Below are 112,501 nucleotides of genomic sequence, written 5' to 3' on the forward strand. Positions count from 1 at the left end.
TCCTCCTAGAGTGGGGCGGGTGGGTGCTCACCCGCCCCACTCTAGGAGGAGGTGCCGGGGCTCAGGCTCCCTGAGCCACCGCGTCCTCGATCGGGGTGGGACCGGAGACGATCTCCCACGTCTTCGCGATGGAGGTCGGCTGCGCCAGGGCGGCGATCACCGTGGCGGCGACGTCCGCTCGGGGGATGCTCCCCTTCTCGACGGAGGTGCCGAGCGTGATCGTGCCGGTGCCCTCGTCGTCCGTCAGCCCGCCCGGGCGGAGGATCGTGTAGTCGAGGCCGGAGTCGCGCAGTGCCGCGTCGGCGTCGCGCTTGGCCTCGACGTAGGCCTTCCAGCCCTCCTCCGTGTCCTCGGGGAGCGGCTCGTCCACACCGATCGCGCTGACCTGCACGAAGTGCTGGACCCCGACGATCGCGGCGGCCTTCTGGCTGAGGACGGACGCCCCCAGGTCGACGGTGCGCTTGCGCTCCGGGCCCGAGTCGGGTCCGGCTCCGGCGGTGAAGACCATGCCGTCGACGTGGCCCAGCGCCTCGGCGAAGGCCTCGGGCGTCGTGTCCTCGAGGTCGTGCACGAGCGGCTCGCCGCCCAGCCGGACGATGTCCTCGGCGTGATCGGGGTTGCGGATCACTCCGACCGACTCGTGGCCGGCGTCGTAGAGCAGGTGCAGGATCTGCTGCCCCACCTTGCCGTGGGCTCCGATGACGGCGATGCGTGTCATGGACGTTCCTCTCCTCGTCGGGGCGGGTCGCCCCGTGTTCGTGGTCCACTCCATCCTGCCGCGGCGTCCCTGGACGCCCCCAGGCCTTGACGGCGTCCGGGCGCCGGGCCGTCAGGCGGCGAGGCGGTCGTCGCGTCCGGTGATGGCGAGCAGGCGGCTCTGGAGGGAGGCGGCGTCGTCGACCGGCACGGGCGCGGCGTAGAGGCCGCTCGCGCGCAGGGTCTCCTCCTGGGGTGCGAAGAGCTCCCAGACCGCTGCGACGAGCTCCTCGTCCAGCCGCTCGTCGCTGCCGGTCGCGCGGGCGAGGTCCCAGGCGTGGACGGTCACATCGGCCGTCTGCTCCTGCAGCAGCTCGACGGCGCTGACGGTGTCGCGCCCCAGCTGCACGGTCGCCGCCGGGTCGACGGTGCGGACAGCGACGCGCAGGCGGTCGGTCACGCGGCGCCACTCGCTCCTCAGATCGGTGGCGACGGACTCGAGTCGCAGCGCCGACTCGTCGCCGCCCGAGAGGAGCGTGTGCGCGCGCTGCTGCTCGCGGACGACGTGCAGCACGAGCGCGCGCGTGTCCCACTCGGTGTCGGGCGTGGGGGCCGACCAGTCCTCGACGGCGCTCAGCCGGAGCTCGAAGGCGCGGTGGGCGCGGTCCTGCAGATCGAGCCAGCGGCTCATCTCGGCGCCGGGGCCGGTCTCGGTGGCGGTGGGGGAGTCGGGCTGCTCGTGCGTCATGGTCTCTCCGGAGCGTCGTGGTGCTCGGGTCAACCGCGAGTGGTCGGCGCTCATTCCCGGCCGGCCCGCGCGCAGCGGTCGAGCGGCCGATGTCGGTGGTGCGTGCGAGCATGTCCCAGGGCGTGGGCGAGCAGGACGGAGCGGCGTGAGCAGGCAGGACGGCACGGCGTGAGCGAGCAGGACGGCACCGCGTGAGCAAGCAGGACGGCACGGGGCGGCAGGTCACGACCGAGCCCTTCGACGACCCGCGCGCGAGCATCATGCACATCGACATGGACGCGTTCTTCGCCTCCGTCGAGCTGCTCGACCGGCCGGATCTGCGCGGGAGGCCGGTCATCGTGGGGCACCACGGAGCGCGCTCCGTCGTCACAGCGGCGACCTACGAGGCGCGCCGCTACGGCGTCAACTCGGCGATGCCCATGGCGGTCGCCCTCCGCCGCTGCCCGCAGGCCGTGGTCCTCGAGCCGCACATGGAGCGCTACCGCGAGGCCTCTCGCCGCGTCATGGCGATCTTCGACTCCTTCACGCCGCTGGTCGAGCGCCTGAGCATCGACGAGGCGTTCCTCGACGTCGCGGGTGCCCGCCGCATCTCGGGCTCGCCGTTCGCGATCGGCACCGAGATCCGCCGCCGGGTGCACGCCGAGCTCGGGCTGACCTGCTCGGTCGGGATCGCCAGCACCAAGTTCGTCGCCAAGCTCGCCTCCGGCCGCTCCAAGCCCGACGGTCTGCTGGTCGTCCCCGCCGACGGCGTCCGCGAGTTCCTCGATCCGCTGCCCGTGAGCGCGCTGTGGGGAGTCGGCGCGAGCACGGAGGAGGCGCTCGTCCGCCGCGGTCTGCGCACCGTCGCCGACGTCGCGACCACCCCGCTGCCGTCGCTGGTGTCCGCCCTCGGCGAGGCGACCGGGAGGCGCCTGCACGCCCTGGCGAACGGGGTGGATCCGCGGCCGGTCGACACCCGCCAGATCGAGAAGAGCGCCGGACACGAGATCACGTTCGCCGACGACGTGGCCGACCCCGAGCTCGTCCGTCGTGAGCTGCTGCGGCTCTGCGACAAGGTCGCCGTGCGGATGCGCCGCTCGGGAGTGCGCTGCCGCACCGTCGCGGTGAAGGTGCGCTTCGGCGACTTCAGCACCCTCACCCGCTCCCGCACGCTCGTCGAGGCGACGGACGTGGCCCGGGTCCTCTACGAGGCCTCCTCCGCGCTCCTCGAGGCGGCCAACCCGATGCGGCGGCCCGTGCGGCTGATCGGCGTGCGCGGCGAGCAGCTGGTCGAGGGCGACGACGTCGCGTTCTCCCTGTGGAGCGACTCCGACGACTGGCGCGACGCGGAGCTCGCGGTCGACGGCGTGGCCGCCCGCTTCGGCTCCGGGGCCGTGCGTCCCGCCTCGCTCCTGTCCCGGTCGGCTCCCGAGTCGGCCAAGGGGATCGACCTCAGCGACACGCTCGCTACGCGGAACCGATCGTCAGACTGATCGGGCGGTGGTCGGAGCCGTTCGGCGGCAGGACCGCGACGGTCGCGGCGGTGACGCCGTCGGCGAGCGCGTGGTCGAGCGAGACGAGCGGCAGCAGGGACGGCCAGGTCGCCGGGAAGCCGACTCCGCCCGTGCGGACGAGACCCGCCTCCGCCAGCACCGGAGCGAACAGGTGGTCGTCCGTCGGCGTGTTGAAATCGCCGATGACCAGTGTCCGCTCCGACGCGTCGTCTCGAAGAGCGGTGGCGAGGTTCGAGAGCATGGTGTCCCGCTCCTCGTGGTCGCCCGGCCGGAACGAGGCCAGGTGCACCACGAACAGGCGCGCGCTGCCGACCGGCGTGTCGACGTCGACGGCGAGCGCGCGCTCCCAGCCGAGACCGAGGTCGAGCGGCTCCTCGTCGGTCAGCTCGGTCCGGCTCCAGACGCCGACGGTGCTCGAGACGGACGAGTACGGGTACTCGTCGGCCAGCTCGGCGTCGACCGCGTCCACGGCGTCTCCGTCGAGCTCCTGCAGCGCGATCACGTCGGGGCCGCGGGCGGCGAGCGAGGCGGCCAGCCCACCGGCGTCGCTGCTCGTCTCGATGTTCTGGCTGACGACGGTGAACGAGCCGGAGCGCACGGCCGGCGCCGGAAGCGCGACCGGCAGCACCAGCACGCCGTAGACCATCGCCAGCACGGTGACCGCGGCCGCCGTCCGGCGCGACCGGAGGGCCGCCGCGGCCGCGATGAGGAGCAGCACGAGCAGCCCCGTCCAGGGGATCCCGACCTCGAGGACCGACAGCCAGCCGATCGGATCGGGCAGCGCGCGGTGGAAGGCGAGGAAGGCGGCGAGCACGAGGCTCGCGACCGCCACCGCGGCCGAGCGCACGGGGCGGCGGCGGCGGGTGCGGGCGGACATCCGTCGATCATGGCAGCAGGTCCCCGGAGGTCCATGGACGAGTCCTGTGCGCCCCGGCGGGCCGCTTGTCGCCGCGGAGAGCCGCGGAGTACCGTCGCACCATGCCCAACATCGCAGTCTCCCTGGCCGACACCGTCACCACCGCGGGTACCGCGACGATCTACGGCGAGCCCGTCACCGTCGACGGCGTCTCGCTCGTCCCCGTCGCCCTCCGCTGGTTCGGTTTCGGCGGAGGCAGCGGCTCCGAGGACGGCCAGGAGGGCGGCGGCGGAGGCGGCGGCGCCACGGTCATCCCGATCGGCGCCTACATCAAGGACGACCTCGGCCTGCGGTTCCAGCCGAACGTGATCTCGGTCCTCGCCGTCGGCATCCCCTTCGTGTGGGTGACCGGCAAGGCCCTCGCGCGCATCATCCGCGCCCTCAAGAAGTAGCCGGAGCGGCCCCGCGTCAGCTGGCGCGCTGCTGGCGCGCGGGGTACCACTTCTTCTTCGTCCGGCCGAAGCCGACGATCAGCCGCTCGGCGTCGTCCGGCCGGCGGGGGTCGTAGATCACCGCGGCGGGCTCGCCGGCCATCCACGCGTCCCCCCGCTTCAGCGGGTACTTCTGCGCGCGCTTCTCCACACCCTCGGCGGTCCGGTAGACGACCAGGAGCCTGCCCAGATCCCGTGCCGAATCGCGATCGCCGCGTGCCGGATCCGGCCCGACGACGCGCGCCGGCACCCGCGTGCCGTAGCTGAGCAGCTCGCGGCGGATCCGCGCACGGCGCTGCCAGAGCAGGGCCTGCAGCAGGACGATCAGCAGCACGGCCAGGACGACGACCACCGACCACGACATGACGTCTATGATTGCCGATGAACACGGGAGTCCGGTGCACCGGGCTGAGAGGAAGGCAGCAGCCTTCGACCGTCGAACCTGATCTGGGTCATGCCAGCGAAGGAACGTTTCGATCTCCTCTTACCAACCCGTGCCCTCCATTCGCTTCCACGAAAGGGCACGTCAGTGCAGAACACGAACGCGCAGAACACGAACGCGCAGAACACGAACGCGCAGAACACGAACGCGCAGAACCTCACCTCCTCCGCCCCGGCCCGGCGCGATCTGCGCTGGCGGGTCGTCGACATCGTGGTGGCGAGCGTCGTCGCCGTCGCGAGCGGGATCGTCTTCTGGGCCTGGGGCCTGGCGACGAACGTCCTCGGCCTCGCCTTCGAGTTCCTGCCCGGGCTCGGCGGGCTCCTCGGCGGCGGCTGGCTCTTCGCCGGCGTCCTCGGCGGCCTGATCATCCGCAAGCCCGGAGCCGCGCTCTACACCGAGCTGGTCGCCGCGGCCGTGTCGGCTCTGATCGGCACCCAGTGGGGCTTCACCGTGCTGATCTCCGGACTCGTGCAGGGACTCGGCGCGGAGATCGTCCTGGCGCTCTTCCTCTACCGCAGCGGCCGTCCGCTCGTCGCGATGCTGGCCGGTGCCGGTGCGGGGCTCGTCCTCGCGATCAACGACCTGCTGTCGTACTACGCCGTCAACGACGCGCTCTTCAAGACCGTCTACGTCGCCTCCTCGATCGTCTCGGGCGCGCTCCTGGCCGGGCTGCTGTCCTGGTTCGCGGTGCGGGGGCTCGCGGCCTCGGGAGCGCTGGACCGCTTCGCCTCCGGGCGCGAGGGCCGGACGGTCGAGGGAGCCGGCGCGGGCGCTCGATGAGCGGCGCCTCCGTCCGGGCGCGGGGCTGGAGCTGGCGGCACGCGGGACGCTCCCGCGACGCCCTCTCCGGCCTCGATCTCGCGCTGGAGCCGGGGGAGCGCGTGCTGCTCCTCGGCCCCTCCGGCGCGGGAAAGAGCACGCTGCTGCACGCCCTGGCCGGCGTCCTCGGCGGGGAGGAGGACGGCTCCGCGGCCGGCGAGCTCGAGATCGACGGAGCGGCGCCGCTCACCCGGCGCGGTGTCGCTGGGCTCGTGCTGCAGGATCCGGACACTCAGGCGGTCCTGGCGCGGGTCGGCGACGACGTCGCGTTCGCCTGCGAGAACCTCGGCGTGCCGCGCGAGGAGATCCCCGCGCGGGTGCGGGAGGCACTCGGCGACGTCGGGCTCGACGTGCCGTTGGACCACTCCACCTCGGCGCTCTCGGGCGGGCAGAAGCAGAGGCTCGCCCTGGCGGGTGTGCTCGCCATGCGTCCGCGGCTCCTGCTCCTCGACGAGCCCACCGCCAACCTCGATCCGGACGGTGTACGCGAGGTGCGGGCGGCGGTGGAGCGCACGGCCGCCCGCACGGGGGCGACGCTGATCGTCGTCGAGCACCGGGTCGACGTGTGGGTCGGCCTCGTCGACCGGGTCGTGGTGCTCGGGCGGGACGGCGCGGTCGTCGCCGACGGCGCTCCAGTCGAGATCCTCGATCGAACGCACGACGTGCTCCGCGCCTCCGGCGTCTGGCTGCCCGGTGACACCCCCGCCCGGCGCGGGGCGAGCGTGCTGCCCTCGCCCGCCGCCCTGAGCGCGCACGACCTCGCCATCGGCCGGCCCGTCCTCGGGCGCCGCCGCTCGACCATCGTGGCCTCGGGGCTCGAGCTCGCCGTCGACTCCGCGCGGGCCACGGCCGTGCTGGGACCCAACGGCGCGGGGAAGTCGACCCTCGCGCTCACGCTGGCCGGTCTCCTGCCGCCGGTCGCGGGGCGGGTGACCGCCTCCGAGTCGCTCCGCGCCGGTGCGGGCCCGGAGCCGATCCGCTGGACCTCGGCTCAGCTCGCCGGACGGATCGCGATGGTGTTCCAGGAGCCGGAGCACCAGTTCCTCACCGCTCGCGTGCGCGCCGAGCTCGCGCTGGGCGCCCGCGACGAGACGGAGCGGCATCGGGCGGAGGAGCTCCTGGAGCGCCTCGGCCTCGCGCACCTCGCCGACGCCAATCCGTTCACCCTCTCCGGAGGCGAGAAGCGGCGCCTGGCCGTCGCGTCCGCCCTCACCCGGTCGCCGTCCGTGCTCGTCCTCGACGAGCCGACGTTCGGGCAGGACCGCCTGACCTGGGAGGTGCTCGTCGACCTCCTCGCCGAGCAGCGCGACGCGGGCACGGCGGTGCTCGCCGTCACCCACGACGAGGCGCTGGTCGCCGCCCTCGCCGACTCGGTCGTCACCCTCGGCGCCCGCGAGGCGGTGTCGGGATGACGCTCCTCGACTCCGTTCCCGCGCGCAGCCGGATCGCCCGGGCCAACCCGGTCGCCAAGCTCCTCGCCAGCCTGGTCATCGCGTTCGCGCTCCTCCTCACGGTCGATGCGGTCTCCGCGGCGACGGCGCTGGCGCTCGAGCTGCTGGTTCTGCCCTTCGCGGGGCTCCGGGCGGGTGAGCTCGTGCGGCGGACGGCTCCCGTCTGGATCGCGGCTCCGCTCGCCGGCCTCTCGACAGTCCTCTACGGGCGTGACAGCGGCGCCGTCTACGCGGAGTTCCTCATCGTCTCGGTCACAGAGGGATCCGTCGCCCTCGGGCTGGCCATCGCGCTGCGCGTCCTGGCGATCGGACTGCCGAGCGTGGTCCTCATCGCCACCACCGACCCGACGGACCTGGCGGACGGCCTCGCGCAGATCCTGCGACTGCCCTCGCGCTTCGTGCTCGGCGCTCTCGCCGGCATGCGGCTCGTCGGTCTGCTCGTCGACGACTGGCGCACCCTGTCGATGGCCCGCCGGGCCCGCGGGGTCGCCGACGGCCGCGGGCCCGTCGAGGCGCTCCGCAGCCTCGCGGCCCGCACGTTCTCGCTGCTCGTGCTGGCCATCCGGCGGGGGAGCAGGCTCGCGACGGCGATGGAGGCGAAGGGCTTCGGCTCCGGCGTCCCGCGCACCTGGGCGCGGCAGTCGCGCCTCGGAGCCGGCGACCTCCTGCTGCTCGCGGGCGGAGTGCTGATCGCTGCCGTCGCCGTGACCGCCGCCGTCGTCACCGGCTCCTGGAGCTTCGTCCTGCATGGCTGAGCGGATCCTGCCGCTGACGGATCGGACGGCGGGCGACCTCGCCCGCTCGCTGATCGCGCGTCGCCGTCGGACGGTGCTGCTGGACGGACCGAGCGGCTCCGGCAAGTCGACGTTCGCGCGCGCGCTGGTCGAGCAGCTCCGTCTCGCGCCGGCGGCACCGTCGGTCGCGCTCGTGCGGATGGACGACCTCTACCCCGGCTGGACGGGCCTGGACCGGGCGTCGCGGGAGACGGCCGGGACGCTCGTCCGCCCCCACGGCCTCGGCGTCGCGGCGCACTGGCGGCCCTGGAACTGGGCCGCGGGGACGACGGCCGGGCGCCGCGTCGTCCGCGAGCCGCTTCTCGTGCTCGAGGGCTGCGGATCGGCCGGCGCCGCCGCGCGCCGCCACGCCGATCTGGTGGTCTGGCTCGAGGCCGACGACGAGGTGCGGCGCGTGCGCGCGCTCGAGCGCGACGGCGAGCTCTTCGCTCCGCACTGGGACGCCTGGGACCGCGACTTCCGCTCCTACTGCGCTCGGGAGCGGCCCCGGGAGAACGCCGACCTCGTGCTGGACACGGGCGGCGGGGGAGCGGTGCGCGGCTGAGGGGTCCCCTCCGAGCGGGGCGACGCGCGGATGCCGGTGGGGGGCTCTCCCTCGGCGGCGATCAGGCCCAGCCGAGCTCGTGCAGCCGGTCGTCGTCGATGCCGTAGAAGTGCGCGATCTCGTGGACGAGGGTGACGTGGATCTCGTCGCGCAGCGCGTCCAGATCGTCGCACGCGGCGAGGTGCGGCTCGCGGAACAGCACGATGCGGTCGGGCATCTCGCCGAAGCCGTAGCGCTCGCGCTCGGTGAGGGCGACGCCGTCGTAGTAGCCGAGCAGATCCAGGGTCCCGTCCTCGGGCCGGTCCTCCACGACGAACACGACGTTGTCGAGCCCGTCGACCATATCGTCCGGGAGCGCGTCGAGCTCGGAGATCACCAGGGCTTCGAAGGCGTCCTCGTCCAGCTCGAGCATCCGGGACCTCTCTGCGTCGGCGATCGCTGCCGGTCGCCGGATGTGCGAAGAGGCCCGGAGTCGGAACTCCGGGCCTCTTCCGCTGCATGCACAGCCACTGGGGTGAGTAACGGGGCTCGAACCCGCGACCTCCTAGACCACAACCAGGCGCTCTGCCAACTGAGCTATACCCACCAGGAGCGTGTTCCGGCGGGGTGACCCGCCGAAGCAACTGTACGAGAGTACTACATCCGCGAGGCGAACTCGTCCACGACGGCGGCCGACACGGCCTGCACCTCGGCGGTGCTCGGCCCCGGCTGCTCCACGAACACGGCACGGCGGTAGTACTGCAGCTCGCGGATGCTCTCGAGGATGTCGGCGAGGGCGCGGTGTCCGCCGTGCTTCTTGGGCGCGTTGAAGTAGATGCGCGGGAACCAGCGCCGTGCCAGCTCCTTGATCGTGCTGACATCGACGTTGCGGTAGTGCAGGTGGCCGTCGAGGCGCGGCATGAACTTCGCGAGGAAGGCGCGGTCGGTGCCGATCGAGTTGCCGGCGAGGGGGGCCTGCTGCTCGGCCGGGACGTGCTTCAGCACGTACTCCAGCACCTCGTACTCGGCCTCCGCGACGCTGACGCCGGAGGGGATCTCGACCAGCAGGCCGGAGGTCTCGTGCATCGACCGGACGAAGTCGCCCATGTTCTCGAGCGCGGTCGCATCGGGCCGGATGACGAGGGAGAGCCCCTCGTCGAGCGGGTTCAGCTCGAAGTCGGTGACGACGACGGCGATCTCGACGAGCTCGTCGACGGAGAGGTCGAGCCCCGTCATCTCGCAGTCGATCCAGACAAGACGGTCGGGGGCGCTACTCATGCGGGGCAGTCTATCGGCGGCCGCCGACACCCGGTCCGGCCGTCCCGCTCCTCCTACACTGGACCCTCGTGATCACGCTCGCCTGCTGCCTCCTGATCGTCAACGCCGTGTGGAACGCGATCGTCTGGCCGCCCTTCCTCCGCCGCGTCCGCAAGGACCCGCGGGCGCGCGACGCGGACGGCCGCGCGACGACCTTCCTCCGCGTGCACACGGTGCTCATCGGCGTGTCGCTCGCCCTCGCCGTGGTCTCCCTGGTCGTGGGAGTGCTGGGACTCGTCCGGGGCGCCTAGGCCCCGGCGGGCGCGGCCTCTGCGCTTCGGTATCGTGGTCGGAGTCCGCCCCCGTAGCTCAGCGGATAGAGCAGGAGCCTTCTAATCTCTTGGTCGCAGGTTCGATTCCTGCCGGGGGCACCATCGGATCGGGAGCGCGCCGGTCGCCGTCCCTAGTCTTGTCCCGGTGGCGTGCGGATCAGCGTCGACGCCTCGCGCCCGTCCTTCGACCGCGTCGCGGCCTCTCCTCGGGCGGCGCTGCGCTCCTCCGAGGAGTGACGCCCGGCACCCACGGGGTTTTCCTCCGCTCCGGTGACCCTCGGACGAGGACTCGCGGTCGCTCCACCAGTAACACACCGGCAAATCGGAGGCAACACCGGCGTGTTTCCCACCCGAAGTCGTTTGAGTGTCATTCAGGCACCTAGTCTTGGGGTGTCCGGAATTACAACGACGTAACGAACGGAGGTACGACCATGCTGCTCCTCGCCATCCTCGGTGGAATCGCCGTCGCGTGGACGATCGTCGCGGCGCCCCTCGCCGTACTGGTCGGCCGAGTCGCCCGTGCACGTGATGCACACAGCTAGTCAGTACACGCACCGCCCGCACCACGGAGAAGGCCCCGATCGCACTCGCGATCGGGGCCTTCTTCTCGTGGTCGGGAGCACTCAGACCGAGCTGCGGTCCTGGCCTCGGTCGTCGTCCGAGGCGGACCGCTCGAACCGGGCCTCGTCCGCCCGGACGACCGCCTCGTCGTCGGCCGGCACGTCGTCGCGGTCTCCGTCGGCCGGAGCCGGCGGCGTCGCGTCGTGCTCCGCGTCCGGCTGCGGCTCGGCGGCAGGAGCCGAGCGCTGCGGGTCGACGGGCGGCAGCTCCTCCACGGGACGCTCGCGCGACGGCACCTCCAGGCGGTCGACGTCGGCGAGCAGGCGGCGGGTCTCCTCCTGCGAGGCGTCCCCGGCCGACGCGGGGAGGACGATCGTGGGCGTCTGCGGGGCTGCAGAGCCGGAGGCGGAGCCCGCGCCGACGACGACCGGTGCGACGGCGGTCGGTGCGGCGGCCGGGGGAGCGGTGCGCTGGGGAGCGGCCTCGGCGGTGCTCGCGGCCCGATCGGACGACGGAGCGGACTCGGCGGAGCGGTCTCGACCCGTCTCCGAGAAGCGCCAGCGCTCGAGGTCGGCGAGGAAGGCCTTCCGGGCGCGCCCGGGCTTGTCCCGCCACTGCACGAGGCGGTCGCGGAACTCGCCCACGCTCGCCTGCGTCTGGTAGCCGCCGGTGCTCGACGTGTGCTTCAGCTCGGCGAGCTCGTGAGCGGCCCAGTTGGCCGCGACTCCGGAGCCCTTGACGGGCAGGAGGCGCAGGTGCGTCTCGGCCTGCGCGGACGCGCGGTCGCTGAGGACGCGCTCCGGGCTGCTGAGGACGTTCCAGGCCGAGGCGTCGACCGCGGCGTCGACGAGCGTCGCGATGACCGCGTTCTTCCGCTCGTGATCCTGCTGACGGATGAGGCGCGCGATGGAGGCCCGGAAGACGGAGCCGATCACGATCGCTCCGACCACCACGGCCAGCAGGACCACAGCGGCCGTGAAGACCGCCTGGTGCCCGTCGCTCGTGCGGATCCAGGACATGAACTCGTTCCACCACTGCATGGGGCGAACGCTATCCGGGGCGGTCGCCGCCGCCCGTTCGGCACGCCGCCGACCGGGCGGATCGGCGCGTCAGGCGACGCGGAAGACCTCGATCGCGTCGTCGACGCTCCAGAACTCGCCGAGCTCGGCGCCGGCGGGCATGCCCGCCCGCAGCAGCCGGGCGCGGTACCGCTCGCCGAGCGGATCCTCGACCAGCTCGATGTGGCCGACGACGGCACCCGAGCCGGTGCTCACGCGCCACAGCCGGGCGTTGACCCGGGTGAGCGTCGGCGGGGTGCGGGTGGCGTGCAGCGTGGACAGGGACATCGGTTCCTCCTGCTCGAGTCTCGGAGCACCCACCGGCCGAGTGCTGTCGCAGACTACGGCCGACCACCGACATCCCCGCCGGGGCGTCAGCGCAGGGTCGTCCCGTGCACCGCGAACTCCTCGATCGCGTCGATCTCCTCCTGCGAGAGGGGGCCGGCGTCCAGCGCGGCGACGTTCTGCTCGAGCTGCGCGACGCTCGACGCGCCGATGATGGCGCTCGTGACGGTGGGCACCCGGAGCACCCAGCTCAGGGCGAGCTGGGCCAGCGACTGGCCGCGCTGCTGCGCGATCGCGTTCAGGCCGCGGGCGCGTGTCAGGTACGCCTCGTCGATCCGGTCGGAGGAGAGGAAGCGCGACGTCGCCGCGCGGGACCCCTCCGGCACGGTGCCGTCGAGGTAGCGGTCCGTCAGGAGCCCCTGCGCCAGCGGCGAGAAGACGATGCAGCCGGTGCCGAGCTCGTCGAGCACGGGGAAGAGGCCGTCCTCGGGTCCGCGGTCGAAGAGCGAGTAGCGGGGCTGGTGCAGGAGGAGCGGCACTCCGCTGCCCGCCAGTGCCGCCTGCGCGGCCCGGGTCTGCTCGGGCGAGTAGTTCGAGATGCCGGCGTAGAGCGCCTTGCCCGACTCCACCGCCGAGACGAGAGCGCCCATGGTCTCCTCGATCGGAGTCTCCGGGTCCGGCCGGTGCGAGTAGAAGACGTCCACGTAGTCGACGCCGATCCGCTGCAGGCTCTGATCGAGCGAGGAGAGCAGGTACTTGCGCGAGCCGCCGTCCCCGTACGGGCCGGGCCACATGTCGTATCCGGCCTTGGACGAGATGACGATCTCGTCTCGGTACGGGCGGAGGTCCTCCGCGAGGATGCGGCCGAAGGCCGTCTCGGCGGCGCCGTAGGGCGGTCCGTAGTTGTTCGCGAGGTCGAAGTGGGTGACGCCCAGGTCGAACGCGCGGCGGAGGATCGCGCGCTGCGTGTCGAGGGAGCGGTCGGATCCGAAGTTGTGCCAGAGGCCCAGCGACAGGGCGGGCAGCAGCAGGCCGCTCCGTCCGGTGCGTCGGTAGTCCATGCGGTCGTAGCGGGCGGGGGCGGCGTCGTAGCTCACGCCGCGACTCTATTGCAGGGGGCGGATCCGCGGAATGCAGGGGGCGGTGAGCGTGTTGGACCGACTGACGCCTCCGGCACCCCGGACGCGTCGACGCGACAGGAAGTGAGTCACACGCAATGCGCACATTCGTACTCGCCGGAGGATGCTTCTGGTGTCTGGACGCCGTCTACCGCGTCCTCGACGGCGTGACCGACGTCGTCTCCGGCTACACCGGCGGCCGCACGACCGAGCCCGACTACGAGGACGTCTGCTCCGGGCGCACCGGCCACGCCGAGGCCGTCGCCGTCACCTTCGACCCCGAGGTCATCCCCGAGCAGGTCGTCCTCGACGTCTTCTTCACCCTGCACGACCCGCGACAGCTGAACCGCCAGGGCAACGACGTCGGCACGCAGTACCGCTCGGCGATGTTCTACTCCTCCGACGAGGAGAAGGAGCTGTTCGAGACCGCGCGCGACCGTGCGTCCGAGTGGTGGGACGGCCCGATCGTCACCGAGATCTCGCCGCTGGGCGTCTACTACCCCGCCGAGGACTACCACCAGGACTTCTTCGCGAAGAACCCGGGCCAGGGCTACTGCATGGCGGTCGCACTGCCCAAGGTGAACAAGATCCGCAAGTCCTACTCGAGGTACATCATCGCATCGTAACGCTCCTCCACAGGGGACGATCCGCTCGTCCTCTCCCCAGAAGGGCCCGCCTCCACCTCGGAGGCGGGCCCTTCGTCGCGACACTGGCCCTGCGGCGCCCGAGTGGTACCAGCCCCCCTCCGCCCGGGCGCCGTGCCCGTCGCAGCCGTGGCGGGGCAGGAGTAGAGAGGACACGACCATGACCGACACCCTGACCGTCATCGGGACCATCGGCACCGAGCCCCGGAGCATCGACACCTCCAGCGGCACCGCGATGACCAGCTTCCGGCTCGCCTCGACGCAGCGGCGCTACGACCGCTCGGAGCAGCGCTGGGTCGACGTCTCGACCAACTGGTACACCGTCACCGCGTTCAACGGCCTGGCCGGCAACGCGCTGTCCTCCCTGTCGCGCGGCGACCGGATCCTGGTCACCGGGCGGCTCGGGGTGAGGGCCTGGGAGGCGGGAGGCAAGGCCGGTACCGATGTGGTCCTCACGGCCGAGGGCATCGGGCACGACCTCGCCTGGGGGACCAGCAGCTTCACGAAGACCGTCGGGCGCGCCTCTGCTCCCGCCCCCGCCGCCGAGCCCGCGTGGAGCGAGGAGGCGCCGCGCGAGGGCGCCGCGGCGGGGGACTGGGGCGCGTCGGGCCAAGACCGCGGTGATGCCGTGCCCGAGCCGCCGGTGGCGGCGGGCGTCGGCGGAGGCGCTCCCGGTCTCTCGGTAGGATCCGGGGAGACCCCGTTCTGATCCGGGGGACCGGAGCGAGAGCCGTCCCGGTCGGGAGGAGCCGGGCGTGACACGGAACCGAGCGGCCCGCATCGCGCTCGTGCTCGGCGGTCTCGCCGTCTGCCTCTCCGGTTGCACGTCGCCGTCGGCGCCGGACCCCGTGGTGTCCTCCTCCGCGGCCGAGGCGCCGGCACCGGCGGAGTCCGCCGCACCCGTCGCCTTCGTGCCGGGCGGGACGACGGAGCAGAACCTCCCCGTGTTCGAGCAGACCCTTCGCGCGGCGGCCGAGCCCGATCCGGAGGTGAGCGGCTCCAGCGTGGTCGACGCGCTCGTCGCGGCGGGGTTCTCCCGCGAGTCGATGCAGCTGACAGCGGACGAGACCTCGGTCGGACTCGACGCGGACTCGGTGCAGGTCTCCGTCAAGCTCGGGGAGTCGTGCCTCATCGGCCAGTACGGCCCGAAGAGCGGCGGGGTGCGGGCGGTGATCGCGGCACCGATCGCGACCGGCGCCTGCCTGGTCGGCCGGACCGTACCGATCCAGCGCTGACGCGCTCGCCTCGACCGGGGTCCGCTCTGCCATGCGCCCCGGTCGGGGTCGGAAGGGACGAAAGGATCCTCGACAAGGCCCCTCGCCCGTCGAGTCCGAGAGCGCCCGGTGTTCGCCCGACGCTCCTGCAGGACCACTCCGACCGGTGCGGATCCGAGCGTGAGCACAGCCTCGTGCGAGCGGACCGGTCGACGATCCCGGTGGTCGGCGGCGCCCTCCCCTCCCCGGGACGCCGCTCCGCACGGTTAGGCTGCCCTGACCGACACGTGGGCCCCAGCGCGGGCACCGCGACGGACGTGCCGACAGGAGTGCTCGGCACGAGGACCACGACGAGGGGGAACTCGCCATGACCACATCCCGACCGCAGACGACGACGCGAGCGAGGTGGAGGCGCGCCGCCATCGCGGTCGCGAGCACGGCAGCCGTCGTTCTCGGAGTGACGACAGGAGCCGGAGCGGCTGCCGCAGCGGAGACGCGTTTGCAGACGAAGCCCTACCCCTACAGCTGGTCGACCACCGAGACGTTCTCGGCCGCTCAGACCGCTCCCGTGGCGGGAGATGTCACCGGGCTCGACGTCACGCTGTCCGACTCCGCCCGGCCGACGGGGAGGTACCCGGCGTTCACGACGTACAACTGGGTGATCGGCGACTACGCCCTCACAGGGTCGGTGGAACTCGACCCCGGGGATCGCACCTTCCTCATCGACCTGAAGCGGCCCCTCTCCTCGTTCGGCGGTGGGACTGTCGCCCTCCAGATCACGGCGCAGAAGCCGCCGCTGGAGGAGAAAGAGACTCCGATCGGCCAGCCGGTCGACAGCGGCTTTGAGCTGACCACGTCGGCCACCCTCTCCGTCGCCGGAGCCTCCGGCGCCGGCGGTGTCGGCGGGGTCGACCTCAGCAGCAGCGCACAGACGCTCCAGCGGAGCGCCGCGTACTTCGCGTACGAGAAGGTCGACACGGCTCTGGACGTCAAGGGTGGCGACACCGTCGTCCTCGAGTCCAACCGGGACGACTTCTACGACCTCCAGGGGCTCGCCGCCTATGTCGGTCCCAGCAGGACCGAGCGGATCCCCGCCCAGGTGAGTACGAACAGCAGACGGTCCGCGGTCACCGTGACGATCCCCTCGAGCGCCTACGACGCCTACAAGGACCGCGCCAGCAGCCTGGTCCAGGTCACCGGCGTCAGCAACGGCAGGGTGGACCAGCCCCGCGGAGCGACCATCACGTCGGACGCCGCGGTCCGCGTGACGGGAAGCGGAGCCACCACCCCGCCGGTCACGCCGACCCCGACGGCCACCGCGACCACCCCGCCGGTCACGCCGAGCCCGACCACTCCTCCGGTCACGCCCGTGCCGACCAGTACGCCGACGGCCCCGCCTGCCGGCTCGCCGGTCGTCTCGCGCATCTCGGGCACCGACCGTCAGGGCACCGCGGTCGAGGTGTCCAAGCGCACCTTCCCGGCGAACGTCCCCGTCGTCTACGTCGCCACCGGGCAGAACTTCCCGGACGCGCTCAGCGCCGGACCCGCCGCGGCCAATGCGCGCGGGCCGCTGCTCCTGGTCGACCGCGACTCGATGAGCCAGGTCGTCCGCACCGAGCTGACGCGTCTCAAGCCCGCGAAGATCGTCGTCGTGGGCTCCGAGCTCAGCGTCGGCAGCCAGGTCTACAGCGACCTGGCCGCGTATGCGCCGAAGGGGAAGACCACACGCATCGGCGGAGTCGACCGCTACGACACCTCGAAGCTGATCCTCCAGGACGCCTTCAGGGGCGGCTCCTCGATGGCCTGGCTGGCCACGGGCGAGAAGTTCCCCGACGCCCTGAGCGCCAGCGCCGCAGCCGGCGCGAATCGCGCTCCGGTGGTGCTGACCAACGGAACCGGCTCCACGGTGGACCCCCTCACCCAGCAGATCATCAGCGGCCTCAAGGTCAGTAGCTTGACGATCGCGGGCTCGACGCTCTCGGTCAGCGCCGGCATCGAGCGCTCGATCACGGGCCCGGTGATCACCCGCATCGGCGGGACCGACCGGTACGACACCTCGGAGAAGCTGAACGAGGCGGCCTTCACCTCGGCGACGACCGTCTACCTCGCGACCGGTGAGAAGTTCCCCGACGCCCTGGCCGGAGCCACGGCGGCGGGCTACACCAGGAGCCCGCTCTTCGCGGTCCAGCCCACCTGCGTGCCCCGGGCGGTCCTCGCCGACATCACCGCGTCCAAGGCGACGCAGGTGATCCTGCTCGGCAGCACGGACACGCTGTCCGAGGCGGTGGAGCGCCTGACGCCCTGCAGCTGATCCGCACCGTCGTCCGCTGACGCGATCCGCCCTCCCCACCGGCCCGGCCGGAGCGGAGGGCGGTTCGCGTTCAGGCGCTCCCTCCGACGCGGACCGGCGAGTTCCCGTTATCCTCGACTGGTGCGGACGGTCCCGCGGCCTGCGCTCCGCGTCGGCCGGGGCCCGGCGTCCCGCCCCGGTCCGAGCCTCCGTCAGCGCCTCCGCGCGGAGCAGGGGACCGGCGGGCGACCCGACTCCGCGCAGACCGACGGACTTGAGGACTGGGCATGGCTGAATACATCTACTCGATGGTGCGCGCGCGGAAGGCGGTCGGCGACAAGCTGATCCTGGACGACGTCACCATGTCGTTCCTGCCGGGAGCGAAGATCGGCGTGGTCGGGCCCAACGGCGCCGGCAAGTCGACGATCCTGAAGATCATGGCGGGGCTGGACACGCCGAGCAACGGCGAGGCGCGGCTCAGCCCGGGCTACACCGTCGGCATCCTGATGCAGGAGCCCGAGCTCGACGAGACCAAGACGGTGCTCGAGAACGTCCAGGTGGGCGTGGGCGAGATCAAGGGCAAGATCGACCGCTTCAACGAGATCTCCCTCGCGATGGCCGACCCGGACGCCGACTTCGACAGTCTCCTCGCCGAGATGGGGACCCTGCAGGAGGCGATCGACGCCGCCGACGCCTGGGACCTGGACTCGCAGCTGGAGCAGGCGATGGACGCGCTGCGCACCCCGCCGGGGGACTCCCTCGTCACCAACCTCTCGGGTGGCGAGAAGCGCCGCGTGGCGCTCACCAAGCTCCTCCTGCAGAAGCCCGACCTGCTGCTGCTCGACGAGCCCACCAACCACCTCGACGCCGAGAGCGTGCTCTGGCTCGAGCAGTTCCTCTCGAAGTACCCCGGCGCCGTGCTCGCCGTCACCCACGACCGGTACTTCCTCGACAACGTCGCGGAGTGGATCGCCGAGGTCGATCGCGGACACCTCTACCCCTACGAGGGCAACTACTCGACGTACCTCGAGAAGAAGAGCGCCCGCCTGGAGGTCCAGGGCAAGAAGGACGCCAAGCTCGCCAAGCGGCTCACCACCGAGCTCGACTGGGTGCGCAGCAACGCCAAGGGCCGTCAGGCCAAGTCGAAGGCGCGCCTGGCGCGCTACGAGGAGATGGCGGCCGAGGCCGAGAAGACGCGCGTGCTCGACTTCGAGGAGATCGTCATCCCGGTGGGCCCCCGTCTGGGCTCCCAGGTCATCGACGCGAAGAAGCTGCACAAGCAGTTCGGCGAGCGCGTCCTCATCGACGACCTCAGCTTCACGCTGCCCCGCAACGGCATCGTCGGCGTCATCGGCCCGAACGGCGTCGGCAAGACCACGCTCTTCAAGACGATCGTCGGCTTCGAGCCGCTCGACTCGGGCGACCTGAAGATCGGCGAGACGGTCGACATCTCCTACGTCGACCAGAGCCGCGGCGGCATCGACCCGCAGAAGAACCTGTGGGAGGTCGTCTCCGACGGGCACGACTACATCACCGTCGGGAAGACCGAGATCCCCTCCCGCGCCTACGTCTCGCAGTTCGGCTTCAAGGGCCCGGACCAGCAGAAGAAGGCCGGCGTCCTCTCAGGTGGCGAGCGGAACCGCCTCAACCTCGCGCTGACGCTCAAGCAGGGCGGCAACCTGCTCCTGCTCGACGAGCCCACCAACGACCTGGACGTCGAGACCCTGGGCAGCCTCGAGAACGCGCTCCTCGAGTTCCCGGGCTGCGCCGTGGTGATCACGCACGACCGGTGGTTCCTCGACCGCATCGCGACCCACATCCTCGCCTACGAGGGCACCGAGGAGGATCCGGCCAACTGGTACTGGTTCGAGGGCAACTTCGAGGCGTACGAGGAGAACAAGATCGAGCGCCTCGGCCCGGACGCGGCGAAGCCGCACCGCTCCGCGTACCGCAAGCTCACCCGCGACTGATGCGCCTGCACGTCGCCATCCCGCTGCGCTGGTCGGACTTCGACGCCTACGCGCACGTGAACAACGCCGAGATGCTGCGCCTGCTCGAGGAGGCGCGCATCCAGGCGTTCTTGAAGCCGGACTCGCCGCAGCCCGGCGGGATGGCGACGGCGGTGCTCGACGCACGGCCGGGCGCCGAGTCGATCAGCCTCATCGCCCGGCAGGAGATCGAGTACCTCGCGCCGATCCCGTACATGCGCGCGCCGATCGACGTGGAGCTGTGGATCGGGCGGATCGGCGGGGCGAGCCTCGAGGTCTGCTACGAGCTCTACTCGCCCGCCGGCGTCGTCCCGCGGGTGCTCTTCACGAAGGCGGCCACCACTCTGGTGCTGGTCACGGCCGCGACGGGCAGGCCCCAGCGCATCCCGGAGGAGCTCCGCGAGGCGTGGGGCCCCTACGTCGAGGAGCCCATCACCTTCTCGAAGCGGGGCTGAGCTCAGCCCAGGGGGACGCGGACCATGCCCTCCTGGGCGACGCTCGCCACGAGCACGCCCTCCTGCGTGTAGATGCGCCCGAGCGAGAGCCCGCGTCCGCCGGACGCGCTCGGCGCCTCCTGCACGTAGAGGAGCCACTGGTCCACGCGCGCGGGGCGGTGCCACCACATCGCGTGGTCGAGGCTCGCTATCCGCAGGCCCGGCGTCGTCCACGCCGCACCGTGCCGGCGGAGCGTGGATTCGAGGATCGTGTAGTCGCTCGCGTAGGCGAGGGCGGCGCGGTGCAGCATCGGATCGTCCGGCAGCGGTCCGAGCGAGCGCATCCACACGCTCTGGTGCGCGACCCGCTCGGGGTCGGCCCGGAGGTACACCGGCTGCTCGACGTGCCGCACGTCGAAGGGGCGCTGCGTGGCCCAGAAGCTGCCGACCGGGTGGTCGACCCCCGCGAGGATCTCAGCGGTGCTCGGCAGCGACTCCGGGTCGGGGATCCCCTCCGGCATCGGCGCCTGGTGGTCGAGGCCCTCGTCCTCGGTCTGGAACGAGGCGATCATCGAGAGGATGGGGCGTCCGTTCTGGTAGGCCTGCGTCCGACGGGTGCAGAAGGAGCGGCCGTCGTGGATCCGGTCGACCGAGAACGTGATCGGCAGGGAGACGTCCCCGGGGCGGAGGAAGTACCCGTGCATCGAGTGCACGGAGCGCCCCTCGACGGTGCGACCGGCCGCGATGAGCGACTGCGCGAGGACCTGGCCGCCGAAGACCCGCCCCTCGGGCATCCACTGCGAGGGACCCGTCGAGATGTCCTCGCTGGTGCGGGCGCCGGTGTCCGTCAGGTCGAGCGCGGTGAGGAACGAGGACAGGGGATCGGGCACGGTACCTCCGGGGTGTCGGGCGGTCGGGCGAGCGGCCTCGGGTAAGTTTATCGACGCGATGAGTTCGTCCTTCTCCCTGGCGGATCCGCCCAGCCTGTCGGATCTGCGCGTCTTCCTCGGCCGTTCGGCCCGGGTCGAGGACGGTGCGGTCCGGCTCCTCGCCGACGACCACGTGCTGGCCGCCTACACGCCGATCCTCCAGCCCCGCGGTCTGCTCGACCGCTCCGCGACCGTGCTGGGCCTGCGCGTCTTCGCGCTCGACGAGCCCGCCGGCTTCGACCGGGTCGTGCCGATCCGTGCGCTGTCGGACCGCCTCGCCCGCCTGCAGTGGGAGCCGGGCGGAGCGGACGGCAAGCCGGTCGTCCTGCCCGACGGCGACGACGCGACGGCGGGGCCCTGGGCGGGCGTCTCCCCGCCCCGCGGCGGCTGGACCCGGCGCGAGCCGGTGGACCCGGGCTTCCTGGAGCGCGTCGCGCGCGAGGGGATCGACGAGATCGCGGCGGCCGTCGGCTCCGAGACGGGCGAGCAGATCGTCGGCCGCGTGCGGTCGAGCGTCTGGGGCCGCCCGCTCGACGGCCTCGAGGACGTCCCGGCGGGAGCGGCGTTCGCCCTCTTCGCGCTCGGGTTCCTCGGCGCCGACGACCCGGTCGCCCTGCTCGAGAGCGGCGCCTGGCGCCGCCTCACCTCACGGCGCGGACACGTGCTGGTCCGCACCCCGGGCTGAGCGGCTACTCCTCGAAGGTGTTCACCATCGCGTGGGCGGCGCGCTCCAGGTAGTCCCAGAGCAGTGCGTCGTCGGCCGGAGCGAGCTCGAGATCGTCGACGGCCGTCCGCATGTGCTGGAGCCAGTGGTCGCGGGCCTCGGGGTTGATCCGGAAGGGCTGGTGCCGCATCCGCAGGCGCGGGTGGCCGCGCTCCTCGCTGTAGGTGCCCGGCCCGCCCCAGTACTGCTCGAGGAAGCCGGTCAGCCGCTGGATCGCGCCCTCGAGGTCGTGCTCGGGGTACATCGGCCAGAGGACCTCGTCCTCGCGGACGCCCTCGTAGAACCGGCGGACCAGTCGCTCGAACGTCGGCCGGCCGCCGATGTGCTCCCAGAAGCTGCGCAGCGGAGGCGTGCCGCCGATCTGCAGGCCGCTCACGAGCGCGATCCCGTCGGGCCGGAGGTGCCGCCGCCGTCCTGGGGCGGCGTCCCGCTCCCGCGCCGCAGCGCGCGGGGGAGCCGCACGGGCTTGCCGTGCTCGGTGCTGATCGTGGGGGAGGGCGTGGTCCGCGGCGGCTTGGCGCCTCCGACGCTCGTCGCCCCCTCGAAGCCCTCGAGGACGACGGTGGCCAGCGAGGGGAGCTTGACGTCGAGCGCGTCGAGCGACTTCTTCAGGCGCAGGCGCAGCTCGCGGGCGACGTCGTCCTTAGCGGTGGTGCGGGTCTTGACCACGACCCGGATGACCAGGGCGTCGTCGGCGATGGACTCCAGGCCCCAGAGCTCGGGCTTGTCGATGATCCGGGCCCGCCAGCGACTGCTCGCCGCCAGCTCGTTCGCTGTCGCGAGGACCGTGGACTGCACCTGCTCGAGGTCCGTCTCGTAGGGCACGGCCAGGTCGACGATGACGCGCGACCAGCCCTGCGACATGTTCCCGACCCGGACGATCTCGCCGTTGCGGACGAACCAGAGGGTGCCGTTGACGTCGCGGATCTGCGTCACCCGGACGCCGACCGACTCGACCACGCCCGTCGCCTGCCCGGTGTCGACGACGTCGCCGACCCCGAGCTGGTCCTCCGCGACCATGAACAGCCCGTTCAGGACGTCCTTGACGATGTTCTGCGCGCCGAAGCCGAGGCCCGCGCCGAGGGCGGCCGTCAGCAGGGCGAAGGAGCCGATGAGGTCCTTGTCGATCGTCGTCACGATCATGACCAGGGCGATGACGACGATCAGGATCGAGCTCAGGTTGTTGAGGATCGACCCGAGCGTGCGCGTGCGCTGCACCACCCGCACGGCCGCGAGCGGCGACGCGGCGATCGACTGGGTGTCCTCGACGCGCTGTCGGCGCTTCACTCCCGACACGATCTGGTCGACGACGCGGCCGATCACGAAGTGGGCGATGACGCGCACCAGCAGCGCGCCCAGCACGATCCCGAGGATCGCGACCACCTTCCAGAAGGGCTCGGACTCGAAGAAGGAGACGGTGGCGGCGACAGGGTCCGGGGTGGAGGTCTGAAGAAGCAGCATGACCGCTCCAGGCTACGGGACGCCTCCCTCCGAGACGGGTGCACGAGCCCCGAGCGCGTATAGATTCGAGGCGGGTCCGCTCGGACCCGGACACCGCCCTGGGAAGGACGCCCGATGCTCCACTCCACCCGGACTCCCGCCGAGAAGCGCCGCCTCTTCCGCGAGCGCCTCGCCTCGGGCGAGCTGCTGCAGCTGCCCGGCGCGTTCACTCCGCTCTCCGCGCGCCTCATCGAGGCGAAGGGCTTCGACGGGATCTACGTCTCGGGCGCCGTGCTCTCGGCCGAGCTGGGGCTGCCGGACATCGGGCTCACCACGCTCAGCGAGGTGGCCGGCCGCTCGCAGCAGATCGCGCGCCTGACCGACCTGCCCGTCCTCGTCGACGCGGACACCGGCTTCGGCGAGCCGCTGAACGTCGCTCGCACGGTGCAGATGCTCGAGGACGCCGGAGTCGCGGGGCTGCACATCGAGGACCAGGTGAACCCCAAGCGCTGCGGGCACCTCGACGGCAAGGCGGTCGTGGACGAGGCGACCTCGGTGCGGAGGATCGCGGCGGCCGTCGACGCGCGCCGCGACTCCGACCTGGTGATCATGGCCCGCACCGACATCCGCGCCCTCGACGGCCTGCCGGCCGCGATCGACCGCGCCAAGCGCCTCGTCGACGCCGGAGCCGACGCGGTGTTCCCCGAGGCGATGCGCGACCTGTCCGAGTTCGAGGCCGTGCGCGCCGCGATCGACGTGCCGATCCTCGCCAACATGACCGAGTTCGGCAAGAGCGAGCTGTTCACCGCGCAGCAGCTCGCCGACGTCGGCGTCAACGTCGTGATCCACCCGGTCTCGCTGCTCCGGATCGCGATGGGCGCCGCGATGCGGGCACTCGACGCCCTCAAGGCGGAGGGCTCGCTCCGCTCGGAGGTCGCGGGCATGCAGACGCGCGCCGAGCTCTACGAGCTCCTCGACTACGCCTCGTACAGCCGCTTCGACGAGGGCGTCTTCGACTTCTCGCTCGCCGACCACTACGGCGCCTGAGCGCGCCGACCCGCACGAACCGGCGGCGCTCCCCGGTGCCGCCGCCCGCCTCTCGCGAAGGAGCGAAGGATGAGCACGACCGATCAGGACATCCGCAAGGGACTCGTGGGGGTCGTCGTCGACACGACGGCCGTCTCGAAGGTCGACCCGGCGTCGAACTCGCTGCTCTACCGCGGCTATCCCGTGCAGGAGCTCGCGGCGGGGACCTCGTTCGAGGACGTGGCCTGGCTGCTCTGGCACGGCGAGCTCCCCACTGCGGAGGAGGCGGCCGGGCTGGCCGCCGTGGAGCGGGCCCACCGCGCCCTGGCCCCCGAGGTGCGCACCGTGATCGACCTGCTGCCGCTGTCGGCGCACCCGATGGACGTGGTGCGAACGGCGGTGAGCGTCCTGGGCGCGCTGGAGGAGGATCCGGACGCCGACGCTCCCGAGGCCGTGCTGGAGCGCTCCGTGCGGCTCTGGGCGGCACTGCCGGCGATCGTCGCCTACGCTCAGCGCCGCCTGCGCGGCCTCGAGCCGATCGATCCGCGCGACGACCTCGACTACTCCGAGAACTTCCTCTGGACGACCTTCGGCGAGGTGCCGGAGCCGGTCGTCGTCGACGCGTTCCGCGTCTCGCTGGTGCTCTACGCCGAGCACTCCTTCAACGCCTCGACCTTCACGGCCCGCGTCGTGACGTCGACGCTGTCGGACGTCCACTCCGCCGTGACCGCCGCCGTGGGAGCGCTCAAGGGACCGCTCCACGGCGGGGCGAACGAGGCCGTGCTGCACGTGCTCGACGAGGTCGGCACCGGACCGGAGGCGGACCGGCGGTCCCGCGAGTGGCTCGCCGAGGCTCTCGGACAGCGCCGGAAGGTCATGGGGTTCGGCCACCGGGTCTACAAGTCGGGCGATTCGCGGGTGCCGACCATGGACGCCGCTCTCCGGCGGCTCGCCGAGCATGAGGGGGCCGGCGAGATGATGGAGCTGTACGACGCTCTGGCCGCGGCGATGGCCGAGCGGACGGGCATCCTGCCGAACCTCGACTACCCGTCCGGCCCCGCCTACCGGCTGATGGGCTTCGACACCGGGATCTTCACTCCGCTGTTCGTCGCCGCGCGGGTGGTGGGCTGGACGGCCCACGTGATCGAGCAGCGGGGCTCGAACGCGCTCATCCGGCCGCTGTCCGCCTATGACGGGCCGGAGCGCCGCTCGGTCCCGCAGCGCTAGGCGCCGGGAGCGGGGAGAGCCGCCCGGTCCCGCAGCGCCGAGCGCCGGGGGACCGGGCGGCTCACTGTCAGCCCCGGGTGTCGCGCTCCTGGGCGCGGAGCGCACGCTCCACGCCGGCCAGGTTCTCGATCACGAGTCGGCGCAGCGCCGGGACCTCCGGGTTCGCGTCGAGCCAGGCGCGGGTGGCGTCGACGATCTCCTGCGAGGGCGTGGCGGCCGGGTAGAAGCCGACGACCAGGTACTCGGCGATCTTGTAGCTCTTCGACTCCCAGAGGGTGCGGAGGGCGTCGAAGTAGACCGGGACCATCGCGTCGAGCAGGCGCGGGTCGGCGGCGCGCTGGAAGCCCAGGCCCGTCGAGCGGACGATCGTGTTCGGTGCCGAGTCGTCGGCCGTGACGGAGTCCCACGCCGCGCGCTTCGCCTCCGCGGTCGGCAGTGCGGCACGGGCGTGCGCGGCCGACTGCTGGCCGGTCGCCGTGTTGTCCGAGGCGAGCGCCGCGTCGATGTCGTCCGCACCGGCCCGCCCACCGGCGACGAGAGCGATCAGCAGCTCCCAGCCGAGGTCGGTGTCGATGTCGAGGCCGCCGAGGGCGGTGGAGCCGTCGAGCAGCGCCTGCACGGCCTCGAGGTGCGCCGGGGTGGACGCGATCGCGGCGAAGAACTTCACGAACTGGAACTGCGCGTCGCTGCCCGGCTCGGCGCTCTGCGCGAGCGTCCACAGCTGATCGCCCGCCTCCTCGACGACCTCGGCCCGGTACTCCGGAGCGACGTACTGGGTGGCGGTGGCGACGAGCTGGTTGAGCACCGTCCGCAGGGTCGTGGACTCGGTCTCGGTCGCGACGTTGCCCAGGACGAGGCGGACGAAGTCGCGCGGCGCCGACTCGGCGTCGCGGGTCGAGTCCCAGACAGAGCCCCAGACCAGCGAGCGGGCCAGGGGGCTGTCGATGCTCGCGAGGTGCTCGACGGCCACGGCGAGCGAGGCGTCGTCGAGGCGGACCTTCGCGTAGGCGAGGTCGTCGTCGTTGAGCAGCACGAGCGCCGGGCGGGTGCGGCCGATCAGCTCGGGCACCTCGGTGCGCTCCCCGTCGACGTCCAGCTCGAGGCGGTCGACGCGGACGAGGCGCTCGCCCTCGAAGTCGTACAGGCCGATCGCCAGGCGGTGCGGGCGGATCGTCGGGTACTCCTCGACCGCGGTCTGCAGGATCGCGAAGGACGCGATCGCTCCGCTCTCGTCGACCGCGATCTCGGGGCGGAGCGTGTTCACGCCGGCCGTCTCGAGCCACTGCGCCGACCACTCGGTGAGGTCGCGCCCGCTGGTGGCCTCCAGCTCGACCAGCAGGTCGCGCAGCTCCGTGTTCGAGAAGGCGTGCTTGACGAAGTACTCGTGGACGCCGGCGAGGAACTCCTTCTCGCCGACCCACGCGACGAGCTGCTTGAGCACCGAGGCGCCCTTGGCGTAGGTGATGCCGTCGAAGTTGACCTGGACGTCCTCGAGGTCGTTGATGGTCGCGACGATCGGGTGGGTCGAGGGCAGCTGGTCCTGGCGGTAGGCCCAGCTCTTCTCCATCGCGGCGAAGGTGGTCCACGCCTCGGTCCACTCCGTCGCCTCCGCGGTGGCGAGGGTGGAGGCGTACTCGGCGAACGACTCGTTGAGCCAGAGGTCGTTCCACCACTTCATCGTGACCAGGTCGCCGAACCACATGTGGGCGAGCTCGTGGAGGATCGTGACGACCCGGCGCTCCTTGATCGCGTTCGTCACCTTGGAGCGGAACACGTAGGTCTCGGTGAAGGTCACCGCTCCCGCGTTCTCCATCGCGCCGGCGTTGAACTCGGGGACGAACAGCTGGTCGTACTTCGCGAACGGGTACGGCACGCCGAACTTCTCCTCGTAGAAGGCGAAGCCCTGCTTCGTCTTCTCGAACACGTAGTCGGCGTCGAGGAAGGGCGCGAGCGAGGCCCGGGCGAAGACCCCCAGCGGGATGGTGCGGCCGTCGGAGGAGACGAGCGAGTCGGTCTCGACCACGTAGGGTCCGGCGACGAGGGCCGTGATGTAGGAGGAGATGCGCGGGGTGGGCTCGAAGCTCCAGGTCGCAATCCCCTCGCCCGCCGGGACCGGCTCGGGAGTGGGCTGGTTCGACACGACCTGCCACTGCGCGGGTGCGGTGACGGTGAAGCGGAACTCGGCCTTGAGGTCCGGCTGCTCGAACACCGCGAAGACGCGGCGGGAGTCGGGCACCTCGAACTGCGAGTACAGGTACACCTCGCCGTCGACGGGGTCGACGAAGCGGTGCAGGCCCTCGCCCGTGTTGGTGTAGAGCATGTCGGCGACGACGGTGAGCTCGTTGTCCGCAGCCAGGGAGTCGAGGCGGATCCGGACGCCGTCGGCGACGTCGGCGGGGTCGAGCTCCGCGCCGTTGAGGGTGACGGAGTGGACCGTGCCCGTGACGGCGTCGATGAAGCTCGAGGCGCCCTCGGTGGCGGAGAAGCGCACCGTGGTGGTGCTGAGGAAGGTCTCGGCTCCCCGGGTCAGGTCGAGGGCGATGTCGTAGTCGTGGACCTGGATCAGCGAGGCGCGCTCCTGCGCCTCGCTCCGGGTGAGGTTGTCTCCTGGCACGGGGGTGCTCCATCCGTTCGTCTCGGGCGCTGCCGCGGGCGCCGGGGTGCGGGCGCCGCCGATCCACCCTAGAGCTGCCGGGACCCGCCGTGGAGCCCCGTGGCGCCGATCCTGCGGAGCCGCCGGGGAGCGCGGACGCGGCCCCGGCGAGCGGCGTAGCGTGTCCCCATGACCTCTGTGGACTTCTGGTTCGACCCCTCCTGCCCGTGGGCCTGGATGACCTCGCGATTCGTGGACGAGGTGACCCCCGCGCGCGACCTCGACGTGCAGTGGCACATCATGAGCCTCGCCGTCCTCAACGAGGACAAGGACGTGGACGACTCGTACCGCGCCTTCCTCCCGCGCGCGCTGCGCTACACGCGCCTGGTCGCCGCCGTCGCCGAGCGCGAGGGCCGCGAGCACGTGAAGCCGCTCTACGACGCGCTCGGCACCCGGATCCACCCGGGCGGGCGCACCGACGTCGACGCGGTGATCGCCGAGTCGCTGGCCGAGCTCGGCCTGCCCGCGGAGCTCGCCGCCCACGCCGACTCGGACGAGCACGACGAGCCGATGCGCGCCTCCCACTTCGACGGGATCGAGCGGGTCGGCCAGGACGTCGGCACCCCGGTCATCGCGATCGGGGACGTCGCCTTCTTCGGCCCCGTCATCTCGCCGATCCCGAGGGGCGAGCAGGCGCTGACCCTCTGGGACGGCATCGTCGCCGCCGCCTCCTTCGACGGCTTCTTCGAGCTCAAGCGCTCGCGGACCCGCGACCCGCAATTCGACTGAGCCGACCCGCGGTACTCTGGCTACCGGCCCGGGCACCGCGGGCCCCAGACGGCTCTTCCGGAGGAGTTCTCTCGTGCGCATCCACATCGCCACGGACCACGCAGGGCTGGACTTCAGCCGTCACCTGATCGAGCATCTCGGCGCCGCCGGTCACGACGTGATCGACCACGGCCCCACGTCCTACGACCCGCTGGACGACTACCCGTCCTTCTGCATCAACGCCGCCGCCGCGGTCGTCCGCGATCAGGAGGCGGGGGTCGAGGCTCTCGGCGTCGTCTTCGGCGGCTCGGGCAACGGCGAGCAGATCGCGGCGAACAAGGTCGCGGGCGTGCGCGCGGCGCTCGTATGGAACCTGAGCACCGCCGTGCTGGCCCGCCAGCACAACGACGCGAACGTCATCTCGATCGGGGCCCGCCAGCACTCCGTCGAGGAGGCCACCGGCTTCATCGACGCGTTCGTCGCCGAGCCCTTCACCTTCGAGGAGCGGCACGTGCGCCGCATCGCGCAGCTCGCCGAGTACGAGGCCACCGGCGACATCGCCGGCCGGGTCGTCGACTCCGCCGCGAAGGAGCGCTGAGTGCCCGAGGGGCACTCCGTCCACCGGATCGCCCTGCAGTTCGAGCGCGACGTCGTCGGGCACCGCGTCGCGACCAGCAGCCCCCAGGGTCGCTTCACCGAAGGAGCCGCGCTCCTCGACGGGCGCGAGGTCCTCGAGTCCACGGCCGTCGGCAAGCACCTGCTGCTGCGCTTCGAGGGCGACCTGACGCTGCACGTCCACCTCGGCCTCTACGGTGCGTGGGACTTCCTCGGGCACGTCTCGCCGCTGTTCCCGGACGGGAAGGCCGGCAGCAGCATCGGCGCTCCCCGGCGCCGCCGCGCCGTGCGCCTCTCCGAGACGGAGCACGAGACCGACTCCGATCTCGACGAGTTCCCGCCGCCGCCCGTGGGCGCGGTGCGCGTGCGCATCATGACGGAGGAGACCGTCGCCGACCTGCGCGGCCCCACCGCCTGCGAGGTGATGGACCCCGCCCAGGTGGAGGCCCTCCTCGCCCGCCTCGGTCCGGATCCGGCCGACGACGACTCCGACGAGGCGCGCGACCGCTTCGTGAACCGGCTCCGCAGGACGGCGACGCCGGTCGGGCTGGTGCTGATGGACCAGTCCGTGGTCAGCGGCATCGGCAACATCTACCGCGCGGAGCTGCTCTACCGCGCCGGCCTCGACCCGCACACTCCCGGCAAGCAGGTGCCGCTGGAGCTCGCACAGGAGCTGTGGCGGGACTGGGCGGACCTGCTCGAGGACGGCATCCGGACCGGGATGATGATCACGCGCCGCGGCCTGACGAAGACGGAGCGCTCGAAAGCCGTCCGCAGCCGCGCCGAGCGCAACTACGTCTACAAGCGGGAGGGCCTGCCCTGCCGCGTCTGCGGCACGAACGTGCTGCTCGAGGAGATCGGCGCGCGCAAGCTCTACTGGTGCCCGGTGTGCCAGTCGTGAGCGCGGGTGGAGAGCGGTCGGCCCGGTCGCGCACCCGCCGAGCCGTCCGCCCCGCGCTCCGCGAGGCCGCCCGATGACCGGCGGTCTCCTGCTCCGGGGCGCCCGCCTCCTCGGCTCGTCCCGACCCGGTGCCGTGCTCCTGCGCGACGGCCGCGTGGAAGCGGTCGGACCGGACGCCGCCGCCGCCCCGGGCGACGAGGTGCGCGACCTCGACGGGCGCTGGGTGCTCCCCGGCCTCTGGGACGAGCACGTCCACTTCTCCCAGTGGGCGATGACGGCCCCGCGCCTGGACGTCTCGTCAGCCGACTCGGCCCGCGGAACGGCGGACGCGGTCCGACGTCGCCTGGCGGAGGAGCCCGGTACCGGCACGCTGATCGGCTTCGGCTTCCGCGACGGCCTCTGGCCGGAGCCGCCGACGACCGCGCTCCTGGACGAGGTCTCTCCGGAGCGGCCCGTCGTGCTGATCAGCGGCGACCTGCACTGCGCCTGGCTGAACTCCGCCGCGTACCGGCGCTACGCCGTCGCTCCCGAGCCCGAGCTGCTGCGCGAGGACGCCTGCTTCGAGCTCGTCACCGCACTCGGCGCCCTCGGCGACGACGAGCTCGACGCACTCGCCGACGCTGCGGCGCGGCGGGCTGCGGCTCGCGGGGTGGTCGGCGTCGTCGACCTCGAGATGCGCTGGAATGTGGGGGACTGGCCCCGTCGCGTCGCTGGCGGAGCACGCTCCCTCCGCGTCGACACCGGCGTCTACCGCGACCACCTCGACCGCGCCCTCGCGGAGGGACTGCGCACGGGCGACGAACTCGACGGCGGTGACGGCCTGCTGCGGATGGGCCCGCTCAAGGTCCTGATCGACGGCTCCCTCAACACGAGGACCGCCTACTGCGCCCACCCCTACGCCGACCACGACGGCAACGGCGTCCTCACCGTGGAGCCCGCCGAGCTGGACGAGCTGCTCGCCCGCGCGGCCGCCGGGGGCATCCGCTCCACCGTGCACGCGATCGGAGACGCCGCGGCGACGCTGGCTCTGGACGCGCTCGGCCGGGTCGGCGGGGGCCGGATCGAGCACGCTCAGCTGCTCGCGGAGACCGACCTTCCGCGGTTCGCCGCGCTCGGCGTGGAGGCCGGAGTGCAGCCCGCGCACGCGCTCGACGACCGCGAGGTGGCGGAGCGGTACTGGCCGGGACGCACCGGCCGGGCGTTCCCGCTGCGCTCGCTGCTCGACTCCGGGGCCCGCGTGGTGCTCGGCTCGGACGCTCCGGTCGCTCCGCTCGACCCGTGGGTCGCGATCTCGGCCGCGGTCGCGCGGGCGCTGCCGGGCGACGAGCCATGGCATCCGGAGCAGCGGGTGAGCGTCGAGGAGGCGATCGTCGCCTCGACCCGGGTGCGCCGGCTCACGCCCGCGGCCGGCGATCCCGCCGATCTGGTGGTGGTCGACCGCGATCCGCTCGCCGCCGATGCAGGAGCCCTCCGATCCATGCCGGTCGCCGCGACCCTCCTGGCGGGCCGCTTCACGCACGGCGGCTGACCCGCGCCCGTCGCGACTCCGGCTGCTCCGGATCGCGCGGACGGGCCGGGGAACGACGACGGCCCGCGGGATCCGAGGATCCGCGGGCCGGTCGAGGCGTGGTGCTCAGCTCTCGCTGACGTGGGCGAAGAGGAACCAGCGGTCCTTCTCGAGGCCGCGGCCGATCTCGATCGCGACGTCCTGGCTGCTCGCGTCGATCTCGGCGAGCTCGGCGATCGCCGTGTTGACGGTCGCGATGGCGACGTCCATCTGGCGGATGATCTCGACGATCGCGTTCTCGGAGCGCTGGAAGCCGGGGGTGAGGGGTTCGGACTGCGTCGCCGAGGCGACGGTCTGGATGCGGGCGTCGACCGGGAGGCCGAGGGCGACGACGCGCTCCGCGGCGAGGTCGGCCCACTCGATGGCGCGGCCGACGATCGCGTCGAGCAGCTCGTGGACGCCGATGAAGTTGGCGCCGCGGACGTGCCAGTGCGCCTGCTTGCCGTTGACGGCGAGCGCGGTCATCTCGACGACGACGGGGCTGAGGAACTGGGCGACTCCGGATGCGACATCCGGGTTCGACGAGGTGAGCGACGTGACGGACGTGGTGGACATCGTCTGGTCCTTTCGAGAGGGGGTGACTTATCGTCAACAGTACGCAGATCCCTCGGCGCCGCAAGGAAGCGCAGGCTCGGCTCAGTCCGGTGAAGGACAGGCTCACCTCGGTCGCGGAGGGGCGTCACGGGGGCTTCCCCCCGGGTGCCCGGAGCCGTGCCGCCGGTACGCTCGACCGGGTCGCGGCGGCGGCGGGAGCGGACAGGAGGCGCGGATGAGCGGAGCATCGACGGCCCTCGGCGAGGCCTCGCGCGCCTACCTCCGGCTCTGGCGCGGACTGCCCCGGGAGGTGCTCGCGCTGGTGGCCGCGATCCCGGTCGCCCTCCTCGGTGCCTTCTGCGCCGGCGTCGCGCTGGCCGTCGCGCTCGGGCTCGTCGGAGTCCTGATCGGCCTGGTGTTCCTGCCCGCCGCCCTCTACACGGCGCGCTTCTTCTCGCGGGCCGCCGTCGGCCTCGACGTGCTGGCCGGACGGCCCGCCGTCCCCCGGCCGCAGTGGCGGCGACCGCCCTCCGCCGTCACTCCCTCGACCTTCGCCCTCTACGGTCCGGTGATCGACGGGCACTACTGGCTCGCTCTCCTGCACACGCTCGTCGTGGCTCCGGTGCTCGCGCTGCTGTCCGGACTGCTCCTCGCGCTGTGGACCTGGGCGGGCCCGGGCACGGTGGCCGCCGCGCTCACGGGGGCCCCCGGTCCGGCCCGCCTGCTGGCCGAGAGCGGGGCCGCTCTGCTGGGCGCCCCGCAGCCTCCGGCGGGACTGGTCGCCGCGGCGACGGTCGCCACAACCGTCCTCTTCGTCTCGACCCTGCCGTTCGCCACCCGCGGCCTCTCCCTCCTGCACTGGCTGGTCGACCGTCTCCTGCTCGGCCCGTGGGAGTCGGAGGCGCTCCAGCGAGAGGTCGCCGAGCTGAGCGCTTCCCGCGGCGCAGCCGTCGCCGCCGAGGACCGCGCGCTGCGCCGGCTCGAGCGCGACATCCACGACGGCCCGCAGCAGCGCCTGATCCGGGTGCAGATGGACCTGGCCTCGGCCCGCAACCGACTCGCCGCCGACCCGGAGTCCGCCGCCCGCCTGGTCGACGAGGCTCGCGAGCACGTGCGCGCCGCGCTCGACGAGCTGCGCGCCCTCTCCCGCGGAGTGGCGCCGCCGATCCTGCAGGACCGGGGCTTCGAGGCGGCGGTGCACTCGCTCGCCGAGCTCAGCCCGGTGCCGGTCGAGGTCCTCACCGAGCACCCCGTGGCGGACGTGCCGCCCGAGGTCGAGCGCAGCGTCTACTTCGTCGTCGCCGAGCTGCTCGCCAACGTCTCCAAGCACTCCGGTGCCCGATCGGTGCGGGTGCATCTCGACACCCGCGACTCCGGCACTCCGGGGGAGCGCTGGCTCGACGCCTGGGTGGTCGACGACGGAGTCGGCGGGGCGTCGCCGGTCGCCGGTCACGGTCTCGAGGGGGTCGGCGGGCGCGTCCGGGGCCTGCGCGGGATCCTGAGCGTGGAGTCGCCGGTCGGCGGGCCGACCACGGTCGGGGTGCACGTCCCCTACCTCCCGGCCGTCCTATCCTGAGGGCGTGCCCGTGATCCGAGTCGCCATCGCCGAGGACTCGGTCCTCCTGCGCGAGGGCCTGGTCCGCCTCTTCGAGGACGCGGGGTTCGCCTCCGTCGGCGCCTTCGGGGACGCGGACGCCCTGCTCGCCGATCTGGCGCGGGACCCGGCCGGCGTCGACGTCGCCGTGCTCGACGTCCGGATGCCGCCGACCTTCCGCGACGAGGGCGTCCGCGGGGCGCTGGAGATCCGCCGGCGCTACCCGCAGGTGTCGGTCCTGCTGCTCAGCCAGTACGTCGAGGTCACCTACGCGCAGGAGCTGCTCGGCTCCGGCGACGGCGGACTCGGCTACCTCCTGAAGGACCGGGTCGCCTCCGTGGAGGAGCTGCGCGACGCCGTCGAGCGCGTCGCGGCGGGCGGAACCGTCCTCGACCCGCAGGTCGTCGCCTCGCTCCTGCAGCGCAACCGCGACCCGCTCGCCTCGCTGACCCCGCGGGAGCGGGAGGTGCTGGAGCAGATGGCCCAGGGGCGCACGAACGCGGGCATCGCCTCCGCTCTCTTCGTCGGCGTGGGCGCCGTGGAGAAGAACGTGACCGCGATCTTCCAGAAGCTCGGGCTCGAGGACTCGGGCTCCGACCACCGGCGGGTGCTGGCGGTCCTCGCCTTCCTGCGCGCCGGGCGCTGACCACCGGAGAAGAGGAGAACCCGATGCCGTCGAGTCCTGCGGAGGGCGCCCGCGTCCTCGCCCTGACCGGGGGACGCGCCCCGGAGATCGCCGACACCGCGTGGGTCGCTCCGGGCGCCACCGTGATCGGCTCCGTGCGCCTGGGGGAGCGGGCGAGCGTCTGGTACGGCGCCGTCCTGCGCGCCGAGCACGCGCGGATCGAGCTCGGCGCCGGCAGCAACCTCCAGGACGGCGTCGTCGTCCACGTCGACGCCGACTACGACGCGGTCATCGGCGCCGGAGTCTCGGTCGGGCACAACGCCGTGCTGCACGGCTGCACCCTCGAGGACGACGTGCTAGTCGGCATGAGCGCGACCGTCCTGAACGGGGCCATCGTCGGCACCGGCTCGCTGATCGCCGCAGGCGCCGTCGTCCTCGAGGGGACGGTCGTCCCGCCGGGCTCGCTGGTGGCGGGCGTCCCCGGGAGGGTCCGGCGGGAGCTGACGGAGGAGGAGCGCGAGGGCATCCGCCGGAACGCCGCCTCGTACCTCGCCCTGACGGAGGAGCACCGCGGCGCGGTCGGCTGAGCACGCCCGGAACGACGAAGAGCCCCGGACATCCGGGGCTCTTCGAGAGGAGAGGGGCTGACGAGAATCGAACTCGCATCATCTGTTTGGAAGACAGAGGCTTTACCACTAAGCTACAGCCCCGAATCGCTGGTCTGACGACCGCGAACCGGTGCGACCGGGTCTCTCGACCGGGCACCAGGACAGCGTAGTACATCGCGCGAGCACCGTGGACACCCCGGTCGTCCTCCGCCGCGCGGTTCCGGTCGCCGCTGCCGCGGTGCAGTACACTTGCGAAGGCCATTTCGGCGTGTCGCGCAAGCGCACGTGCGGGGACGGCTCGACGAGAGTCTCACGCACGGTGCCCAGGCCCGCGCATCCGGGGCGTAGCTCAGCTTGGCTAGAGCGCCCGCTTTGGGAGCGGGAGGTCGCAGGTTCGAATCCTGTCGCCCCGACCACGAGTACTCATCGTGACGACATCGACCCGTGACGACCGTCATCCGGCGCCGACACCAACCAGCACAGGAGATCCCCTCACGTGAAGACCACGGTAGAACAGCTGAGCCCGACCCGCGTGAAGCTCGCGATTTCGGTCACCCCGGACGAGCTCGGCCCCAGCATCACGCACGCCTACGGCCACATCGCCGAGCAGATCAACGTCCCCGGCTTCCGCAAGGGCAAGGTCCCGCCCGCCATCGTCGACCAGCGCGTCGGCAAGGCCGCGGTGCTCGAGCACGCGGTCAACGAGGGCCTCGACGGCTTCTACCGCGAGGCCGTCCGCGAGACCGAGGTCCGCCCCCTGGGCCGCCCGCAGGCCGACATCGTCGCCTGGCCGAGCGACAAGGACTTCACCGGCGACCTCGAGCTCGCCATCGAGGTCGACGTGCGCCCCGAGATCACCGTCCCGGACTACGACGGCATCGAGCTCACCGTCGAGGCGGCCGAGGTCACCGACGCCGACGTCGACGCCGAGCTGGACAAGCTCCGCAGCCGCTTCGGCACCCTGGTCACCGTGGACCGCCCGGCGAAGACCGGCGACTTCGCGCAGATCGACCTGGTCGCCTCCATCGACGGCGTCGAGGTCGACACCGCCAACGCCATCTCGTACGAGCTCGGCTCGGGCGAGCTGATCGAGGGCATCGACGAGGCGCTCGACTCGCTCACCGCGGGCGAGAGCACCACGTTCACCGCTCCGCTGCTCGGCGGTGACCACGCCGGCGAGCAGGCCGAGATCGCCGTCGCGCTCACCGCCGTCAAGGAGCGCGAGCTCCCCGAGGCCGACGACGACTTCGCGCAGATCGCCAGCGAGTTCGACACCATCGCCGAGCTGCGCGAGTCGCTCAAGGAGCAGGCCGCTCAGCAGAAGACCTTCGGCCAGGGCGGCGAGGCCCGCGAGAAGCTCGTCGAGGCGCTGCTCGCCCTCGTCGAGGTCCCCGTGCCCGCCGGTCTCGTCGAGGACGAGGTGCACCGCCACCTCGAGGGCGAGAACCGCCTCGAGGACGACGAGCACCGCGCCGAGGTCAAGGAGGCCAGCGAGAAGACCTTCAAGACGCAGATCCTCCTCGACCACGTCGTCGAGCAGGAGAAGGTCCAGGTCAGCCAGGACGAGCTCACGCAGTACCTCATCCAGGGTGCGGCGCAGTACGGCATGGAGCCGAACGAGTTCATCAAGATCCTGTCCGAGAACAACCAGATCGGCCAGATGGTCGGCGAGGTCGCCCGCAACAAGGCGCTCGCGATCGTCCTCGGCAAGGCGAAGGTCACCGACACCGAGGGCAACGCCGTCGACCTGACCGCGTTCACCGCGGTCCCCGGTGACGACGAGGCCGTCGAGGCCTCCGACGAGGCCGTCGCCTCGGACGAGACCGAGGTCGTGGAGGAGGCTCAGGCCGCCGCCGACGCCGAGGTCCCCGCGGAGCCCGTCGCCGAGGAGCCCGCTGCCGAGGAGGAGCCCGCCCCGGCCCCCAAGAAGAAGCGCGCGCCGGCCAAGAAGAAGGCCGCCGCTCCCGCCGAGGAGACCCCGGCCGCGGAGTAGTCGCCGCGAGCACGTCAGGAGCCGCCCCCCGATCCGTCGGAGGGCGGCTCCTCTCGTTGGGGGGGGCTCCGGTCCGCCCCGGGCGAACACGGGCGACTCCCGCTCCGCCCCGGGCGAACACGGCCGGATCGGGTTGGCGGCGTCCGATAGATTCGCCTCCGAAGCGACAACTGAAACGGAGCAATACATGGCCGACATGGTTATGCCCAACAGTGTTTTCGACCGCCTGCTCAAGGACCGGATCATCTGGCTCGGTTCCGAGGTGCGCGACGAGAACGCGAACGAGATCGCCGCGAAGCTCCTGCTCCTGGCAGCCGAGGACTCCGAGCGGGACATCTACCTCTACATCAACTCGCCCGGCGGCTCCATCACCGCGGGCATGGCGATCTACGACACGATGCAGTTCGTCCCGAACGACATCGTGACCGTGGGCATCGGGATGGCGGCCTCCATGGGCCAGCTGCTCCTCACCGCCGGAACCCAGGGCAAGCGCTACATCACCCCGAACGCGCGGGTGCTCCTCCACCAGCCGCACGGCGGCTTCGGCGGCACGGCCTCCGACATCCAGACCCAGGCGCAGCTCATCCTCGACATGAAGAAGCGCCTCGCCGAGATCACCGCCAAGGCGACCGGCAAGACCGTCGAGCAGGTCAACGAGGACGGCGACCGCGACCGCTGGTTCAGCGCCGAGGAGGCCCTGGCCTACGGCTTCGTCGACCACATCCGCTCGTCGGCGACCGACGTGGCCGGCGGTGGCGGAACCGCCATCGACGAGTAGTCCAGCGAACGCGCCGAGAGATCAGGAACAGACAATGACCACACCCACCTTCGGCGGAACGGCGTTCGGCTCCGGAGCCGCACCGTCCTCGCGCTACATCCTCCCCACGTTCGAGGAGCGCACGGCCTACGGCTACAAGCGCCAGGACCCGTACGCCAAGCTCTTCGAGGACCGCATCATCTTCCTCGGAGTCCAGGTCGACGACGCCTCCGCGGACGACATCATGGCCCAGCTCCTCGTGCTCGAGAGCCAGGACCCGGACCGCGACATCGTCATGTACATCAACTCGCCCGGTGGCTCCTTCACCGCGATGACGGCGATCTACGACACGATGCAGTACATCCGCCCGCACATCCAGACGGTCGTGCTCGGCCAGGCCGCCTCGGCCGCCGCCGTGCTCACCGCCGCGGGAACGCCCGGCAAGCGCCTCGCGCTGCCGAACGCGCGCATCCTCATCCACCAGCCCGCCGTGCAGCAGGGCGGGGGCCAGGCCTCGGACATCGAGATCCAGGCCGCCGAGATCATGCGCATGCGCGAGTGGCTCGAGGAGACGCTGTCGCACCACTCGAACCGCTCGATCGAGCAGGTCAAGAAGGACATCGACCGCGACAAGATCCTCGGCGCGAGCGACGCGCTCGAGTACGGGCTGATCGACCAGGTGCTCACCAGCCGCAAGAGCCTCCCGGCTCTCACGGCGTAGGGCGTCCAGGAGGGGCCGGGTGGCGGAGCGATCCGCCGCCCGGCCCCTCTCTGCGTCCTCCGTCGCCGTAGCAAAGCGCCACACGAGGCGCAAGGCACGGCGAATCCGGCCCGCCTGCCGAGCCCTCGCGGCTCAGCGGCTAGGCTCGGAGCAGTGTCAGGGGGCTCGTCCCGCTCGCACCGGCCGGAGCTCCGGGCTCCGTTGCACGACCGACCGACGCACGACAGACGCACGACAAGGAAGTGGGGCATCCCCGTGGCACGTATTGGCGAAAGCGCCGACCTGCTGAAGTGCTCCTTCTGCGGCAAGAGCCAGAAGCAGGTCCAGCAGCTCATCGCGGGACCGGGCGTCTACATCTGCGACGAGTGCGTCGAGCTCTGCAACGAGATCATCGAGGAGCGCCTCTCCGAGTCGAGCGAGGAGACGAGCCACGAGTTCGACCTCCCGAAGCCGAAGGAGATCTTCGGCTTCCTCGAGGAGTACGTGATCGGGCAGGAGCAGGCCAAGAAGGCCCTCGCCGTCGCCGTGTACAACCACTACAAGCGCGTACGCGCCCGCAACACCATCACCGCCGCCGACGCGATCCACGACGAGGTCGAGATCGCCAAGAGCAACATCCTGCTCATCGGCCCCACGGGATGCGGGAAGACCTACCTCGCCCAGACCCTCGCGAAGCGCCTCAACGTGCCCTTCGCCGTCGCGGACGCCACGGCCCTCACCGAGGCGGGCTACGTCGGCGAGGACGTCGAGAACATCCTCCTCAAGCTCATCCAGGCCGCCGACTACGACGTCAAGCGTGCCGAGACCGGCATCATCTACATCGACGAGGTCGACAAGATCGCGCGGAAGGCCGAGAACCCCTCGATCACGCGCGACGTCTCGGGCGAGGGAGTGCAGCAGGCACTGCTCAAGATCCTCGAGGGCACCGTCGCCTCCGTGCCCCCGCAGGGCGGGCGGAAGCACCCGCACCAGGAGTTCATCCAGATCGACACGACGAACGTCCTCTTCATCGTCGCCGGCGCCTTCGCCGGGCTCGAGGACATCATCTCGTCGCGGGCGGGCAAGCGCGGCATCGGCTTCGGCGCCCCGCTGCACAACAAGGAAGACGAGATCAACATCTTCAGCGAGGTCCTCCCGGAGGACCTGCACAAGTTCGGGCTGATCCCCGAGTTCATCGGGCGCCTCCCCGTCGTCACGACGGTCACGCAGCTCGACCAGGTCGCGCTCATGCAGATCCTCACCGAGCCGCGCAACGCGCTCGTGAAGCAGTACCAGCGGATGTTCGAGATCGACGGCGTCGAGCTCGAGTTCGACCGGGGCGCTCTCGAGGCCATCGCGGACCTGGCGGTCCTCCGCCAGACCGGCGCCCGCGGACTGCGCGCGATCCTCGAGGAGGTGCTCGGCCCGATCATGTTCGAGGTGCCCTCCTCGGACGAGGTGGCGCGCGTCGTCGTCACCCGCGCCGCGGTGCTCGACAACGCGGCCCCGACGATCGTGCCCCACGCTCCCCGTCGCCAGGAGAAGAGCGCCTAGTCGCTCCCCGCCCCGCTCTGCCAGTTCACCGCGATTGGCCCGGCGGATCGTCGGGCGAGGCGCTCCCGCTTCCCTAACCTGGCGGAGCGTGCCGACGGCGCGTCCGGTCGCCTCGGTGCCGTCGATCCTCCGGGAGGCTCCGCCATCGTCCAGCCGCTGCTCGCCGGGATCGTCGCCGCCCTGACCGGCTTCTCGAGCTCGTTCGCGATCGTGCTCGCCGGGGTGGTCGCGGTGGGCGCGACGGACGAACAGGCGGCCTCGGGCCTCCTCGCCGTCTGCGTGCTGCAGGGAGTCCTGTGCATCGCGCTGAGCATCCGCTACCGCGTGCCGATGACCTTCGCCTGGAGCACGCCGGGCGCCGCCCTGCTGGCCGCGACCGCGACGCTCCCCGGCGGCTTCGACCGCGCGGTCGGGGCGTTCCTGGTCGCCTCCGCTCTGCTGGTGGTCACCGGGCTGTGGCCGGCGCTCGGGAGGCTCGTCGCGCGCATCCCGCGGCCGCTCGCGAACGCCATGCTCGCGGGCATCCTGTTCCCGCTCGTCCTGGCGCCGGTGCGCGCGGCGGTCGAGATCCCCTCACTCGCCTTGCCGGTGATCCTGCTCTGGCTGCTGCTCCTGCGGCTCCTGCCCCGCTGGGCGGTGCCGGCCGCGATCGCCCTGGCGATCGTGCTGCTGATCGTGACGGACGGCGCGGCACTCGCCGGTGCGCCGCTGCTCCCCGTGCCGCAGTTCGTCGCTCCGGTGTTCGAGATCGGAGCGATGGTCGGGATCGGCCTGCCGCTCTACGTGGTCACCATGGCCGGGCAGAACATCCCGGGCATCGCGGTGCTGACGAGCTTCGGCTTCGCGGCCCACTCACGTCCCGGGATCGTCTCGACCGGTGCTCTCTCCGGGGTCTCGGCGATCTTCGGCGGCGTGCCGATCAACTACGCCGCGCTCAGCGCCGCGCTGACCGCGGGTCCCGAGGCCTCGCCGCGGCCGGAGCAGCGCTGGGTCGCCTCGGTCTCGGCGGGCGCCTCCTACCTCGTGCTGGGCGTGTTCGCTGGAGCGGCCGCCGCGCTGGTGTCCTCCGCGAGCCCGCTGCTGATCGAGGCGGTCGCCGGTCTGGCGCTGCTGGGGGTGTTCGTGTCGGCGGTGCAGGCCGCTGTGGAGGACGCGTGGCTGCGGCTGCCGGCGGCGGCGACGCTCCTGGTCACCGCTTCCGGCACGACCATCGCGGGGATCGGATCGGCGTTCTGGGGCCTGGTCGTGGGACTCGTCCTCCTCGCCTGGCTCGTCCCCCGGCGCCGCTAGAGGAGGCCGCGGCGCGCGAGCAGCGGCTCGGTCCGCGCATCCCGCCCGCGGAACGCGCGGTACGCGTCGAGCGGATCGCGGGAGCCGCCGAGCTCGAGCACCCCGCGGCGGAAGCGCTCGCCCGCCGAGCGGTCGAGGCCGCCGTTCTCCTCGAACCACTCGACCGTGTCCGCGTCGAGGATCTCGCTCCAGATGTAGGAGTAGTAGCCCGCGGAGTAGCCGCCGGAGAAGACGTGCGCGAAGTACGTGCTGCGGTAGCGGGGCGGCACGGCGGGAAGGAGGAGGCCCGCGCCGTCGAGCACGTCGCGCTCGAAGGCGGCCGCGTCGCGCGGCTCGACCGGGGCCGGCAGGGAGTGCCAGGCGAGGTCGAGCAGGGCGGACGCCAGGTACTCGCTTGTCGCGAAGCCCTCGCCCCACAGCGCGGACGCCTCGAGGCGCTCGACGGTCCCCGCGGGCAGGGCCTCGCCGGTCTCGACGTGGCGGGCGTACTCGGCGAGGAGCCCGGGGCGGCGCACCCACGTCTCGTTCACCTGGCTCGGGAACTCGACGAAGTCCCGGAACACCGCGGTACCGGCGAAGCGCGGGTACCGCGTGCTCGCGAACAGGCCGTGCAGGGCGTGCCCGAACTCGTGGAAGAGCGTCTCCACCTCGTCGAGGCTGAGAAGGGCGGGCTCGCCCGGGCCCGGAGCCGACAGGTTCAGGTTGTTCACGACGACGGCGGAGTCGCCGAGCAGCGAGGTGCGGCTGGACAGGGAGTTCATCCACGCCCCGCCGCGCTTCGAGTCGCGGGTGAAGGGATCGAGCAGGAACAGGCCCAGCGGGGTCCCGTCCTCCTCGTGCACCTCGAACACGCGGACGTGCTCGCTGTAGCCGGTCAGGTCGCTCCGCTCCGAGAAGCGGACGCCGTAGAGACCGGTGGCGGCGGCGAACACGCCGTGCCGGAGCACCCGCTCCAGCTCGAAGAAGGGACGCAGTGCGCTGGAGTCGACGGAGTAGCTCTCCGACCGCACGCGCTCCTCGTAGTAGGCGCGATCCCACGCCTCGATCGTGAAGCGCGGCGCTCCGGCGGCGTCCTGCTCGGCGTCGGCGGAGGCCTGCATCCGCTCGAGCTCGATCCTCGCGTTCCGGGCGGCGGGAGCGGCGAGCTCGTGCAGCAGCGACAGGACGCGCTCCGGCGAGCCCGCGGTCTGGCCCGAGATCACGAACTCGGCGTGCGAGGCCGCGCCCAGCAGAGCTGCGCGCTCGGCCCGCAGCGCGACGATCTGTTGCAGGGTCGCGGTGGTGTCGTGCGGCCCGCCTTCCGCACCGCGGCCGACAGAGGCGCGCAGGACGCGCTCGCGGACGCCGCGGTCGCGCAGACGCGCGAGCCAGGGGTGGCCGGAGTAGAGGGGAAGGGTGATCAGCCAGCCGCCGACGCCGCGGTCGGCGGCGGCGCGCGCGGCGGCCGAGACGTCGGACTCGTCGAGCCCGTCGAGGCCGGCGACGTCGTCGAGGAGGACGGCCCGGTCGTTCGACTCGGCGAGCAGATCCTTCTCGAAGCGCGTGGTCAGGGTCGACAGCTGCTCGTTCAGCTCGCCGAGCCGTGCCTTCCCCGCGTCGTCGAGGAGCGCACCGGAGCGCTCGAACCCGGTGATCCTCCGCTCGAGGAGGTAGGCCGTCTCGGCGTCGAGGTCGAGCTCCGTCGACTGCTCGGCGAGAGCGCGGAGCCGGGCGAACAGGCGCGGGTCGAGGCTGATCGCATCGCTGTGGGCCGAGAGCAGCGGAGCGAGCTCGGCCTCCAGAGCGTCGGTGAGCGGAGTGCGGTCGGAGGCGGCGACAGTGAAGAAGACGGCGCTCACCCGGCGCAGCTCGCGGCCCGCCCGCTCGAGGGCGACGAGGGTGTTCTCGACGGTCGGCGGCTCGGAGGCGCCGGCGATCGCGTCGATCTCGGCGCGGTGCCGGCGGAGGGCCTCGAGGAACGCCGGGCGGTAGGCCTCGGGGTCGACGGCGGCGAAGTCGGGGAGCCCGTGGGGGAGTCTGCTCGGCTCGAGCAGGACGGCGACGGGATCGGGAGCGCTCATCCTGCGAGCCTAGAGCGCGAGCGGGGGAGAGGGCTCCGGCTCAGGATCGCAGGACGCGCGCGCTCACCGGGCTCGGCGACCGCGCCGCGAAGGGGCGTCAGCCCCAGTCGTCGTCGTCCTCGCCCTCCACGCGGCCCTGCGGCTGCGTGATGTAGGCAGCGTCCTCGGCGGGACGGTAGGTGATCGTCGTGCCGTCGTCGAGTTCGAGGACGGGCCTGCCCTCGAGCCAGGTGAGCGTCCAGCGCCAGTCGGCGGTCGCCGTGCCGGCCGCGGCGAGCTCGCCCTCGACGTCGCCGATGGCGGTGACGACGATCTCGGGGAGGGTCTGCGGCGGCACCTGGCCGACCGACCAGCGGGTTCCGAGCTGCATGGGAGGGGTCCTCTCGACGGTGGGGAGGGAGGCGGGACGGTTCCCGCCCCCCGGGAGCGGCGCTACGCCTCGGTCTCGAGCTCGATGCCGACCGCGAGGGCGTCGCCCTCGGCGAAGTCGAGCGTCGCGATCCTGCCGACGGCCGCGAGGTCTCCCGCGGCGAGTCGGAGAGACGCGACGAGCTCGGCGGGCGCCGTCACCAGGGCGGAGCGGGCCGGCGTCTTCTGCGAGGCCTTCGCATCGGTCTTCGCGCGTCGGATGGCCGTGAGGACGGAGCTCGCGGCGGCCAGGACGGCGGGGTCGCCGCCCAGGCCCTCGACGGCCGGCCAGGGGCGCAGGTGCACCGAGTCGTCGTGCGACCACGACCAGGTCTCCTCCGTCGCGAACGGCAGGAACGGCGCGAACAGGCGCTGGAGGACGTCGAGCGCCCGGTGCAGGGCGGCCGCGGCGGACGCGCCGTCCTCGCTGTACGCGCGCTCCTTCACCAGCTCCAGGTAGTCGTCGCAGAACGTCCAGAAGAACGCCTCCGTCGTCTCGAGGGCGCGGGCGTGGTCGTAGTTCTCGAGCGCCGTCGTCGCGTCGGCGACCACGGTGTCGAGGGTGGCCAGCATGCTGAGGTCGAGCGGGTCGGTGACCTCGGCGCCCTCGGCGAGAGGGAAGCCGTGGATGAACTTCGCCGCGTTGAGGATCTTGATCGCCAGTCGGCGGCCGATCTTGATCTGCGTCGGGTTCTGCGGGTCGAAGGCCGCGTCGGTGCCCAGGCGCGAGGAGGCGGCCCAGTAGCGGACCGCGTCCGAGCCGTGCTGCTCGAGCATCGCGGCGGGAGTGACCACGTTGCCCTTCGACTTCGACATCTTCTTGCGGTCGGGGTCGACGATGAAGCCGGACACGGTCGCCGTGCTCCACGGGGCGCGGCCGTCCTCGAGCTGCGAGCGCAGGAGGGTCGAGAAGAGCCAGGTGCGGATGATGTCCTGGCCCTGCGGGCGCAGGTCGTAGGGAGCGACCAGCTGCCAGAGCTCGTCGTCGCGCTCCCAGCCGCCCGCGAGCTGCGGGGTCAGCGAGGAGGTCGCCCAGGTGTCCATCACGTCGAGCTCGCCCTGGAAGCCGCCCGCCGCTCCGCGCTGGTCCTCCGAGTAGCCGGGGGCCGGGTCGCTGGAGGGATCCACAGGCAGCGCCGCCTCGTCCGGCACGATCGGGGAGTCGAAGACGGGGTTGCCGTCGCCGTCGAGCGGGTACCACACCGGGATCGGCACGCCGAAGAAGCGCTGGCGCGAGATCAGCCAGTCGCCGGAGAGGCCGTTCACCCAGTTCTCGTAGCGGACGCGCATGAACTCCGGCACGAAGCGCACGTCGCGGCCGAGCTCCAGCAGGCGCTCCTTGAGCACCGCGTCGCGAGCGCCGTTGCCGATGTACCACTGGCGGGTCGACACGATCTCGAGCGGCTTGTCGCCCTTCTCGAAGAACTTGACCTGGTGCGTGATGGGGCGCGGGTCGCCGACAATTTCGCCGGACTCCTTCAGCAGCGCCACGACGGCCTGCTTCGCGGAGAAGACGGTCTTGCCGGCGAGCTGCTCGTAGGCGGCGCGGCCCCCGTCGCCCGTGATCGCGGCGGGCGCCTCCGAGATCAGGCGGCCGTCGAAGCCGATGATCGCGCGGTTGGGCAGGTCGAGCTCGCGCCACCAGACCACGTCCGTGATGTCGCCGAAGGTGCAGATCATCGCGATGCCCGAGCCCTTGTCCTTCTGCGCGAGGTGGTGCGCGAGCACCGGGACCTCGACGTCGAAGAGCGGCGTGCGGACGGTGGTGCCGAACAGCGCCTGGTAGCGCTCGTCGTCGGGGTGCGCGACGAGGGCGACGCAGGCGGGCAGCAGCTCGGGACGGGTCGTCTCGATGAAGACGTCCTCGCCGCCCTCGCGGTGGAAGCCGAGGCGGTGGTAGGCGCCGGGCTGGTCCTTGTCCTCGAGCTCCGCCTGGGCGACGGCGGTCCGGAAGGTGATGTCCCAGAGCGTCGGGGCCTGCGCCTGGTAGGCCTCGCCTCGGGCGAGGTTGCGGAGGAAGGCGCGCTGCGAGGCGGCCTGCGACTCGTCGCCGATGGTCCGGTAGCTCTGCGACCAGTCGACGGACAGGCCGAGGGCCCGCCAGACGTCCTCGAACTGCTTCTCGTCCTCGACGGTGAGGCGCTCGCACAGCTCGACGAAGTTGCGGCGCGAGATCGGCTTCTGGTCGGCGGCCTTGCTGCTCTTGTTGTCGCCGCCCTCGAACGGAGGCGTGAAGCCGGGCTCGTAGGGGAGCGTCGGGTCGCAGCGCACACCGTAGTAGTTCTGCACGCGGCGCTCGGTGGGCAGGCCGTTGTCGTCCCAGCCCATCGGGTAGAAGACGCTCTTGCCGCGCATCCGCTGGAACCGCGCGACGACGTCGGTGTGCGTGTAGGAGAAGACGTGCCCGATGTGCAGCGACCCGGACGCGGTGGGCGGCGGGGTGTCGATCGAGTAGACGTCGGCGCGGGTGAGGCCGGTGCGGTCGAACCGGTAGGTCCCGTCGGTCTGCCAGCGGAGGCCCCACGTGCCCTCCAGGCCCTCGAGGGCGGGCTTCGCGGGGAGGCGGTCGGCGAGGGTCATGATGCTCCGGTTCGCTATGGGCGGCACCGTGTCGGTGGTGATGGTGCCTGGATGGGGGCTCCGGGGCGAGTCGCCCGCCGGCCGCGACGATTCTACCGGAGCGGCGGAAGCCGGGTCAGTCGACGACGGGGGTGAAGCCGGCGCGGACGGGCGCGAGCGCCTCGTCGAGATAGGGCACGAGCTCGCCGCGGGTGGGGCCCGCCGCGGCCCACGCCTGCACGGCCGCCACCGCGGCTCCGACGCTCGCGTAGGCGATGGCGCGCGAGAGGTGCGAGGGCAGCGGGCGCGCGCTCCGCTCCTCCACGAAGCGGGCGATCACGGCCGCCTGCCGGGCGAGGCGGCCGAGGGCCGACGCCTGCAGCTCGTGGACGCTGCCGATCATCTCGGACTGGGTGAGCACCCACGGCACCGTCGCGGGTCCGAAGCCGGAGCCGATCGCGAGCAGCGCGTCGCCGAGCGCGTCCATCACCGGCGCCTCTGCCGCCGTCTCGGCCAGCGCCTCCGGGAGCTCGGCCAGCCGGTCGTCGACCAGCACCCAGAAGACGTCGCTCTTGGACTCGAAGTAGTTGAAGAAGGTGTTGCGCGAGACCCCCGCCCGCTGGGCGATCTGCTCGATCGTCGTGCCCGCGTAGCTCTGCTCGACGAAGAGGTCCAGTGCGGCGTCCTCGAGCATGGAGCGCGACGACGCGCGGGGCCGTCCGCGCTGCACTCCTCGCACCATGAACCGCTCCTGCTCCGCTTCCCCCGACGCGCTAGGATAGCGCCGGACGACTTCGACCCGGCCATCACCGGTGAGTCTCCGGAAGAACGGCGCCGGCTCCGGCCTGCGCCCAGTAGACCCGGACGGGTGCGGCCCGTGACAGCCGATCGAGTGGGAACGCGTCAGCGGGCACTCCTCCGGGAGCGACCGGCCGACCGGTCCAAGCGAGGTGGTACCGCGACCCGGCCCGGGGTCTGAGATCCGGGCGGGCCGTCCTCGTGCAGACCAGCAGCACTGCCAGGAGACCGCACGTGACCTACCCCCTGACCCCGCCCACCCCGCACGGAGCCGAGCCCGCCGAGGGCTCCGCGTTCGGCCGGGGCGTGTCCCCGTCGCCGCGCTTCCCCGAGATCGAGGAGCGCGTGCTCGCGTACTGGAAGGCGGACGACACCTTCCAGGAGTCGATCCGGCAGCGCGAGGGAGCGCCGGAGTGGGTCTTCTACGACGGCCCGCCCTTCGCCAACGGCCTGCCGCACTACGGGCACCTCCTCACCGGCTACGCCAAGGACGTCTTCCCCCGCTTCGAGACCATGCGCGGACGGCAGGTGCACCGCCGCTTCGGCTGGGACACCCACGGCCTGCCCGCCGAGCTCGAGGCGGAGCGGCAGCTCGGCATCACCGACAAGTCCCAGATCGAGGAGATGGGCGTCGCGGCCTTCAACGCCGCCGCGAAGGAGTCGGTGCTGCGCTACACCGGGGAGTGGCAGGACTACGTCACCCGCCAGGCGCGCTGGGTCGACTTCGACGACGACTACAAGACGCTCGACCCCACCTTCATGGAGTCGGTGATCTGGGCGTTCAAGCAGCTCTACGACAAGGGCCTCGCCTACGAGGGCCACCGCGTGCTGCCGTACTGCTGGCGCGACCAGACGCCGCTCTCGAACCACGAGCTGCGGATGGACGACGACGTCTACAAGATGCGCCAGGACCAGACGGTCACCGTCACCTTCCCGCTGGTCGGCGAGACGGCGGAGGCGCTCCAGCTGACGGCGGTCCGCGCTCTCGCGTGGACGACGACGCCGTGGACGCTGCCGACGAACCTCGCGCTCGCCGTCGGGCCCGACATCGAGTACGCGGTCGTCCCCGCCGGCCCGAACGGCGCGGCCGACGGCAGGGGCGAGCCCGAGGAGCGCGAGCTCTCGGCCGAGTACCTGCTCGCCATCGACCAGGTCGGCGCCTACGCGAAGGACCTCGGCTATCCGGACGCGGAGTCGGCCCTGGCCGCCGTCTCGCGCGCCCACCGGGGCTCCGAGCTCGAGGGGATCAGCTACGACCGCCTCTGGGACCACTACGCGGACACCGAGGCCTGGGGCACGCAGAACGCGTGGCGCATCCTCGTCGCCGACTACGTGACCACCAGCGAGGGCACCGGCATCGTGCACCAGGCGCCCGCCTACGGTGAGGACGACCAGAAGGTCTGCGAGGCGGCGGGCATCCCCGTCATCATCTCGGTCGACGACGGCGGCCGCTTCCTGCCGCAGATCAGCGAGGTCGCCGGCCTCCAGGTCTTCGACGCGAACAAGCCCCTCACGCAGCTCCTGCGCGCGGGCCACCGGCTGCTCCGCCAGGCGAGCTACGAGCACTCGTACCCGCACTGCTGGCGCTGCCGCAATCCGCTGATCTACAAGGCGGTCTCGAGCTGGTTCGTCCGCGTCACCGCGATCCGCGACCGCATGGAGGAGCTCAACCAGGAGATCACCTGGGTCCCCGAGAACGTCAAGGACGGCCAGTTCGGCAAGTGGCTCTCGGGCGCGCGCGACTGGTCCATCAGCCGCAACCGCTACTTCGGCTCGCCGATCCCGGTGTGGAAGAGCGACGACCCGGAGTACCCGCGGATCGACGTCTACGGCTCGCTGGACGAGCTGGAGCGCGACTTCGGCGTGCGCCCGGACGACCTGCACCGGCCGTTCATCGACGAGCTGACCCGCCCGAACCCCGACGACCCGACCGGGCGCTCGACGATGCGCCGGATCAGCGACGTCCTCGACGTCTGGTTCGACTCCGGATCGATGCCCTTCGCCCAGGTGCACTACCCGTTCGAGAACGCGGACTGGTTCGACACCCACAACCCGGCGGACTTCATCGTCGAGTACATCGGGCAGACGCGCGGCTGGTTCTACACGCTGCACGTGCTCTCCACCGCGCTCTTCGACCGCCGGGCGTTCCGCAACGTGGTCAGCCACGGCATCGTGCTGGGCAACGACGGGCAGAAGATGTCCAAGTCGCTGCGCAACTACCCGGACGTGGCCGAGGTCTTCGACCGCGACGGCTCCGACGCCATGCGCTGGTTCCTGATGTCGAGCCCGGTCCTCCGGGGCGGCAACCTCGTCGTGACGGAGGAGGGCATCCGCGAGGGCGTCCGCCAGGTGCTGCTGCCGCTGTGGAGCACCTGGTACTTCTTCTCCCTCTACGCCAACGCCTCGGCGGGCGGCGGCTACGAGGCGACCAGGCGCACCGGCTCCGAGGACGTCCTCGACCGCTACCTGCTGGCCAAGACCCGCGATCTGGTCGAGACCGTGACCGGCCGGCTCGAGGCGCTGGACTCCACGCTCGCGGCCGCCGCGCTCCGCGACTTCAGCGACGTGCTCACGAACTGGTACGTGCGCCGCTCCCGCGACCGCTTCTGGCAGGGCGTCGACGAGGACGGCCGCGGATCGGAGGCGTTCGACACGCTCTACACGGTCCTCGAGACCGTGTGCCGCGTCGCCGCCCCGCTCCTGCCTCTCATCACGGAGCAGATCTGGCAGGGCCTGACCGGCGGCCGCAGCGTCCACCTCACCGACTGGCCGGAGGCGGACGAGTTCCCCGCCGACCCGGCGCTCGTGCATGCGATGGACGCGGTCCGCGGCATCTCGTCCACCGCGCTCTCCCTCCGCAAGCAGGCCGGGCTCCGCGTCCGCCTGCCGCTCGCGCGCCTGACCGTGGTGGTCGCCGACGCCGCCGAGCTCGCGCCGTTCGAGGCGATCCTCCGCGACGAGCTGAACGTGAAGGAGGTGTCGCTGGTGCCGTTGGTCGACTCCAGCGCCGCCGACTACGGCGTCACCTCCCGTCTCGCGGTCAACGCGCGCGCCGCCGGGCCCCGGCTCGGCAAGGGCGTGCAGACCGTGATCAGGGCCGCCAAGGCCGGCGACTGGAGCGAGACGGACGGCGTCGTCACCGCCGGCGGCGTCGAGCTGGTCGAGGGCGAGTACGAGCTCACGCTCGAGGTCGGCGGCTCGGCCGGCGACGACCGCGCCATCGCCCTGCTCCCGCGCGGGGGCTTCGTGCTCCTCGACACGGCGACCACCCCCGAGCTCGAAGCGGAGGGGCTCGCCCGCGACCTCATCCGCGCGGTGCAGGACGCCCGCAAGGCGGCCGGGTTCGAGGTCAGCGACCGGATCGTCCTGGAGGTCGTGCTCGACGAGCCGAGCCTGCAGGCGCTCGAGCCGCACGCGCTCTGGATCGCGGAGGAGACCCTCGCGACCGGATGCGCGTTCACTCCGCTCACCACGGCTCTCGAGGGCGGCGAGGGCGCGATCGCCTTCGGCCCCGCGGGCACCGCCATCATCCGCGTCGAGAAGGTCGAGGCCGCCGATGTCTGATCCGTTCGAGCCGGACGACGCCGACCGCGCGGCCGCCGACGCCGTCTACGCCGCGCTGCTGGAGCGCCTGGGCGAGGCGAGCGTCCGCCCGCGCCTCGCTCCGACCCGGCGCGCCGTCGAGATCCTCGGCGACCCGCAGCGCGCCTACCCGGTGATCCAGATCGCCGGAACCAACGGCAAGACCTCGACCAGCCGGATGATCGAGAGCCTGCTGCGCGCCCACGGGCTGCGGGTGGGCCTGTTCACCAGTCCGCACCTCGAGCGCTTCAACGAGCGCATCGTCATCGACGGAGAGCCGATCTCGGACCGGAGCCTCGCCGACAACTGGCAGGACGTCGAGCCGTACCTGCGGATGACCGACGCCGAGCTGGCCGAGCAGGGCGAGGCGCCGCTGTCCTTCTTCGAGGCGATCACCGTCCTGGCCTACTCGGCCTTCGCCGACGCGCCGGTCGATGTGGCCGTCGTCGAGGTGGGGATGGGCGGCGAGTGGGACTCGACGAACGTCGCCGACGCGCAGGTCGCCGTCTTCACGCCGATCGCCCTCGACCACACCGACCGCCTCGGCTCGACGATCGAGGAGATCGCGCGCACCAAGTCGGGCATCGTCAAGCCGCTCGCCTCGGTGGTCTCCGCGAGGCAGGTCCCGGAGGCGGAGGCGGTGCTGCGGCACGCGGCCGAGGCCACCGAGTCGACGATCGTCGTCGAGGGGGCGGAGTTCGACGTCGGGTCGACGACCGTCGCCGTCGGCGGCCAGGTCGTCACCGTCCGGGGACTCGTCACCACGTACGAGCAGCTGCTGCTGCCGTTCTTCGGCGACCACCAGGCCGAGAACGCCGCCGTGGCCGTCGCCGCGGTCGAGACGTTCCTGGGAGGCGGGACGCAGGAGCTCACCGGCGACGTCCTCGACGAGGGCTTCGCCGCCGCGACCTCCCCGGGCCGCCTGCAGCTCGTCGGACTCGCTCCGCGCACCGTCGTCGACGCGGCGCACAACCCGCACGGGGCCGCGTCCCTCGCCGCCGCTCTCGGCCGCTACTTCGACTTCGACCGCGTGACGGCCGTCCTCGGCGTGCTGGCCGAGAAGGACGCCGAGGGGATCCTCCGGGAGCTCCGCCCCGTGGTGGACGAGCTGATCGTGACCACGGCGCCGAGCGATCGGGCGATGCCCGCCGAGGAGCTCGCCGCGCTCGCCCGCACCGTGTTCCCGGAGGAGGCGGTCCGCGTCGCCGACGACCCGCTGGGTGCTCTCACGGCCGGCCGCGTCCTCGCGGCGCGCACCGACAAGGGCGCTCTGCTGGTCACGGGCTCGATCACCCTCGTCGGCCGCACGATCACCGCGGCCCGCGACGAGAACTGGCTGGGCGCGTGAGGGCCGGACGCCCGCGGCGCTCGCGGACCGTCCGGGAGAGCCTCGGCTCGATCGTGCTCGGCTTCGAGGCGGTCATCGTCTTCCTCGCCACCCTGGTGGCCTTCGGGCTGAAGGCGGCCGACCCCGTGGTCGTGCTGGTCGGGGGAGCGGTGGTCTGCCTCGCGCTCGTCGCCACTCTGGGCCTGCTGAACCGGCCGGTCGGCTTCCGCATCGGCTGGGTGCTCCAGTTCGTTATCGTGGCCTCGGGCCTGCTGGTCCCGATCATGTACGTGATCGGCGCCGCCTTCGTGGCGCTGTGGACGTACTGCATGGTGACCGGCACCCGCCTCGACGCTCAGACGCGCCGGGCGGCGGAGCCCACCGACCCCACCGAAGGAGACCGCTGAACCATGGCCACCCAGGAGACCCTCGTCCTCGTCAAGCCCGACGGCGTCGCCCGCAACCTCACCGGCGAGATCCTCCGCCGCATCGAGGCGAAGGGCTACTCCCTCGTCGACGTGAAGCTCGTCGAGGCCGACCGCGAGCTGCTCGCCGCCCACTACGCCGAGCACGAGGGCAAGCCCTTCTACGAGCCGCTCGTCGAGTTCATGGAGAGCGGCCCGATCATCGCCCTGCGCATCGCGGGCGACCGCGTGATCGAGGGCTTCCGCGCCCTCGCCGGCACCACCGACCCGACCACGGCCGCTCCCGGCACCATCCGCGGCGACCTCGGCCGCGACTGGGGCCTCAAGGTCCAGCAGAACCTCGTGCACGGGTCCGACTCCGAGGAGTCGGCCGCGCGCGAGCTCGGCCTCTGGTTCGCCTGAGCCGCTCGGCCGCCTGCCTCTGACGACGTCCGTCAGAGGTAGGCGAGCACGTTCAGCCTCACCTGCGCGATCACCGCGATCAGCAGGTAGCAGAGCAGCGTGATGAACGGGACCCAGCCGTAGGCGGCACCGGCGAAGCGGCGCACCCCGGCGCGGACGGGGAACACGCCCTCACGGAGGTTGCGGAGCGTCACCAGCCAGAAGCCCGGGATGACGACGGCCCAGGTGAGCATGCACCAGGGGCAGAGCGTTCCGAGCGCGAAGACGCTCGTCGCGATGAGCCAGCCCACGAACACCAGGGCCAGCAGGAAGCCGACGTTGAAGGCCGCCCAGAACCACCGGTCGAACCGGGCGCCCGCGAGCAGGCCCAGCCCCACCACGATCGGCGCGATCCAGGCCGCCAGGCCGATGAGGGGGTTCGGGAAGCCGAAGACCGCGCCCTGCGCCGAGTTCAGGTTCGCACTGCACTGCACGAGCAGGCTGAAGTCGCAGCCGAGGCCCGCATCGGGGTTCTCGAGAGCGGCGAACTTGTCGTTCGTGAGGGCGAAGGCGGCGGTCCAGCCGATCACGCCGAGGACGATCAGCAGGACGGCGAAGAGGACGGGGCGCTGCTGCATGGGGGCGTCGCGCACCCCGGGATCGCTGGACACCGGGGGATTATGGCACGCGCCGGATCGGCGCCTCTGGGAATGCGTGCGATAATCGGAGCCGTCGGTCCGGGGGACCCCGCATCGACGCGAAGAAGGTTTACCGGGCGAGCACCGGGCCACAGGAGATCGACAGCGTTCCGCGAATGGACGCGCCGGATCTCCGCTCCGCCGGGAGTCGACCGCAGGTCGCACCGCGGAGGAGCGCGTGTCGGATAGTCAGTTCCGAGAGTGCAGCTGCAACCGGAGTCCCGCGCCACGAGCGCGACGGGACCGGGGGAGCGGAAGGATTCGCGGCGGGCCGAGGCCCCTCGCACGAGAGAAGCATCCGGGAAGACGACGCGGCGGACGACCCGGCCGAGGAGTGCACCAGGAATGGTGGAAGACAACAGTACGAGCGGATCCGATCCGGACCGCGACGGGCCCCGCAGCGGGGCCAGGAAGATCAGCCGCCTCTTCGGTGGCCGCCGGGCGAGCCGGCGGACCGAGTCGAGCGCGCCAGCGACAGGGGAGACGATCATCGACAGCATTGAGACCGACCAGACCGGAGCCGAGGGCACCGAGCTGCCCGAGACCGGGAGCGCCGCGGAGGCGGCCGAGCCGTCGACGTCGACGGGCGCGGTGTTCTTCAACGCCCTCCCGCAGACCCCGGGCGCCGACCAGGAGGAGCCGCGACGGCCCGCACTGCCGAGCCCGTCGCTGCTGTTCCAGGCGCCGGTCCTGCCCGACTACGTCGAGCTGGCTCCGCTGCCTCCCCGCGGTGCGCCGCTGGGCGTCCAGGACGAGCGCGAGAGCCCGGCCGAGGAGCAGGGCTCCGTCCGCCGCCGCTCGCGCCGCCGCAGCGGCGAGAGCGAGAGGTCCGGCTCCGACGACCCCGAGAACACCGTCGTCCGGGTCCGCCAGCCGCGCGAGCAGCGCGAGGCCCGCGAGCCCGAGCTCATCACCGAGCCGCAGCGCATCAAGGGCTCGACCCGCCTCGAGGCCAAGAAGCAGCGCCGCCGCGACGGCCGCGACGCCGGCCGGCGCCGCACGGTCGTCACCGAGTCCGAGTTCCTCGCCCGCCGGGAGGCCGTCGACCGCGTCATGGTCGTCCGCTCGAAGGAGGACAGCATCCGCATCGGCGTGCTCGAGGACGGCGTCCTCGCCGAGCACTACGTCGCCCGCTCGCAGGAGGCGTCGCTCATCGGCAACGTCTACCTCGGCCGCGTGCAGAACGTCCTCCCGAGCATGGAGGCCGCCTTCGTCGACATCGGACGCGGGCGCAACGCCGTGCTCTACTCCGGCGAGGTCGACTGGGACGCCGCGAACAACGCCGGCGGCCCCCGCCGGATCGAGCTCGCGCTCAAGCCCGGCGACCGGGTCCTCGTCCAGGTCACGAAGGACCCCGTCGGCCACAAGGGCGCCCGTCTCACGAGCCAGATCTCGCTCCCCGGCCGCTACCTCGTCTACGTGCCCAACGGCTCGATGAACGGCATCTCGCGGAAGCTCCCGGACACCGAGCGCGCCCGCCTGAAGAAGATCCTCAAGGAGGTGCTGCCCGAGAACGTGGGCGTCATCGTCCGGACCGCGGCCGAGGGCGCCACGGAGGAGCAGCTGACCGTCGACGTCGAGCGCCTGACCGCGCAGTGGACGGCTCTCAGCGCGAAGGCCGCGACCGGGCAGGCTCCCGCTCTCCTGCACAGCGAGCCGGACCTGCTGATCAAGATCGTCCGCGACGTCTTCAACGAGGACTTCGAGAAGATGGTCATCGCCGGCGACGACGCCCGCGAGACCATCGAGCTCTACCTCAGTCAGGTCGCACCCGATCTGCTCGAGCGCGTCGAGGTCTACACGGGTGAGAAGGACGCGTTCGACGAGTTCCGCATCACGGAGCAGATCGAGAAGGCGCTGGAGCGCAAGGTGTGGCTGCCCAGCGGCGGCTCGCTCGTGATCGACCGCACCGAGGCGATGACGGTGGTCGACGTCAACACCGGCAAGTTCGTCGGCTCGGGCGGGAACCTCGAGGAGACGGTCACGAAGAACAACCTGGAGGCGGCCGAGGAGATCGTCCGCCAGCTGCGCCTGCGCGACATCGGCGGCATCATCGTCGTCGACTTCATCGACATGGTGCTCGAGTCCAACCGCGACCTCGTGCTCCGCCGCCTGGTCGAGTGCCTGAGCCGCGACCGGACGAAGCACCAGGTCGCCGAGGTCACCTCGCTCGGCCTCGTGCAGATGACCCGCAAGAAGCTGGGCCTGGGACTGCTCGAGACCTTCAGCGAGAACTGCGAGATCTGCGCCGGACGCGGCGTCATCGTCCACCACGACCCCGTGCTCAAGCACCGGTCGACCGCCGCTCCGCAGCAGGAGCAGCGCCGCCGGGGCAAGGGCGGCGAGCAGCAGCCCGCCGCCTCCGGGCGCTCGAACGGCGGGCAGAACGGGCAGGGCGCGCCGGCGACCAAGCCGGTCAGCACCCACGCCATCACGGACGACGCGAAGAACGCGCTCGCGCAGATCGCCGCCAGCACCATCCACCCCCAGGCCGTGCGCCAGGCGGCGGAGGAGGCGGCCGCGCTGGTCGAGGACGCCGCCGAGACCGTCGAGGCCATGGCGCCGGAGGAGTCCGCCACGGCACCCGAGGAGCAGCCGTCCGCGCCGAGCCGTCGCGGCGAGCGTCCCGCCCGGGGCGAGCGCCGTCGTCGCAGCCGCGACCGCGAGCCGCGCCAGGAGGCCGCCGAGACGGCGACCGTCGAGCCGGCTCCCGTCGAGCCGGCTCCCGTCGAGACCCCGGTCGAGAAGGAGATCGAGCCGGCCGCTGCCGCGCCGATCCTCGACATCCCGATCGCGCCGGTTACGCCTCCGCGCCGCGTCCGCAGCGAGGTCGCCGAGCACCTGCTCGACTCCGTGCTCGACGCTCTGCCGGCCCCGAAGCAGCCCGGCCAGGGCCGTGCGAAGAGCCGGCGCGTCACGACGGCCGCGCTCACCGGAGTCGCGGTCATCCCCGAGCAGACCCCGCGCCGCGCCGACCAGTAGCGCGACCCGGTGTCAGGAGGGCCCGGTGCCCGGCGAGAGCCGGCGCCGGGCCCTCTCGGCGTCCCGGTCGCGCCCGCGGACGCGGAGCCCGCTCCGCCTCAGCCGCTCGACCAGCTCCCGCGCGCCGACGGGGACCGCGCCCGCGGCGACGAGCTCGTCGATCCGCTCGTCGGACACGTCGTAGTGGTCCAGGTCGAAGCCGCGCTCGGGCACGCCGAGACGGCGCGCGAAGTCGTGGAGCTCCTCGAGCGAGACGTCGCTCACGAGGTGCGCCCACAGCCGGCCGTGCGCCGGCCAGCGCGCGGCGTCGACGAGGATGGCCATTCCCCGATCGTAGGCGGCGCGCCGTCCGTCCACGTGCCTCCTCCTCGACTATCGTGACGGGGTCGCCGGTCGGGTGGACACGGCTTCGCAGTCGTGTGCGTTTGACCGTGGAGCGCGGATCCCGTACTCTTGACCGTTGGTGTGGCGCGATCCATGTGCTCACGCAGATTTCCGTTGTCGCTCCGCCCCTCACGGGGCGCGGGCCGCGGTGCCGGTTCCCTCGTGTCGTGAGGAGACGGGTACGAACCGGAAGACCGGGGCTCAGCCCCGTCCCTACAAGCCCCGGACGAGGCCTCCGCTCCGTCCAGACGAGAAACAGGTACGAGAAGTGGTTTACGCAGTTGTGCGCGCCGGCGGTCGGCAGGAGAAGGTCGAGGTCGGCACCATCGTGACGATGGACCGCGTCAAGGCCGACGAGAACGGCACCGTGCAGCTTCCTGCCGTGCTGCTCGTCGACGGTGAGTCGATCACCTCGGACGCGGCGACCCTCGCGGGCGTCACCGTCACCGCCGAGGTGCTCGAGGACCTCCGTGGTCCGAAGATCATCATCCAGAAGTTCAAGAACAAGACCGGTTACAAGAAGCGCCAGGGGCACCGTCAGGACCTCACGCGCGTCAAGGTCACTGGCATCAAGTAGTCCTGCAAAGGAATTGAGCTGACCTGCGGAGCGAGCCATCGCCCTGCAGGGCAACAGCACGGGGCTGCGGCCCCCCGGTCTCGAGGAGATGAGAAATGGCACACAAGAAGGGCGCGAGCTCCACTCGCAACGGTCGCGACTCGAACGCGCAGCGTCTCGGCGTCAAGCGCTTCGGCGGCCAGGTCGTGAACGCGGGCGAGATCATCGTCCGCCAGCGCGGCACCCACTTCCACCCCGGCGCGAACGTCGGACGCGGTGGCGACGACACCCTGTTCGCCCTCTCGGCGGGCGCTGTCGAGTTCGGCAGCAAGGGCGGCCGCAAGGTCGTCAACATCGTGGCGGCCGCCCAGTAGGGTCGACCTCCTCGGCCGCACAGGCACAGGACGCAAGGGGCGGGCTTCGGCTCGCCCCTTGCGCGTTTACCGGGGCACAGCCCCCCGGTGCCGGCATCCCGGCGCCGCACGCACTCACGGACGGATTCACACCATGGTCACCTTCGTCGACAACGTCACGCTGCATCTGCGTGCCGGCCACGGCGGCAACGGCTGCGTCTCCGTCCGTCGCGAGAAGTTCAAGCCGCTCGCCGGCCCCGACGGCGGCAACGGCGGGCACGGGGGCGACATCGTCCTCGTCGCCGACCCGCAGACGACGACGCTGCTCGCCTACCACCGCCACCCGCACCGCAGCTCCGAGAACGGCGGTCCCGGCATGGGCGACCACCGCGCGGGCGGGAACGGCGAGCTCATGGAGCTCCCCGTCCCGGTCGGCACGGTCGTCAAGTCGCCGGACGGCGACCAGCTGATCGACATGGACGAGCCCGGCCTCCGGTTCGTCATCGCTCCGGGCGGGCAGGGCGGGCTCGGCAACGCCTCGCTCGCCACCACGAAGCGCAAGGCGCCCGGCTTCGCGCTGCTCGGCACGCCGGGCTGGGAGGGCGACGTCGTCCTCGAGCTGAAGACCGTCGCGGACGTCGCGCTCGTCGGATTCCCCTCGGCGGGCAAGTCGAGCCTCGTCGCGGCGATCTCGGCGGCCAAGCCGAAGATCGCGGACTACCCGTTCACGACCCTCGCGCCCAACCTCGGCGTCGTGCAGGCGGGGGAATCGCGCTTCACCGTCGCCGACGTGCCCGGTCTCATCGAGGGCGCGAGCGAGGGCAAGGGCCTGGGTCTGGAGTTCCTCCGCCACGTCGAGCGCTGCACCGCCCTCGTCCACGTGCTCGACTGCGCCACGCTCGAGCCCGGCCGCGACCCGCTGACCGACCTCGACATCATCCTCGGGGAGCTGGCGGCGTACCCCGTCGGCGACGGACAGGTGCCGCTGATCGAGCGGCCGCAGCTGATCGCGCTCAACAAGGTCGACGTGCCCGAGGCCCAGGAACTGGCCGACTTCGTCCGGGCCGACCTCGAGGGCCGCGGCTACCGCGTGTTCGAGATCTCGACGGTCAGCCACTCGGGACTCCGCCAGCTGACGTTCGCCCTCGCCGAGATCGTCGAGAAGCACCGCCTCGAGCTCGCCGCCGTGCCGCGGGTCGAGCGCATCGCCATCCGCCCCCGCGCCGTGGACGAGAAGGACTTCGAGATCCGGGTCGAGGGCGGCTCGTACGGCAACGTGTACCGGGTCCTGGGCACCAAGCCCGTGCGCTGGGTCGCGCAGACCGACTTCACGAACGACGAGGCCGTCGGCTTCCTCGCCGACCGCCTGGCCAAGCTCGGAGTCGAGAACGGCCTGTTCTCGGCTGGAGCGGTCGCCGGCTCCACCGTCGTCATCGGCCCCGGCGACGGCGTCGTCTTCGACTGGGAGCCGACCCTCACCTCGACGGCCGAGCTCATCACCGCGCCCCGCGGAACGGACCTCCGCCTCGAGGACAACCGGCGCAAGACCCGCAACGAGCGTCGCGAGGACTACTTCGAGCGGATGGACGCCAAGGCCGAGGCCCGCGCGGAGCTCGAGCGCGAGCGCCAGGGCGGCGTCTGGCGCGTCGCCGACGAGGGCGACGGCACGGAGGCCGGCGAGGAGAGCTGACTCCCGCCGCCGGGGTCGTCTGCCTCTACACTGGCCGGATGCCGCAGACGACCCCCGACAGCAGTGCGCTGACCGAGCGGTTCGCCGCTTCCCGTGCCGCGTCGCGCTCCCTCCGCAGTGCGACCACCGACCTCAAGAACCGGGCTCTGCTCGCCATCGCCGACGCGGTGCGCTCGAGCGCCGCGCGCGTCGTCCCGGCGAACGAGCTCGACCTCCAGCGGGGTCGCGAGAGCGGGATGAGCGCGGGCCTGCAGGACCGCCTCCGCCTCGATGCGGCGCGCCTGGGGTCCCTCGCCGACGCCGTCGTCGCGGTCGTCGGGCTCACCGATCCGGTCGGGCAGACGGTGCGGGGATCGAACCTGCCCAACGGCGCCTCCCTCACCCAGGTGCGGGTCCCGTTCGGCGTCGTCGGAGCGATCTACGAGGCGCGCCCGAACGTCACCATCGACATCGCGGCGCTCGCCCTCAAGAGCGGGAACGCCGTGATCCTGCGTGGAGGCACGGCCGCGGAGAACACGAACCGCGTCCTGGTGGAGCTGCTGCAGGAGGCCGTCGCCTCCGTCGGCCTGCCCGCCGAGCTGGTGCAGACGGTCGACGACCACGGCCGCGAGGGCGCGAAGGCCCTCATGCGAGCGCGCGGCTACGTCGACGTCCTGGTGCCGCGGGGGAGCGCCGGCCTCATCGAGTCGGTCGTGACGGAGTCGACGGTCCCCGTGATCGAGACGGGCGCCGGAGTCGTCCACGTCTTCCTCGACGCCAGTGCCGACGAGCAGTGGGCCGTGGACATCGTCCACAACGCCAAGGTGCAGCGTCCGAGCACCTGCAACGCCCTCGAGACCCTCCTCGTCCACCGCGACGCCGCCGAGCGCCTCCTCCCGCCCGTGCTCGGCCGGCTCGCGGAAGCGGGAGTGACCGTGCACGGCGACGAGCGCGTCGCGGCGCTCTGGCCCGACGCGGTGCCCGCCACCGACGAGGACTGGTCCGCGGAGTACTACTCGCTCGACGTCGCCGTCGCGATCGTCGACGACCTCGACGCCGCGATGGCCCACATCGACCGGTACTCCACCCACCACACCGAGTCGATCGTGACGAACGACCTCCGAAGCGCCGAGCGCTTCCTCGCCGAGGTCGACTCCGCGGTCGTGATGGTCAACGCCTCCACCCGCTTCACCGACGGCGGGGAGTTCGGGTTCGGCGCCGAGGTCGGCATCTCGACGCAGAAGCTGCACGCTCGGGGCCCCATGGGCCTTCCCGAGCTGACCAGCACGAAGTGGCTGCTGCGCGGCGCGGGACAGGTCCGCGCCTAGCGCCCGGACCGGCGATCCGGCGTCGAGCGGCGTCCGGGTAGACTCGTCGGAGCCCCGCCGGGGCGACCACGACCTCCAAGGAGCACTGCATGTCCCTCGCGACGACCGTCCTCGCCGAAGCAGCGGCCCACACGGAGCTGCCGTTCCCCCCGATCGTCTTCGGCCTGATCGCCGCCGTCGCCTTCACGGCGCTCGGCTTCGTCACTTGGAGCTACCGGGACGTGGCGAACCGCCACTCGCACAAGACCGGTGCCGGCTCCCACGACCAGCACGGTCACGGACACTAGGCGGGGAGCCCAGCGATCGTGACGTCCGCCGCGAGCGGAGGCCCGCGGCGTCCGCGCATCGGCGTGATGGGCGGCACCTTCGACCCGATCCACCACGGTCACCTGGTCGCCGCCTCCGAGGTGGCCCAGTCGTTCGACCTGGACGAGGTCGTCTTCGTGCCCACCGGCCAGCCGTGGCACAAGAAGACGGTGACCTCCGCCGAGCACCGGTACCTGATGACGGTGATCGCGACGGCGTCGAACCCGCGCTTCACCGTCAGCCGAGTCGACGTGGACCGCATCGGCACGACCTACACGATCGACACCCTGCGCGACATCCACGCCGCGCACCCCGACGCCGAGCTGTTCTTCATCACCGGCGCGGACGCGGTCGCTCAGATCCTGAGCTGGAAGGACTACGACGAGCTGTGGGAGCTGGCCCACTTCGTCGCCGTCAGCCGGCCGGGGCACGTCCTCAACGTTTCGGGATTGCCGGCCCAGGACGTATCCTTGTTGGAGATTCCGGCACTGGCGATCTCCTCGACCGACTGTCGGAGCCGCGTCAACCGGGGTCATCCGGTCTGGTACCTGGTTCCCGACGGTGTCGTCCAGTACATCTCGAAGCACCACCTGTATCGGAGCACGTCATGACAGTTCAGCCCGAGGAGAAGCCGCTCACCCGGCGCGAGATCCGCGAGCGCGAGAGGCGCGAGGCCGGTGCGGCCACGACCGCCGCCGTTCCGACGACGTCCCGCCGAGCTGCCACCGCGACCGCCACCACCGCCGGCGACATGCCGGTGCTGACCCCCACCCAGGCCCTGCGGATCACCCCCGTCGAGCCGAGCCCCGCGAGCGAGCCCGACCTGCGCACCTCCTCGATGGAGATCGTCGCCACCGAGAACGCCACGGGCCGCCAGCTGACCCGTCGGGAGCTGCGCGCACTGCTGGCGCAGCAGCAGGCGGAGAAGGTCGCCGCCGCACCGGAGGCGGAGCCGCCCGCCGACGAGGAGCGGTCCGACGACGAGCGCTCCGACTACGTCGAGGGCGCCCTCGAGCGCGCCTCGGCGCTCCCGCCGACCGGGTCGGTCCCCGTGATCGAGGCGGCCGACGAGTCCCGTGATGCGGAGCCGGTGCCCGAGGGCGCAGCGGAGCAGGAGCCGGAGGGCGACGAGGACGTCGTCACCGAGGACGCCCCCGAGGCGTCCGAGGAGGAGGCGGACGAGTCCGCCACCGATGCGACCGCGGACGCCGACGCGGCCGAGGTGCACGAGGCCGAGATCGAGAGCTCCTCCTCCGACGACGAGACGCCGTCCGCGGACGCCTCCGACGAGCGGGACGCGGACGACGAGCAGCCGACGGCCGGCGAGCAGCCCGAGCAGCCGCACCTGAACACCGCGCTCTTCGCGTCGGTGGGCGGATCCCTCGACATCGCCGACGAGAAGGCCACCGAGATCACCGGGAGCTTCGAGCCGCCGATCGAGCACCTCGCCATCACCGAGGAACTCGACAGCAAGTCGAAGGAGGAGGTGGACGCCTCGTTCGACTCCCTCATCGCGAGCGGAGTCGCCGCCACCGGTGCCGTCACCACCACCAACGCGCTGATCCTGCCGACCACGGGCCCCGGCGCGACAGTCGGCACGGACACGGGGGAGATCCTCGTCACCGGCTCGTTCGACCTCCCGCGCAGCCTCGGCTCCACGGGCCAGCACCCGAACCTCTACGACTCGCCCGATGTGGACCGCTACGTCGACCGCATCGACCGCGAGCAGCCCGTCGGCGAGTCCGAGCCGGTCCGGGCGTCCAGCGCCGTCTCCACCCACGCCGCCGGCACCTCGATGATCGCGCCGCAGAAGCGCGCCGGCGTGAGCGTCCCGGTGGTCCTCGCGATCACCGCGGCCGTCCTGCTGGTCGGCGCGATCGCGCTGTTCATCGGCGGCTTCGTGCTCAACATCTTCTGATCTCCACCACCGACACTGAAGGCTTCATGACTGCGACCGATTCCGCCCGCGCCCTGCTCCAGCTCGCGGCCACCGCCGCCGACTCCAAGGGCGGTGAGGACCTCGTCGCCCTCGACGTCTCGGGGCCGCTGCCGCTGGTCGACATCTTCCTCCTCGCCACCGGCCGCTCCGAGCGCAACGTGGTCGCGATCGCGAACGAGGTGGAGGACCGCCTGAACGACTCCGGCGCCAAGCTGCTGCGCCGCGAGGGCCGTGCGGAGGGCCGCTGGATCCTCCTCGACTTCGGCGACCTCGTCGTGCACGTCTTCCACGAGGAGGACCGCATGTACTACTCGCTCGAGCGCCTCTGGAAGGACTGCCCGACGGTGCCGTTCACCCTCGAGCAGCCCGTCGCCGTCGACTCGTCGACGTCCTCGAACTGACGAACACGCCCGGCGACAGCGCTCGATTTCACTTCACGCGAATCGTGTTGTAGTTTATTCGAGTTGCTTCCGCCGGGCGGAGACAGCGAAAGACAGTACGAAGCAAGACAGAACACAACACGGGTCCGTGGCGCAGCTGGTAGCGCACCTGCATGGCATGCAGGGGGTCAGGGGTTCGAATCCCCTCGGATCCACCGAACAGGTCCGCACTCCTCCGGGAGTGCGGACCTTCGTCGTTCACGGCGCTACAGGGTCCGGCGCCGTCCTGTCCGGCTCAGGCCGGTCAGGCCAGCCAGGACCGTGCCCGTCCGGCCACCGGGTCCCCCTGCTGGTCACGCACGGGTCGGCCCGACCGGCTCCACGTGGCCGCCGCATCCGGCGAGGAATCCGGAGAGCTCGCCCCAGGCGTCCTCCCCGATCGTGGTGCCCGGGCGCCGTGCGAGATCGGCCAGAGCGTCCGTCAGCTCGTCGACTCCCGTCAGGATCCTCGTCCGTGCCGCTCCCGTGCCCTGCCATCCGGGCGCGTACGTCCTGACGTCGGGGTGGCTGTAGAGCACGGCCGTCTCGAACCACGGCGTGGGCAGACCGTTCAGGGCCAGGTGCTCCTTGAGTCTCGCGGCCTGGATCCGGACCTGCCGGGCGGGGACGTGCTGCTCGACATGCGTGCGCACCGTCCACCGCGACACCGTCCCCGGTGCGATCTGAACCGCGAAGGCCTCGGGCAGGGCGTCCTCGTCGAGGAGGACGCCGTAGGAGGGGTGGACGGTACCGGGTCGCACGCCGTCGAAGACGACCCCCTGCCAGTACTTGGCCTCGATGATGAGCGCGCCGTGCCGGGTGAGCAGCAGATGGTCGATCTGCGCGAGGAAGCGGCGCGTCGTGCGCGCCTCGACCGGTACGAAGACGACGTTCGTGGCGAGGACGCCGGACAGCCCCGCCGAGGCGCACGCCTCCCGGATCAGGGTGTGCGAGACGGCCTCGCTGCTCCAGGTCCTGGCGAGCGCGTCACGGGTCTGCTCGACCTCCTCCTGCGCCGTCTCGAGCTCGGTCCGACTGAGGTCGCGCTCGGCGTCGCGCGCGCGTCAATGCCTTGAGCGCCGCCTCGTGGCTCCGGTCGCGCTCGGCGATCGTGCGCTGGTGCTCCTCCGAGGCCTCCTCCGCGGCCTGCTCCGCCGCCGCTCTCGCCGCAGTGCGCCGTCGGCGGCCGGCGACGACCGTGATGAGAAGGGCCAGGAGCAGGGCGGCCGCGACGGCCCAGGGGAGGTACTCGTTCATGGTCCCCAGGCAAGCACGGACCACCGACCGTGCGCCGCGACGGCTCCCGATCGCGCCGCTCGGCGGACCGGCCGCGGTGCGCTCGCTCGTGCCCTGTCCGGACGTCTTCGTCGGCGTCCGCCTGCGCGCGCGGTGGAGACGCCGACCCTGCGCCGGCCGATCGCGCAGGCGGAGCCCTACCGCCGCCTGGCGGACGCGATGCGCGACCAGCACGAGGTCCGGCTGACCGGCGTCGAGGGCACGCTGCTGGGCTTCGTCGGCCCGCAGCCGTTCCAGGGGATCAGCGTCGCCGGCCTGCAAACGCACGTCGTCGACACCACCGGCGGGATCGGCGGCCACGTGCTCGCCGCCTCCGGAGTCGCGGGCCTGATCGAGATCGAGCGGTACGGCGGCATCACCCTCCTCCTGCTGGAGTCGGACGACCACCCGCGAGCCGACTTGGACGCGGCGGCCGACGCCGGGATCCGCGCCGTGGAGACCGACCACCCGCCCTGAGCGGCCCTACCCTGGACGCATGCCCTCACTGCGCGACGTCCACGCCGTCATCGACCGTCTCTGGCCCGAGGCGGCCGCCGAGAGCTGGGACGCGCCCGGCCTGGTCACCGGCGACCCCGACGCCGCGGTGGAGCGGATCCTGCTCACGGTCGACGTGGTCTCCGACACCGTCGCGGAGGCCGTCGACGGCGGATACCAGCTCCTGGTCGCGCACCACCCGCTGCTGCTGCGCGGCGTCACCTCGATCGCCGAGGACGGCTACAAGGGCCGCCTGCTCGCGGACCTCGTCCGGGGCGGCTGCGCACTGATCTCGGCCCACACGAACGCCGACATCGTCGCGGACGGCGTCTCGGACGTGATCGCGACCCGCCTCGGCCTGACCGGCACGACTCCGATCGTCCCGGGCGCCGACCCGTCGGTCGGGCTCGGCCGGGTGGGCGATCTGCCCGAGGAGGTGACGCTCGGACGCCTGGCCGGAGCCGTGGCCGAGCTCCTGCCGGCCACCGCGGGGGGAGTGCGGGTCGCGGGCGCCTACGAGACACCCGTGCGCCGCGTGTCGCTCTGCGGGGGAGCGGGGGACTCCCTCCTGGACGCCCCCGCCGTCCGCACGAGCGACGTCTTCATCACCGCCGACCTCCGGCACCACCCGGCCTCCGAGGCGCGCGAGAAGGCCCTGCACGGCACCGGCCCCGCCCTCATCGACGTCTCGCACTGGGCGAGCGAGTGGCTGTGGCTCGACGTCGCCGCGACCGCGCTGCGGGACGCCCTGCCCACGGTCACCGTCGAGGTGAGCGAGACCCGCACCGACCCGTGGGATTTCGCGATCGTGCACTGACCCGCCGCGGGCACGGGAGAATGGACGCGGCGCGCCCGTACTGCGCGCCGGGAACGAGGACCGCCACGTGAAAGCCAGCCCCGCACACCAGCGCGAACTCCTGACTCTGGCGAGTCTGGACACGAGGGGCGCGCAGCTGCGCCACGCCCTCGCGACGCTCCCGCAGATCGCGCGGATCCAGGCGATGCAGGCCCGCGACAACGAGACCCGCCGCTCCCTCGCCGAGCGCACAGGGCGCCTCGAGGACGTGCGCACCGAGCTCGGGCGCATCGAGTCCGACGTCAGCGTGGTCGAGAAGCGGCTCACCCGCGATCGCGACCGCCTGCAGACCGCATCCGCGGCCAAGGACATCGCCGCGCTCGAGAGCGAGATCACCTCCCTCGTGAAGCGACGGGGAGACCTCGAGGACATCGAGCTGACCCTGATGGAGCGGATCGAGGGCATCGAGTCCGAGGTCGCCGCGGCTCAGGCCGAGCGCGACGAGGTCGTCGCCTCGCTCGGGACCCTCGCCGAGGAGCGCGACGCGCAGGCCGAGAAGCTCCGCGACAAGCAGGAGGCGCTCGCCCGGGACCGCGCCGACCTGGTGACGACCCTTCCGGAGGACCTGGTCGAGCTGTACGAGAAGCAGCGCGCCCGCTACGGAGTCGGCGCGGCCCTCCTCCGCGGGAAGGTGTCGGAGGGGAGCGGCGTGGCCCTCACCGAGTCGGACCTCTCCTGGATCCGCGCCTCCGCTCCGGACGAGGTCGTCCTCTGCCCCGACAGCGGCTGCATCCTGGTGCGCGGCGAGGAGTCCACGCTCGCCTGAGCCGTACACTGGACGGGCGAACGGGCCGGCAAGACGGTCGCGTCACCGCGGCGAGAGCCGTGGTGCCGAGGAACGTCCGGGCTCCGCAGAGCAGGGCGGTGGGCAACACCCACCCGGGGCGACCCGCGAGACAGTGCCACAGAGAACAGACCGCCGTCGGCTCCGGCCGGCGGTAAGGGTGAAACGGTGGTGTAAGAGACCACCAGGGGCCGGAGTGATCCGGTCCGCTCGGTAAACCTCGCCCGGAGCAAGGTCAGACAGAGGACGATGCGGCTGCTCGTCGGGTCCTCGGGTAGACCGCTGGAGGGTCACGGCGACGTGGCTCCGAGAGAGATGGCCGTCCAGCGCCCGCCGAGAGGCGCGGCGTGAACAGAACCCGGCGTATCAGCCGACCCCTTCGCCACGAGATGCCCCGCCCCGGCGGGGCATCTCGCGTCTCCGCCGGTCGCCGAGCTCGCGCTCCCGCCCGCAGGCAGCGCGACGGCCTGCCGTGGCGGTTCCGGGGTCTCGACACACCCTTGCGCGGCTACTCGTCAAGACTGGCGCAGTCCATCTCTCGCGCTGCCTCCTGCGGACGAAGCGGTGCAGCACGGCGTCCGGCAGGCGACGGTCCCGGAGGACGGTCCTGAGACGCCGCTGCGGATCGACCGCCGAGGACCAGGTGCCCCCGCCCCCGTCCTGGCTCACCGCGACCGCTGAACCCTGAAAGTCTGATCACGTCCGTCCGCCATGGCGCCACGCACCAGGCGAACCGGCGAAACGCGTGCCAGCGTTTCGTAGTAGCCGTCCGCACCCCGCTCCCCGGAACGCGTCACCTCCCGAGGCCGACCGCGCCTCGGCGGGCGGGGACCGCCGAGGAAAAAGACTCAGCCCCGTCCTGCGAGCGCGGCCGCGCCGAGGATGCCGGCGTTGTTGCGGAGCGCCGCCGGGATGATCGGGGTGCGCAGGTCGAGCAGCGGGAGGAACTCGTCGTGGTGCTTGGAGATGCCGCCGCCGACGATGAAGAGATCGGGCCAGAGCAGCGCCTCGAGGTGGGAGTAGTAGCGCTGCAGGCGCTTCGCCCAGTGCTTGTAGTCGAGGTCGTCGCGCTCCTTGGCGGCGAACGAGGCCTTCTTCTCGTAGTCGCCGCCGTGGATCTCGAGGTGGCCGAGCTCAGCGTTGGGGATGAGGATCCCGTCGTGGATCTGCGCCGTCCCGATGCCGGTGCCGAGGGTGGTCATGATGACCAGGCCCTCCTTGTCCTTCGCCGCTCCGAAGCGCGACTCGGCGTAGCCCGCCGCATCGGCGTCGTTCACGAAGAAGATGTTCCGGCCGATCGCGTCCTCGAACAGCTTCTCGGCCTCGAGGCCGATCCACTCGTCCGACACGTTCGCCGCCGACATCGTCCGTCCGTGGACGACGACGGCGGGGAAGCAGATGCCGACCGGGGTGTCCGAGGGCAGGTCCGGGATCTTCTCGAGGATCTGCTGGACGGTGGCGACGATGTCCTTCGGCGTGCCGCCCGGGGGAGTGGCGAGCTTCATCCGGTCGCTGAGCAGAGTGCCCGCGGCCAGGTCCACCGAGGCCCCCTTGATGCCCGTTCCCCCGATGTCGATTCCGATGGCGGTCGCCGCAGCAGTCATAGCGGCCATGCTAGCGAAGGGCGGGGGTGCGGACCGACGCGGGCTGCGGCGTAGGATCGCGGCATGGCTGACGGCGACGCGAACTCCTGGTGGTACAACCTCAAGGCCGGCACGGTGGAGCAGGGATTCGTGTCCCCCTCCGTCGACCGGGTGGGACCCTTCTCCTCTCGCGAGGAGGCGGAGCACGCCCTCGAGCGGCTGCACGAGAACAGCCGCAAGTGGGCCGAGGAGGACGCCGCCGAGGACCGCTGACCGCGGCTACTCGTAGCTGTGCTCGGCGCCGGGGTAGGCGCCGGACTCCACTTCGTCCCGGTACGCGGTGACCGCTCCGGTGAGCACGCCGCGCAGATCCGCGTACTGCTTCACGAAGCGGGGGATGCGGCCGGTGGTGAATCCGGCGAAATCCGTCCACACGAGCAGCTGTCCGTCGACGTGCGGTCCCGCTCCGACTCCGATCGTCGGGATGCGCAGCTCCTCCGTCACCTGACGTGCCGCGTCCGCGGGCACCATCTCGAGGACGACGGCGAACGCCCCTGCCTCCTGGACGGCGCGCGCGTCGGCGAGCAGCTGCTCGATGCCCTCGCCGCGCCCCTGGACCATGTGACCGCCGAGCCCGTGCTCGCTCTGCGGCGTGAAGCCGATGTGCGCCATCACGGGGATGCCCGCCTCGACGATGCGCCGGATCTGCTCGGCGGAGCGGACTCCGCCCTCGAGCTTCACCGCGTGCGCGTGCGTCTCCTTCATGAAGCGGAACGCCGTGTGCAGCGCGTCGTCGGCACCCGACTCGTAGGAGCCGAAGGGCATGTCGGCGACGACGAAGGCGCGCTCGACGGCTCCGGCGACGGCACGCGCCAGCGGGATGAGCTCGTCGACGGTGACGGGCAGAGTGGTGTCGTAGCCGAGCACCGTGTTGCCGGCGGAGTCGCCCACGAGGAGGAAGTCGATCCCGGCGTCGTCGAAGATCTTCGCCGTCAGCTGGTCGTAGCTGGTCAGCCCGGTGATGCGGACACCGGAGTCCTTCGCGTTCTGGAAGTGGCGGGTTCGAACGCGTTTCACGGGCTGCGCTGACATGGGCGCCAGTCTACGGCGCGCCTCGGGCGCCCCGCGGGCCCCGGTCGGAGGCAGTAGCCTGAGGGTCGAAACAGGAGGGGTCTGGATGGACAAGCAACGGGACTTCGTTCTTCGCACCATTGAAGAGCGAGGGATCAAATTCGTTCGCCTCTGGTTCACCGACGTCGTCGGCACGCTGAAGTCGGTCGCGATCGCGCCGGCCGAGGTGGAGGGCGCGTTCGCGGAGGGGCTCGGCTTCGACGGCTCCGCCATCGAGGGCCTCACCCGCTCCTTCGAGGCCGACGTCCTCGCGCATCCGGATCCGTCGACCTTCCAGATCCTCCCGTGGCGCGGAGAGATCGACCCGACGGCGCGGATGTTCTGCGACATCACCACGCCGGACGGCCAGCCCGCCGTCGCCGACCCGCGCAACGTGCTCAAGCGCACGCTGGCGAAGGCGGCCGAGCGCGGGTTCACCTTCTACACGCACCCCGAGATCGAGTTCTACCTCCTCAAATCGTCGTCCTTCGGCGCCGAGGGTCCGGAACCGGTCGACTCCGCCGGGTACTTCGACAACGTCCCCGGAGGCACGGCGCACGACTTCCGCCGCCGCTCCGTGCGCATGCTGGAGGATCTGGGCATCTCGGTCGAGTTCAGCCACCACGAGGCGGGCCCCGGCCAGAACGAGATCGACCTCCGCTACGCGGACGCGCTCACCACGGCCGACAACATCATGACCTTCCGCACCGTGATCAAGGAGGTGGCGATCGAGCAGGGCGTCTACGCGACGTTCATGCCGAAGCCGCTCTCCGGGCACCCCGGCTCGGGCATGCACACGCATCTCTCGCTCTTCGAGGGCGACGTGAACGTGTTCTACGAGCAGGGCGCCCAGTACCAGCTCTCGAAGCTCGGCCGTCAGTTCATCGCGGGCCTGCTCAAGCACGCCCCCGAGATCACCGCCGTGACGAACCAGTTCGTCAACTCCTACAAGCGGCTCTGGGGCGGCGACGAGGCGCCCAGCTACGTCTCGTGGGGCCACAACAACCGGTCCGCCCTCGTGCGCGTTCCGCTCTACAAGCCCAACAAGGGGCAGTCGTCGCGCATCGAGTACCGGGCGCTGGACTCCGCGGCGAACCCCTACCTGGCGTACTCGCTGCTCCTGGCGGCCGGGCTCAAGGGCATCGAGGAGGGCTACGAGCTCCCGGCCGAGGCCGAGGACAACGTGTGGGCCCTCTCGGACGCGGAGCGCCGGGCGCTCGGCTACGGCGCTCTGCCCGCCAGCCTCGACCGCGCCATCTCGCTGATGGAGGAGTCCGAGCTCGTGGCCGAGACGCTGGGCGAGCAGGTGTTCAACTTCGTGCTGCTCAACAAGCGGAAGGACTGGGCCGAGTACCGCGCCCAGGTCACGCCGTACGAGCTGCGCAGCAATCTCGAGATGCTCTGACGCCTCGGCCATGCCCCGTGAACGCTCCCTCCGCGATGTCGCACGCCTCGGCTTCGCCGCGCTCGGCGAGACCGGGGCGCGGCTGGCCGAGGCGGAGGAGCTCGCCGGGCGGCAGCTCGAGTCGGTGCTGCCCTCCTTCGCCCGGGTGGCGGACCCGGACGAGGCGCTGCTCGCTCTGATCGACCTGCTGCGGCGGCACCGCGACCGCATGGACGCGGTCCTCGCCGACGACGAGGCACTGACCCGGCTGCTTCTGGTGGTGGGGGCCTCCTCCGGCCTCGCCGACTTCCTCCAGCGCCGGCCCGACGAGCTGGCCAGCGTGCTCGAGCCGGTGCGCACGCTCCCCGGGCGCGCCGAGATGAAGGCCGAGCTGCTCGAGTCGGTCGGCGCCGTCGACGGCTTCTCGTCGCTCCGGGAGGAGGCGGGCTGGACGGCGCTGCGCGTCCGGTACCGCCGCCTCCTCACCAGGATCGTCGTCCACGATCTGAGCCAAGCCGACCCCGTCGCGGCGATCGACCGGGTGACGAGGGCGCTGGCCGACCTCGCCGGAGCCGCGCTGGAGGCGTCCCTCGCCGTGGCGCGGACCGAGCTGGTCGAGGGCACGGGCCCAGGCCGCTTCGGCCGGGACGAGGTCGCCGCCACCCGCTTCGCCGTCATCGGCATGGGCAAGGCGGGAGCGTCCGAGCTCAACTACGTCAGCGACGTCGACGTGATCTTCGTCGCCGAGGGCGACCCGGAGAAGGAGCTGACGAACGCCCGTGCGATCGACGTCGCCACCCGGCTCGCCGTGCTCCTCATGCGCGGGACCTCTGCGCTGGCGATGGAGCCGGAGCTCTGGGAGGTCGACCCGAACCTGCGCCCGGAGGGCAAGCAGGGCGCGCTCGTGCGCACCCTCGAGTCGCACATCACCTACTACGACCGGTGGGCGAAGAGCTGGGAGTTCCAGGCGCTGCTCAAGGCGCGTCCGCTCGCCGGCGACCAGGAGCTGGGGCGGGCGTACGTCGACGCGGTCGCGCCCAAGGTCTGGTCGAGCGCCTCCCGCGAGAACTTCGTCGAGTCGGTGCAGCGGATGCGGGAGCGGGTCACCGAGAACATCCCGCAGAACGACGTCCACTACCAGATCAAGCTCGGGCCCGGCGGCCTGCGCGACATCGAGTTCACGGTGCAGCTGCTCCAGCTCGTCCACGGGCAGACCGACGACGAGATCCGCATGCCCGGGACTCTCCTCGCCCTGGGCGCCCTCGCCGACCGCGGGTACATCGGCCGCTCCGCCGCCGAGGAGTTCGCGCAGGACTACCGGGCACTCCGGCTGCTCGAGCACCGCCTCCAGCTGCGGCGCCTTCGGCGTACGCACCTGATGCCGCGGGACGAGCACGAGCTGCGGACCCTCGCCCGCTCCAGCGGGCTCGCCCGCACGGCGGAGGAGCTGCTGAGCGTCTGGAACGGGATCAAGCACCGCGTCCGGGGCCTGCACGAGCGCCTGTTCTACCGTCCGCTGCTCTCCGCGGTCGCCGCGCTCTCCGACGGCGGTGCCGAGCTGTCCACCGGCCAGGCGGAGGCGCGCCTCGCCGCCATCGGCTTCGCAGACGCCCGCGGGGCGCTCGGTCACATCGCCGCGATGACCTCGGGCGTTTCGCGCCGCGCGAGCATCCAGCGCCACCTCGTGCCGGTGATGCTGCAGTGGTTCGCCGACGGACCGGACCCCGACTACGGCCTGCTCGCGTTCCGGCGCCTCAGCGACGCACTGGGCGGGACGCCCTGGTTCCTCCGGATGCTGCGCGACTCGTCCGGAGCCGCCAAGCGGCTCACCACGGTGCTCTCCGGATCGCGCTTCGTCGGCGAGCTGCTCGACCGCATCCCGGAGTCGGCGGCCTGGCTCGAGGACGACGACGCCCTCCGCCCCCGCAGCGCCGCCCAGCTCGCCGAGGAGGTGCGCGCCGTGCTCGCCCGGCACGAGACGCCCGACGCGGTCGCCTCGGTCCTCCGCTCGATGCGCCGGCGCGAGGTGCTGCGGACCGCCATGGGTGGCGTGCTCGGCCTCAGCTCGATCGAGGAGATCGCGACCAGCCTCACCGACATCATCAGCGCACTGCTGGGCGGCGTGCTCGCCGCCATCCGGCGCGGCAGTGCGACCCGGCCCGGCGCCGACGCGGAGTTCGCGATCATCGGCATGGGCCGGTACGGAGGGGCGGAGCTGGGGTTCGGCTCCGACGCCGACGTGATGTACGTCCAGCGACCCGGCACCGCCGAGCCGCACCAGGCCCAGCTCTACTCGCAGTTCGTCGTCGCCGAGCTGGTCCGGCTCACGGAGGACTCCCGCCTGCCACTTGATCTCGACGCCGACCTGCGGCCCGAGGGCAAGAACGGGCCGCTCGTGCGCTCCCTCGACTCCTACCGCGCCTACTACGCCCGCTGGTCGCTGACGTGGGAGGCGCAGGCGCTGCTCCGGGCGCGGGGAGTAGCGGGGGACCAGGCGCTCATCGAGGACTTCGAGGAGTTGGCCGACGGGGTCCGCTACCCGGGAGCGGTCTCCGACCGTGACATCCGCGAGGTGAAGCGGATCAAGGCACGGGTCGAGAGCGAGCGTCTGCCGCAGGGCGCCGACCCGCGCCGTCACCTCAAGCTCGGCCGCGGATCGCTGAGCGACGTCGAGTGGCTGGTGCAGCTCCTCCAGCTGCAGCACGCGCGGCGGACCCCGGCGCTCCGGACGACCTCGACCCTAACCGCCCTCGCGGTCGCGGAGGAGGAGGGCATGATCGGCCCGCAGGACGCGGATCGGCTGCGCGCCGCGTGGATCCTCGCGTCCCGTGTCCGCTCGGGCACCACGCTCTGGGGCAACCGCACCAGCGACGTCCTCCCGACCGACCGCCGGCAGCTCGAGGGCGTCGCGCGCCTGCTGGAGTACCCGGCCGGGTCCGCGACGGCGCTCGAGGACGACTACCTCGGCGTGACCCGCCGCTCCCGCGCGGTCTTCGAGCGCCTGTTCTACGGGCCGGCCGCGGGAGACGCTTCCTCCTACCGCTGACGCCCGCGCGCCGGGGACGGCGAAGGGCCGCCCCTCCGAGGAGGAACGGCCCTTCGGCAGTGCTGCGGGATCAGACCCCGTAGTACAGCTCGAACTCGAACGGGTGAGGACGCTGCGCGAGGGGCTTGATCTCCTTCTCGCGCTTGTACTCGATCCAGGTGTCGATGAGCTCCTGAGTGAACACGCCGCCCTGGAGGAGGAAGTCGTGGTCGGCTTCGAGGGCGTCGAGCGCCTCGCCCAGGGTCGCGGGGACCTGCGGGATGAGCTTCGCCTCCTCGGGAGGCAGCTCGTAGAGGTCCTTGTCGACCGGCTCGTGCGGCTCGATGCGGTTCTTGATGCCGTCGAGGCCCGCCATCAGCTGGGCGGCGAACGCGAGGTACGGGTTGCCGGAGGCGTCGGGCGCACGGAACTCGATGCGCTTGGCCTTCGGGTTCGTGCCCGTGATCGGGATGCGGATGGACGCGGAGCGGTTGCCGGCCGAGTAGACCAGGTTGACCGGCGCCTCGAAGCCCGGGATCAGGCGGTGGTACGAGTTGACCGTCGGGTTCGTGAACGCGAGGACGGCGGGGGCGTGCTTGAGCAGGCCGCCGATGTACCAGCGCGCCAGGTCCGAGAGACCGCCGTAGCCGTTCTCGTCGTAGAAGAGCGGCGTGCCGTCGTTCCACAGCGACTGGTGGGTGTGCATGCCCGAGCCGTTGTCGCCGAAGAGCGGCTTCGGCATGAACGTGGCGGTCTTGCCCCACTGCTCGGCCGTGTTCTTGACGATGTACTTGAACTTCAGGATGTCGTCCGCCGCGTGGACCATCGTGTCGAAGCGGTAGTTGATCTCGGCCTGGCCGCCGGTGCCCACCTCGTGGTGCGAGCGCTCGAGGATGAGGCCGGCGTCGATCAGCTTGAGGCAGATGTCGTCGCGGAGGTCGGCCTGCTTGTCGACGGGGCTCACCGGGAAGTAGCCGCCCTTGTAGGGCGTCTTGTTGCCGAGGTTGCCGCCCTCCTCGACGCGTCCCGAGTTCCAGGCGCCCTCGACCGAGTCGACGGAGTGGAACGCGGAGTTCTGCGTGATCTCGTAGCGGACGTCGTCGAAGATGTAGAACTCCGCCTCGGGAGCGAAGAACGCGGTGTCGGCGATGCCGGTCGACGCGAGGTACTTCTCGGCCTTCTTCGCGACCTGACGCGGGTCCTTGGAGTAGATCTCGCCGTTGCGCGGGTTGTAGATGTCGAAGACGAGGATCAGCGTGCGCTCGACGCGGAACGGGTCCACGTAGGCGGTGGTCACGTCAGGGATCAGCTGCATGTCCGATTCGTGGATGTTCGCGAATCCGCGGATCGAGGACCCGTCGAAGAGCTGACCGACGGAGAAGAACTCCTCATCGACAGTCGAGGCGGGGATGTTGAAGTGCTGCTGGACACCGGGGAGATCGGTGAACCGGATGTCGAGGAACTTGACGTCCGTGTCCTTGATGAACGAGAGCACCTCGGAAGAATCTTTAAACATGCAAAGGTCTCCAATGGCGTGACGGGGTGCTGCAGAGCGCAGCCGTTCCAGGGTAGTGACGGCGGGTTTCCCCACCGTGTCCCTGTTGTTTCCGACATGTTACGGGGCCGGTCCGGGGTCGGGCTCCACGTCGTCTGCCGGACCACCCGCTCCTCGGTCCGCTCCGAGACGCCGCGGATAGGATCGGAGGATGCCAGCCGCCGACCGCAGGACCTTCGCCGACGCCGCCCCGAGCTCGTACCCGGGGGAGCGTCTCGGCCTCCCCCGAGAGGGCCGCCTCTCGGTCGGACGGTCCGGCCGCCGCATCGCCGCCCTGGCCGTCGACTTCGCCGTCGCCGCTCTGCTGTCGCTCGCGTTCTTCGACTACGACCGCTGGGCGAGCCTGCTGCTGTTCGTCCTGCTGCAGGTCGTCTTCATCCCCACCATCGGCGGCAGCATCGGGCACCGCCTGCTCGGGATGCGCGTCATCCGTCTCGGCGGGGGCTGGGTCGGCGTGTGGCGTCCGATCGTGCGCTCTGTGCTGCTGGCCGTGCTGGTGCCGGCGCTCGTCTGGGACTCGGACCAGCGCGGCTTCCACGACAAGGTGGCCGGGACGGTTCTCGTCCGCTACTGACTCGCGCCGCAGACGCGACAGGCCGGCCGGGAGAGATCCCGACCGGCCTGTCGCGTCGTGCGTCAGCGCGATCGCTGAGGGCGCACCTTGAAGGGGTCGACGCCCTTCGGGATGGGCAGCGACGTGTTGAGCGAGGAGAGCCGGTTCTTCACCGCGAGGACCTCGGCCTTGGTGAGGACCTTCTTCGTCTTCGAGAGGCGGCTCGGCACCTTGTGCAGCGGAGTCGCATCGGCGTCGGAGCCGACGTGCACGAAGGTGACGGGGACGTTCGGCAGGATCCGCGACACCTTGCGCCGCTCGTCCTCGAGCATGCGCTTGGTCCGGGAGGCGGGGCCCTCCGCGATCAGCACGACGCCTCCGCGGCCGACGGCGCGGTAGACGGCGTCCTGGGTCTTACCGTTGACGGCGACGGGCATCTCCCCGCCGGTCCAGGTGCCGCGCAGTCCGCTTCGCAGGACGGCGCCGACCGCGCCGGGCTGCCCGGCGATCTGCCCGTAGGCGGCGCGCTCGGCGCGACGCGAGAGCACGGCGAGTCCGGCGACCAGGCCGGCCATCACGCCCACGATGATCCACAGCGCGATCACGAAGCCGTTGCCGTTGCCGAGCAGGATGCCGAGGAGCACGCCGAGCAGGATCGGGAGCAGGAGCGCGAGGAGGATGATCCAGACGGCGCTGCTGTCGTAGCGGCGGGTCATCTGGAACACCTGCCACATCTGCTTGAGACGTCCGGGTTCCTTGACCGCCCTCGTCGACGGTTCCGTGCTGCGTGCCATGACGTCAAGGATACCGAGCGGGAGCGCGGCGGCGGACCCCGGACGCGGATCCGACTCCTCCACAGAGGGCACGTGCGCCGATCCGTCCACCGATCGGGATCGACGGGCGTCCTCCGCCCCGACCTGCGGTCAGGCTCGCCTCATGACGAGCAGCGGGACGGCCCAGGGCCGGAGGATCGGCGGAGTGCGGACGGGGAGGCGGCGGACGCCTGCGCCGAATGCCGCACCGCCGGCCGAGCGGACGATGCGGCCGCGGGAGGCCGAGGCGCTACAGGTGTCGGCGGTGGCTCGGCTCGCCGAGCACCGCCACCGCGAACGCATCGTCCGGGTGGAGTCGTCTCCGAGGAGGCGCATCGTCTCGACCGCCCCTCCCGTCGTCGCCACACTCGAGAGGTTCCTGTGGGTCGAGCGGGGAATCGCACTCGGCGCCGCGGTCACCCTCCTCGCCCCCGTGGTGGGCGCGGTCCGGTCGGCCGCGCTCGAGGGAGCATGGCTGGCTCCGACGACGGACGACATCGGCCTGACGGAGGAGGGTCGGCCGCTGCTGCTGCTGACGACGCCCGCCGTCGACACCCCGCGTGCGGCGCGCGACGCGCTGCAGCGGGTCCTGGAGCGCCTCGGGATGCTCTGCCCGGAGCTGCCGGTCGCCGCCCTCGCGCGGCACCGCGACCTGCTGGCGCTGGAGGGCAACCTCTACGGACTCGCGGATCCGCAGGGGATAGGCGAGGCGGTGCGGGCGCTGCCGACGTCCGGCGCGGGTGCACGGGGTCGGGAGGCGGTGCCTGCTCCGGCTGCCCGGCATCGGCGGGTCCATCCGCTCGACGGCTGGCAGGACCGCCTCCGGGCGTTCGTCGTCCGGCGTCGGGGACCGCTCTCGGTCGGGACGGCGATCGTGCTGGGAGCGGTGCTCGCCGGTTCGCTCGCGGGCGGGCCCGATCGGCAGGTGCAGGATGCGGAGGCGTCGACCGCAGCCGCGCCCGTTCCGGCTCGGTCGGCTCCGCCGGCGGTGGCGACCGCGGCACCGCCGGCTCCGGTCGCGGCGACCTCACTCGACGCCGAGCAGGCGGCGGAGGTGCTGATCGACGCGGTGCGCGCGTGCGGGGACCGGGGGTGCGCCCGCGGTCTGGTCACGGCGGACTCGCCGCTCGGCGACGCAGCGGACGGCCCCGCCTCCGCTGTCCCGGCGACGGGGGAGGCGTCGGCCGTCCTCGTCGACGTGAACGGGGCATCGGCGGTCGTGCACCTCCGGACGGCCCCGGGGACGACAGCGGCCTCCGTCCTGATCATCAGGACGGAGGCCGGCTGGCTCATCCGCGACGTCTACACCGGAGCGGCCTCGTGAGAGGCGCGCTCAGGGGGAGCGTCTCAGATGCCGAGGTCGTTCTCGAACGAGCCCTCCTCGAGGCGCTCCTTGATCGCGACCAGGAAGCGCGCCGCGTCGGCTCCGTCGACCGTGCGGTGGTCGTACGAGAGCGCGAGGAAGACGGTCGAGCGGATCGCGATGGCGTCAGCACCGTCCACCTGCACGACGGCCGGCTTCTTGGTGACGATGCCGGTGCCGAGGATCGCGGTCTGCGGCAGGAACACGACGGGAGTGTCGAACAAGGCCCCGCGCGAACCGGTGTTGGTCAGCGTGAAGGTGCCGCCGGCGAGCTCGTCGGGCTTCAGCTTGTTGTTGCGGGTGCGCTCGGCCAGGTCTCCGATGGTGGAGGCGATCTGCGCGAGGTTCAGCTCGGACGCGTTCTTGAGGACCGGGGTCAGCAGGCCGCGCTCGGTGTCGACAGCGATGCTGATGTTCTCGTGGTCCGGGTAGACGATCGACTCGCCGTCGAGGGTCGAGTTGATCACCGGGTAGGCCTTGAGCGCCTCGGCCGCCGCGAGGGCGAAGAACGGGAGGAAGGACAGCTTGGCGCCGGTCTTCTCCTGGAAGCTCTTCTTGACCGAGTCGCGGAAGCGGGCGACCGCCGTGACGTCGACCTCGATGACCGAGGTGAGCTGGGCGCTCGTCTGCATCGACTCGACGGCGCGCTGCGCGAGGACCTTGCGCAGGCGCGACATCGGCTGCGTGGTGCCGCGGAGGGGGGAGGTCTCGAGCGGGGTGCGCGCGGCCTTGGCGGCGGCGGCGGCGGGCGCCGAGACCGGGGCGGCCGGAGCCGACTTGGCGGCCTCGACCGCGTCGAGGACGTCCTGCTTGCGGATGCGGCCGCCGAGAAGCCCGCCGCCCCCGAGGCCGCGGCCGGGGCCGGCTCGGGCTCGGCCGGGGCGGGGGCCTCGGCGTCGCTCTCGGCGTCGACCGACGGGGTCGCCTCGTCGGTGGCCTCGGTCTCGGCGGCCTGGACCTCGGGGGCCTCCTCGGCGGGAGCCTCGGGCTCGGACGCCGACGCGGCTCCGGAGCCGTCGCCGATGCGCACCAGCTCGGCGCCGACCTCGACGGTCTCGTCCTCCTGGACGAGGATCTCCTCGATCACTCCCGCGACGGGCGACGGGATCTCGGTGTCGACCTTGTCGGTCGAGACCTCGAGCAGGGGCTCGTCCACCTCGACGCGGTCCCCGACGTTCTTCAGCCAGCGGGTGACCGTTCCTTCCGTGACACTCTCTCCGAGTGCCGGGAGGCTGACGGATTCGCTCATGAGCCTGTCTCCTTAAGACGCTTGTGTTTCGATGTCCAGCTTACTGATGCGGAAGCGGCGGATCGCCGCACCGCAGTGGTTCTACAGGGCGTGCAGCGGCTTCCCTGCCAGAGCGAGGTGCGCCTCGCCGAGCGCCTCGTTCTGAGTGGGGTGCGCGTGCACGAGGGGCGCGACGTCCTCGGGGTGCGCCTCCCAGTTCACGATGAGCTGAGCCTCGCCGATCAGCTCGCCGACGCGGGCTCCGACCATGTGCACGCCGACGACGGGGCCGTCGACCAGGCGCACGACCTTCACGGAGCCGGTGGTCCCGATGATCGTGCTCCGGGCGTTGCCGCCGAGGCCGTAGTCGTACACGGCGACGCGCTCGGCGCCGTACTCGGCGATCGCGCGGGCCTCGCCGAGGCCGACGGAGGCCACTTCGGGGTCGCTGTAGGTCACCTTCGGGACGTTGACGTCCGAGACGACCTGCGGGCCCAGACCGGCGATCTCCTCCGCGACGAAGATCCCCTGCTGGAAGCTCCGGTGCGCGAGCTGGAGCCCCGGCACGATGTCGCCCACGGCGTACACGCCGGGGACGGAGGTCTGCAGGCGCTCGTCGGTCAGCACGTAGCCGCGGTCGAGGCGGACCCCGGCCTCCTCGAGGCCGATGCCTGCGGTCACCGGGCCGCGGCCGACGGCGACCAGCAGGATCTCGCCCTCCACCGTGGCGCCGCTCTCGAGCGACACGGAGACGCCGCCCTCGCTCTGCGAGACCGACGCGACGCGGGATCCCAGCTGGAAGGCGATGCCCCGCTTGCGGAAGGCGCGCTCCAGCTGCTTGCTGACGCTCTCGTCCTCATTGGGAACGAGGTGGGGGAGGGCCTCGACGATCGTGACCTCGGCGCCGAACGAGCGCCAGACGCTCGCGAACTCGACGCCGATCACTCCGCCGCCGAGGACGACGACGCTCGCGGGCACGTGGTCGAGCTCGAGAGCCTGGTCGCTCGTCAGGATCCGGCCGCCGATCTCGATGCCGGGGAGGGTGCGGGAGGCGGACCCGGTGGCGACGACGACCGACGCGCCGTGGAGCAGGTGCTCGCCGACCGTCACGGTGCCCGGCGCGGTGAGGCGGCCGTCGCCGGTCACGACCGTGATGCCGCGCGAGGACACGAGGCTCTGGAGCCCCTTGTACTTGCCGGCGACGACGCCCTCGCGGTAGCGCGTGACGCCCGCCATGTCGATCCCGGTGAAGCTCGAGAGCACGCCGTACTTCTCTCCCTCGCGGGCGCCGTCCGCCAGCTCGGCGGCGTGCAGCAGGGCCTTGGTGGGCACGCATCCCCGGTGCAGGCAGGTGCCGCCGAGCTTGTCGCGCTCCACGAGCGCGACGCTCATCCCGAGCTGCGTCGCCCGGAGGGCCGCCGCGTACCCGCCGCTGCCACCTCCGAGCACGACCAGGTCGTAGCGCTCTTCCGACACCCAGTGACTCCCTCGCGACGTGCGGTCCCGCTTCCCGGCCGACCGGCTCCGGCGCTGAGCGCCGAGCGGATCGGGAGGGGGGACGAGGCGGGATCTCCCGCCCCGTCGACCCTACTACGCGCTCGCGAAGCCCTCGGCCAGGGCGATCAGCGCGCGCACCGAGACCCCCGTGGCGCCGGCTCCGGTGAAGCCGTAGCCGCCGCCTCCGTTGCTCGAGGGGCCGGCGATGTCGAGGTGCGCCCACGGGATCGTGGTCGCGTCCTCGCCCTCGCCGCGCTTCCCGACGAACTCGCGGAGGAAGTGGCCGGCGAGGAGCATGCCGCCGGCGGTGTTGCCCGGCTTGACGTTCGCGATGTCGGCGATGTCCGAGTTCAGCAGCGGTCGCAGCTCCGCGGGGAGGGGCATCTGCCAGAAGGGCTCTCCCGCCGCGCGGGCGGCGTCGAGGACGCGGGAGACCAGCTCGTCGTCGCCCAGAGCGCCGACGGTCCGGTTGCCGAGGGCGACCACGGAGGCGCCGGTCAGCGTCGCGACGTCGATGATCGCATCGGGCTGCTCCTCGCTGGCGGCGACGAGGCCGTCGGCAAGCACCAGTCGGCCCTCGGCGTCGGTGTTCAGCACCTCCACCGTGGTCCCGCCGCGCACGGTGAGCACGTCGTCCGGGCGGATCGCGGTCCCGGAGGGGAGGTTCTCGGCGATGCAGAGCCAGGCGGTCGCGCGGAGCGGGAGGCCGAGCTCCGCGATGGCGCGCACGACGGCGTACACGGTCGCCGCGCCCGCCATGTCGGTCTTCATCCCGATCATCGAGGCCGGCGGCTTGAGCGAGAGTCCGCCGCTGTCGAAGGTGATGCCCTTGCCGACCAGGGCGAGGTGGGTGCTCGCGCCCTCGGGCGCGTAGGCGACCTTCACGAGGCGGGGCGGGCGGGAGGAGCCGCTGCCGACTCCGAGGATGCCGCCGAACCCCTCCTCCGCGAGGGCCTCCTCGTCCCAGACGGTGACCTCGAGGGGCAGTCCCTCTGCGCCGGTCTGCACGGCCTCGGCCAGCGTCTGCGGGTAGAGGTGCGACGGGGGAGTGTTGACGAGGTCCTTCACCATGCCGACCGCGCGGCCGAGCACGAGCGCCCGGTCCAGGACGGCGGGGTCGGCCGACTCGCCGCCGCCCAGCAGGACGACGTGCTCGACGGGCGCCTTCGCCGCGGCGGCGGTGCTGCCGCGGAAGGCGGTGAAGGAGTAGGAGCCGAGCGCGGCGCCCTCGGCGACCGCGGCGAGCGTGCCGTCGGAGCCGGCGGGGAGGGAGAGGGCCACGGAGGCGGACCCCGCGAGCAGGCGGACGGCGGCGCCCGCGGCGTTCCGCAGCGCGGTGTCGTCGGGCTCCGCCGAGCCGAGGCCGACGAGGACGATCACTCCGGCACGGACCGAGGACGGCACGCGCACGAGCGTCTCGGCCGCGCCGGTCGCGCCGAGCGCGCTCAGCGCGGGGGCCAGCTCCTCGAAGCCCTCCGCGCCGACGAGCCGGGGACCGTCGGGTCCCGGGGCGACGCCGAGGACGAGGGCGTCGGTGTCGATGTCGGAGGCGGGAACGGTCGAGTACTCGAGAGAGGAGAGGGGCATGGCGGCAATGCTAGGCGCTGTTCGCTGAGGGCTCAGCGGACCCGGCCGGGGCGCCGGGACCCCCGTTTAGACTGGACGCATGCTGGATCCGGAAGACCTGTTCGAGATCGAGGGCGACCTCTCCGAGATCCCGCGCGGGCTGCACCTCGTCGCGGGCCTGACCGGCTCGGCCGACGCCGGGGGAGCGGTGGGGCAGCTGGGGGAGTACCTCTTCGAGACCCTCGAGCACCGCGGGGTCGCGGTCTTCGACCAGGATCAGCTGCTCGACTACCGGGCCCGCCGCCCCATCATCACGTTCGACCAGGACCACCTGACCGACTACCGTCCTGCGATGCTCCGGCTCTCGCTCGCGCACGACGAGCTGCGCCAGCCGTTCCTCCTGCTCACCGGCTTCGAGCCCGACTTCCAGTGGGAGCGGTTCACCCGCGCGGTGGTCTCCCTCCTCGAGCGGCTCGACGTCGCCTCGACCACGTGGGTCCAGGCGATCCCGATGCCCGTGCCGCACACCCGGCCCGTCGGCGTCACCGTGAGCGGCAACCGCGAGGACCTGATCGAGGCGATGTCGGTCTGGAAGCCGCACACGCAGGTGCCCTCGAACGTCCTCCACCTGCTCGAGCTGCGCCTCTACGAGCGCGGTCTGACCGTGGTCGGCTTCGCGCTGCTCATCCCCCACTACCTGTCGGACACCGAGTACCCGCAGGCGGCGGTCGCGGCGCTCGAGAGCATCTCGGCGTCGACCGGCCTCATCTTCCCGACGGACCGCCTGCGCGAGAGCGGGCGGGAGTTCCTCGGCAAGGTCGACGAGCAGGTCGGCGGCAACGACGAGCTGCAGAAGCTGGTCTCGGCCCTCGAGGCGCGGCACGACACCTACATGGAGGGGACGAGCCTCCGCTCGCCGCTCACCGACGAGGACGGCTTCGTGCCCAGCGCCGACGCGATCGCCGCCGAGCTCGAGAAGTTCCTCGCGATCCGCCGCCCGGGCGAGGAGCCCACCGCCTCCTGAGCGGCCGTAGGATCGGACGAGTGCGTGATCGTCGAGCCTGGTTCGTCTTCGGTGCCGGAGCGTTCGCCTACCTCGTCGCGGTCCTGGACCGCACGACGCTGGGCGTCGCAGGAGTGGACGCCGCGGAGCGGTTCGGGGTGGCCGCCGCCGTCCTCTCGTCGCTCGCCGTCGTCCAGCTGATCGTCTACGCCGGGATGCAGATCCCGGTCGGGATCCTCATCGACCGGTTCGGCCCGCGGACCCTGATCCTCTCGGGCACGGCCCTGATGATGGCGGGCCAGGTCGTGGTCGCGATCGCGCCGGGCATCGGCGTCGCGATCGTCGGGCGGATCCTGCTGGGAGCGGGGGACGCCGCGATCTTCACCTCCGTGATCCGCCTCACGGTCACCTGGTTCAGCGGACCGATCGTGCCGCAGCTCTCGCAGTGGATCGGCAACATCGGCCAGGTGGGCCAGATCCTCTCCGCACTCCCGTTCGCGGCGATCCTCCACACGTTCGGCTGGGAGCCCGCGTTCCTCAGCGCCGCCGGCCTCGGGGCCGTGTCCTTCCTCGGCGTGCTCCTCCTGGTCGCCGACGTTCCGCCGCGCACCGAGCCGATCACGGTGGTGCCCCCGACGCTCCGGGCGACGATCGCGCAGCTCGGAGTGAGCCTGCGCCGGCCGGGGACGCAGCTCGGCTTCTGGTCGCACTTCGTCACGCAGTCCTCCGGCACGGTCTTCACGCTCCTCTGGGGCTACCCCTTCCTCGTCTACGCGATCGGTCTGCCGCCGACCGTCGCCGCGCCGACCCTCACGATCGTCGTGATCGCGGGGATCGTCGTCGGGCCGGTACTCGGCGTCCTGACCGCCCGCCACCCCATGCGCCGCAGCAACCTCGTGCTCGGGATCGTCTCGGCGATGGCGGTCGCCTGGACCGTCGTGCTGCTCTGGCCCGGCATCCCGCCGTACTGGCTCGTGGTGCTGCTCCTGATCGTCGTCGGAGCGGGCGGCCCCGGCTCCATGATCGGGTTCGACTTCGCCCGCACGTTCAACCCCTCGCGGAGCCTCGGCGCGGCGAACGGAGTCGTCAACGTGGGCGGGTTCCTGGCCAGCTTCACGATGATGTTCGCGATCGGCCTGATCCTCGACGCACTGGCCGGTCCCGGTGCCTCCTCCGAGCAGACCTACTCGCTCGAGCAGTTCCGCCTGGCGTGGTGCGTGCAGTACGTGGTGGTCGGCGCCGGAGTCGTCGGACTCGTCGTCGCGCGCCGCCGGACCCGCCGCCGCCTGGCCGAGGACGAGGGAATAACCGTGGCCCCTCTCTGGGTTGCACTGAGTGACCGGATGCGCCGCGGCCGCGCGGGGCGCTGACGGTCGTCCGTCGATCCGCCCTTCTGCAGACGCGATGTCCCAGCGGAACGGCCCGGATCCCGCCGGATCGAGCCCCACTCGCACCGCACCGCACGGCTGCACTACTCAGACGTGCAATAATTGTCAATAGGACCCGTTCGGGTCGAGGAGCACCAGGCCCACGTCGGGCGTGCGACGTCCTCGACTTGACATGGGTCCTCGTAATGCCCACCGACGGACGACGCCTTCCCGCGCCGCCCGCCCCCGGGACGCAACGGATGGAGAGGTGCCGCCATGGCCACCAGAGCTACCAAGACCGCAACGCTCGACGCCGTCGACGACGACGTGACGACGACCACCAAGAAGCCCGCGACGCGCAAGCCCGCGGCGAAGACCACGGCGGCCAAGACCACCGCGGCCAAGACGACCCGCTCGCGCGCCACGACCAAGGCCGCCGCTCCCGCCGACACCGAGGAGGAGCCGACCGACGCCGTCGAGCCCGACGAGGCGGCGGAGGAGGAGGAGACCGAGGTCGTCGCCGAGGACACCGAGACCGACGCGAAGGACGACGCGGAGACGCCGGAGGCCCCGGCCGCCGCTGCCGTCGCCGCTCCGGCCGAGCCGCTCCCGAGCGGTGCGCTCGTCCTGTCGTTCGGCGGAGAGGACGACGAGGTCCCGGTCTACTCGACCGCGATCACCGGCGCCACCGCCGACCCGGTCAAGGACTACCTGAAGCAGATCGGCAAGGTCGCGCTCCTGAACGCGGCCGAGGAGGTCGAGCTCGCGATGCGCATCGAGGCCGGCCTGTTCGCCGAGGACAAGCTCGCCAACTCGACCGACCTCAGCCCGGAGCTCGTCCGCGAGCTGCGCTGGGTCGCGAAGGACGGCCAGCGCGCGAAGAGCCACCTGCTCGGAGCGAACCTCCGGCTCGTCGTCAGCCTCGCGAAGCGCTACACCGGTCGCGGGATGCAGTTCCTCGACCTCATCCAGGAGGGCAACCTGGGCCTCATCCGTGCGGTCGAGAAGTTCGACTACACCAAGGGCTTCAAGTTCTCGACCTACGCCACGTGGTGGATCCGCCAGGCGATCACCCGCGCGATGGCCGACCAGGCCCGCACCATCCGCATCCCGGTGCACATGGTCGAGGTCATCAACAAGCTGGCCCGCGTGCAGCGCCAGATGCTCCAGGACCTGGGCCGCGAGCCCACGCCCGAGGAGCTCTCGCGCGAGCTCGACATGACCCCCGAGAAGGTCATCGAGGTGCAGAAGTACGGGCGCGAGCCGATCTCGCTGCACACGCCCCTGGGCGAGGACGGCGACAGCGAGTTCGGCGACCTCATCGAGGACACCGAGGCGGTCGTCCCGGCCGACGCCGTAGGCTTCACCATGCTGCAGAAGCAGCTGGAGTCGCTGCTCGACTCGCTCTCGGAGCGCGAGGCCGGCGTGATCCGCATGCGCTTCGGCCTCGGCGACGGCATGCCGAAGACGCTCGACCAGATCGGCGACACCTTCGGCGTGACGCGCGAGCGCATCCGTCAGATCGAGTCCAAGACGATGGCCAAGCTCCGCCACCCGTCCCGCTCGCAGTCGCTCCGCGACTACCTCGAGTAGGCCGGTGATCCGCTACGCGCCGGCGGTCCTCCTCGGGAGGGCCGCCCGGTTCGCCGCGCGGGTCCGGAAGCCCGGCGGGGGATCCGCCGTGCCCGGACTCGTGGTGAACCGTGTCGCGCCCGGATTCCTGCCCGCGGTGCTCGACGGATTCCGGGACGGCCTCGTGGTCGTCACGGGATCGGCGGGCAAGTCGACCACGACCAAGATGCTGGTCGCGGTGCTCCGCGCGCACGGGCTCCGGGTCTTCACCAACCCCTCGACGGCCAACATCGCCCAGGGGCTGACCTCCGCGCTCCTGGAGCGGGCGGACCTCCGCGGACGGATCGACGCCGACATCGCCGTCCTCGAGATGGACGAGGGTCACGGCGCGCGCCTCGCGCCCCGGATGCGCCCCCGCGTCGTCCTGCTGACGAACGTGGTGGTCGACCAGATCGACCGCTTCTTCGACCCGGCCATGGTCGCCCGGATGCTCGGCACCATCGCCTCCCGCGCGACCGGTCCCGTCGTGCTGAACGCCGACGACCGCCACGTCGCCGATGTCGCGACCTCCCTCCCCGACGAGCGGATCCGCTGGTACGGCGTCTCCTCCTCCATCCGCGACTCCGCGTCCGGCGGTCTCGGCTACGCCGCAGAGGCGGAGGCCGGGACCGACCGTGCGACCACCGTCGTCGAGAGCACGACGGGAGCGGCCGCGCGCATCATCAGCGACGGCGACCCGCTCGAGGTCCGGCTCCCCGCACGGGGCGTCCACTACGCGGTGGACGCCGCAGCGGCCGTCTCCACGGCCCGCGCCGTGCTCGCTGAGCGCTTCGACCCGGCCCTCGCCGCCTCCGCGCTCTCGAGCATCGACCCCGTCTTCGGGCGGGGCGAGATCGTCACCGTGCGCGGCCACGAGGTCGAGTTCGTCCTGGTCCAGAACCCGGCGAGCTACCGCCTGAACATCGCGGAGATCCCCGAGGGGACCGAGCAGATCATGCTCGCGATCGGCTCCGACGTCCGAGACCCCTCCTACTTCTGGCCCGTGGACACCTCCGTGCTCGGGCACGTCAGAGTCGTCTCGGGGTCGAAGGCGCACGAGGCGGCGCTGCACCTGCGCTACGACGGCGTGCGCGTCGACTCCGTCGACGAGGACCTGGGTCGCGCGCTCGACGCGTTCCTCGCTCTGCCGACCCCCGCCTCCGGCCGGAAGACCATCGTCTTCTCGGCGGATTCGATGCGCCGCACCCGTGCGCACCTGCAGCTCGTCACCAACCGCGAGGAGACCGCGTGACCACCCTCCGCATCGCCGTGCTCGCTCCCGACGTCCTGGACAGCAACGGCGACGCGGCGAACGCCCGGGTCCTCGCGGCTCGGGCGCGCTGGTCGGGCGTCGAGGCGGAGGTGGTGCCGCTGGCGACCGCCTCCGACGCCGAGGTCCGTCCGGACGTCCTGGTCGCCGGGACGGGAGCGGACGAGGACCTCCCGGGCGTCCTGGCTCTCCTCCACGAGATCGCGCCGACGCTGCGGGCCTGGGTCGACCAGGGCACCCAGGTGGTCGCGGTCGGAGCCGGCTGGGAGATGCTGGCCGGTTCGATCAGCACGGCCGCGGGCGGAGCCCAGGGGATCGGGCTGTTCCCCGGAGACTCGGTCACGGGCGAGCGCGCGACCGACGACCTCCTCGTCGAGACGCCGGGCGGCGTCCTCATCGGCTTCGAGAACCACGAGCGCCGGATGACCGGGATCGCGCCCGAGCACGCGCTCGGCCGAGTGCTGCACGGCACCGGCGACGGCGCCGGCCACGAGGGCTACGCGGAGGGAGGCCTTCTGGGCACGCACCTGCACGGCCCCGTCCTCGCGAAGAACCCCTCGCTCGCGGACGCGATCCTGCGGCGCGCCCTCGGCGACGCCTACTCCCCGTCGGACGAGCGTCTCCGCCTGGTCGATGAAACGGCACGAGCCGCTCGCGATGTGATCGCGAAGCGGCTCGGTGTCGGTCGGTAGGGCGCTGACGCGCCGTCCGGGCTGATCGGGGACACGCTAGGGGCGCTGCTCCTCGAAGAGTCGGGCGGACTCGTCGTGCCAGCTCTGGGCGATGCTGGAGAGCTTCTCCTGGTACTTCTTCCCGTGGTGCGCGCAGAACAGCAGTTCTCCGTTGTTCACGACCACTCGGATGTACGCCTGGGCACCGCAGCTGTCGCAGCGGTCGGCGGCGGAGAGCTGGTGGGCACCGGCGAGCTCGTCCACGCCGTTCTGGGTTGCTGTGGTCGACATGACTTGGCCTCCTGCACTCGTTCTTCGATCTCTGCTTAGTGGAACCCATCCAAGCACGCGATTGTTTCCGCACGGAGTCGATCGGTCGGCATTTCGCTCTGCGCGTAGGGGCCCCGCGCCGAGCGGCCATCGTGCTGTCGTCGGGTGCCGCGCCACCGCGGCCGGAGCGGTTCCCGAAAGTAGACTGGGCGGATGGCCTCCACCGACTACAACGCCCGCCACCTCTCCGTCCTCGAGGGTCTCGAGGCGGTCCGGAAGCGGCCCGGCATGTACATCGGATCGACCGACTCGCGCGGCCTCATGCACTGCCTCTGGGAGGTCATCGACAACTCCGTCGACGAGGCGCTGGCCGGGCACGGGACCGAGATCAGCGTGCTCCTGCACGCCGACGGCAGCGTCGAGGTGCGCGACCGCGCGCGCGGGATCCCGGTCGACATCGAGCCGAAGACGGGGCTCTCCGGAGTCGAGGTCGTGTTCACGAAGCTGCACGCGGGCGGCAAGTTCGGCTCCGGGTCCTACGCGGCGTCCGGCGGTCTGCACGGCGTCGGCGCCTCCGTGGTCAACGCGCTCTCGGAGCGCCTCGACGTCGAGGTCGACCGCAACGGCCGCACCTACCGGATGTCGTTCCACCGGGGGGAGCCTGGGCGCTTCGCCGACGCGGGCGAGCCCACCCCCGACGCTCCGTTCACGCCGTTCGAGAACGGGTCGGAGCTGACGGTCGTCGGGAAGGTCGCCAAGGGCGTCACCGGTACGCGCGTGCGCTACTGGGCCGACCGCCAGATCTTCACGAAGGGCGCCTCGTTCCAGACGGACGACCTGGTGACGCGCGCCCGGCAGACCGCGTTCCTCGTCCCCGGCCTGACGATCGACATCGTCGACGACCGGGCGGACGAGCGCCGCGCCGAGATGTTCCGCTACGACGGCGGCATCTCGGAGTTCGTCGAGTTCCTCGCCCCCGACGCCCCCGTGACCGAGGTGCTGCGCCTCACCGGCTCCGGCACCTTCACCGAGACCGTGCCGGTGCTGACCCCCGGCGGCGCCATGGTGCCCACCGAGGTGGAGCGCACCTGCGAGGTCGACATCGCCCTGCGCTGGGGCACCGGCTACGAGACGGTGATGCGCAGCTTCGTGAACATCATCTCGACGCCCAAGGGCGGGACGCACCAGACCGGCTTCGAGCAGGGCCTGCTGAAGCTGCTCCGCTCCCAGGTGGAGGCGAACGCCCGCCGCCTCAAGGTCGGCTCGGACAAGCTCGAGAAGGACGACGTCCTCGCCGGGCTCAGCGCCGTGCTGACCGTGCGGCTCCCTGAGCCGCAGTTCGAAGGCCAGACGAAGGAGGTGCTGGGCACGCCCGCGGTCCGCGCGATCGTCGCCTCCACCATCGCCTCGACGCTGGGCGTGGTGTTCTCCTCGACGCGCCGCGAGGACAAGGCGCAGACCTCCCAGCTCCTCGAGAAGGTCGTCGCCGAGATGAAGTCGCGGATCTCGGCCCGCGCGCACAAGGAGACGCAGCGCCGCAAGAACGCGCTGGAGTCCTCCTCCCTTCCGGCGAAGCTGGTCGACTGCCGCAGCAGCGACGTCGAGAACAGCGAGCTCTTCATCGTCGAGGGCGACTCCGCCCTCGGCACCGCCAAGCTCGCCCGCAACAGCGAGTACCAGGCCCTGCTGCCGATCCGGGGGAAGATCCTCAACACGCAGAAGGCGAGCATCGCCGACATGCTCTCGAACGCCGAGTGCGCCTCGATGATCCAGGTGATCGGAGCCGGCTCCGGCCGCTCCTTCGACCTCTCGGCCGCCCGCTACGGGAAGATCATCCTGATGAGCGATGCCGACGTCGACGGCGCCCACATCCGCACCCTGCTGCTCACGCTCTTCTTCCGCTACATGCGGCCGCTCGTCGAGGCGGGGCGCGTCTTCGCCGCCGTGCCTCCGCTGCACCGGCTCGTGGTGATGAACGCGGGGAAGAAGCCGAACGAGACGATCTACACCTACTCCGAGAAGGAGCTGCAGAGCGTGCTCGCGGCCCTCGGCAAGGCGGGCCGCCGTTACCAGGACCCGATCCAGCGCTACAAGGGGCTCGGCGAGATGGACGCGGACCAGCTGGCCACGACGACCATGGACCGCTCCCGCCGCACCCTCCGCCGGGTGCGGGTCGCCGACGCGGAGAACGCCGGCCGGGTGTTCGAGCTGCTGATGGGCAACGACGTGGCACCCCGCAAGGAGTTCATCGTCCGCGGGTCCGAGTCGCTGTCGCGGGACCGCATCGACGTCTGAGCCGCGGGGCTCAGAACACCTCGGGCGCCGCTCCGATCGTCGCGATCGGCGCCGCGAGCGCCACGCCGGAGCCGTCGCGCTTCATCCCGGAGTCGGGCAGCGCGGCGACCGAGCCGTCGGCCTCGAGCGCGTGCGCGGGACCGGGGCCGACCCACGCCACTCCGAGGGCGGTCTCGCCCTTGAGGAAGCGCTGCGCACGGACTCCGCCGGTGGCCCTGCCCTTGGCGGGGAACTCCGAGAACGGCGAGACCTTCGCACTGCCGGTGTCGGTCCCCGAGAGGGCCCAGCTGTCGACGGCGACCGTCGCGACGACGGCCTCGTCCCGGTCCTCGGCGGCGACGACGGCGAAGTGCACGACGTCGTCGGTCTCGGCCAGCTTGACCCCGGCCATCCCCGCGGCGGTCCGGCCCTGAGGGCGGACGGCGGACGCGGGGAAGCGCAGCAGCTGGGCCTCGCCGGTGACGAAGACCAGCTCGTCCTCCTCCGCCGACGCGGCCGCGCCCACGACGGCGTCCTTCGGCTTCAGGGCGATGAGCTCGATGTCCGGGCGGTTGGGCAGCTCGCCCGGCGCGACGCGCTTGACGACGCCCTGCTGGGTGCCGAGCGCGATCGGCCGCTCGTCGTCGAGGGCGACGAGCGCGAGCACCCGCTCGTCCTTCGCCAGGTGCGGGAGGTAGTCGCTCATGCGCACGCCCGCGCCCAGCTGCACCGAGGAGGAGGGGACGGCGGGCACGTCGACCGGCGAGAAGCGGAGGAGCCGACCGGCGCTGGTGACCGCGCCGATCTCCGTCCGGCTGGTCGTGTCGAGCACGCTGAGGACGGCGTCGTGCTTCGAGCGGCGCGTGGCGCGCTCGGGGTGGGGAGCGGCCTCGGGGTCGCGGTCGACCCGCACCATGCGGCCGGTGGTGCTCAGCAGCACCCGGCAGGGCACGTCCGCGATCTCGAGCACCGCGGCGGCCTTCCGCCCGGTGGTGGCGACGGAGGGACGCGCCTCGGTGAGCAGGGTGCGCCGCGGGGTCCCGAGGCGCTGGGCGACCTCGTCGAGCTCGTCCGAGACCAGCTCGTCGATCCGTGAGCGGCTGGCGAGGAGGGCCTCGAGCTCGGCGATCTCGGCGAGGAGGGTGTCGCGCTCGGTCTCGAGCTCGATGCGCGAGAACTTCGTGAGACGGCGGAGCTGGAGCTCGAGGATGTAGTCGGCCTGCAGGGTGCTGAGGTCGAAGACCTCGATCAGCCGGGCCCGCGCCGCCGCGGTGTCGTCGCTCCCGCGGATCAGCTGGATGACCTCGTCGATGTCGAGGATCGCGATGAGCAGGCCCTCGACCAGGTGCAGCCGCTCCTGGCGCTTGCGCAGTCGGTAGCGGGTCCGCCGGGTGACGACCTGCACCCGGTGGCCGATGTAGACCTGCAGCAGCTCCTTCAGGCCGAGGGTGCGCGGGCCGCCGTCGACCAGCGCGACGTTGTTGATCGAGAACGCGTCCTCGAGGGGCGTGTAGCGGTAGAGCTGCTCGAGGACGGCCTCCGGGCTGAAGCCGGTCTTGATCCCGATGACGAGCCGGAGGCCGTTGTCCCGGTCCGTCAGGTCGGTGACGTCCGAGATGCCGCTGAGCTTCTTGTTCTGGACGCCGTCCTTGATCTTGTCGATGACCTTCTCGGCGCCGACGAGGTAGGGCAGCTCGGTGACGACCAGGCCGGACTTGCGCGCGGTGATGCTCTCGACCGAGACGCGCGCGCGGGTCTTGAAGCCGCCCCGGCCGGTCGCGTAAGCGTCGCGCACGCCGGCGAGGCCGACGATCGTGCCACCGCTCGGGAAGTCCGGTCCGGGGACGAACGACATCAGGTCGTCCAGGGACGCGTCGGGATGGGCGATCAGGTGCCGGGCCGCCCCGATCACCTCCACGAGGTTGTGGGGCGCCATGTTCGTCGCCATGCCGACGGCGATGCCGCTGGCCCCGTTGACCAGCAGGTTCGGGAACGCGGAGGGGAGGACCTCGGGCTGGTCGTGCGAGTTGTCGTAGTTCGGGACGAAGTCGACGACGTCCTCGCCGAGGTGCTCGGTCATGGCCGTGGCGGCCGGGGCGGGGCGGGCCTCGGTGTAGCGGGCCGCGGCCGGGCCGTCGTCGAGGGAGCCGAAGTTGCCGTGCCCGTCGACGAGGGCGACCCTCATCGTGAACGGCTGGGCGAGGCGGACGAGGGAGTCGTAGATCGAGGCGTCGCCGTGCGGGTGCAGCTTGCCCATCACCTCGCCGACCACGCGGGCCGACTTCACGTGGCCGTGATCGGGCCGCAGCCCCATCTCGCTCATCATGTAGAGGATCCGGCGCTGCACCGGCTTGAGGCCGTCGCGGGCGTCGGGCAGGGCCCGCGAGTAGATGACCGAGTACGCGTACTCGAGGAAGGACCCCTCCATCTCGGCCGAGACGTCGACGTCCTCGATGCGCTCGGTGAGCGAGGATCCGGAGGAGGGGGCTGCAGCGTTCATGACTCGATTCGGTGGCGGGCGCGGGGCGGCGGCGGGGGACTGCACCGCCCTGCGGCGCTCGACGGGACGGGCGGAGCGGAGACGGCGCCTCGCGGACGGGACCGGCCCTCCCGTTCACGCGGACGCTCCGCTGCACCGGCCCGGCGGGGACGGCGGCGCTGTGCGAAACTGGGCGCGATGACCCACATGCTACCGCCAGCCCCCGACGGGCGGCGGAGCCTCGCCGACGTCCTGCCGGGCGCCCTCGACGCGCTCCTGGGCCGCCCCGGCCTCTTCGGCTCGCCCCGCGTCGAGCGGATCGTGGTCGTCCTCGTCGACGGCCTGGGTGCCGCGAACCTCCGCCAGCGCGGGGGCCACTCGCGCACGCTCGCTCCGGCCCTCAACCGCGGCACCACGCTCGTCTCGGGCTTCCCGACGACCACCGCGGCGGCCCTGGCGAGCCTGACGACGGGCCTGCGCCCGGGCGGGCACGGGATGGTCGGCTACCGCGTGCTCGACCGCGCCTACGACCGCCTGGTCAACCAGCTCTCCGGCTGGGACGAGGGCATGGTGCCCGAGACGTGGCAGCCCCACCCCACGGTCTTCGAGCAGGCCTCGGCCGCCGGTGTCCGGGCCGGAGTGATCGGCCCAGCGCGGTACGCCCGCTCCGGTCTCACGCGGGCGATCCTGCGCGGCGCCGAGTACCACTCCGCCGGCGGCGTCGCCGAGCGCTTCACGGCGGCGCGCGCCCTGCTCGACGAGGGCGGCCGGCAGCTCGTGTACCTCTACGTCCCCGAGCTCGACCAGGCGGCGCACGCGCGCGGCTGGGAGTCGCCGGAGTGGACGGCAGCGCTCGAGCTCCTGGACGGGGAGGTCGGCGGAGCGGTCCGCGGGCTCTCCGCCCGCGAGAGCGTGCTGGTCACCGCCGACCACGGCATCGTGGACGTTCCGGCGTCCTCGCACGTGCTCGTCGAGCGGGGACCGCTACTCGAGGGCGTCCGGCACCTCGGCGGAGAGCCCCGCTGCCTGCAGCTGCACCTCGAGCCGGGTGTGGACCCCGACGAGGTGGCGCGGCGCTGGATCGAGGCGGAGGGCGCACGCGCCTGGATCGCGACGCGCGACGAGGTCGCCGTGAGCGGCTGGTTCGGCGAGGTCTCTCCGGCGGCGGCCGAGCGGATGGGCGACGTGTTCGTCGCGGCGCGGAGGACCATCGCCTACTACGCGGCGGACGACTCCTCCGGCCGCTCGATGATCGGGCAGCACGGGTCGCTCACGCCGGAGGAGACGCAGGTGCCGCTCCTCCGCTTCGGCGCGCTGGCCTGAGCCGGGCCGAGTGCACGGGGGCACCGTCCACCCCGGCGGAGCCGCGCCGGCGGAGGGTCAGTCGTCGCTGCGCGCTCCGAAGACGATCTCGTCCCAGCTCGGCATCGACGCCCGCCCCCGGCGGAGGCTCCCGCGCACGCCCGACGGCTGCTCGGGGACCGGGGGAGCGGTGCGCGGCGGCTCCGGTGCCTTCTCGACCGGAGGAGCGGCCTCCGCCTCGGGCTCCGGCTCCTCGCGGACGCGGAGGCTCGAGGCGTGATCGCGCTCGCCCCGGCGGCGCCGCAGGGCGTCGAGCAGGTCGGCGGTGTCGTTGAGGTTGCGCTCGCGCTGCTCCGTCGTGCTCGTGACGGGGCGGGGGAGCGTCGAGATCGGGCGCGGGGTCTCGGAGAGGGCCGGCTGCGGTTCCGTGTCGGAGGGGCGGACGGCGGCCGGCCGGGCGTGCGGCATCGCGGCGGGGCGGCCGGCGGTGGGGTGGTCGGCCCGGGCGGAGCGGCTCGGCGCCTCCGCGGACTCCGTGTCGAAGCGCGTGGCGAGCTCGTCGACGGCGGCGGGGATGACGGCGCGCAGGCGCGGGATGAGGGTCGGCCGGATCTCACCCTGCTGCGAGAGCGTGATCGCCTCGGAGGTCAGCGGCGACAGCAGCGCCTTCCGCGGGTCGAAGCGCCAGCGGGCGTCGTGGTCGATCTCGTCCGAGCGGAAGAGGAGCTTGACGACCCAGCCCTCCTCCTCCTTCCAGCTCGACCACTGCTCGCCCTCGGCGCCGAGCGACGCGAGGCGGTCGCGGATGACGTCGCCGAAGGGCGTGCCCTCCTCGAGGGGATCGGGGTCGGTGGTCGTGTAGACGCGCACGGCGAGAGCGGACGCGACGATGTGCTCGCGCTCGGCCGTGACGGGTCCCTCGAAGCGCTGGACGTAGCCCAGGTCGGCGCCCGTGAGCTCGGCGACCTCCTCGGCGGAGAGCCCGGAGCGGATGTGGGCCTGGATCTCGCGGGGGGAGACGCGCTTCTCGCGCGGCGGGAGGGTGTGGACCCGCGGCCGCAGCTGGCTCTGCAGCGTCTCGTCGATGCGGACCGAGAAGCGCTCGCCGCCCTCGGACACGAGGACGAGCGATCCGCCCTCGACGCCGATCACCTTCAGTTCCATCATCGTGGGGACCCTCCTTCTGGACGCGGACCGGGCAAGGATGCCACGCGCCCGGGCGATCGGCCGGGAATACCCCGGGCGGGTCGAAAGTTGGTGCGGAAGGAGGCGGGGCGAGCGGGTGTCAAGAGCCGTTCGAGGTGGTTTGCGAATCGATGCGTCGTGATGCACACTGACCCCGCCGATTTGTTGAACAGCAGAAATAAGAAGTGGATGGGAATGGCTACGGACTACGACGCCCCCCGCAAGACCGATGACGACTCCGAGTCGATCGAGGCCCTGAAGGAGCGAGTCCCCGACAAGATGTCCGGAGTCGTCGACGTCGATGACGCCGACAACCCGGGCGGATTCGAACTGCCCGGTGCCGATCTGTCCGACCTCGATCTGGACGTCGTGGTCCTTCCGCCCCAGGCGGACGAGTTCACGTGCGTGAGCTGCTTCCTCGTGAAGCACCGCTCGCAGATCGACCACGAGGAGAAGCTCGGACCGATCTGCCTGGAGTGCGCCGCTTAAGCGCCTCCCGGCTCCGAAGGACGACCGCTCCGTCGCCGTGATCCCCGGATCGCGGCGACGATGTCGTCCGGGCGGCGGGTGGAGACCAGCCAGTACGGCGTCGGGTCGGCCGGATCCTCGATCGGGACCCGCACCACCTCCTTCACCCAGCCGCGGATGACCAGGTACGCCCGCGCGTCCAGGCGCGTCCCGCGCTCGGCGAACGCCTGGTCCCCCGAGTAGGAGGACGGCTCGCCCACGAGGTCCAGCGGGATGTGCGCGCGGCCGGCGCGCAGCTCACCCTCCGCCACCTCGATCACGGGGGAGAGGGCCAGCAGCGACAGCACGCAGCCCGCGTACAGCACGACCGCGGCGATCACCCCCACCGCGAGGTCGATGGGCGCGAACACCAGGATGCTGGCGGGGATCACGAGGGCGGTGGCGACGAAGAGCCAGGGCGCGGGCCACAGCCTCTCTCGGTAGGACGGCATGACCCTATTGGATCAGACGTTTGGTCTACCCTCGTCACGTGCCTGCAACCGTCGACGTCCCGATCACCGCGGACCGGCTCCCCTCCTACGCCCGTCCGGGCGACGCGGGAGCCGATCTCCACTCGACGGAGGACGTGGTGCTCGCCCCCGGTGAGCGCGCCTCCGTCGGCACAGGGGTGGCCGTCGCCCTCCCGGAGGGCCACGCCGGCTTCGTCGTCCCCCGCAGCGGGCTGGCCTTCAGGCACGGCATCACCGTCGTCAACGCCCCCGGAACGATCGACGCGGGCTACCGCGGTGAGATCCGGGTGGCGCTGCTGAACACCGACAGCCGCGAGACGTACCGCGTCTCGGCGGGGGACCGGATCGCGCAGCTCGTGATCGTCCCCGTCGTCCAGGCGAGGTTCACGGCCGTCGACGAGCTTCCCGAGTCGGTCCGCGGCACGGGCGGCTTCGGATCCACCGGGTACGCCGCCGGCGCCCAGGAGACCAGAATCCACGAGGAGAGCGCATGAGCGACATCCAGCCCACGGCCGGCGAGGCCGCCGAGCCCGTCCAGCAGGACTTCGAGAAGTCGGCGCCGGAGGACCGCGCGGAGGCCGGGCCCCTGGACGAGCGCGAGGCCAACCCGGTCCGCCCCTACATCGACCTCGGCGGGGTGAAGGTGCTTCCCCGCGAGGGCATGCACATCCGCCTCGAGGTCGAGGAGGGGACCAAGCGCGTCATCGCCGTCGGCCTCGACTACGCAGGGTCGACGCTGCAGGTGCAGCCCTTCTCCGCGCCGCGCTCCTCGGGCCTCTGGCACGAGATCCGCGGCCAGATCGCCGAGCAGATCGGCCGTCAGGGCGGATCGACGACGGAGCGCGACGGCGTCTTCGGTCCGGAGCTCGTCGCCGAGCTCCCGATCGCCGGCGGCCAGACCCGCGTCGCCCGGTTCGTCGGCGTCGACGGTCCGCGCTGGTTCCTCCGCGGCGTGATCGCCGGAGCCGGAGCCGTCGACGAGCAGGCGGCCGCTTCGGTCGAGGAGCTCTTCCGCAGCATCGTCGTGGTCCGCGGCAGCGGCCCGATGCCTCCGCGCGACCTGATCCCGCTGAAGGTGCCGACCGGCAGCCAGACCCAGCAGAGCGCGAGCTGACCGGCATGGAGCCGGTGCGGCCCGAGGACCCGGCCCGATCGGAGGAGCCGGTCCGGCAAGAGGTGGGCGACGCGATCGCGCAGGCCGCCCGCCGCTCGGGACTCGGCGCGGTCGCCGACGGCGAGCCGTTCGACGGGAAGGCGCTGCTGCGCACCATGGGCGGCGTCCGGGGGATCCTCGAGGCCGTCGTGCCCGGCATAGCCTTCGTCCTGCTCTACACGGTCACCTCGGAGCTCGTGCTCTCGCTGGTCGCATCCGTCGGGCTCGCCGTGGCGTTCACGGTGGCGCGGGTGCTCGGCCGGACGCCGGTGATCCAGGCCGTCGGCGGACTGCTCGCCGTGGTGGTCTCGGCCGCACTGGCGCTGTTCACCGGGCGGGGCGTCGACAACTTCGCCCTGGGGCTGCTCACCAACCTCGTCTACGGGCTCGTCTTCCTCCTCTCCGTCCTCGTGCGCTGGCCCCTGATCGGCGTCGCCGCCGGCTTCCTGATGGGGGACGGCACCGCCTGGCGATCCGATCGGCGCAAGCGCCGCCTCTTCGGCGCCCTGACCCTCGCGTGGGCGGGGCTCTTCCTCCTGCGCCTGGCCGTGCAGTACCCGCTGTTCCTCGCCGAGGACACCACGGCGCTGGGCATCTGGAAGCTGGCGCTCGGCCTGCCCCTGTACGCGCCGCTGCTGGTGCTCACCGTGCTCGCCGTCCGGGCCGAGTACCGCGGAGCCGGCGAGCGCGCCGATGCGGGCGATGCTCCGGATCGTGCATAGAATTGTCTCGACGTCGAGATAAATAGCGCTCGCCTCCCCGCACCGTCGCGGCGAGGTCGACCGGGCGCCTCGGCGTCGAGGAGTTAGGTCCTCCTTGGTGGCAGGCCGCTGTGCGCGGTCGTCAAGATGAGGACGGAGAGCGGCTCCGCCCGTCGGCGGACGCTGCAGTCAGCGAAGGAGAGGGCGACGTGTCCGCGGTAGACAGCTTTGGATCGAAAGACACCCTGAAGGTCGGCTCGACCGACTACGAGGTGTTCCGCATCGACCGGGTCCCCGGTCACGAGAAGCTCCCGTTCAGCCTCAAGGTGCTGCTCGAGAACCTCCTCCGCACGGAGGACGGCGCGAACATCACCGCCGACCACATCCGCGCCCTCGGCGAGTGGGTCCCGGAGTCGGAGCCCGACACCGAGATCCAGTTCACGCCGGCCCGCGTGGTCATGCAGGACTTCACCGGCGTGCCCTGCATCGTCGACCTCGCCACGATGCGCGAGGCCGTCGCTGCCCTGGGCGGCGACGCGAACCGGATCAACCCGCTCGCGCCCGCCGAGATGGTGATCGACCACTCCGTCATCGCCGACCTCTTCGGCACCGAGGACGCGCTCGAGCGCAACGTCGAGCTCGAGTACGAGCGCAACGGCGAGCGGTACCAGTTCCTCCGCTGGGGCCAGACCGCCTTCGACGACTTCAAGGTCGTCCCGCCCGGAACCGGCATCGTGCACCAGGTCAACATCGAGTACCTGGCCCGCGTCACCATGACCCGCGAGGTGGGCGGTGCGCTGCGCGCCTACCCCGACACCTGCGTCGGCACCGACTCGCACACGACGATGGTCAACGGCCTCGGCGTGCTCGGCTGGGGCGTCGGCGGCATCGAGGCCGAGGCCGCGATGCTCGGCCAGCCCGTCTCGATGCTCATCCCGAAGGTCGTCGGCTTCAAGCTCACCGGCTCGATCCCGACCGGCGTGACCGCGACGGACGTCGTGCTCACCATCACGCAGATGCTGCGCAAGCACGGCGTGGTCGGCAAGTTCGTCGAGTTCTACGGGGCAGGCGTCGCCGCGGTGCCGCTCGCGAACCGCGCCACCATCGGCAACATGAGCCCCGAGTTCGGCTCCACCGCCGCGATGTTCCCCATCGACGACGTGACCCTCGACTACCTGCGCCTCACCGGCCGCAGCGACGAGCAGATCGCCCTCGTCGAGCAGTACTCCAAGCTGCAGAAGCTCTGGCACGACCCCGCGGTCGAGCCGGTCTTCAGCGAGTACCTCGAGCTCGACCTCGGCACCGTCGTCCCCTCGATCGCCGGCCCGAAGCGCCCGCAGGACCGGATCGAGCTCTCGTCCGCTAAGACGCAGTTCGAGTCGGACCTCACCAACTACGCGGACGTCTCGCACGACATCGTCGACCTGACCATCGCGGAGTCGTTCCCCGCCTCCGATCCCGGAGAGCTGCAGCCGCAGGACGAGCACAGCAGCCACGAGCACACCCACCGCTCGCACGCGCCGGCGACCGCCTCCAAGCCGACCACGGTCGAGCTCGGCGAGGGCGGGACCTTCACGATCGATCACGGCGCCGTCGCGATCGCGGCGATCACCTCGTGCACCAACACGTCGAACCCGTCCGTCATGCTCGCGGCCGGCCTGCTGGCCCGCAACGCGGCGCAGAGGGGCCTGAAGGCCAAGCCGTGGGTCAAGACCACGCTGGCGCCCGGATCGAAGGTCGTCACCGACTACTACGAGAAGGCCGGCCTGACCGAGTCGCTCGAGGCGCTCGGCTTCTACACGGTCGGCTACGGCTGCACGACCTGCATCGGCAACTCCGGCCCGCTGCTCGAGGAGATCTCGGCCGCGGTGCAGGACAACGACCTCGCCGTGACCGCCGTGCTCTCGGGCAACCGCAACTTCGAGGGCCGCATCAACCCGGACGTGAAGATGAACTACCTGGCGAGCCCCCCGCTCGTCATCGCCTACGCGCTCGCCGGCTCGATGAACTTCGACTTCGAGGTCGACGCGCTCGGCACCGACTCCGACGGCAAGGACGTGTTCCTCAAGGACATCTGGCCCGACGCGGCCGAGGTGCAGGCGACGATCGACTCGTCGATCGACAAGTCGATGTTCGACACGCAGTACGCGGGCGTGTTCGACGGCGACGAGCGCTGGCGCGCGCTGCAGACCCCCGAGGGCTCGATCTTCGAGTGGGACGAGTCGTCGACCTACGTGCGGAAGCCCCCGTACTTCGACGGCATGACGATGGAGACGACCCCGGTCACCGACATCGCCGGTGCCCGCGTGCTCGCCAAGCTCGGCGACTCCGTCACGACCGACCACATCAGCCCCGCCGGCTCGATCAAGGCCGACAGCCCCGCCGGCCGCTACCTCGACGAGCACGGCATCGACCGCAAGGACTACAACTCCTACGGCTCGCGCCGCGGCAACCACGAGGTGATGATCCGCGGCACGTTCGCGAACATCCGCCTGCGCAACCAGCTGCTCGACGGCGTGGAGGGCGGCTACACCCGTGACTTCACGCAGCCGGACGCCCCGCAGTCGTTCATCTACGACGCGTCGCAGAACTACCAGGCCGAGGGCACCCCGCTCGTCATCCTGGGCGGCAAGGAGTACGGCTCCGGCTCGTCGCGCGACTGGGCGGCCAAGGGAACGAGCCTGCTGGGCGTCAAGGCGGTCATCGTCGAGAGCTTCGAGCGGATCCACCGCTCGAACCTCATCGGCATGGGCGTCGTCCCGCTGCAGTTCCCTGCGGGCGAGAGCTGGGAGTCGCTGGGCCTCGACGGCACCGAGTCGATCAGCATCTCGGGCATCGAGGAGCTGAACGAGGGCGTCACCCCCAAGACGGTCCACGTCGTCGCCGAGCCGACCGAGCACTCGGCCGAGGGCAAGCAGACCGTCGAGTTCGACGCGGTCGTCCGCATCGACACCCCCGGTGAGGCGGACTACTACCGCAACGGCGGCATCCTGCAGTACGTGCTGCGCTCGCTCGTCTAGATCAGCCGCAGAGCGTGTGCGCCTTCCCTGCGGGGGAGGCGCACACGCGTTCCCGGGGGCCCCGTGCGTAGACTCGGGAGACGTCCCCACCTCGCTCACGACCCCGGAAGGCGGCGCGCATGGCTGTTCTCGAGACCATCGGCGGTCCTCGCGATCTCGATCGCCTGACCGCGGCCGAGCTCGAGACGCTGGCGCAGGAGATCCGCGACTTCCTCGTGCGCGAGGTCTCGAAGACCGGCGGCCACCTGGGGCCGAATCTCGGCGTCGTCGAGACGACCATCGCGATCCACCGGGTCTTCGACTCGCCGCACGACGCGATCGTGTTCGACACCGGTCACCAGTCCTACGTCCACAAGCTGCTCACCGGTCGCCAGGACTTCTCGAAGCTCCGGCAGCGCGGCGGCCTCGCCGGCTACCCGCAGCGGAGGGAGTCGCCGCACGACATCGTCGAGAGCTCGCACGCCTCCAGCTCGCTGTCCTGGGCGGACGGCATCTCCCGCGCCTTCACGATGACCGGCCAGACCGACCGCCACGTCGTCGCGGTCGTGGGCGACGGCGCCCTCACCGGCGGCATGACCTGGGAGGCGCTGAACAACATCAGCGACGACAACTCCCGCGGGCTGGTCATCGTGGTCAACGACAACGGGCGCTCCTACGCCCCGACCATCGGCGGCATGGCCCGCTTCCTCAACGGCGTCCGCACGCGGCCGACCTACCGCACGATGCACCGCGGCTCCCGGGCCGTCTCGGAGCGGCTGGGCGGCCCCGCCGCCGCCGTCTACCGCGGCGTTCGCGGCGGGCTCCACGGCTTCCTCAGCCGCTTCATCAACAACGAGGCGCTCTACTCCAACCTCGACATCAAGTACCTGGGGCCGATCGACGGACACGACCTGACGGCGATGGAGGAGGCTCTCCAGCAGGCGAAGGACTACGGCCAGCCGGTCATCGTGCACGCGATCACCCAGAAGGGCAAGGGCTTCGGTCCGGCCGTGCACGACCTCGCCGACCAGTTCCACGCCGTCGGGCAGATCGACCCCGAGACGGGCGAGCCGCTGAGCGCGGCCGGGGCCCGCTCGTGGACCTCGGTGTTCGCCGAGGAGATCGTCACGCTGGCCGACGAGGACCCGACGATCGTCGGCATCACGGCCGCCATGCTCCGGCCCGTCGGTCTCGACCGCCTCGCGGAGAAGTACCCGGAGCGCGTCTTCGACGTCGGCATCGCGGAGCAGCACGCCGTGACCTCGGCCGCCGGTCTCGCCTTCGGCGGGCTGCATCCGGTCGTCGCGCTGTACGCCACCTTCGTGAACCGCGCCTTCGACCAGGTGCTGATGGACGTCGCACTGCACCGAGCGGGCGTCACCTTCGTGCTGGACCGCGCCGGAGTCACCGGACCCGACGGTCCGAGCCACCACGGCATGTGGGATCTGGCGATCCTGCAGGTCGTCCCGAACATCCGCCTCGCCGCTCCGCGCGACTCCGTGCGCCTGCGCGAGGAGCTGCGCGAGGCCGTCGGCGTCACCGACGCGCCGACCGTGGTGCGCTTCTCGAAGGGGAGCGTCGGCGACGAGATCGACGCCGTCGAGCGTCTCGGCGACGGGGTCGACGTGCTCGCCCGAGCCGAGCGCAAGGACGTGCTGCTGGTCACGGTCGGGCCGATGGCCGCGATGGGTCTCGAGGTCGCTCAGCGGCTCGCGGCCCAGGGCATCGGAGCCACTGTCGTCGACCCCCGCTGGGTCGTGCCCGTGCCCACCAGCATCATCGAGCTCGCCCGCGAGCACCGAATCGTCGTCTCGATCGAGGACGGGGTGCGCGTCGGCGGGATCGGCACGCGCATCCGCCAGGACCTGCGCGAGGCCGGCGTGGACACCGCGGTGACCGAGCTCGGGCTGCCCGACCAGTTCCTCGACCACGCCAAGCGCGAGGAGATCCTCGAGGACGTCGGACTCACTCCCCAGCACATCGCTCGCGACGTCGTCGCGCAGGTGCTGGGCAGCAAGATCCCGGTCGCCCGTCCGCTCCCGGACGAGGTCGAGGCCCGGGACGACGCCCGCAGCGACTGATCGGCCGTCGGGACCCGTCCCTCAGGCGACGCGCGGAAGGGGCGCCGGATCCGATCCGGCGCCCCTTCCGCGTCACGGCACTCCGCGTCAGTCGACGCCGCGGATCGCGGGGTGGTGGAACGTGTCCCCGAACGCCCGCTCGCTCGCGCCGACCCGGTCGAGGTAGGGCGTGAGCCCACCCATCTGGAACGGGTAGCCCGCGCCCAGGATCAGGCAGAGGTCGATGTCCTCGGCGGCGTGCACGACGTCGTCGTCCAGCATCCGCTTGACCTCGTCCGCGAGACCCGTCTCGACGCGCAGCCGCAGCTGCTCGGCCGTCATCGGCTCCGTGCCGCCGGCGACGATCGCGACCGCGCGCTTGTCGATGCCCTTCACCCGCCCCTTCGCGTCGCGCTCGAAGACGTGGCCGAGCTCGGCGAGGCGGTGCAGGTTGGGGCTGTCGAAGAAGCGGTCGGGGAACGCGGCGTGGTGGGTGTCGAGCACGTGCGCGCCGACCTTGAGGCCCACCAGCTCGAGCAGCTCGAACGGGGTCATCGGCAGGCCGAACGGAGCCAGCGACTGCTCGACGACCTCGAAGGGAGTGCCCGTGTCGACCGCGTGCATCGCCTCGCCCAGGACCTTCGCCAGCACGCGGTTCACCACGAAGCCCGGGGTGTCGCGCGTGATGACGGCGTTCTTCTTGAGCTTCGCGGCGGTGACCATCGCCGTCGAGAGGGTCTCGTCGTCGGTGTGCGGCGTCCTTACCACCTCGATCAGCGGCATGACCGCGACCGGGTTGAAGAAGTGGAAGCCGACGAGGCGCTCCGGGTGCTCCAGCCGCTCGCCGATGCGCTCGACGGAGAGGGACGAGGTGTTGGTCGCGAGCACCGCCGTGGGCGAGACGTAGCGCTCGATATCGGCGAAGACCTCCTGCTTCACCGACAGCTCCTCGAAGACCGCCTCGATCACCCAGTCGGCGTCGGCGAAGTCGGAGCGATCGGTCGTGCCGGTGATCAGCGCCCGGAGGCGGTTCGCGTCGTCGGGGGAGACGCGTCCCTTCGCCAGCAGCGCATCGATCTCGGCGCGGATGCCCGCGACGCCCTTGTCGACCCGCTCCTGGTCGAGGTCGGTGATGACCACCGGCACCTGGAGGCGGCGGAGGAAGAGCAGCGCGAACTGCGAGGCCATGAGGCCCGCGCCGACGACCCCGACCTTGGTGACGGGCTTGGCCAGCGCCCTGTCCGGCGCTCCCGCGGGACGCTTGGCGCGCTTCTGCACCAGATCGAACGCGTAGATGCTCGCGCGGAACTGGTCGCCGGAGATCAGGTCGGCCAGCGCCTCGTCCTCGGCGGCGAAGCCCTCCTCGCGCGTGGTGTTCTTCGCGGCCTTGAGCAGCTCCAGCGCGCGGTACGGAGACGCCGCGACCGTGCCGATCCGCGACTCCAGCTGCTTGCGAGCGATCGAGATCGCGACGTCCCACTTGACCAGCCGCTCCAGCTTGCCGGGTGCGTTCAGCCGCTCCACCTTCACGGAGCCGCCGATCACACCGTCGGCCCAGCGGAGCGAGTCCTCGAGGAAGGCGGCGGGCGGGAAGATCGCGTCGGCGATGCCGAGGTCGAACACCTCCTGGCCCTTGAGCGTGCGGTTGTTCTTCAGCGGGTTCTCGACGACGACCTTGAGGGCGTTCTCGATGCCGATCAGGTTCGGCAGGAGCCACGCGCCGCCCCAGCCGGGGATGATGCCGAGGAAGACCTCGGGGAGCCCGAGCGCGGGGATGGAGGAGTCGACGGTGCGGTAGTCGGCGTTCAGGCCGATCTCGGTGCCGCCGCCCAGGGCGAGGCCGTTGATGAAGGCGAAGGACGGCACGCCCAGCTCGGCCAGCATCCCCAGCGTGCGGTGGCCCAGGCGCGCCAGCTGGCGGCCGAGCTCACGGCTCGGGATGGCCCCGACCTTGCTGAGGTCGGCTCCCGCGGCGAGGATGAACGGCTTGCCGGTGATGCCGACCGCCTGGATCTCGCCGCGCGACGCGCGCTCCTTCTGCGTGAGGAGGACGTCCGCCAGCTCGAAGAGCGACGCCGGCCCGAAGGTGTTGGGGCGGGTGTGGTCGCGGTCGTTGTCGAGCGTGATCAGAGCGAGCGCTCGGCCGCTGGGCAGCGGCACGTCGCGGACGTAGGAGTGGGTGACGACCTCGCCCTCGGCGAGGTCCACGAGGTTCTCGAATCCGTCGAGCATGGGTCAGCGTCCCTTCCGTCGTCCGCGCTTGCCGTCGTAGTGCGGGTTCTCCCAGATCACCGTGCCGCCCTGGCCGAGGCCGACGCAGAGGGCCGTCACGCCGTAGCGGACCTCGGGGTGCGACTCGAACTGCCGGGCCAGCTGGATCATCAGCCGGACCCCGGAGGAGGCGAGCGGGTGGCCGATCGCGATCGCTCCGCCGTACTCGTTGACGCGCGGGTCGTCGTCGTCGAGGCCGAAATGGTCGAGGAAGGAGAGCACCTGCACGGCGAACGCCTCGTTGAGCTCGAAGAGCCCGATGTCCTCGATGCCCAGGCCCGCCTTGCGGAGCGCCTTCTCGGTCGAGGGAACCGGGCCGATGCCCATGATCTCGGGCTCGACGCCGGCGTACGCGAAGCTCACCATCCGCATCTTCGCGGACAGGCCCAGCTCCTGCGCGGCGTCGGCGCTGGCCAGGAGCGACACCGTCGCCCCGTCGTTGAGCCCGGAGGAGTTGCCCGCGGTCACCCGGCCGTGGGGGCGGAACGGGGTCCGCAGGCCCGCGAGGCCCTCGAGGGTCGTCTCGGGGCGCGGTGCCTCATCGGCGGTCGCGAGGCCCCAGCCCGCGGCACTGCGCGTGGCGACGGGGACGAGGTCCGGCTGGATGCTGCCGGCGGCGTACGCGGCGGCGAGCTTCTGCTGGCTCCGCAGGGCGTAGTGGTCGGCGCGCTCCTTCGTCAGGTGCGGGAAGCGGTCGTGGATCCGCTCCGCCGTGCGGCCCATGTTGAGCGCGTCCTCGCCGACGAGGCGCTCGGAGAGGAAGCGCGGGTTGGGGTCGGCGCCGAAGCCCATCGGGTGCCGGCCCATGTGCTCCACGCCGCCGGCGAGGACCACGTCGTAGGCGCCGAACGCGATGCCGCCCGCGGTCGCGGTGACCGAGGTCATCGCTCCGGCGCACATGCGGTCGACGGCGAAGCCGGGCACCGACTTCGGCAGCCCGGCGAGCAGCGCCGCCGTGCGGCCGAGGGTCAGGCCCTGGTCGCCCTGCTGGGTGGTGGCGGCGATCGCCACCTCGTCCACCCGCTCCTTCGGCAGCGCGCCGTTGCGCTCCAGCAGACCGATCATCGCCTTGACGACGAGGTCGTCGGCTCGGGTCTGCCAGTACATGCCCTTCTCGCCAGCACGCCCGAACGGAGTACGGACTCCGTCGACGAACACGACTTCGGATCTCTCGGCCACAATGCCTCCCAGGAACTCACGGTCGCCGTCGATCGTAGGAACCGACACCGCGCAGCCGGAATCCTTTGCCGCTTCCTACGAAGGGGTTTCGGTGCCCTCGGCCGGCGCTTGGGCCGCTTCGACAAACGCGGTGGCGATCGAGCCCGATGTGGCCTCGACCTGCCAGGCGCGGGCGCCGGCGCGGGTGAGCTCCGCGGCGACCGACTCCGCGGTCAGCGGCTCGGGCGGGTTCCAGGCCACCCGGCGCAGCAGCTCCGGCGTGAGCAGGTTCTCGACCGGGAGCGAGAGCAGCTCCGCGATCTCGGTGACCACGGCGCGTCCCGCCTTCAGGCGCGCGTCGGCGGCCGGGTTGCGATCGCCCCACGCGCGCGGAGGGGGGAGCGTGTCGGCGGCCGGGCGGGTCGGGCTCGGCAGGTCCTCGGTCGTCGTCCCGCGCTCGATCGCGGCCCACCAGCGCTCGACCTCGCCGCGGCTGGCGCGGCCGGTGAAGTCGCGGCGGCCCGAGAGCTGGCCGATGCTGGTCGGGATGTTGCGGGCGACCGCGATGATCGAGGAGTCGGGGATCAGGCGGCCGGGAGCGATGTCGCGCTCGCGGGCGAACGCGTCCCGGGCCAGCCAGAGCTCGCGCGCCACGGCGAGGGGGCGCGGGCCGCGGAGCGAGTGCATGCCGGAGAGGCGGCGCCACGGATCCGGCGGGACCGCCTTCGGGGCGCGCGCGAGCGTCGCCTCGAACTCCTCGCGGGCGATGCGCGTCTTCCGCGCGGCGATGAGCATCTCCTCCATGCGGTCGCGGAGGTCCACGAGGAGCTCCACGTCCTTCGCGGCGTAGACGAGCCAGCTCTGGGGGAGGGGGCGGGTCGACCAGTCGGCGGCCGAGTGCTCCTTGGCCAGGTGGATGCCGAGGAGGTCCTCGACGACGGCGCCGAGGCCCACCTTGGGCAGTCCGAGGAGCCGGGCGGCGAGCTCGGTGTCGAAGATCCGCACCGGGTCCAGGCCCACCTCGCGCAGGCAGGCGAGATCCTGGCTGGCGGCGTGGAGGACCCACTCCTCCTGGCCGATGACCGCCTGCAGGGCGTCCATCCGGCCGATGGCGGGGGGATCGAAGAGGAACGCGCCGGCACCGCGCCGGTAGACCTGGATCAGGTACGCGCGCTGCGAGTAGGTGAAGCCGGAGGCGCGCTCGGCGTCGACGGCGACGGGGCCCTCGCCGGCGGCGAGGGCGTCGACCGCGGCGAGGAACTCGTCGGGCGTGGAGAGGACACGGTAATCAGTCACGGTTGTTCCGTCGGAAGGCGAGCGGGGTCACACCGTCGCTCGATACGGGCGGGAGACCCGCGAGCATGCACAACAGCTCCCCCCACCCTTCCACGTGAGCGGCGAGCTGCGCATCATCCGGGCTCCAGGAGGCGCGGATCTCGATCTGCGCACCGTCGCCCTGAGCGGCCAGCTCGCCGAAACCGGTGGAGAGCACCTTGGTGGCCGTGCCGGACGCGGCGGAATAGGAGGCGCCCCGCGCCCCGAGGGCGTCGATGAGCCAGGACCAGGCGACCTCGGCGAGGAACGGATCGGTGCCGATCTCGACCTCGAGCGGGGCCTGGGCGAAGCAGACGACACGGAAGGGGCCGCCCCACTGCGCGGGCTCCTCGGGGTCGTAGAGCAGGATGAAGCGCCCCGTGCCCAGCTCGGAGTCGCGTCCGTGCGCGTGCGGCGCGACGTCGCCCGACAGGGCGAGGGCCCAGGGCGCGAGACCCGACGGCGAGGCGATCTCGGACACGGTGAGCTCGGCGCGCGTGGCAGCGGCGCGGATCGACTCCGTCGCGACCCGGAACTCCTCGGGGAGCTGGGACGACGCTGGGAATTCGGGCACGGTCGCAGACTAGGGTTCCGACGCGCCCGGGACGCGGAGGCACGCCGGGTGGGCGGCTCTCAGCGCGTGCGGCTCCAGCGGGCGTAGACGGCCCCGGAATCGTCCGCGGCCAGGAGCGTCAGGGCGTAGGCGTCGTCGACGACGGCCGTGCCCGTCGCGACCGGGAGGCCCGGGAGGACCACGCGCGGCGAGGTGGTGAGGCACAGCTCGTCGACCCGGCCCGAGGCGAGGAACTGGCCCGAGAGCGAGGCGCCGCCCTCGCAGACGACGCGGTGCAGGCCGAGCCCGGCGAGAGCCTCCAGGAGCTCGTCGACGCCGATCCGCTCCGAGGAGGACGTGACCGGGACGACCTCGACGCCGGCGGGGAGCCCCTCCACCGCGCCGCGCGACTCCGGCACCAGCAGCAGGACCCGGGAGCCCTCCTGCAGCTCCAGGCGGTGCCCGGCGAGATCGCCCGAGGCGGAGACGACGGCGAGCGGGACCCGCCGGGGGACGCGGTAGCCCTCGGCGCGGACGCTCGCGGCTCCGACGAGGACGACGTCGGCCTGCTCGCGGACGACTCCGAGGATCGTGCGGTCGACGCGGTTGGTGAGCGTCTCGCTCGTGCCGTCGGAGCCGGTGCTGGAGCCGGTGACGCTCGCGATCATGTTCAGGCGCACGCGCACCGCCTCGTCGGGACGCCAGGCGGCCGCGACCGCCGCTCGCGCGCCCTCCTCGCCGATCACGATCGGCCGACCGGCGGGGAGGAGCGGCCGGAGGATCATGCGGCCAGGTGCGCGCGGACCTGCCGCTTGGTACGGCCGAGCAGCGCGGTCATGCCGCGCAGGCGCAGCGGCGAGACCGCCTCCGAGAGGCCGATGGTCTGCGGGAAGTCGTCGGGAACGGCGAGCACCTGCTCGGGGGTGAGCCCGGCCAGGCCCTGCGCCAGGATCGACGCGAAGCCGCGCGTCGTGGGCGCCTCGCGGGGAGCCGTGGCGTGCAGGTGCACGATCCCGCCCTCGACGTCGACGACGATGAAGACGGGCGCCTGGCACTCCTCCACGCGCTCGAAGAGGTCCGGGTGGTCGCGGTAGCGCTCGGGCAGGTCGGGGAGCTCGTTCGAGAACTCGAGCAGGAGCTGCAGGCGCTCCGGCTTCTCGAGGGCGAGGAACTCCTCGCGGATGTCGCGCAGAGCGTCGGGGAGCGTGGTGTCGGTCATCCGGTCCAGTGTCTCATCGGGGGAGGGGCGGCGGGCGGTCGCAGCGGAGGCCGGGAGCCCGGATCCGGCCCGTCGACGGGCGGATCGGCGCTCCCGGCCTCCGTCGTGACGCGTCAGCGGGCCGCGGGGGCCTCGCCGGGCTCGGCGCCCTGCACGATCGGGACGCGGACGGCGCTGCCCCACTCGGTCCAGGAGCCGTCGTAGTTGCGGACGCCCTCGAAGCCGAGGAGGTGGGTCAGCACGAACCAGGTGTGGGCGGAGCGCTCGCCGATCCGGCAGTAAGCGATGACGGAGTCGCCGTCCTTCAGCCCCGCGCCCTCGCGGTAGATGCCGTTCAGCTCGTCGAGGGGGCGGAAGGTGCCGTCCTCGGCGGCGGCCCTGCCCCAGGGCACGTTCTGCGCGCTGGGGATGTGACCGGCGCGCAGGGCGCCCTCCTCCGGGTAGGCCGGCGCCGTGGTGCGCTGCCCGGTGAACTCCTCCGGGGAGCGGACGTCGATCAGCGGGTTGCCGAAGTGCGCGAGGACGTCGTCCTTGAAGGCGCGGATCTCGGCGTCGCTGCGTTCGACGACGGGGTACTCGGCGGGCTCCGGGGAGGAGGCGTCGGTGGTCGTCGGGCGGCCCTCCGCGAGCCACTTGTCGCGGCCGCCGTCGAGCAGACGGACGTCCTCGTGACCGAAGAGGGTGAAGACCCAGAGCGCGTAGGCGGCCCACCAGTTGTTCTTGTCGCCGTAGACGACGACGGTGGTGTCGCGGGCGATGCCCTTGCCGCCGACGAGCGCGGCGAACGCGGCGCCGTCGATGTAGTCGCGCTGCACCGGGTCGTTGAGGTCGGTGTGCCAGTCGATCTTGACGGAGCCGGGGATGTGGCCGGTCTCGTAGAGCAGGACGTCCTCGTCGGACTCGACGACGACGAGACCGGGAGTGCCGAGGCGCTGCTCGAGCCAGTCGGCGCTGACGAGCCGTTCGGGGTGCGCGTAGGAGGCGAACTTCGGCGACGGATCGGTTTCGACGGACAAGGAGGACCTCCAGGATGGTGCGCGGAGCGCGGGCGTGATTCCACGGCGGGCTACGCTGGAGCCCGCCCTTCAGCGACAGTACGCGTCCGCGGACGACGCCGCACGGAGGGCGCCGTAAGAGTTCGACACAGAACCGCGGCGGCTCCGTGCCCGGTGCGGCCGCCGCCACTGAGCGCACTGACCCCCGCCGTGCGCAGGATGCGAGACGCGAGTGAGCCCCGACGACGTCCGATCGACGAGCAGCCTGACCGCCCGCTCGCCCCAGATCAGCGGGCACGAGATCGCGTCGACGCTGGTGCCCCCGCGCCAGTTCGAGGGCGCCACCTTCGAGAGCTACCGTCCCGACCCGGAGTACCCCTCGCAGGCCGACGCGGTGGAGGCTCTGCGCGCGTTCGCCGCCGGCGGCGGATCCAAGGGAGGCGGAGGCGGCTTCCTGGGCTTCGGCCGGAAGAAGGCCCCCGCGGTCAAGCCGGGCGTGTACCTCGACGGCGGCTTCGGCGTCGGCAAGACCCACCTGCTCGCGGCGATCTGGCACGCGGTGCCGGGCCGCACCTACTTCGGGACGTTCATCGAGTACACCGCGCTCGTCGGCGCGCTCGGCTACGCGGCGACCGTCTCGCTCCTCAAGGGCTCGGCGCTGCTGTGCATCGACGAGTTCGAGCTGGACGACCCGGGCGACACGATGCTGATGACGCGGCTCCTCGGCGAGCTGGTCGCCTCCGGGACCCGCATCGCCGCGACCTCGAACACCCCGCCCAACGCGCTGGGCGAGGGGCGCTTCGCCGCAGCGGACTTCCTCCGCGAGATCCAGTCGATGGCCGCCCACTTCGAGACGATGCGGATCGACGGCACCGACTACCGGCGCCGCGACATCGAGGGCCACGCCGTGGTGCGCACCGACGAGGAGATCGACGCTCTCGTCGCGGCCGCCCCCGCCGGCTCCGTCGTCACCGACGATCCGTTCGCGGAGGCCGTGCACCACCTGGGCACCGTGCACCCCTCCCGCTACATCAAGGTGATCGACGGCGTCGACACCATCGTGCTCCGGGGCGTCACCGCTCTGACCGACCAGACCGACGCCCTGCGCCTCGTGGCCTTCATCGACCGGGTCTACGACGCGCAGATCCCGGTCCTCGCCTCCGGGACGCCCCTCGACGAGGTCTTCGGCGGCGACATGCTGAGCGGCGGCTACCGCAAGAAGTACCTGCGCTCGATGTCGCGGCTCATCGCGCTCACCTCGATGGCGCCCCGCTCCTAGGGGCGGATCCGCTCTCCTCCCGGCGTTCCCGGGCTCGTCGTCGTGCCGTCCGCCAGCGCGCCGTAACGCGCTTTTTACACAGGGGCCTCGGCCGTAACCTCCGCGAAACGCGGTGCCTCACGGGACGAAACCTCGCGCCACCAGACTGTCGGCTACCCGAGGTGACCCGACACCCGCGTGTCTCCAGGCCG

The 112,501-nt window shown here is 72.0% G+C and carries 102 protein-coding genes, 5 tRNA genes, 1 other RNA gene, 1 pseudogene and 1 riboswitch; of the genes and pseudogenes, 68 read left to right on the plus strand and 41 right to left on the minus strand.

Features of this window, described 5'->3' with window-relative positions; translation table 11 throughout:
* Window positions 1-61: 61 nt before the first annotated feature.
* Together C5C54_RS09470 and C5C54_RS09475 are read right to left on the minus strand one after the other, a co-directional pair.
* Window positions 62-718, minus strand: coding sequence for an SDR family oxidoreductase (locus C5C54_RS09470; RefSeq protein WP_104223727.1), 657 nt, complete (start codon window positions 716-718; stop codon window positions 62-64).
* 111 nt (window positions 719-829) lie between these two features.
* Window positions 830-1,444, minus strand: a complete 615-nt coding sequence (locus C5C54_RS09475; protein WP_258059445.1) for a TIGR03086 family metal-binding protein — start codon at window positions 1,442-1,444, stop codon at window positions 830-832.
* Window positions 1,445-1,635: 191 nt separating this feature from the next.
* On the opposite strand from C5C54_RS09475, the gene dinB reads away from it, so the two are divergent.
* Window positions 1,636-2,916 carry a DNA polymerase IV gene (dinB, locus tag C5C54_RS09480; protein WP_104223726.1) on the plus strand — a complete coding sequence of 427 codons (1,281 nt, stop codon included), beginning with the start codon at window positions 1,636-1,638 and terminating at the stop codon, window positions 2,914-2,916.
* On the opposite strand, the gene C5C54_RS09485 is transcribed toward dinB, so the two are convergent.
* Complete coding sequence (locus tag C5C54_RS09485; protein ID WP_104226744.1) at window positions 2,891-3,814, minus strand: endonuclease/exonuclease/phosphatase family protein; 924 nt, start codon at window positions 3,812-3,814, stop codon at window positions 2,891-2,893. The genes dinB and C5C54_RS09485 overlap by 26 nt on opposite strands.
* A 101-nt stretch (window positions 3,815-3,915) precedes the next feature.
* Between C5C54_RS09485 and C5C54_RS09490 the strand changes: the two genes are divergently transcribed.
* Window positions 3,916-4,245, plus strand: a complete 330-nt coding sequence (locus C5C54_RS09490) for a hypothetical protein (protein ID WP_104223724.1) — start codon at window positions 3,916-3,918, stop codon at window positions 4,243-4,245.
* 16 nt (window positions 4,246-4,261) lie between these two features.
* Here C5C54_RS09490 and C5C54_RS09495 read toward each other — a convergent pair whose 3' ends face one another.
* Window positions 4,262-4,648, minus strand: coding sequence for a DUF3592 domain-containing protein (locus C5C54_RS09495; protein WP_104223723.1), 387 nt, complete (start codon window positions 4,646-4,648; stop codon window positions 4,262-4,264).
* 14 nt (window positions 4,649-4,662) lie between these two features.
* Window positions 4,663-4,770: riboswitch (TPP riboswitch) on the plus strand.
* Between the two features lie 43 nt (window positions 4,771-4,813).
* Between C5C54_RS09495 and C5C54_RS09500 the strand changes: the two genes are divergently transcribed.
* From C5C54_RS09500 to C5C54_RS09515, 4 genes are read left to right on the plus strand one after another with little or no spacing between them, the layout of a single operon-like run.
* Window positions 4,814-5,506, plus strand: a complete 693-nt coding sequence (locus C5C54_RS09500) for an ECF transporter S component (protein ID WP_374953283.1) — start codon at window positions 4,814-4,816, stop codon at window positions 5,504-5,506.
* Window positions 5,503-6,957: an ABC transporter ATP-binding protein gene (locus C5C54_RS09505; protein WP_104288236.1), complete on the plus strand. Its 1,455-nt coding sequence runs from the start codon at window positions 5,503-5,505 to the stop codon at window positions 6,955-6,957. The genes C5C54_RS09500 and C5C54_RS09505 overlap by 4 nt, the downstream gene beginning before the upstream one ends.
* Window positions 6,954-7,751: an energy-coupling factor transporter transmembrane protein EcfT gene (locus C5C54_RS09510; protein WP_104223720.1), complete on the plus strand. Its 798-nt coding sequence runs from the start codon at window positions 6,954-6,956 to the stop codon at window positions 7,749-7,751. The genes C5C54_RS09505 and C5C54_RS09510 overlap by 4 nt, the downstream gene beginning before the upstream one ends.
* The gene (locus C5C54_RS09515; protein ID WP_219812183.1) at window positions 7,744-8,334 is read left to right on the plus strand and encodes an AAA family ATPase; all 591 of its coding nucleotides are present in this window, start codon (window positions 7,744-7,746) and stop codon (window positions 8,332-8,334) included. The genes C5C54_RS09510 and C5C54_RS09515 overlap by 8 nt, the downstream gene beginning before the upstream one ends.
* A gap of 61 nt (window positions 8,335-8,395) precedes the next feature.
* Here the strand turns inward: C5C54_RS09515 and C5C54_RS09520 are convergent, their stop codons facing one another.
* The 3 genes from C5C54_RS09520 to orn all read right to left on the minus strand — a co-directional run bounded on the left by C5C54_RS09520 (window position 8,396) and on the right by orn (window position 9,591).
* The gene (locus tag C5C54_RS09520) at window positions 8,396-8,746 is read right to left on the minus strand and encodes a metallopeptidase family protein (protein WP_104223719.1); all 351 of its coding nucleotides are present in this window, start codon (window positions 8,744-8,746) and stop codon (window positions 8,396-8,398) included.
* A gap of 98 nt (window positions 8,747-8,844) precedes the next feature.
* Window positions 8,845-8,920 (minus strand) — tRNA-His (locus C5C54_RS09525).
* Between the two features lie 50 nt (window positions 8,921-8,970).
* A complete protein-coding gene (gene orn, locus C5C54_RS09530; RefSeq protein WP_104223718.1) occupies window positions 8,971-9,591 on the minus strand; it encodes an oligoribonuclease in 621 nt (206 codons plus the stop codon).
* A gap of 68 nt (window positions 9,592-9,659) precedes the next feature.
* On the opposite strand from orn, the gene C5C54_RS09535 reads away from it, so the two are divergent.
* Window positions 9,660-9,881: an SCO4848 family membrane protein gene (locus C5C54_RS09535; protein WP_104223717.1), complete on the plus strand. Its 222-nt coding sequence runs from the start codon at window positions 9,660-9,662 to the stop codon at window positions 9,879-9,881.
* A 47-nt stretch (window positions 9,882-9,928) separates the two neighbouring features.
* Window positions 9,929-10,004 (plus strand) — tRNA-Arg (locus tag C5C54_RS09540).
* A gap of 521 nt (window positions 10,005-10,525) precedes the next feature.
* Here C5C54_RS09540 and C5C54_RS09545 read toward each other — a convergent pair.
* The 3 genes from C5C54_RS09545 to C5C54_RS09555 form a co-directional block, all read right to left on the minus strand.
* Window positions 10,526-11,503 carry a hypothetical protein gene (locus tag C5C54_RS09545; protein ID WP_104288237.1) on the minus strand — a complete coding sequence of 326 codons (978 nt, stop codon included), beginning with the start codon at window positions 11,501-11,503 and terminating at the stop codon, window positions 10,526-10,528.
* Window positions 11,504-11,572: 69 nt separating this feature from the next.
* Complete coding sequence (locus C5C54_RS09550) at window positions 11,573-11,809, minus strand: hypothetical protein (RefSeq protein WP_104223715.1); 237 nt, start codon at window positions 11,807-11,809, stop codon at window positions 11,573-11,575.
* An 86-nt stretch (window positions 11,810-11,895) separates the two neighbouring features.
* On the minus strand, window positions 11,896-12,903 hold the full coding sequence (locus C5C54_RS09555) for an aldo/keto reductase (RefSeq protein ID WP_104223714.1): 1,008 nt from the start codon (window positions 12,901-12,903) through the stop codon (window positions 11,896-11,898).
* Window positions 12,904-13,022: 119 nt separating this feature from the next.
* Between C5C54_RS09555 and msrA the strand changes: the two genes are divergently transcribed.
* The 6 genes from msrA (at window position 13,023) to C5C54_RS09585 (ending at window position 19,515) form a co-directional block, all read left to right on the plus strand.
* Window positions 13,023-13,550, plus strand: a complete 528-nt coding sequence (gene msrA, locus C5C54_RS09560) for a peptide-methionine (S)-S-oxide reductase MsrA (RefSeq protein ID WP_104262818.1) — start codon at window positions 13,023-13,025, stop codon at window positions 13,548-13,550.
* 178 nt (window positions 13,551-13,728) lie between these two features.
* Window positions 13,729-14,277, plus strand: coding sequence for a single-stranded DNA-binding protein (locus tag C5C54_RS09565; RefSeq protein WP_104223711.1), 549 nt, complete (start codon window positions 13,729-13,731; stop codon window positions 14,275-14,277).
* A gap of 46 nt (window positions 14,278-14,323) precedes the next feature.
* Complete coding sequence (locus C5C54_RS09570) at window positions 14,324-14,803, plus strand: DUF6993 domain-containing protein (protein ID WP_104262817.1); 480 nt, start codon at window positions 14,324-14,326, stop codon at window positions 14,801-14,803.
* A gap of 478 nt (window positions 14,804-15,281) precedes the next feature.
* Window positions 15,282-17,093 (plus strand): cell wall-binding repeat-containing protein, encoded by a 1,812-nt coding sequence (locus tag C5C54_RS09575; protein ID WP_104288238.1) that lies wholly within the window; start codon window positions 15,282-15,284, stop codon window positions 17,091-17,093.
* A 266-nt stretch (window positions 17,094-17,359) separates the two neighbouring features.
* A complete protein-coding gene (ettA, locus tag C5C54_RS09580; RefSeq protein ID WP_104288239.1) occupies window positions 17,360-19,042 on the plus strand; it encodes an energy-dependent translational throttle protein EttA in 1,683 nt (560 codons plus the stop codon).
* On the plus strand, window positions 19,042-19,515 hold the full coding sequence (locus C5C54_RS09585; protein WP_104288240.1) for a thioesterase family protein: 474 nt from the start codon (window positions 19,042-19,044) through the stop codon (window positions 19,513-19,515). The genes ettA and C5C54_RS09585 overlap by 1 nt, the downstream gene beginning before the upstream one ends.
* A 2-nt stretch (window positions 19,516-19,517) precedes the next feature.
* On the opposite strand, the gene C5C54_RS09590 is transcribed toward C5C54_RS09585, so the two are convergent.
* Complete coding sequence (locus tag C5C54_RS09590; protein WP_244230637.1) at window positions 19,518-20,384, minus strand: acyl-CoA thioesterase II; 867 nt, start codon at window positions 20,382-20,384, stop codon at window positions 19,518-19,520.
* 58 nt (window positions 20,385-20,442) lie between these two features.
* Here C5C54_RS09590 and C5C54_RS09595 point away from each other — a divergent pair, with 58 nt between their 5' ends.
* A complete protein-coding gene (locus C5C54_RS09595; protein ID WP_104247302.1) occupies window positions 20,443-21,108 on the plus strand; it encodes a hypothetical protein in 666 nt (221 codons plus the stop codon).
* A 4-nt stretch (window positions 21,109-21,112) separates the two neighbouring features.
* On the opposite strand, the gene C5C54_RS09600 is transcribed toward C5C54_RS09595, so the two are convergent.
* A complete protein-coding gene (locus tag C5C54_RS09600) occupies window positions 21,113-21,523 on the minus strand; it encodes a globin (protein WP_279630823.1) in 411 nt (136 codons plus the stop codon).
* A complete protein-coding gene (locus tag C5C54_RS09605; RefSeq protein ID WP_104288241.1) occupies window positions 21,520-22,608 on the minus strand; it encodes a mechanosensitive ion channel family protein in 1,089 nt (362 codons plus the stop codon). Before C5C54_RS09605 ends, C5C54_RS09600 begins: the two co-directional genes overlap by 4 nt.
* A gap of 114 nt (window positions 22,609-22,722) precedes the next feature.
* Here C5C54_RS09605 and prpB point away from each other — a divergent pair, with 114 nt between their 5' ends.
* Both prpB and C5C54_RS09615 read left to right on the plus strand, forming a co-directional pair.
* Window positions 22,723-23,634 (plus strand): methylisocitrate lyase, encoded by a 912-nt coding sequence (gene prpB / locus C5C54_RS09610; protein ID WP_104226736.1) that lies wholly within the window; start codon window positions 22,723-22,725, stop codon window positions 23,632-23,634.
* Window positions 23,635-23,703: 69 nt separating this feature from the next.
* Window positions 23,704-24,840, plus strand: a complete 1,137-nt coding sequence (locus tag C5C54_RS09615) for a bifunctional 2-methylcitrate synthase/citrate synthase (protein WP_104232531.1) — start codon at window positions 23,704-23,706, stop codon at window positions 24,838-24,840.
* A gap of 67 nt (window positions 24,841-24,907) precedes the next feature.
* On the opposite strand, the gene pepN is transcribed toward C5C54_RS09615, so the two are convergent.
* A complete protein-coding gene (gene pepN / locus C5C54_RS09620; RefSeq protein WP_104288242.1) occupies window positions 24,908-27,454 on the minus strand; it encodes an aminopeptidase N in 2,547 nt (848 codons plus the stop codon).
* Between the two features lie 168 nt (window positions 27,455-27,622).
* Between pepN and C5C54_RS09625 the strand changes: the two genes are divergently transcribed.
* From C5C54_RS09625 to C5C54_RS09640, 4 genes are all read left to right on the plus strand, one after another.
* Window positions 27,623-28,222, plus strand: coding sequence for a DsbA family protein (locus tag C5C54_RS09625; RefSeq protein ID WP_104232533.1), 600 nt, complete (start codon window positions 27,623-27,625; stop codon window positions 28,220-28,222).
* 73 nt (window positions 28,223-28,295) lie between these two features.
* Window positions 28,296-28,799, plus strand: a complete 504-nt coding sequence (locus C5C54_RS09630; RefSeq protein ID WP_104223700.1) for a ribose-5-phosphate isomerase — start codon at window positions 28,296-28,298, stop codon at window positions 28,797-28,799.
* Window positions 28,800-29,717 carry an Fpg/Nei family DNA glycosylase gene (locus C5C54_RS09635; RefSeq protein ID WP_104262810.1) on the plus strand — a complete coding sequence of 306 codons (918 nt, stop codon included), beginning with the start codon at window positions 28,800-28,802 and terminating at the stop codon, window positions 29,715-29,717.
* 73 nt (window positions 29,718-29,790) lie between these two features.
* Entirely contained in the window at window positions 29,791-31,245 is a 1,455-nt protein-coding gene (locus C5C54_RS09640; RefSeq protein ID WP_104226732.1) for an amidohydrolase, read from the plus strand.
* 105 nt (window positions 31,246-31,350) lie between these two features.
* Here C5C54_RS09640 and C5C54_RS09645 read toward each other — a convergent pair whose 3' ends face one another.
* Complete coding sequence (locus tag C5C54_RS09645; RefSeq protein ID WP_104226731.1) at window positions 31,351-31,839, minus strand: Dps family protein; 489 nt, start codon at window positions 31,837-31,839, stop codon at window positions 31,351-31,353.
* Window positions 31,840-32,053: 214 nt separating this feature from the next.
* Between C5C54_RS09645 and C5C54_RS09650 the strand changes: the two genes are divergently transcribed.
* Genes C5C54_RS09650 through C5C54_RS09660 form a run of 3 tightly spaced genes read left to right on the plus strand, consistent with a single transcriptional unit; the run spans window position 32,054 to window position 34,624 of the window.
* Window positions 32,054-33,394: a histidine kinase gene (locus C5C54_RS09650; RefSeq protein WP_104288243.1), complete on the plus strand. Its 1,341-nt coding sequence runs from the start codon at window positions 32,054-32,056 to the stop codon at window positions 33,392-33,394.
* 4 nt (window positions 33,395-33,398) lie between these two features.
* Entirely contained in the window at window positions 33,399-34,058 is a 660-nt protein-coding gene (locus tag C5C54_RS09655) for a response regulator transcription factor (protein WP_104223696.1), read from the plus strand.
* Window positions 34,059-34,081: 23 nt separating this feature from the next.
* A complete protein-coding gene (locus tag C5C54_RS09660) occupies window positions 34,082-34,624 on the plus strand; it encodes a gamma carbonic anhydrase family protein (protein ID WP_104288244.1) in 543 nt (180 codons plus the stop codon).
* 52 nt (window positions 34,625-34,676) lie between these two features.
* Here the strand turns inward: C5C54_RS09660 and C5C54_RS09665 are convergent.
* Window positions 34,677-34,747: transfer RNA gene (locus C5C54_RS09665), tRNA-Gly, on the minus strand.
* Between the two features lie 236 nt (window positions 34,748-34,983).
* On the opposite strand from C5C54_RS09665, the gene C5C54_RS09670 reads away from it, so the two are divergent.
* The 6 genes from C5C54_RS09670 (at window position 34,984) to C5C54_RS09695 (ending at window position 40,939) form a co-directional block, all read left to right on the plus strand.
* Window positions 34,984-35,061 (plus strand) — tRNA-Pro (locus C5C54_RS09670).
* 80 nt (window positions 35,062-35,141) lie between these two features.
* Entirely contained in the window at window positions 35,142-36,638 is a 1,497-nt protein-coding gene (gene tig, locus C5C54_RS09675) for a trigger factor (RefSeq protein WP_104232539.1), read from the plus strand.
* Between the two features lie 187 nt (window positions 36,639-36,825).
* Window positions 36,826-37,416 carry an ATP-dependent Clp protease proteolytic subunit gene (locus C5C54_RS09680; protein WP_097165884.1) on the plus strand — a complete coding sequence of 197 codons (591 nt, stop codon included), beginning with the start codon at window positions 36,826-36,828 and terminating at the stop codon, window positions 37,414-37,416.
* Between the two features lie 34 nt (window positions 37,417-37,450).
* On the plus strand, window positions 37,451-38,116 hold the full coding sequence (locus C5C54_RS09685; RefSeq protein WP_068253282.1) for an ATP-dependent Clp protease proteolytic subunit: 666 nt from the start codon (window positions 37,451-37,453) through the stop codon (window positions 38,114-38,116).
* Window positions 38,117-38,371: 255 nt separating this feature from the next.
* Window positions 38,372-39,649, plus strand: a complete 1,278-nt coding sequence (clpX, locus tag C5C54_RS09690; protein WP_104223693.1) for an ATP-dependent Clp protease ATP-binding subunit ClpX — start codon at window positions 38,372-38,374, stop codon at window positions 39,647-39,649.
* Window positions 39,650-39,805: 156 nt separating this feature from the next.
* On the plus strand, window positions 39,806-40,939 hold the full coding sequence (locus tag C5C54_RS09695) for a benzoate/H(+) symporter BenE family transporter (RefSeq protein ID WP_219812187.1): 1,134 nt from the start codon (window positions 39,806-39,808) through the stop codon (window positions 40,937-40,939).
* Here the strand turns inward: C5C54_RS09695 and C5C54_RS09700 are convergent.
* From C5C54_RS09700 to C5C54_RS09715, 4 genes are all read right to left on the minus strand, one after another.
* Entirely contained in the window at window positions 40,936-42,999 is a 2,064-nt protein-coding gene (locus C5C54_RS09700; protein WP_104288246.1) for a M3 family metallopeptidase, read from the minus strand. The genes C5C54_RS09695 and C5C54_RS09700 overlap by 4 nt on opposite strands.
* Window positions 43,000-43,096: 97 nt before the next feature.
* Window positions 43,097-43,369, minus strand: a complete 273-nt coding sequence (locus tag C5C54_RS09705; RefSeq protein WP_104223690.1) for a hypothetical protein — start codon at window positions 43,367-43,369, stop codon at window positions 43,097-43,099.
* 62 nt (window positions 43,370-43,431) lie between these two features.
* Window positions 43,432-45,987, minus strand: a complete 2,556-nt coding sequence (valS, locus tag C5C54_RS09710; RefSeq protein WP_104288247.1) for a valine--tRNA ligase — start codon at window positions 45,985-45,987, stop codon at window positions 43,432-43,434.
* A 115-nt stretch (window positions 45,988-46,102) separates the two neighbouring features.
* Entirely contained in the window at window positions 46,103-46,708 is a 606-nt protein-coding gene (locus tag C5C54_RS09715) for a TetR/AcrR family transcriptional regulator (RefSeq protein WP_104223688.1), read from the minus strand.
* Window positions 46,709-46,998: 290 nt separating this feature from the next.
* On the opposite strand from C5C54_RS09715, the gene ileS reads away from it, so the two are divergent.
* Genes ileS through ndk form a run of 4 tightly spaced genes read left to right on the plus strand, consistent with a single transcriptional unit; the run spans window position 46,999 to window position 52,500 of the window.
* Window positions 46,999-50,328, plus strand: coding sequence for an isoleucine--tRNA ligase (gene ileS / locus C5C54_RS09720; RefSeq protein ID WP_374953284.1), 3,330 nt, complete (start codon window positions 46,999-47,001; stop codon window positions 50,326-50,328).
* Window positions 50,321-51,694 (plus strand): folylpolyglutamate synthase/dihydrofolate synthase family protein, encoded by a 1,374-nt coding sequence (locus tag C5C54_RS09725; protein ID WP_104288248.1) that lies wholly within the window; start codon window positions 50,321-50,323, stop codon window positions 51,692-51,694. The genes ileS and C5C54_RS09725 overlap by 8 nt, the downstream gene beginning before the upstream one ends.
* On the plus strand, window positions 51,691-52,080 hold the full coding sequence (locus tag C5C54_RS09730) for a DUF4233 domain-containing protein (RefSeq protein WP_104262805.1): 390 nt from the start codon (window positions 51,691-51,693) through the stop codon (window positions 52,078-52,080). Before C5C54_RS09725 ends, C5C54_RS09730 begins: the two co-directional genes overlap by 4 nt.
* Window positions 52,081-52,083: 3 nt before the next feature.
* On the plus strand, window positions 52,084-52,500 hold the full coding sequence (ndk, locus tag C5C54_RS09735; protein ID WP_104267223.1) for a nucleoside-diphosphate kinase: 417 nt from the start codon (window positions 52,084-52,086) through the stop codon (window positions 52,498-52,500).
* Between the two features lie 32 nt (window positions 52,501-52,532).
* Here ndk and C5C54_RS09740 read toward each other — a convergent pair whose 3' ends face one another.
* Complete coding sequence (locus C5C54_RS09740; RefSeq protein ID WP_374953285.1) at window positions 52,533-53,150, minus strand: vitamin K epoxide reductase family protein; 618 nt, start codon at window positions 53,148-53,150, stop codon at window positions 52,533-52,535.
* Window positions 53,151-53,522: 372 nt separating this feature from the next.
* Here C5C54_RS09740 and C5C54_RS09745 point away from each other — a divergent pair, with 372 nt between their 5' ends.
* Window positions 53,523-56,159: an Rne/Rng family ribonuclease gene (locus C5C54_RS09745; RefSeq protein ID WP_104288249.1), complete on the plus strand. Its 2,637-nt coding sequence runs from the start codon at window positions 53,523-53,525 to the stop codon at window positions 56,157-56,159.
* A 12-nt stretch (window positions 56,160-56,171) separates the two neighbouring features.
* Here C5C54_RS09745 and C5C54_RS09750 read toward each other — a convergent pair whose 3' ends face one another.
* The gene (locus tag C5C54_RS09750; RefSeq protein ID WP_104288250.1) at window positions 56,172-56,483 is read right to left on the minus strand and encodes a DUF4031 domain-containing protein; all 312 of its coding nucleotides are present in this window, start codon (window positions 56,481-56,483) and stop codon (window positions 56,172-56,174) included.
* Window positions 56,484-56,811: 328 nt separating this feature from the next.
* On the opposite strand from C5C54_RS09750, the gene rplU reads away from it, so the two are divergent.
* The 9 genes from rplU (at window position 56,812) to C5C54_RS09795 (ending at window position 63,289) form a co-directional block, all read left to right on the plus strand.
* The gene (gene rplU / locus C5C54_RS09755; protein ID WP_104223682.1) at window positions 56,812-57,120 is read left to right on the plus strand and encodes a 50S ribosomal protein L21; all 309 of its coding nucleotides are present in this window, start codon (window positions 56,812-56,814) and stop codon (window positions 57,118-57,120) included.
* 95 nt (window positions 57,121-57,215) lie between these two features.
* Window positions 57,216-57,473, plus strand: coding sequence for a 50S ribosomal protein L27 (gene rpmA / locus C5C54_RS09760; RefSeq protein WP_068209107.1), 258 nt, complete (start codon window positions 57,216-57,218; stop codon window positions 57,471-57,473).
* 133 nt (window positions 57,474-57,606) lie between these two features.
* A complete protein-coding gene (gene obgE, locus C5C54_RS09765; RefSeq protein ID WP_104288251.1) occupies window positions 57,607-59,142 on the plus strand; it encodes a GTPase ObgE in 1,536 nt (511 codons plus the stop codon).
* A gap of 38 nt (window positions 59,143-59,180) precedes the next feature.
* Complete coding sequence (locus tag C5C54_RS09770; RefSeq protein ID WP_104288252.1) at window positions 59,181-60,449, plus strand: glutamate-5-semialdehyde dehydrogenase; 1,269 nt, start codon at window positions 59,181-59,183, stop codon at window positions 60,447-60,449.
* 89 nt (window positions 60,450-60,538) lie between these two features.
* Window positions 60,539-60,736, plus strand: coding sequence for a hypothetical protein (locus tag C5C54_RS09775; RefSeq protein ID WP_104223679.1), 198 nt, complete (start codon window positions 60,539-60,541; stop codon window positions 60,734-60,736).
* Between the two features lie 18 nt (window positions 60,737-60,754).
* On the plus strand, window positions 60,755-61,366 hold the full coding sequence (gene nadD, locus C5C54_RS09780; RefSeq protein ID WP_104223678.1) for a nicotinate-nucleotide adenylyltransferase: 612 nt from the start codon (window positions 60,755-60,757) through the stop codon (window positions 61,364-61,366).
* Entirely contained in the window at window positions 61,363-62,673 is a 1,311-nt protein-coding gene (locus C5C54_RS09785; protein WP_104262802.1) for a hypothetical protein, read from the plus strand. Before nadD ends, C5C54_RS09785 begins: the two co-directional genes overlap by 4 nt.
* Before the next feature lie 26 nt (window positions 62,674-62,699).
* On the plus strand, window positions 62,700-63,095 hold the full coding sequence (gene rsfS / locus C5C54_RS09790) for a ribosome silencing factor (RefSeq protein WP_104223676.1): 396 nt from the start codon (window positions 62,700-62,702) through the stop codon (window positions 63,093-63,095).
* 121 nt (window positions 63,096-63,216) lie between these two features.
* Window positions 63,217-63,289, plus strand: a tRNA-Ala gene (locus tag C5C54_RS09795).
* Between the two features lie 138 nt (window positions 63,290-63,427).
* Here the strand turns inward: C5C54_RS09795 and C5C54_RS09800 are convergent.
* Window positions 63,428-63,952, minus strand: coding sequence for a nuclease-related domain-containing protein (locus C5C54_RS09800; protein ID WP_258063287.1), 525 nt, complete (start codon window positions 63,950-63,952; stop codon window positions 63,428-63,430).
* On the opposite strand from C5C54_RS09800, the gene C5C54_RS18325 reads away from it, so the two are divergent.
* The 5 genes from C5C54_RS18325 (at window position 63,854) to rnpB (ending at window position 66,905) form a co-directional block, all read left to right on the plus strand.
* A complete protein-coding gene (locus C5C54_RS18325; RefSeq protein ID WP_258063285.1) occupies window positions 63,854-64,189 on the plus strand; it encodes a hypothetical protein in 336 nt (111 codons plus the stop codon). The two genes, C5C54_RS09800 and C5C54_RS18325, sit on opposite strands and share 99 nt — an antisense overlap.
* Window positions 64,190-64,502: 313 nt before the next feature.
* A complete protein-coding gene (locus tag C5C54_RS17945; protein WP_181127872.1) occupies window positions 64,503-64,865 on the plus strand; it encodes an acetolactate decarboxylase in 363 nt (120 codons plus the stop codon).
* A gap of 19 nt (window positions 64,866-64,884) precedes the next feature.
* Entirely contained in the window at window positions 64,885-65,700 is an 816-nt protein-coding gene (locus C5C54_RS09810) for a Nif3-like dinuclear metal center hexameric protein (protein WP_104288255.1), read from the plus strand.
* A gap of 67 nt (window positions 65,701-65,767) precedes the next feature.
* Window positions 65,768-66,505, plus strand: a complete 738-nt coding sequence (locus C5C54_RS09815) for a zinc ribbon domain-containing protein (protein ID WP_104226713.1) — start codon at window positions 65,768-65,770, stop codon at window positions 66,503-66,505.
* A 21-nt stretch (window positions 66,506-66,526) separates the two neighbouring features.
* Window positions 66,527-66,905: RNase P RNA component class A (gene rnpB / locus C5C54_RS09820), an RNA gene on the plus strand.
* Between the two features lie 466 nt (window positions 66,906-67,371).
* Here the strand turns inward: rnpB and ppgK are convergent.
* Entirely contained in the window at window positions 67,372-68,127 is a 756-nt protein-coding gene (gene ppgK, locus C5C54_RS09825; RefSeq protein WP_104239180.1) for a polyphosphate--glucose phosphotransferase, read from the minus strand.
* Between the two features lie 63 nt (window positions 68,128-68,190).
* On the opposite strand from ppgK, the gene C5C54_RS09830 reads away from it, so the two are divergent.
* Window positions 68,191-68,379, plus strand: coding sequence for an SPOR domain-containing protein (locus C5C54_RS09830; protein WP_104223671.1), 189 nt, complete (start codon window positions 68,191-68,193; stop codon window positions 68,377-68,379).
* A gap of 6 nt (window positions 68,380-68,385) precedes the next feature.
* Here the strand turns inward: C5C54_RS09830 and panB are convergent, their stop codons facing one another.
* A complete protein-coding gene (gene panB / locus C5C54_RS09835) occupies window positions 68,386-69,198 on the minus strand; it encodes a 3-methyl-2-oxobutanoate hydroxymethyltransferase (RefSeq protein WP_104288256.1) in 813 nt (270 codons plus the stop codon).
* Window positions 69,199-69,283: 85 nt separating this feature from the next.
* Here panB and C5C54_RS09840 point away from each other — a divergent pair, with 85 nt between their 5' ends.
* Together C5C54_RS09840 and C5C54_RS09845 are read left to right on the plus strand one after the other, a co-directional pair.
* Complete coding sequence (locus C5C54_RS09840; RefSeq protein WP_068253236.1) at window positions 69,284-70,621, plus strand: glutamine synthetase family protein; 1,338 nt, start codon at window positions 69,284-69,286, stop codon at window positions 70,619-70,621.
* Window positions 70,622-70,631: 10 nt separating this feature from the next.
* Window positions 70,632-73,646 (plus strand): bifunctional [glutamine synthetase] adenylyltransferase/[glutamine synthetase]-adenylyl-L-tyrosine phosphorylase, encoded by a 3,015-nt coding sequence (locus C5C54_RS09845; RefSeq protein WP_104273170.1) that lies wholly within the window; start codon window positions 70,632-70,634, stop codon window positions 73,644-73,646.
* Between the two features lie 70 nt (window positions 73,647-73,716).
* On the opposite strand, the gene glnA is transcribed toward C5C54_RS09845, so the two are convergent.
* Window positions 73,717-75,141 (minus strand): type I glutamate--ammonia ligase, encoded by a 1,425-nt coding sequence (gene glnA, locus C5C54_RS09850; RefSeq protein WP_104223668.1) that lies wholly within the window; start codon window positions 75,139-75,141, stop codon window positions 73,717-73,719.
* A 190-nt stretch (window positions 75,142-75,331) separates the two neighbouring features.
* Between glnA and C5C54_RS09855 the strand changes: the two genes are divergently transcribed.
* On the plus strand, window positions 75,332-75,754 hold the full coding sequence (locus tag C5C54_RS09855; protein WP_104223667.1) for an RDD family protein: 423 nt from the start codon (window positions 75,332-75,334) through the stop codon (window positions 75,752-75,754).
* 62 nt (window positions 75,755-75,816) lie between these two features.
* Here C5C54_RS09855 and C5C54_RS09860 read toward each other — a convergent pair whose 3' ends face one another.
* A complete protein-coding gene (locus C5C54_RS09860) occupies window positions 75,817-76,527 on the minus strand; it encodes a DUF4191 domain-containing protein (protein ID WP_104288274.1) in 711 nt (236 codons plus the stop codon).
* Between the two features lie 274 nt (window positions 76,528-76,801).
* Here C5C54_RS09860 and C5C54_RS09865 point away from each other — a divergent pair, with 274 nt between their 5' ends.
* Entirely contained in the window at window positions 76,802-77,869 is a 1,068-nt protein-coding gene (locus tag C5C54_RS09865; protein WP_104288257.1) for a hypothetical protein, read from the plus strand.
* A gap of 23 nt (window positions 77,870-77,892) precedes the next feature.
* Here C5C54_RS09865 and C5C54_RS09870 read toward each other — a convergent pair.
* The 3 genes and pseudogenes from C5C54_RS09870 to C5C54_RS09880 all read right to left on the minus strand — a co-directional run bounded on the left by C5C54_RS09870 (window position 77,893) and on the right by C5C54_RS09880 (window position 82,220).
* Window positions 77,893-79,157, minus strand: a pseudogene (locus C5C54_RS09870) (2-oxo acid dehydrogenase subunit E2).
* 81 nt (window positions 79,158-79,238) lie between these two features.
* Complete coding sequence (gene lpdA, locus C5C54_RS09875; protein WP_104288258.1) at window positions 79,239-80,612, minus strand: dihydrolipoyl dehydrogenase; 1,374 nt, start codon at window positions 80,610-80,612, stop codon at window positions 79,239-79,241.
* A gap of 114 nt (window positions 80,613-80,726) precedes the next feature.
* A complete protein-coding gene (locus C5C54_RS09880; RefSeq protein ID WP_104288259.1) occupies window positions 80,727-82,220 on the minus strand; it encodes a leucyl aminopeptidase in 1,494 nt (497 codons plus the stop codon).
* A 79-nt stretch (window positions 82,221-82,299) separates the two neighbouring features.
* Here C5C54_RS09880 and C5C54_RS09885 point away from each other — a divergent pair, with 79 nt between their 5' ends.
* The 5 genes from C5C54_RS09885 to C5C54_RS09905 all read left to right on the plus strand — a co-directional run bounded on the left by C5C54_RS09885 (window position 82,300) and on the right by C5C54_RS09905 (window position 88,142).
* Window positions 82,300-83,223, plus strand: a complete 924-nt coding sequence (locus C5C54_RS09885; protein ID WP_104261521.1) for a proteasome assembly chaperone family protein — start codon at window positions 82,300-82,302, stop codon at window positions 83,221-83,223.
* Between the two features lie 20 nt (window positions 83,224-83,243).
* Window positions 83,244-84,572 carry a nitrate/nitrite transporter gene (locus C5C54_RS09890; RefSeq protein WP_104288260.1) on the plus strand — a complete coding sequence of 443 codons (1,329 nt, stop codon included), beginning with the start codon at window positions 83,244-83,246 and terminating at the stop codon, window positions 84,570-84,572.
* 273 nt (window positions 84,573-84,845) lie between these two features.
* On the plus strand, window positions 84,846-86,162 hold the full coding sequence (locus C5C54_RS09895) for an RNA polymerase sigma factor (protein WP_104232561.1): 1,317 nt from the start codon (window positions 84,846-84,848) through the stop codon (window positions 86,160-86,162).
* 4 nt (window positions 86,163-86,166) lie between these two features.
* Window positions 86,167-87,432 carry a Mur ligase family protein gene (locus C5C54_RS09900; protein ID WP_104288261.1) on the plus strand — a complete coding sequence of 422 codons (1,266 nt, stop codon included), beginning with the start codon at window positions 86,167-86,169 and terminating at the stop codon, window positions 87,430-87,432.
* Window positions 87,429-88,142, plus strand: coding sequence for a type 1 glutamine amidotransferase (locus tag C5C54_RS09905; protein WP_146078817.1), 714 nt, complete (start codon window positions 87,429-87,431; stop codon window positions 88,140-88,142). Before C5C54_RS09900 ends, C5C54_RS09905 begins: the two co-directional genes overlap by 4 nt.
* Before the next feature lie 36 nt (window positions 88,143-88,178).
* On the opposite strand, the gene C5C54_RS09910 is transcribed toward C5C54_RS09905, so the two are convergent.
* On the minus strand, window positions 88,179-88,412 hold the full coding sequence (locus C5C54_RS09910) for a hypothetical protein (protein ID WP_068212876.1): 234 nt from the start codon (window positions 88,410-88,412) through the stop codon (window positions 88,179-88,181).
* Window positions 88,413-88,604: 192 nt separating this feature from the next.
* On the opposite strand from C5C54_RS09910, the gene C5C54_RS09915 reads away from it, so the two are divergent.
* Window positions 88,605-90,686 (plus strand): type IIA DNA topoisomerase subunit B, encoded by a 2,082-nt coding sequence (locus tag C5C54_RS09915; protein ID WP_104222112.1) that lies wholly within the window; start codon window positions 88,605-88,607, stop codon window positions 90,684-90,686.
* 10 nt (window positions 90,687-90,696) lie between these two features.
* Here the strand turns inward: C5C54_RS09915 and C5C54_RS09920 are convergent, their stop codons facing one another.
* Window positions 90,697-93,165, minus strand: coding sequence for a DNA topoisomerase (ATP-hydrolyzing) subunit A (locus C5C54_RS09920; RefSeq protein ID WP_104288263.1), 2,469 nt, complete (start codon window positions 93,163-93,165; stop codon window positions 90,697-90,699).
* Window positions 93,166-93,342: 177 nt separating this feature from the next.
* Here C5C54_RS09920 and C5C54_RS09925 point away from each other — a divergent pair, with 177 nt between their 5' ends.
* Window positions 93,343-94,467 (plus strand): alkaline phosphatase family protein, encoded by a 1,125-nt coding sequence (locus tag C5C54_RS09925; protein ID WP_258063286.1) that lies wholly within the window; start codon window positions 93,343-93,345, stop codon window positions 94,465-94,467.
* A 57-nt stretch (window positions 94,468-94,524) separates the two neighbouring features.
* Here the strand turns inward: C5C54_RS09925 and sepH are convergent, their stop codons facing one another.
* The gene (sepH, locus tag C5C54_RS09930; RefSeq protein WP_104232567.1) at window positions 94,525-95,613 is read right to left on the minus strand and encodes a septation protein SepH; all 1,089 of its coding nucleotides are present in this window, start codon (window positions 95,611-95,613) and stop codon (window positions 94,525-94,527) included.
* A 213-nt stretch (window positions 95,614-95,826) separates the two neighbouring features.
* Here sepH and C5C54_RS09935 point away from each other — a divergent pair, with 213 nt between their 5' ends.
* The gene (locus C5C54_RS09935; RefSeq protein WP_055792269.1) at window positions 95,827-96,120 is read left to right on the plus strand and encodes a DUF4193 domain-containing protein; all 294 of its coding nucleotides are present in this window, start codon (window positions 95,827-95,829) and stop codon (window positions 96,118-96,120) included.
* Here C5C54_RS09935 and C5C54_RS09940 read toward each other — a convergent pair.
* Window positions 96,117-96,590, minus strand: a complete 474-nt coding sequence (locus C5C54_RS09940; protein WP_104288264.1) for a DUF3093 domain-containing protein — start codon at window positions 96,588-96,590, stop codon at window positions 96,117-96,119. The two genes, C5C54_RS09935 and C5C54_RS09940, sit on opposite strands and share 4 nt — an antisense overlap.
* Before the next feature lie 38 nt (window positions 96,591-96,628).
* Between C5C54_RS09940 and dut the strand changes: the two genes are divergently transcribed.
* The 5 genes from dut to dxs all read left to right on the plus strand — a co-directional run bounded on the left by dut (window position 96,629) and on the right by dxs (window position 103,542).
* Entirely contained in the window at window positions 96,629-97,102 is a 474-nt protein-coding gene (gene dut / locus C5C54_RS09945; protein WP_104222105.1) for a dUTP diphosphatase, read from the plus strand.
* A complete protein-coding gene (locus C5C54_RS09950) occupies window positions 97,099-97,722 on the plus strand; it encodes a DUF3710 domain-containing protein (RefSeq protein WP_104248032.1) in 624 nt (207 codons plus the stop codon). Before dut ends, C5C54_RS09950 begins: the two co-directional genes overlap by 4 nt.
* Window positions 97,723-97,727: 5 nt before the next feature.
* Window positions 97,728-98,483 carry a DUF3159 domain-containing protein gene (locus C5C54_RS09955; RefSeq protein WP_104288265.1) on the plus strand — a complete coding sequence of 252 codons (756 nt, stop codon included), beginning with the start codon at window positions 97,728-97,730 and terminating at the stop codon, window positions 98,481-98,483.
* 188 nt (window positions 98,484-98,671) lie between these two features.
* Window positions 98,672-101,482 (plus strand): aconitate hydratase AcnA, encoded by a 2,811-nt coding sequence (acnA, locus tag C5C54_RS09960; protein WP_104288266.1) that lies wholly within the window; start codon window positions 98,672-98,674, stop codon window positions 101,480-101,482.
* A 119-nt stretch (window positions 101,483-101,601) separates the two neighbouring features.
* Window positions 101,602-103,542, plus strand: a complete 1,941-nt coding sequence (gene dxs / locus C5C54_RS09965) for a 1-deoxy-D-xylulose-5-phosphate synthase (protein WP_104222098.1) — start codon at window positions 101,602-101,604, stop codon at window positions 103,540-103,542.
* An 87-nt stretch (window positions 103,543-103,629) separates the two neighbouring features.
* Here dxs and C5C54_RS09970 read toward each other — a convergent pair whose 3' ends face one another.
* From C5C54_RS09970 to C5C54_RS10000, 7 genes are all read right to left on the minus strand, one after another.
* Window positions 103,630-105,753, minus strand: coding sequence for a 3-hydroxyacyl-CoA dehydrogenase NAD-binding domain-containing protein (locus C5C54_RS09970; RefSeq protein WP_104288267.1), 2,124 nt, complete (start codon window positions 105,751-105,753; stop codon window positions 103,630-103,632).
* A 3-nt stretch (window positions 105,754-105,756) separates the two neighbouring features.
* Window positions 105,757-106,971: a thiolase family protein gene (locus C5C54_RS09975; protein WP_104288268.1), complete on the minus strand. Its 1,215-nt coding sequence runs from the start codon at window positions 106,969-106,971 to the stop codon at window positions 105,757-105,759.
* Between the two features lie 75 nt (window positions 106,972-107,046).
* A complete protein-coding gene (locus C5C54_RS09980) occupies window positions 107,047-108,246 on the minus strand; it encodes a ribonuclease D (RefSeq protein ID WP_104222092.1) in 1,200 nt (399 codons plus the stop codon).
* Complete coding sequence (locus tag C5C54_RS09985; RefSeq protein ID WP_104288269.1) at window positions 108,239-108,838, minus strand: DUF3000 domain-containing protein; 600 nt, start codon at window positions 108,836-108,838, stop codon at window positions 108,239-108,241. Before C5C54_RS09985 ends, C5C54_RS09980 begins: the two co-directional genes overlap by 8 nt.
* Window positions 108,839-108,897: 59 nt before the next feature.
* Window positions 108,898-109,602 carry a dihydrofolate reductase family protein gene (locus tag C5C54_RS09990; RefSeq protein WP_104288270.1) on the minus strand — a complete coding sequence of 235 codons (705 nt, stop codon included), beginning with the start codon at window positions 109,600-109,602 and terminating at the stop codon, window positions 108,898-108,900.
* On the minus strand, window positions 109,599-110,036 hold the full coding sequence (locus C5C54_RS09995) for a SufE family protein (RefSeq protein WP_104222086.1): 438 nt from the start codon (window positions 110,034-110,036) through the stop codon (window positions 109,599-109,601). Before C5C54_RS09995 ends, C5C54_RS09990 begins: the two co-directional genes overlap by 4 nt.
* A 113-nt stretch (window positions 110,037-110,149) precedes the next feature.
* A complete protein-coding gene (locus C5C54_RS10000; RefSeq protein ID WP_104232576.1) occupies window positions 110,150-111,052 on the minus strand; it encodes a sulfurtransferase in 903 nt (300 codons plus the stop codon).
* A 211-nt stretch (window positions 111,053-111,263) separates the two neighbouring features.
* On the opposite strand from C5C54_RS10000, the gene zapE reads away from it, so the two are divergent.
* On the plus strand, window positions 111,264-112,310 hold the full coding sequence (gene zapE, locus C5C54_RS10005) for a cell division protein ZapE (RefSeq protein ID WP_104225238.1): 1,047 nt from the start codon (window positions 111,264-111,266) through the stop codon (window positions 112,308-112,310).
* Window positions 112,311-112,501: the final 191 nt, after the last annotated feature.

Source organism: Rathayibacter sp. AY1F2, assembly GCF_002930885.1.
Classification (GTDB): Bacteria; Actinomycetota; Actinomycetes; order Actinomycetales; family Microbacteriaceae; genus Rathayibacter.

What these genes read in the sequence shown, in the direction of transcription:
- sepH (WP_104232567.1), bottom strand. Translation starts at nt 95,613, where the DNA reads ATGATGGAACTGAAGGTGATCGGCGTCGAGGGCGGATCGCTCGTCCTC.
- C5C54_RS09745 (WP_104288249.1), top strand. Translation starts at nt 53,523, where the DNA reads ATGGTGGAAGACAACAGTACGAGCGGATCCGATCCGGACCGCGACGGG.
- C5C54_RS09845 (WP_104273170.1), top strand. Translation starts at nt 70,632, where the DNA reads ATGCCCCGTGAACGCTCCCTCCGCGATGTCGCACGCCTCGGCTTCGCC.
- C5C54_RS09770 (WP_104288252.1), top strand. Translation starts at nt 59,181, where the DNA reads ATGCCGCAGACGACCCCCGACAGCAGTGCGCTGACCGAGCGGTTCGCC.
- C5C54_RS09505 (WP_104288236.1), top strand. Translation starts at nt 5,503, where the DNA reads ATGAGCGGCGCCTCCGTCCGGGCGCGGGGCTGGAGCTGGCGGCACGCG.
- C5C54_RS09490 (WP_104223724.1), top strand. Translation starts at nt 3,916, where the DNA reads ATGCCCAACATCGCAGTCTCCCTGGCCGACACCGTCACCACCGCGGGT.
- rpmA (WP_068209107.1), top strand. Translation starts at nt 57,216, where the DNA reads ATGGCACACAAGAAGGGCGCGAGCTCCACTCGCAACGGTCGCGACTCG.
- C5C54_RS09705 (WP_104223690.1), bottom strand. Translation starts at nt 43,369, where the DNA reads ATGCAGCTCGGAACCCGCTGGTCGGTCGGCCAGGTGCCGCCGCAGACC.
- C5C54_RS09970 (WP_104288267.1), bottom strand. Translation starts at nt 105,753, where the DNA reads ATGCTCGACGGATTCGAGAACCTCGTGGACCTCGCCGAGGGCGAGGTC.
- glnA (WP_104223668.1), bottom strand. Translation starts at nt 75,141, where the DNA reads ATGTTTAAAGATTCTTCCGAGGTGCTCTCGTTCATCAAGGACACGGAC.
- C5C54_RS09595 (WP_104247302.1), top strand. Translation starts at nt 20,443, where the DNA reads ATGAGTTCGTCCTTCTCCCTGGCGGATCCGCCCAGCCTGTCGGATCTG.
- C5C54_RS09785 (WP_104262802.1), top strand. Translation starts at nt 61,363, where the DNA reads ATGACAGTTCAGCCCGAGGAGAAGCCGCTCACCCGGCGCGAGATCCGC.
- C5C54_RS09910 (WP_068212876.1), bottom strand. Translation starts at nt 88,412, where the DNA reads ATGTCGACCACAGCAACCCAGAACGGCGTGGACGAGCTCGCCGGTGCC.
- C5C54_RS09860 (WP_104288274.1), bottom strand. Translation starts at nt 76,527, where the DNA reads ATGGCACGCAGCACGGAACCGTCGACGAGGGCGGTCAAGGAACCCGGA.
- C5C54_RS09950 (WP_104248032.1), top strand. Translation starts at nt 97,099, where the DNA reads ATGAGCGACATCCAGCCCACGGCCGGCGAGGCCGCCGAGCCCGTCCAG.
- C5C54_RS09470 (WP_104223727.1), bottom strand. Translation starts at nt 718, where the DNA reads ATGACACGCATCGCCGTCATCGGAGCCCACGGCAAGGTGGGGCAGCAG.
- C5C54_RS09645 (WP_104226731.1), bottom strand. Translation starts at nt 31,839, where the DNA reads ATGTCCACCACGTCCGTCACGTCGCTCACCTCGTCGAACCCGGATGTC.
- C5C54_RS09495 (WP_104223723.1), bottom strand. Translation starts at nt 4,648, where the DNA reads ATGTCGTGGTCGGTGGTCGTCGTCCTGGCCGTGCTGCTGATCGTCCTG.
- C5C54_RS09625 (WP_104232533.1), top strand. Translation starts at nt 27,623, where the DNA reads ATGACCTCTGTGGACTTCTGGTTCGACCCCTCCTGCCCGTGGGCCTGG.
- C5C54_RS09715 (WP_104223688.1), bottom strand. Translation starts at nt 46,708, where the DNA reads ATGGTGCGAGGAGTGCAGCGCGGACGGCCCCGCGCGTCGTCGCGCTCC.
- C5C54_RS09940 (WP_104288264.1), bottom strand. Translation starts at nt 96,590, where the DNA reads ATGCCGTCCTACCGAGAGAGGCTGTGGCCCGCGCCCTGGCTCTTCGTC.
- C5C54_RS09915 (WP_104222112.1), top strand. Translation starts at nt 88,605, where the DNA reads ATGGCCTCCACCGACTACAACGCCCGCCACCTCTCCGTCCTCGAGGGT.
- C5C54_RS09895 (WP_104232561.1), top strand. Translation starts at nt 84,846, where the DNA reads ATGGCCACCAGAGCTACCAAGACCGCAACGCTCGACGCCGTCGACGAC.
- C5C54_RS09725 (WP_104288248.1), top strand. Translation starts at nt 50,321, where the DNA reads ATGTCTGATCCGTTCGAGCCGGACGACGCCGACCGCGCGGCCGCCGAC.
- C5C54_RS09700 (WP_104288246.1), bottom strand. Translation starts at nt 42,999, where the DNA reads ATGAGCGCTCCCGATCCCGTCGCCGTCCTGCTCGAGCCGAGCAGACTC.
- ndk (WP_104267223.1), top strand. Translation starts at nt 52,084, where the DNA reads ATGGCCACCCAGGAGACCCTCGTCCTCGTCAAGCCCGACGGCGTCGCC.
- C5C54_RS09925 (WP_258063286.1), top strand. Translation starts at nt 93,343, where the DNA reads ATGACCCACATGCTACCGCCAGCCCCCGACGGGCGGCGGAGCCTCGCC.
- C5C54_RS09995 (WP_104222086.1), bottom strand. Translation starts at nt 110,036, where the DNA reads ATGACCGACACCACGCTCCCCGACGCTCTGCGCGACATCCGCGAGGAG.
- C5C54_RS09550 (WP_104223715.1), bottom strand. Translation starts at nt 11,809, where the DNA reads ATGTCCCTGTCCACGCTGCACGCCACCCGCACCCCGCCGACGCTCACC.
- orn (WP_104223718.1), bottom strand. Translation starts at nt 9,591, where the DNA reads ATGAGTAGCGCCCCCGACCGTCTTGTCTGGATCGACTGCGAGATGACG.
- C5C54_RS09810 (WP_104288255.1), top strand. Translation starts at nt 64,885, where the DNA reads ATGCCCTCACTGCGCGACGTCCACGCCGTCATCGACCGTCTCTGGCCC.
- C5C54_RS09885 (WP_104261521.1), top strand. Translation starts at nt 82,300, where the DNA reads ATGCTGGATCCGGAAGACCTGTTCGAGATCGAGGGCGACCTCTCCGAG.
- C5C54_RS09565 (WP_104223711.1), top strand. Translation starts at nt 13,729, where the DNA reads ATGACCGACACCCTGACCGTCATCGGGACCATCGGCACCGAGCCCCGG.
- valS (WP_104288247.1), bottom strand. Translation starts at nt 45,987, where the DNA reads ATGACCCTCGCCGACCGCCTCCCCGCGAAGCCCGCCCTCGAGGGCCTG.
- C5C54_RS09990 (WP_104288270.1), bottom strand. Translation starts at nt 109,602, where the DNA reads ATGATCCTCCGGCCGCTCCTCCCCGCCGGTCGGCCGATCGTGATCGGC.
- C5C54_RS09685 (WP_068253282.1), top strand. Translation starts at nt 37,451, where the DNA reads ATGACCACACCCACCTTCGGCGGAACGGCGTTCGGCTCCGGAGCCGCA.
- C5C54_RS09955 (WP_104288265.1), top strand. Translation starts at nt 97,728, where the DNA reads ATGGAGCCGGTGCGGCCCGAGGACCCGGCCCGATCGGAGGAGCCGGTC.
- C5C54_RS09830 (WP_104223671.1), top strand. Translation starts at nt 68,191, where the DNA reads ATGGCTGACGGCGACGCGAACTCCTGGTGGTACAACCTCAAGGCCGGC.
- ppgK (WP_104239180.1), bottom strand. Translation starts at nt 68,127, where the DNA reads ATGACTGCTGCGGCGACCGCCATCGGAATCGACATCGGGGGAACGGGC.
- C5C54_RS09615 (WP_104232531.1), top strand. Translation starts at nt 23,704, where the DNA reads ATGAGCACGACCGATCAGGACATCCGCAAGGGACTCGTGGGGGTCGTC.
- C5C54_RS09485 (WP_104226744.1), bottom strand. Translation starts at nt 3,814, where the DNA reads ATGTCCGCCCGCACCCGCCGCCGCCGCCCCGTGCGCTCGGCCGCGGTG.
- C5C54_RS09520 (WP_104223719.1), bottom strand. Translation starts at nt 8,746, where the DNA reads ATGCTCGAGCTGGACGAGGACGCCTTCGAAGCCCTGGTGATCTCCGAG.
- prpB (WP_104226736.1), top strand. Translation starts at nt 22,723, where the DNA reads ATGCTCCACTCCACCCGGACTCCCGCCGAGAAGCGCCGCCTCTTCCGC.
- C5C54_RS09855 (WP_104223667.1), top strand. Translation starts at nt 75,332, where the DNA reads ATGCCAGCCGCCGACCGCAGGACCTTCGCCGACGCCGCCCCGAGCTCG.
- C5C54_RS09880 (WP_104288259.1), bottom strand. Translation starts at nt 82,220, where the DNA reads ATGCCCCTCTCCTCTCTCGAGTACTCGACCGTTCCCGCCTCCGACATC.
- msrA (WP_104262818.1), top strand. Translation starts at nt 13,023, where the DNA reads ATGCGCACATTCGTACTCGCCGGAGGATGCTTCTGGTGTCTGGACGCC.
- C5C54_RS09605 (WP_104288241.1), bottom strand. Translation starts at nt 22,608, where the DNA reads ATGCTGCTTCTTCAGACCTCCACCCCGGACCCTGTCGCCGCCACCGTC.
- C5C54_RS09840 (WP_068253236.1), top strand. Translation starts at nt 69,284, where the DNA reads ATGGACAAGCAACGGGACTTCGTTCTTCGCACCATTGAAGAGCGAGGG.
- dxs (WP_104222098.1), top strand. Translation starts at nt 101,602, where the DNA reads ATGGCTGTTCTCGAGACCATCGGCGGTCCTCGCGATCTCGATCGCCTG.
- C5C54_RS09650 (WP_104288243.1), top strand. Translation starts at nt 32,054, where the DNA reads ATGAGCGGAGCATCGACGGCCCTCGGCGAGGCCTCGCGCGCCTACCTC.
- C5C54_RS09640 (WP_104226732.1), top strand. Translation starts at nt 29,791, where the DNA reads ATGACCGGCGGTCTCCTGCTCCGGGGCGCCCGCCTCCTCGGCTCGTCC.
- C5C54_RS09680 (WP_097165884.1), top strand. Translation starts at nt 36,826, where the DNA reads ATGGCCGACATGGTTATGCCCAACAGTGTTTTCGACCGCCTGCTCAAG.
- C5C54_RS09585 (WP_104288240.1), top strand. Translation starts at nt 19,042, where the DNA reads ATGCGCCTGCACGTCGCCATCCCGCTGCGCTGGTCGGACTTCGACGCC.
- C5C54_RS09920 (WP_104288263.1), bottom strand. Translation starts at nt 93,165, where the DNA reads ATGAACGCTGCAGCCCCCTCCTCCGGATCCTCGCTCACCGAGCGCATC.
- panB (WP_104288256.1), bottom strand. Translation starts at nt 69,198, where the DNA reads ATGTCAGCGCAGCCCGTGAAACGCGTTCGAACCCGCCACTTCCAGAAC.
- C5C54_RS09475 (WP_258059445.1), bottom strand. Translation starts at nt 1,444, where the DNA reads ATGACGCACGAGCAGCCCGACTCCCCCACCGCCACCGAGACCGGCCCC.
- C5C54_RS09750 (WP_104288250.1), bottom strand. Translation starts at nt 56,483, where the DNA reads ATGGCCATCCTCGTCGACGCCGCGCGCTGGCCGGCGCACGGCCGGCTG.
- obgE (WP_104288251.1), top strand. Translation starts at nt 57,607, where the DNA reads ATGGTCACCTTCGTCGACAACGTCACGCTGCATCTGCGTGCCGGCCAC.
- C5C54_RS09775 (WP_104223679.1), top strand. Translation starts at nt 60,539, where the DNA reads ATGTCCCTCGCGACGACCGTCCTCGCCGAAGCAGCGGCCCACACGGAG.
- rsfS (WP_104223676.1), top strand. Translation starts at nt 62,700, where the DNA reads ATGACTGCGACCGATTCCGCCCGCGCCCTGCTCCAGCTCGCGGCCACC.
- C5C54_RS09545 (WP_104288237.1), bottom strand. Translation starts at nt 11,503, where the DNA reads ATGCAGTGGTGGAACGAGTTCATGTCCTGGATCCGCACGAGCGACGGG.
- C5C54_RS09515 (WP_219812183.1), top strand. Translation starts at nt 7,744, where the DNA reads ATGGCTGAGCGGATCCTGCCGCTGACGGATCGGACGGCGGGCGACCTC.
- C5C54_RS09510 (WP_104223720.1), top strand. Translation starts at nt 6,954, where the DNA reads ATGACGCTCCTCGACTCCGTTCCCGCGCGCAGCCGGATCGCCCGGGCC.
- C5C54_RS09935 (WP_055792269.1), top strand. Translation starts at nt 95,827, where the DNA reads ATGGCTACGGACTACGACGCCCCCCGCAAGACCGATGACGACTCCGAG.
- ettA (WP_104288239.1), top strand. Translation starts at nt 17,360, where the DNA reads ATGGCTGAATACATCTACTCGATGGTGCGCGCGCGGAAGGCGGTCGGC.
- C5C54_RS09660 (WP_104288244.1), top strand. Translation starts at nt 34,082, where the DNA reads ATGCCGTCGAGTCCTGCGGAGGGCGCCCGCGTCCTCGCCCTGACCGGG.